Genomic DNA, 112965 nt, shown 5'->3' with positions numbered 1-112965 from the left:
GTTCAGGGCCTCTACGAGGTTTGCTTAGTGGCTCTTAAATGAGCAAACCACCCCACCAATATAACAAATTCAATATATTTGTTATCAGATCATACTGGTTTTACCAATATTCCACCCGAATTACACTGCCCTGCCAATGACAGCAACAACAGGAGCCGACAACGGCATGGGCAAACTCACCACTCACGTTCTGGACACCGCCGCCGGCCGCCCCGGCAGCGGCATCGCCGTCTCCCTCTACACGCTGGACGGCGAACGCCGCCTGCTCGCCCGCGCCGTCACCAACCACGATGGACGCTGCGACGCCCCTTTGCTGGAAGGCGCGGCGCTTGCCGCCGGCCGCTATGAATTGGTGTTCGCCGCCGGCGACTATTTTCGCCGCCACCATCCTTCCCTAGTGGAACCGCTGTTTGTCGACGACGTGAGGCTGCGCTTCGGCGTCTCGGACCCCGCCGCGCATTACCACGTGCCGCTGCTGGTTTCGCCTTGGAGCTACTCCACCTATCGCGGCAGTTGAGCGCCCTCCCACCACAACAACAAAAACGGAAACACATCATGGAAGCTTATCTGCTGGACTGGCTCAACCTGCTGCTGCGCTGGTTTCACCTGATTGTCGGCATCGCCTGGATCGGCGCCTCGTTTTACTTCGTCATGCTGGACAACAGCCTGCGCCCGCCCAAGAAGGCCGAAGATGCGGCGCGCGGCGCGCATGGCGAACTGTGGGCCGTGCACGGCGGCGGTTTTTATTGCAGCCAGAAATTCCTCACCGGCCCCAAGGGCGAGCCGCTAAGCGACAACCTGCACTGGTCGAAATGGGAGTCCTATTCCACCTGGTTGTCCGGCATGGGCTTGATGGCGGTGGTGTATTGGATCGGCGCCGCCAACATGCTGGTTGACCCGCAAGTGATGGCCTTGTCGCCAGCGGCGGCAGTAGCCTTGTCCATCGCCTTTCTCGCCGGCGGCTGGCTGGCTTACGACGGGCTGTGCCGCTTGCTGATGGGGCGCGACGCCCTGCTGGGCGCGGCCGTGTTCTGCCTGGTCATGCTCTCGGACTACGCTCTGCATCAGGTATTCGCCGCCCGCGCCGCCTACCTGCACATGGGCGCCATGCTCGGCACCATCATGGCGGCCAATGTGTTCTTCCACATCATTCCGGGACAGCGGCGCATGGTGGCGCAAGTCCGCGCTGGCGAGACGGTGGACACGCGCCCCGGCCTCATCGGCAAACAGCGCTCGGTGCACAACACCTATTTCACCCTGCCGGTGCTGTTCGCCATGATCAGCAACCACTACCCGATGACTTACAGTCACCCGCGCGGCTGGCTGGTGCTGGCGCTGCTGATAAGCGCCGGCGTGCTGATCCGTCAGTTCTTCGTGCTGCGCCAACGCGATCAGGTCAAATGGTGGCTGCCGGCGGCCGGCGTCGCCCTGCTGCTGGCGCTGATCGTGACGATGCGCCCGGTACCGCCGCCCCCCCCCGCGCCCGGCGAGGCGCAGGTGAGTTTTGCCGAGGTGAAACAGATCATCGATCAGCGCTGCGTCGCCTGCCATGCCGCCCACCCCACCCAACAAGGTTTTGCCCAGCCGCCCAAGGGCGTCACGCTGGAAACCCCGGCGCAAATCGGCCAGCACGTGACCAAGATGGCGGAAACCGTCGGCAACAAATACATGCCCCTGGCCAACCTGACCGCCATGACCGACGCTGAACGCCAGCAAGTATTGCTCTGGGCGGCACAAGGCGGCCGTCTGTCCGATGACAAGGAAACCCCATGAACACGTCAACCCTGACGCTTTGTGAACTCTCCGCCCTGCCTCAGTCTGATTTTGTCGAACTGTTGGAGGGCATTTTCGAGCACTCGCCGTGGATTGCCGAACGCGCCTGGGCCTTGCGTCCCTTTCACAGCGTGGATGAGCTGCATGCCGGCATGCTGTCCGTACTGGCGGCAGCCAGCACCTCGGAACAACTGTCGCTGATTCAGGCGCACCCGGAGTTGGCCGGCAAGGAGGCCGAGGCCGGCGCGCTGACTGCGGCATCCACCCAAGAGCAACGCGGCGCGGGGCTGGATCAGTGCAGCGCCGCCGAGCTGGGCCGGCTGCGCGAACTGAACGCCCTCTACCGCCATCGCCATGGCTTTCCTTTCGTAATCGCGGTTAAGGGATTGAGCCGAAAGCAGATTCTGGAGGCCATGACCACCCGGCTGGCACGGGATAGCGCCGATGAGTTCCACGGCGGCCTGGAAGAAATCGGCAAGATCGCCCGCTTCCGACTGAACGCCTTGCTGGCCTGAGTGGAGAAAGCACGTCATGACGCACATCCAAGCAGCCAGCAACTACCCGCGCGACCTGATCGGCTATGGCCCGCGCCCGCCGCATGCCGACTGGCCCGGCCAGGCCCGCGTGGCGGTGCAGTTTGTCCTCAACTACGAGGAAGGCGGCGAAAACTGCGTGTTGCACGGCGATGCCCGTAGCGAGCAGTTCCTGTCCGAGCTGTTCAACCCAGCCAGCTACCCGGCCCGCCATCTGTCCATGGAAAGCATGTACGAGTATGGCTCGCGCGTCGGCGTCTGGCGCTTCCTGCGCGAGTTCGAAAAACGCGGCCTGCCCATGACGGTGTTCGGCGTGGCCATGGCCTTGCAGCGCCACCCGGAGGCCACCGCCGCCTTTCAGGAGCTGGGGCATGAAATCGCCTGCCACGGCTGGCGCTGGATTCACTATCAGAACATGGACGAAGCCACCGAGCGTCAGCATCTGGAAACCGCTGTCGCCGTCATCAAGCAACTCACCGGCGGCGCGCCGCAGGGCTGGTACACCGGTCGCGACTCGCCCAACACCCGCCGGCTGGTGGCGGAACATGGCGGCTTTCTCTACGACTCGGACTACTACGGCGACGACCTGCCCTTCTGGACCCGGGTCCGCAAGCGCGATGGCGAACTTGCCCCGCATCTGGTGGTGCCCTACACGCTGGACACCAACGACATGCGCTTTGCCCTGCCGCAAGGCTTCTCGCACGGCGAGGAGTTCTTCGCCTACCTGCGCGACGCCTTCGACCTGATGTACGCCGAGGGCGAAGAGCGCCCGGCCATGATGAGCATCGGCATGCATTGCCGCCTGCTGGGACGGCCCGGCCGCTTCCTTGCCCTGCAACGCTTTCTCGACCATCTGGAAAAACACGACCGGGTATGGGTTTGCCGAAGGGTGGACATTGCCCGTCACTGGATGACGCGCCACCCTTGCCCCGCGCCCGTCGCCTGAAGCCTGCGCGCCAGCTGCCCCGTACGTTTTGACATTCCCCCCCGTTTCACCGCGCAAACGGGACCACCCCAAGGAGAAACTCATGGCTAGCCACACCTCCGGCCCAACCGTCATCGCCCCGCCCGCCGAGCTGCCCGACTGGGCCAGCCGCGCCGTCAATCTTGCCGATCCGCGCCTGGGCGCGAAAATCCTTGCCGCCTCGGACGACTTCTTCGCCGACGCCTCGCGCATGCTCAATCCGGAACCGGCCATGTTTGTGCCCGGCAAGTTCGACGCCAACGGCAAGTGGATGGACGGCTGGGAATCGCGCCGCAAGCGGGTGGCCGGCCATGACTGGGCACTGGTCAAACTGGGCGTCGCCGGCTCGGTGCGCGGTTTTGATGTGGACACCAGCCACTTTGTCGGCAATTACCCGCCCGCCGTCTCCATTGAAGCCTGCGTCTGCGACAGTGACGATGTCGCCGTGCTGCAAGCCGCCTGCTGGACGGAAATCCTGCCCGCCTCGCGAATGGGCCCCAGCCGCCACCACATCCTGGAATCCACCGACGCCGGCAGCGTGTGGACGCATCTGCGCGTCAACATGTTTCCCGATGGCGGCATCGCCCGTCTGCGCGTGTACGGTCAGGCTAACGGCAAACTGGCGCAAGCCGCCCCGCACGAGCTGGTGGACCTGATCGCGCTGGAAAACGGCGGCCGGCCGGTGGGCTGGAACGACGCCAGCTTCGGCTCCAGCGTCACCGCCCTGCTACTGCCGGGCCGTGGCCTGAATATGGGCGACGGTTGGGAAACCCGCCGCCGCCGCGAACCCGGCAACGACTGGTGCGTCATCCAGCTGGGCGCGCCCGGCGTCGTTGAAAAAATCGAAGTGGACACCGCTTTTTTCAAAGGCAACTATCCCGACCGCTGCTCGCTGCAGGCGGCCTTTGTCGAAAGCGGCACCGACCAGTCCGCCGTCACTCAGTCCCTGTTCTGGCAAACCTTGCTGCCTGAACAGGCGCTAGGCATGGACGCGGTGCATGTGTTCACCGAGCAAGTGGCAAGGCTAGGCCCCATCAGCCATATCCGTTTCAATATCTTCCCTGACGGCGGCGTGTCGCGACTGCGCCTGTGGGGCAAGACCAGCGGTTAAGGGAAGATGACCATGCAAGCCCTGCACCCGGAGCCCCTCACCCGCGAAGCCTTCGCGCCCTTTGGCGATGTGATACAGGCGGACGGCGCGGCCTCCCGCTTCCTGATCAACGGCGGCAACACCGAGCGTTTTCATGATCTGGCCCGGCTGGAGCCCGGCGAAGGCGGCAAAGTCATCGTCTCCATCTTCCGGGGCCAGCCGCGTGCGCTGCCTTTCACCGTCAGCATGATGGAGCGCCACCCCAAGGGCAGCCAGGCCTTCATACCCTTGTCCGGCCGGCCTTATCTGGTGGTGGTGGCGCCGCCGGGAGCCATGCCCTCGGTGGACACGCTGCGAGTATTTCTCGCCGCCGGCAATCAGGGCATCAATTACGCCACAGGCGTCTGGCACCATCCCTTGCTGGCACTGGGGGCGGTGGCCGACTTTCTGGTGATGGATCGCAGCGGCCCCGGTGGCAATTGCGATGAAGTGTCACTGCCGGAGGCCGGCCTGATCCCCGCTGCGGCCAACCCCGCCGTCTGATTGCACGCCCCGCCACGAAATCGCCGGCCGGCTGTACGCCGCCCGGCGATTTCTCTTGCCTGCCCCCTAGCGTCTCTCCTAGCCGGCGCGTCACATACGAATGCGGTGATAGCCGCTATAACCATCCTCTGATTGTCGTCGTCTGCCGGCTCCCTTAATTTCGATCCGGACGTCATGGTGCCAAGCCCAGGCGGGCGGACGCGCCACACACATAAATCCAAGACGCATCACAAGAGGAGAAACCGATGTCCCGCCACTATCAGGAGAACGCTGCCACGCAGCACCCCGTCGATGAAGTTCCCCCGGCCGGGCAGTTGCTTACGCTGGGCTTGCAGCATGTGCTGGTGATGTACGCCGGCGCCATCGCCGTGCCGCTGATCGTTGGCGCAGCCTTGAAACTGCCCAAGGACCAGATTGCCTTTCTCATCAACGCCGACCTGCTCTGCAGCGGGCTGGTCACCATCATCCAGGCGCTGGGCGTGGGCATGTTCGGCATTCGCCTACCGGTAATGATGGGTGTCACCTTCGCCGCCGTTGGCCCCATGGTGGCGATGGCCGCCGCGCCGGAGCTGGGCATCAACGCCATTCTCGGCGCGGGCATCGCCTCCGGCGTGTTCGGCATCTTCTTCGCCCCGCTGGTGGCGCGCTGTCTGCCGCTGTTCCCTCCTGTCGTCACCGGCACCATCATCGCCACCATTGGTATTTCTCTGATGCGCGTGGCCGTCAATTGGGCCGCAGGTGGGCAAGCCATGATCCAAGACGCCAGCGGCCAGATAGTTGCCAACCCGGCCTTCGGCGCGCCGGAACATCTGGCCGTCGCCGGGCTGGTGCTGCTGATGATTTTGCTGATTACCCGCTTTGGCCGCGGTTTCATCGCCAATGTGTCCATTCTGCTGGGCATGGGCGTGGGTTTTCTGGTGTCGATGGCCATGGGCAAGGTGAGCTTCGCCGGTCTGGATGCCGCGCCCTGGCTGGCCATGGTAGAGCCGCTGCACTTCGGCATGCCGGTGTTTGACCCGGTGTCCATCGCCACCATGTGTCTGGTGTCGGTGGTAGTGATGGTGGAATCCTTGGGCATGTTCCTGGCGCTGTCGGAACTGACCGGCCGCCAGCTCTGCCGCAACGATCTCACGCGCGGGCTGCGCACCGACGGCCTGGGCACCCTGCTGGGCGGCCTGCTCAACACCTTTCCCCATACTTCCTTCTCGCAGAACGTGGGGCTGGTGGGGGTCACCGGCATCAAGAGCCGCTGGGTGTGCGTAGCGGGCGGCGCCATCCTGATGGTGTTTGCACTGATTCCCAAGATGGCGCATGTCATCGCCTCCATCCCGCAATTCGTGTTGGGCGGCGCGGGCATCGTCATGTTCGGCATGGTTGCGGCGACCGGCATCAAGATCCTGATGGGGGCGGAACTGCGCGAAAACCGCAACAACCTCTACGTGGTGGCCATCAGCCTGGGATTGGGCATGATTCCACTGGTAGCGCCCACCTTCTTCCACGCCATGCCGGCCTCGCTGGGCCCCTTGCTGCACAGCGGCATCCTGTTGTCCGCCCTCTCCGCAGTGTTGCTCAATCTCTTCCTCAATGGCGCCACGCAAAGACAGCGCGCCAGCCGCGCAGCGACCGTGCCTCAGACGCATTGATCGCGCCGAACGGCAATGAGAAAGCCCTGCCGGTTCACGCCCGGCAGGGCTTTGTTGTATTTCACGCCAACGGCACAGCAAACGCTTGCCGGCTATCAAGGGTTGCGCGATGCATCTGCTTGTCCGCACCGCCTTCGGCCAAGCTCGCGCCCGAGTCTTGTCGGAAAGAACGGCGGCTGATCAGCCGAAGCGGAACAGATCACCGCCATGCTGCTTGAGCCAATGACGCGCGTTTTTCCAGTCTGGGTAGAGGCGACCGGTTTCGCGCCAGAAAGCCGGAGAGTGATCCATGTGGCTGAGGTGGGCCAGCTCATGCGCCAGCACATAGTCAATGATGGCAGGCGGAGCCTGCATCAACCGCCAGTTGAGCCGGACGACCCCGGCAGCAGTGCAACTGCCCCAGCGGGTGCGCGCCGAGGACAGGGCCAGACCGCTGGGTTTTCGCACGCACTGGGCCGCCAAAGCGGCCAGCCGGGAAGAAAAATGCGACAGCGCCTGCCGCTTCAACCAGCGCTCCACCACGAGCCGCAAGCCGGCTTCATCGCTATCGGTCACGCCGCTGACTTCCAGCGCGCCGCCGGCCAGCCGCGCCGTGCGGCGCAAGCCGCCGGTCAGGCGGAGCGCCAATGGCTGCCCCAGATAAACAACGGCGGACAGATCCGCCGCCGCCCGTTGCTGCTCCCGCTGGCGCAGCACGTGCTGGATGATCCAGTCCCGCTTCTCGTCCAGCACTTGCCGCAGATGCTGCTGGCTGACGCGCGGGTGCGCCACCAGCTCCACGCAACCGTCGGCAATGCGAATGCCGATGCTCTTGCGCGCTCGGCGCACCAGATAGACGGGCGCCTCGCCCTCAGGCAGAGGCAGGCTTGCCCATGCGGCGACGTTTTTCATCAGGATGCGCAAAGGGGCCGACGCCGCCGATCTCGCGTTGCGTCGCTTCGATCCACTGTTCCGCCTGTTGAGTCATGGCTTCCGGGCCCACGCCGTCAGCCGGATAGATGGCCGGACCGATCACCACGGTGATTTCGCCCGGCAATTTGAGAAAAGCATTGCGCGGCCAGAATTCGCCGGCATTGTGCGCCACCGGCACCATCGGCATGCCCAACTGGCGCGACATGCGCGCCGCCCCCAGCTTGTATTTGCCGGCCACGCCAGGGCGCACGCGGGTGCCTTCGGGGAACACGGTAATCCAGAAACCGTGCTTCTTGCGCTCCAGACCCTGCTTCAGCATGCGATTGTTGGCGCCGGAGCGGTCGGAACGGTTGATGGCGATGGGGTTCATCAACGCGAGCCCCCAGCCGAAGAAGGGAATCCACAACAGTTCGCGCTTGGCGACGTAAATCTGCGACGGAAAGATCTTCTGCAAGGCCAGGGTTTCCCAGCCGGACTGATGCTTCGAGCAGATGATGGACGGCTCGGACGGGATGTTCTCCCGGCCGATCACGCGGTATTTGAGGCCCACCACATGCTCCAGCAACCACACCAGCGTCTTGGCCCAGTTCTCGCCCACGACATGGCGGGTACGGCGCGGCAAAGGCGCACCAATGAACAGCCCAAGAAAGAAGAGCGGTGTGAGGATGGCCAGCAGCAGCCAGTAAATCAGGTTACGAATCCAGAGTGTCATGAGCGGCGATGGATTACAGGTTGATGAGATATTCAGCGGCGTCGTACAGGTCGTCGAACACCAGCGTGCCGGGCGGCAAACCGCCCTTTTCCAGCGTCTTCTCCCCTTTGCCTGTGCGCACCAGCATGGGCTTGCCGCCTGCGGCGGCCACTGACTCCAGATCGCGCAGGCTGTCGCCGATCAGCGGCAGGCCGTCCAGCTTCACATTGAAGCGTTCGGCGATCTCCAGCACCATGCCCGGCAGCGGCTTGCGGCAGTCGCAACCGTGATCCGGCCCGTGCGGGCAGATCAGCACCGCATCGATGCGGCCGCCGGCCTGCCCCACAAGCCGGTGCATCTTTTCATGCATGGCGTTCAGCGCGTGCATGTCGAACAAGCCGCGCGCCAGTCCGGACTGATTGGTGGCCACCACAACGTGCCAACCAGCCTGTGTCAGATTGGCGATGGCTTCCAGGCTGTGGGGAATGGGCACCCATTCCATGGTGTTCTTGACGAAGTCGTCTCGGTCTTCGTTGATGACGCCGTCACGATCGAGAATGACCAGTTTCATGCGCAGGCTCCTTGTCGCCGAAAGGCCGCTGCCTCAGCAACGGCCTTGCTCTGCTGGCTAAACCTCTTCTTCCAAGCGGCTGATACGACTAGGCTTGTAGTCGGTCAGTAGCGAGATATCGGCCACGCGGTTGAACAGCGCGGACAGACGTGCCAGCAGGGCGATGCGGTTGCCGCGCACGGCCGGGTCGTCCACCATGACCATCACGCCGTCGAAGAAGGCGTCCACCGGGGCCTTGAGGCCGGCCAGCTGCGCCAGCGCGCCGGCGAAGTCGTGCGCGGCGAACTTGGCTTCCACTTGCGGCGCCAGCTTGGACACGGCGGCGAACAGGGCTTTTTCCGCGTCTTCGGCCAACAGGGCCGGCGACACTTCGCCCACTTCGCCTTCCACCTTCTTGAGGATGTTCCTCACACGCTTGTTGGCGACGACTAGCGCCTCGGCCTCCGGCAGTGCCTTGAAAGCGGCCACGGCGGTGAGCACGGCGGGGACTTCCGCCAGCACGCTGGGCGACAAGGCCAGCACGGCTTCCACATCGTCCTGCGGGTAATCGGCAGCGAGATAGTTCTTCAGGCGATCAGTCATGAAGCTGAACACTTCGTCAGCGGTGTTTCCGCTGAGCTTGCCGGCCGGGAAGGCGGCGGCTACCTGCGCCAGCAGGGCCTTGAGATCCACCTCGGCGGCCAGCGCCATGCGCAGCACGCCCAGCGCAGCGCGGCGCAGCGCATACGGATCTTTGTCGCCGGTCGGAATCAGGCCGATGCCCCAGATGCCGACGATAGCTTCCAGCTTGTCGGCCAATGCCACCGCGGTGGCCACCTTGCTTTGCGGCAAGCTGTCGCCGGCAAAGCGCGGGTGGTAATGGCCTTCGATAGCGGCGGCCACTTCGGCGCTCTCGCCATCGTGCTGGGCGTAGTACATGCCCATGACGCCCTGCAGTTCGGGGAATTCGCCCACCATGTCGGTGACCAGGTCGGCCTTGGCCAGCATGGCGGCGCGCTCGGCCTGGGCACGGTCCGCGCCCAAGAGAGCGGCAATCTCGCCGGCGATGTGCCGCAGGCGCTCTATGCGCTCCAGCTGACTGCCGATCTTGTTGTGGTACACCACTTCGGCCAACTTGCCGAGGCGGCTATCCAGACGGTGTTTCTGGTCTTGCTCGAAGAAGAACTTGGCGTCGGACAGGCGGGCGCGCAGCACGCGCTCATTGCCCTGGATGATGTGCGAGGGATCGGCGGTTTCCAGGTTGGACACCAGCAGGAAGCGGTTCATCAGCTTGCCTTGCGCATCCAGGAGCGGGAAGTACTTCTGGTTCTGCTGCATGGTGAGAATCAGGCATTCCTGCGGCACTTTGAGGAATTCGGCCTCGAAACCGGCCTCCAGCACCACCGGCCACTCCACCAGCGCGGTCACTTCGTCCAGCAGCGCGTCGTCGGCTGCGATCGTGGCGCCATGCACGGCGGCCGCGTCGTTCAGGCGTTTGCGGATCAGTTCGCGGCGGGCGTCGAAGCTGGCCAGCACCTTGCCCTGTTCAAACAGCACGCGAGCGTAGTCGTCAGCCTTTTCCACGAACACGTCGCCGGAGGAAAGGAAACGGTGGCCACGGGTGGCGTTGCGGCTCTTCAGGCCCAGCAGTTCGCCGTCGATGACGGTTTCGCCCCACAGCATGATCAGGCCGTGTACCGGACGCACAAACTGGTAATCGTAATCCGCCCAGCGCATCAGCTTGGGGATGGGCAGCTTTTTCAGCGCCAGCGACACGATGTCGGCCAGCACGGCGGACAGCGATTCGCCCTTCTTCACCGATTCATAGGCGTACACGTCCTGCTTGCCGTCGTGCACGGTGGAGAGGGCGGACACGTCCACGCCGCAGGAACGGGCAAAGCCGGCCAGCGCCGGGCTAGGCTGGCCATCCTTCATGCCGGCGGACACGGCCGGGCCCTTGCGCACCACGGTCTGATCCGGCTGCACGGAAGCCACGGCGGGCACTTGCACGGCCAGGCGGCGCGGCGAGGCGAAGACGTTGGCCGAAGCATCGGCGGCGACGAACTGCAGTTTTTTCAGTTCATCGGTAATGGTCTGGGCGAAGCTGATCGAGAGCTTTTCCAGCGCCTTGGGCGGCAGCTCCTCGGTCAGGAGTTCGATAAGCAGGGTTGCGTTCATGATCATTCAGGTTTCTTGCGCGGAGCGGTTTGGGCAATGTTGCAGACGTTTTCCAGCATGGTGTCGGCCACCGACCCCTGATACACCGGCTGCCACTTCCAGGCGTAGCGCGGCACGGGGAACATGGTGGAGTACAGGTGCTTGTTGTTGCGGCTGTAGTACTCCAGGCCGACGAAGACATACTGCTGACGTTTGCAGTCGGCGTAGCCTTCGGTGCGACGGATGTTGAACTGCACACTGGTGGCCTTGTCGGTCTGCCGTTCGGCAAACCGCTCCTGGTTCACGAAATGAACCAGTCCGTCCTTTTCCACCCAGACGGCGCGGCGATCAAGCGACAGTTCCAGCGCGTCGCCCTGCTGATACACCACCCAGTCCGCCGTCTGCGCGACGGCGGGCAGGCTGGCCAGCAGAAAAAGGAAAAGACCGGTTCGGATCGGCATCAGGGTCAGGCCTTCCGGCACATGGGGAAGCCCAGCGCCTCGCGGGAGGCGTAGTAGGCTTGCGCCACGCCGCGCGACAGGGTGCGCACGCGGCCGATATAGGTGGCGCGTTCCGTCACCGAGATGGCGCCGCGCGCATCCAGCAGGTTGAAGGTATGGCCGGCCTTGAGCACCATTTCGTAGGCCGGCAGCGCCAGCGGGATGTCCAGCAGGCGCTTGGCTTCGGCTTCGTAGTGGCTGAACAGCTCGAACAGCTTGGCCACGTTGGCGTGCTCGAAGTTGTAAGTGGATTGTTCCACTTCGTTCTGGTGATACACGTCGCCGTAGGTCACGCGCTGACCGTTGGGATAGACGGTCCACAGCAGATCGTAGACGTTTTCCACGCCCTGCAGATACATGGCCAGACGCTCGATGCCGTAGGTAATCTCGCCCAACACCGGCTTGCAGTCCAGGCCGCCCACTTGCTGGAAGTAAGTGAACTGGGTCACTTCCATGCCGTTGAGCCACACTTCCCAACCCAGACCCCAGGCGCCTAGGGTCGGGTTCTCCCAATCGTCTTCCACAAAGCGGATGTCATGCACGGTGGGGTCGATGCCCAGCACCTTCAGCGAGCCCAGGTACAGATCCTGGATATTGGCCGGCGACGGCTTCAGGGCCACCTGGAACTGGTAGTAATGCTGCAGGCGATTGGGGTTTTCACCGTAACGACCATCCTTTGGACGGCGCGACGGCTGCACATAGGCGGCGTTCCACGGCTCCGGGCCGATGGCGCGCAAGCAGGTGGCCGGGTGGGAGGTGCCGGCGCCCACTTCCATGTCGAACGGCTGCATGATCACGCAGCCCTGCTCGTTCCAATAGTTCTGGAGAGTAAGGATGATTTCCTGGAAGGTCAGCATAGACGGGGGGTAGCTTGGTAAAAAGTCAAAGGTCGATTCTACCGCCTGCGGCCCTTGCGGAAAAGCAAAGCCCATCCCCAAGGCGCATCGCCGTTGTGCAATGCGTTCAAACCGCGGCTACCGCGCCGTGTCTGCCGGCCCCGCCAAGGCGGCCAGACTGGCGGCCAGCCGCTTGCCTTTGGCCAGGCAATCCGGTACCGATACACCGTCCAGCCAGGCCGAGCAGACATGCAGGCCGTCGTTCGCCAGCGCCGCCATGGCGCGCCGCGCCGGCGCAATCGCCGCCGTCCCTTGCGGGATGGCCTGCGGCCAGCGAATGAGATGCTGCGCGACGGGTGGACGCGCTAGGCCGAAAAAACCCGTCAACTCGGCATTAAGCCCCGCCAGCAATGCGGCATCGTCCAGCGCCGCCTGGCGACGATAGCCTTCGCCGCCGACAAAGCTGGTAATCAGCGTCCGCGTCGGCGGACAACGCTGCGGATAGAGACTGCCGGTCATCAGATGGCCGGCGCAGAAAGCCTGCTCGCTGGCCGGATGCAAGCCGCCAAAACCATGCAAGGGCCGGCTGACGCTGTCTGTTTCCAGCAAACTGGCGACCACAGTCATCGGCGCGTAGCGCACGGCGTTCAGCGCCTGCGCTGTATCGGGGTACGCTTTGGCCAACAAGGCGGCGGCGGCCGGCGCCGGTAGCGCCAGCACCACCTGCTCGGCGCACAGTTCGCCCTCCGTCGTAGTGATGCGCCATTGCGCCCCCATCTTGCACAAGGACAGCGCCGGCGTTGCCAGCCGCACATTGAGATCCCGCGCCAGCCGCGACGGCAGCGCCTCCAGCCCGCCCGTCAGCGACACCGGCCGCTTGCGCGTCAGCCCGCCGCCCAGCGCCATGCGCAATATGCCCAGCGAGATGGAGCCGGCGCGACGCTCGGCTTCGGCCAACATGGGCAGGGTTTCCGTCATCAGGAGCTGTTCGGGATCGCCGGCGAACACGCCGCCGACAAAGGGGCTGACCGCACGGTCCAACACCTCCGCGCCCACCCTGCGGCGGAAAAAATCGGCCACCGTTTCCGGCGTCGATGCGCGACGGGCGGAGCGGAACGGTTCCGACAGCAGCGCCAGTCGGGCGCGCCAGCTGAAATAATCGCCCGCCAGCAGACTGAGCGGCCCGGCAGGCAAGCGCCGGTAAACGCCGCCGCGCAGCACAAAACGCGCGCGACTGAGCGGCGCGGGCTGCTCCACCACCAGCCCCAGCTCGCTCAACCAGCCCTGCAAAGCCGCATCGGCCAGCAAGGTGTTCGGGCCGGCCTCGATGACGGCCTGCGGCGTATGCATGGTGCGCACCTTGCCGCCCACCCGGCTGTCCGCCTCCAGTACTGTGACGCGCATGCCCTGCTGCCGCAGCCACCAGGCGCAGGACAAACCGGATATGCCTGCGCCGATCACCACTACCATGCCGTCACTCCTCAACAGTTGTTCCGCCTTGAGTGTGCCGCAGCGCGAATCACACCGGCTTGACCGGGGTCATTCGGGCGATGAATGAAAAACGGCGCAGCCATTGGCTGCGCCGTTCATGAAGCTGCGCGATGCGGCATCAGCTCCAGTCGAGAATCACCTTGCCGCTCTGGCCGGACAGCATGGCGGCAAAGCCCTGCTCGAAGTCGTCCACCTTGAAGTGGTGCGTGACGATGGGGCTGATGTCGAGGCCGGACTGGATCAGGGCCACCATCTTGTACCAGGTTTCGAACATCTCGCGGCCGTAAATGCCCTTGATTTCCAGACCCTTGAAGATCACCTGGTTCCAGTCAATGGCGGTATCCGCCGGCGGAATGCCCAGCAAGGCCACCTTGCCGCCGTGGTTCATGGTTTCCAGCATCTGGCGGAAGGCCTGCGGGTTGCCGGACATCTCCAGTCCCACATCAAAGCCTTCGCACATGTGCAACTCGCCCATCACCTGCTTGAGATCCTCGCGCGCCACGTTGACGGCACGGCTGGCGCCCATCCGGCGCGCCAGTTCCAGCCGGTAATCGTTGACGTCGGTTATGACGATGTGGCGCGCGCCCACGTGTTTGGCAATCGCCACCGCCATGATGCCGATCGGGCCGGCCCCGGTGATCAGCACATCCTCGCCCACCAGATCAAAACTCAGCGCGGTATGCACGGCATTGCCGAAGGGATCAAAAATGGCGGCCAGATCATCGGAGATATCGTCCGGAATCGGGAAGGCGTTGAATGCCGGAATCACCAGATATTCCGCGAACGCGCCTTCGCGGTTCACGCCCACGCCGAAAGTATTGCGGCACAGGTGACGACGACCGGCGCGACAGTTGCGACAGTAACCGCAAGTGATGTGGCCTTCGCCGGAAACGCGCTGGCCGACATGGAAACCCTTTACCTCCGAACCCATGCCGGCCACCACGCCGACATACTCATGGCCAACGTGCATCGGCACCGGAATGGTTTTCTGCGCCCAGTCGTCCCAGTTCCAGATATGGATATCCGTGCCGCAGATGGCGGTTTTGCTGATCTTGATCAGCAGATCGTTATGACCGACTTCAGGCATGGCCACGTCGGTCATCCACAGGCCCTTGTCGGCCTTCAGTTTGGAAAGTGCTTTCATGATGTCGTCTACCTTGTCTGTCTGGGCCGTCTGATGCGGCCCCGGGCCGCGCGCGAGGCGGCGGCCGGAAATGCCGGGATCAGGCGATCACGTTCAGTTCGCGTCCCACCTTGATGAAGGCGGCCACGGCGGCGCGCACCTGCTCTTCCGTGTGGCCGGCCGACATCTGGGTGCGGATGCGGGCCTTGCCGCGCGGCACCACCGGGAAGGAGAAGCCGATCACGTATACGCCTTCGGCCAACAGGCGCGCCGCCATGTCGCCGGCCAGGCGGGCGTCGCCCAGCATCACCGGGATGATGGGATGCTGGCCCGGCACCAGGGTAAAGCCGGCCGCGCTCATTTCAGTGCGGAAAATATCGGCGTTGCGCTTGAGGCGGGCGCGCAGTTCAGCGCCTTCCTGCTTGATCAGCTTCAGCACTTCCAGACTGGCGGCGGCGATAGCCGGAGCCAGGCTGTTGGAGAACAGATAAGGACGGGAGCGCTGGCGCAAGAGGTCGATGATGGGCTTGCGACCGGACACATAGCCGCCGGATGCGCCGCCCAGCGCCTTGCCCAGCGTGCCGGTGTAGATATCGATGCGATCGGCCACGCCGCACAGCTCGGGTGTGCCCGCGCCGTTCTCGCCCATGAAGCCCACGGCATGGGAGTCGTCCACCATCACCAGCGCACCATGGCGCTCGGCCACTTCGCACAGGGTTTTCAGGTTGGCGATGATGCCGTCCATGGAAAACACGCCGTCGGTCACAATCAGCTTGAAGCGCGCGCCGGCCGCTTCGGCAGCAATCAGCTGCGCCTCCAGGTCGGCCATGTCGTTGTTTTTGTAACGGAAACGCTTGGCCTTGCACAGCCGCACGCCGTCGATGATGGAAGCGTGATTGAGCTCGTCGGAAATCACCGCGTCCTCTTCGCCCAACAGGGTTTCGAACACGCCGCCGTTGGCGTCGAAACAGCTGGAATACAGGATGGTGTCGTCGGTGCCGAGGAAGCCAGACACGGCGGCTTCCAGATCCTTGTGCACTTGCTGGGTGCCGCAGATGAAGCGCACCGAAGCGCAACCATAGCCATACTCGTCCAGCCCGCGCTTGGCCGCCGCAATCAGGCGCGCGTCGTCCGCCAGCCCCAGGTAGTTGTTGGCGCAGAAATTGAGCACATGCTGGCCGCCCTTCAGGGCGATGTCGGCGCTTTGCGCGGAGGCGATGACGCGCTCCGGCTTTTCGAATCCGTCATCGCGGATTTGCGCGAGCGTGGCTTCCAGATGGGCGAGATAGGTATGGTTCATGGGGGAGCTGTCCTTATGGGCCGAAGCGGTGAGACGGGGCGGATGACAGGATCGCCGCCATCACAAACTGTCATCCATTCTAGACCACGCCGTTACGGGCGATCAGTCACAGTTGTCAAAGAAAAGTCGCCAGAGTGTCACCATCTGGCAGCAAGTTCTTTGACCACTGTCACCATCTGCACATCTGGCGCGCGCCGGTGCCCCCCTGAAAACAACAACGCCGCTCACGGCAACCGTAAGCGGCGTTGCGGCAAGACCGGCCGGGCCAGTCTCAGTGCGGCTTGCGCAGCGAAGGGGGCACATGACCCGCTTCGTCCTCCGCTTGCTCATCTTCGTCTTTGTCGTCATCCCAGGCCTGCGGTTTGACGCCGGGCGGCAATTCAATGGGGCCTTCCTGCCGCGACAGGCGCGCCAGCGTGCCTATAGTGGATACCGCCAGCCCGACAATCACCGCCACCCAGAACCAGGTGGAATGCAGAATATCCATGCCGCTCTCCTTATCCGGAACCGCCGCCTCAGCCGCGACGGATCACCCGGGCCGCATCCAGCGCGAAATAGGTCAGAATCCCGTCGGCGCCCGCGCGCTTGAAGGCCAGCAGGCTTTCCATCATGCATTTCTCTTCGTTCAGCCAGCCGTTCTGGAAAGCGGCCTTGAGCATGGCGTATTCACCCGACACTTGATAAGCATAGGTCGGCACATGGAAGGTATCTTTCACGCGGCGAATCACATCCAGATAAGGCATGCCCGGCTTGATCATCACCATGTCGGCACCCTCTTCCAGATCCATCGCCACCTCCTGAATGGCCTCGTCCAGATTGGCCGGGTCCATCTGGTAGGTGCTTTTGTCCGCCTTGCCAAGGTTGGCCGAAGAACCGACCGCGTCGCGGAAGGGACCGTAGAAGGCGGAGGCGTACTTGGCGGAATAGGCCAGCAATTTGGTATGGATGAAACCGGCGTCCTCAAACGCTTCGCGCAAGGCGCCGATGCGGCCGTCCATCATGTCGGACGGGCCAAACACATCCACGCCGGCCTCGGCATGACACAAGCCCTGCTGCACCAGCACTTCGGTGGTCTCATCGTTCAGCACATAGCCCTTGTCGTCGATGATGCCGTCCTGGCCATGTACGGTATAAGGGTCCAGCGCGCCATCGGTCATCACGCCCAGCTCCGGGAAACGCTTTTTCAATTCGCGCACCACGGTGGGCACCAGACCCTCCGGGTTGTAAGCCTCTTCGCCGGCGTTGTCCTTGCCGGTTTCGATCACCGGGAACAACGACAGCATCGGAATGCCCAGATTCAGCGCCTCTTCCGCCGTGTACAACAGCTTGTCCAGGCTCTGGCGCACCACCCCGGGCATGGAGGCCACGGCCTGTTCGCGATTCTCCCCTTCCAGCACAAATACCGGATAGATCAGGTCATTGGTGGTGAGGACGTTTTCGCGCATCAAACGGCGGGAAAAATCGTCCTTGCGCATGCGACGCAGGCGGGTAGAAGGGAAAAAACGGTTGGCGAAAATCATAATGCTTCCATCGTGGAGAGTTGACCGCGCCATTGTACGCCTGCCCCATCCCCCTGCAAGCCATGATTTTTTAGCCACAAGCCATGCAAAATTCTCATTCAATTATTGATAAGCTGTTGCAAGAACACCTCAGTCAACACGTATATCTACGTAACAATTGCAAAAATGCGACAACAAAGTGACCAAAAAATGAACAACAGCAGCCAATCTGCAACATGTATTCAAACTATTGAACTTGCATTGATCAAAACAAGAAAAATCATTCAACCACAATAAAATCAACCAATTAGCAATATAAAACTCTCTAAACCAGACCAAGACGCCAGCCAAGTTCCATGAAATCGCCCTCCAAATGTTAAGAAATGTTTCTTGACGCTGATCCGGGGCCTGAACACACTCAGCCTCGTTGCGCATCAGCTATCCGCATGGCTGAAACAACGCACTGCCAAGCCTTGCCTCAGAAGCCGGGCTGGCGAGACACAAAACATGAAAAGGATTTAGAGGAATGAAAAAACTCGTACTCGCTGCAGCCATCGCTGCCGCCCTGCCGGTTATCGCCCAAGCCGACGTCACCATCTACGGCTCCATCCGTGGCGGCCTGGACAGCATGAAGAGCGCCGACACTGGCTTCAAATCCCAAACCGGCGTCGACGACTTTGGCAGCCGCCTCGGCTTCAAGGGCAATGAAGACCTGGGCAACGGCCTGAAGGCCATCTGGCAGGTTGAATCCGGCTTCAACATCGACGGCGTGGCTACCGCTGGCTCCGGCGCCGGCACTTTCGGCACCCGCACCACTTTCGTGGGTCTGGAAGGCGGCTTCGGTAAAGTTCGCGTTGGCTACATCGACGACGTACTGGGCGAAACCGAAGCTACCGACAACCTGTACGGCCCGCGCCGCGACAACATCGGCATGGCTTTCCCGCTGTATGAAGGCTCCGACATCTTCGGCACCTATGGCGACGGCCGCGTGAAAAACTCCGTGCGCTACGACACCCCGGATCTGAACGGCTTCAACGCCATCGTTCAATACGGCTCCGGTGAAGCTGTTTCCGCTTCCACCGGCAAGAAAACCGGCAACACCTTCGGCACCCGTTTGGCGTACAGCAACGCCGGCTTCTTCGGCGCCTACGCCTACATGGCCAAGTTCAACACTGTTCAGGACAAGAACAGCGGCGTTCACCGCGTTGAATTCGGTTACGACGCCAACAACCTGTACCTGGCTGCCACCCTGCAAAAAGTCACCCTGTGGGGCGATGCTTCCAGCATCAGCAACTTCGCCAGCTTCAATATCGCCAACACCGGCGCTAACAAGCTGACCTCCAACTCCTGGGCCATCAACGCTGCCTACACCTTTGGCGCGTTCAAGCCGTCCTTCGTTTACTCCAAGCGCCAAAGCGTGAAGGTTGACGGCAACAGCCAGGATTGGGGCGCTACCCAATGGGCAGCCGCTCTGGACTACACCGTATCCAAGCGCACCATGGTGGAAGCAGGCTACGGCCAAGTGAAAGAAGACAAGGGCGCGCAAGCTGCTCTGGGCTGGGCCGAAAACAAGGCCTCCATCACCTGGATCATGCTGAAGCACAACTTCTAAGTTGTGACTGGCTAGTTCCTTCGAAAAGTCATTTGCCGCCGGAATTGCTCCGGCGGCTTTTTTCTTTGGGCAAGCCAACGCGGCCGAACGCGCACCGCGCACAAGAAAATGCCCCTCGCTAGGCAAGCGAAGGGCACGGGTTTACAGCTGCGACGGCTCAGCCTGAAGCATCCTATAGCGCGCCGCTGTATGCCTCCTCACCGTGCAGGCTTTGATCCAGCCCGGTTTCTTGCGTGTGTTCGTCAATCCGCACTGGCGTCACAAGATTGATCAGTCGCAACATGCCGTAGGTAAAGGCGAAAGCCCACACCCCGGACACGATCGCCGCCACTACCTGCTTCCACAGAAAGTCAGGGTTGCCCATCAACAGGCCATCCGCGCCCGCCGGGTTCCAGGTCTTGCTGGCGAATACGCCCAGCAGCAAGGTGCCCAACAGCCCCCCCACACCGTGCACGCCCCAGACATCCAGCGCATCATCCCAGCCCAGGCGGTTTTTCATCTGCACCGCGTAGTAACACACCACGGCGGCGATCACACCGATCACCGCAGCCGTACCCAGAGACACATAGCCCGCCGCCGGAGTGATGGTGGCCAGCCCGGCCACGGCGCCGGTCAGCAAGCCGATGAACTTGGGCTGGCGCGCATGCGACCACTCAAGGAAGAACCAGGCCGTGCCGGCAAAGGAAGCGGCGACGTCGGTGTTGAGGAAGGCCGAAGCGGTGATGTAGTCCACGCGCAATTCGGAGCCGGCGTTGAAACCATACCAGCCAAACCACAGCAAGCCGGTGCCCAGCGCGATCAGCGGCACATTATGCGGCTTGTTCTCCACCACCGAGCGACGCCCCACATACAGCACCGAGGCCAGCGCGGCGAAACCTGCGGTGTTGTGCACCACGATGCCGCCGGCAAAGTCCAGCACACCCCACTTGGCCAGCAGGCCTTCCGGGCTCCAGACCATGTGTACGAAGGGGAAGTAAACAAACACCAGCCAGCCGGTCAGGAACAGGAAGTAAGCCTTCACGGTCACCCGATTGGCAAAGGCGCCGGTAATCAGCGCCGGCGTGATGATGGCGAACATCATTTGATAGGCCACATGCACGATCAGCGGAATGCCGGCATCGTTGCCGGTATACATGGTGTTCAGCGTCACGCCGCGCATGAAGGCGTAGTAGGTGGGATCGCCCACAATGCCGTGCCAACTGGGGCCAAAGCACATGGAGTAGCCAAAGGCGAACCACAGCACGGTGGTCCAGCCCAGCGACATGAAGCTCTGCGCCATGATGGTCAGTACATTCTTGCGGCCCACCAGGCCACCGTAAAAGAAAGCCAGCCCAGGGGTCATCAACATGACCAGACTGGCGCACAACAGCATGAAGCCGGTATTGCCGACATTAAGCGGCACAATCGGGGTAGTCATCGTACACATCCTCATCCATAAAATAATAATTTACTTATGTTTTGTGGACGGAATGCTGCTCCCCAGCGTGCAATCGCTATTTGTTCCAGATCAAACCAATTGTCAGCGTGCGCCTGCCAACGCTATCCGCTGGCGCAAAGCCGCAACACCAGCCCTCGGAGCCCGCCCGCGCACGGTACTTCACGCGCCAAGGTTGGCCGAAAGCGGCCACTACTCGCCCTCGCGCCCAAACACAGCGCGCATGAAAAATGCCGCCCACCCGACAGGGTGAGCGGCATTGTCTGACGCCATGCCAGTCTGCAAAACAGGCCGCGAAGGGCGCAGGGCACAAGCCGGCCAGCTTGCTTATTCGAAGAAGTCGCGCAGTTTGTCCATGAAGGATTTGGAGCGCGGATTGTGCGTGGCGGCATCGCCCGCGCTGATGGCCTCGAACTCGCGCAACAGTTCTTTCTGACGCTCGGTCAGCTTGACCGGTGTTTCCACCACCACGTGGCAGTGCAGATCGCCGAAATCGCTGCCGCGCACCGACTTCACGCCCTTGCCGCGCAGACGGTAAACCCGGCCGGTTTGCGTTTCCGCCGCAATCTTCACCTTGGCCATGCCGTCCAGCGTGGGGATTTCTACCTCGCCGCCCAGTGCGGCGGTGGCGAAGGAAATCGGCATCTCACAATGCAGATCCATGCCATCTCGCTGGAACACCGAATGCGGCTTGATATGCGTCACCACATAAAGGTCGCCCGAAGGGCCGCCGTTCTGACCCGGCTCGCCCTCGCCCGACAGGCGGATGCGATCGCCCTCGTCCACGCCGGCCGGAATCTTCACATTCAGCGTCTTGTTGGTCTTCTTCTGGCCCGCACCGTGGCAGCTGGTGCAGGGGTCGGTGATTTCCTTGCCGCTGCCGTGGCAGGTGGGGCAGGTTTGCTGGATGGAGAAGAAGCCCTGGCTCATGCGTACCTGGCCGTGGCCGCCGCAGGTGGAGCAGGTCTTGGGCTGAGTGCCCGGCTTGGCGCCGCTGCCGTGGCAGACATCGCACTCTTCGTGCGAGGGAATGCGAATCTGCTTCTCGCAACCGCGCGCGGCTTCTTCCAGCGTGATATCCATGTTGTAGCGGAGATCCGCGCCGCGATAGACATTGGAACGACCGCCGCCGCCGGCGCGACCGCCGCCGAAGATATCGCTGAAAATGTCGGCGAAGTCGCCAAAGCCGCCAAAGCCGCCAGCGCCGCCGCCGCCCATGCCTGCCTGCGGGTCTACCCCGGCATGGCCGAACTGGTCGTAAGCGCCGCGCTTCTGGCTGTCCGAGAGAACTTCATAAGCCTCTTTGACTTCCTTGAACTTGTCTTCGGCTTCCTTGCTGTCCGGATTGCGGTCCGGATGGTATTTCATGGCCAGCTTGCGGTAGGCCTTCTTGATATCGTCGTCGGAGGCGTCGCGGTTGACGCCCAGCACATCGTAGTAATCGCGTTTGGACATGTCTCTGTCTCTCTCAAATACCGAGGGTCGCCTGCGGCGATCAGCAGGCGGCGGGGCGTCTGCCCATCTCTTTCAAAAAGCGAAAATGCGCGCGCAAGGCGGCCGGCACCGAACGGAAGGTGGTGTAAGGCACGCCGTGCTCGCGGCAAGTGGCCGCGACGATCCGGCTCAGCGCCGGATAGTGCACGTGGCTGGTCTTGCGGAACAAATGGTGTTCCACCTGAAAATTGAGACCACCCATGTAGAAGGTCACCAGCGGGTTGTTGCAGGCGAAATTGGCGGTGGTTTTCAGCTGATGCACCGCCCACTCGTCCGGCATCTTGCCTGTGGCGTCCGGCTGCGGAAACGCCGCGCCTTCCACGGTATGCGCCAGCTGGAACACCACCGACAGCGTCAGGCCGAACAGTAAATGCACGCCGACAAAGACCAGCAGCACCATCCACAAGGGATGGTAGAACGCCGGCAACACCAGCGCGTAAGCCACGTACAAGGCTTTGGTCAGCAGGAAATACGGCCAAGACCACCACGGCTGCGGCGGCAGTGGCGTATCGCCGATCTTGCCGCGCAACATCTTGTGCCAGTCGCTGAAAAACAGCCAGAACAGCGTCAGCAAACTGTAGAGCGCCAGCGCGTACCAGTGCTGCAGTCTGTGCCAGGGCTTCCACGGCGTGGTGGGCGCCAGGCGCATCAGGCTGCCCAGGGCGATGTCGTCGTCCTTGCCGTCCACATTGGTGTAGGTGTGATGCAGCACATTGTGCTTTTGCTGCCACATGCTCTGGCTGCCGCCCAGCACTTCCATGCTGGAGCCCATCAGCCAGTTCACCCAGCGTTTGCGCGAGTAACTGCCGTGCGCGCCGTCGTGCATCACGTTGAACGCGATCAGTACAAAGCCTTGCACCAGCCCGAAACCAGCCAGCAGCGCCGACCACCAGTGCTCGACATGCCACACCAGCAGCACATAACTGACGATGGTCAGCGCGTAGGCGAACAGGGTCTTGGCATGCAGATAGCGGTTGCCGGTAGGGCGCTGGCCCGTTTCCTTGAAATAGGCTTCGGTTCGCGCCTTCAGCGCGTCAAAGAAAGCGCCGCGCTGGGAAAAAGTGATTCTGGTCGACATATGCGCTCCGTCTGCCGGCGGCGATGACTCGTCGCCGGATGCTGCCTTACATACGCCAAAACCGGGCCGAGCCGCTAAACCATCCGCAGGCCCGGCCCGGTTACAGGCGTCAAAACATGGACTAATTATTAGGCCTTGTCTTTCTTCACTTCTTCAAACTCGGCGTCGACCACATTGCCGTCGTCTTTCTTGCCGGCTTCGGCACCGCCCTGCTGACCGCCTTCGGCCTGCTGGGCCTGAGCGTACATGATTTCGCCCAGTTTCTGACTGGCCTTGGCCAGCTCTTCGGTCTTGGCTTCGATAGCGGCCTTGTCGTCGCTCTTCACCACTTCCTCGGCGGCCTTCACAGCCTCTTCGATCTTGGCCTTTTCATCGGCGCCGATCTTGTCGCCGTGCTCTTCCAGCGACTTCTTGATGCTGTGGATCAGACCTTCAGCCTGATTGCGCGCGGTCACCAGCTCATGCAGCTTGCGGTCTTCCTCGGCGTTGGCCTCGGCATCCTTCACCATGCGCTCGATCTCGGCTTCGGACAGACCACTCGATGCCTGAATGGTGATGTTGGCCTGCTTGCCGGTAGCCTTGTCCTTGGCGGACACATGCAGGATACCGTTGGCGTCGATGTTGAATTCCACTTCAATTTGCGGAATGCCGCGCGGAGCCGGCGGGATGTCGCCCAGATTGAACTGGCCCAGGCTCTTGTTGGCGGAAGCCTTCTCGCGTTCGCCCTGCAGCACGTGGATGGTGACCGCAGTCTGGTTGTCGTCAGCGGTGGAGAAGGTTTGCGAAGCCTTGGTCGGAATCGTGGTGTTCTTCTGGATGAGTTTGGTCATCACGCCGCCCAGGGTTTCAATGCCCAGCGACAGCGGAGTCACGTCCAGCAGCAACACGTCCTTGCGGTCGCCGGACAGCACGGAGCCCTGAATGGCGGCGCCAACGGCCACGGCTTCGTCCGGGTTCACGTCCTTGCGCGGTTCCTTGCCGAAGAATTCCTTCACCGCGTCCTGCACCTTGGGCATGCGGGACTGGCCGCCCACCAGGATCACGTCGGTGATGTCGGACAGGGACACGCCGGCATCCTTGAGGGCCACGCGGCACGGCTCGATGGAGCGGGCGATAAGGTCTTCCACCAGGCTTTCGAACTTGGCGCGGGTGATCTTCATCGCCAAGTGCTTCGGACCGGTAGCGTCCATGGTGATGTACGGCAGGTTCACTTCGGTCTGCGCGGCGCTGGACAGCTCGATCTTGGCCTTTTCAGCGGCTTCCTTCAGTCGCTGCAGGGCCATCACGTCGTTTTTCAGGTCCACGCCCTGTTCGCGCTTGAACTCGGTAACGATGTAGTCGATCAGACGCTGGTCGAAGTCTTCGCCGCCCAGGAAGGTGTCGCCGTTGGTGGACAACACTTCGAACTGGTGCTCGCCGTCTACATCGGCGATTTCAATGATGGACACGTCGAACGTGCCGCCCCCCAGGTCGTATACCGCGATCTTGCGATCACCTTCCTGCTTGGCCAGGCCAAACGCCAGCGCGGCGGCGGTCGGCTCGTTGATGATGCGCTTCACTTCCAGACCGGCGATGCGGCCGGCATCCTTGGTGGCCTGGCGCTGGCTGTCGTTGAAGTAGGCCGGCACGGTGATCACGGCTTCGGTCACTTCTTCGCCCAGATAGTCTTCGGCGGCCTTCTTCATCTTGCGCAGCACTTCAGCGGAGATCTGCGGCGGGGCCAGTTCCTGCTCGCGGGCCTTCACCCAGGCGTCGCCGTTCTTGGCCTTCATGATTTCAAAAGGCATCAGGTCGATGTCTTTTTGCACTTCCTTGTCTTCGAAGCGGCGGCCGATCAGGCGCTTGGCGGCGAAGATGGTGTTTTTCGGGTTGGTCACAGCCTGGCGCTTGGCCGGTGCGCCCACCAGGATTTCGCCATCTTCCAGATAAGCGATGATGGACGGCGTGGTGCGTGCGCCTTCCGCGTTTTCGATGACTTTCGGGTTGCCGCCTTCTACAACTGCCACGCAGGAGTTGGTGGTGCCCAGGTCGATACCGATGATCTTGCCCATATTCTGTATTCCTTTCCTCAATTCATTCCGGCGGCGCTGGTTTGGTTGATAGCTGCCGCCTGTTGTCTCAATAGGTATTGGCTATGTCGACATTTTCAAGAGGGTCGACCGCTACCTTTTTATGATCCTGTGATTACGCTTTGGCCTTGGCCACCACCACCATGGCCGGACGCAGGGTGCGTTCGGCCAACAGGTAGCCCTTCTGCAGCACGCGTACGATGGTATTGGGTTCGGCATCCGACTCTTCGGCGCTCATGGCCTGATGCAGATGCGGGTCCAGCTTGTCGCCGGCCTTGGGCGACACTTCGCGAATCTGCGCCTTGTCGAAAGCGGCCGCCAGTTGCTTGAGCGTCATGTCCACGCCCATTTTAAGGGTGTCGATCTGTCCGCTCTGGTCCAGCAGCGCCATTTCAAGGTAATCCTTCACCGGCACCAGTTCTTGCGCGAACTTGTTGATGGCGTACTTCTGACTGCTGGCCAGTTCTTCGGTGTGGCGACGACGCAGGTTTTCGATATCAGCCAGCGCGCGCAGCGTTTGCTCGCGGCTTTCGGCCAACTCTTTTTCCAGCGCTTCGATGCGCTCTTCGGGCGTCAGCACCACGGATTCAGCGGCCTGAGCGTCGTCGGCAACGTTCTGGGCGGCGTTCTCGGCAGTGTCGTTGAGAGTGGTGTTCTGGTTTTCCTGCATGACGATTCCTCGGCTGGATTCGGCTTGGTTGGTTGATGTCCCGGCAGTAGGTAAGGTCTCTGGCGAGGAATTCAAGAGCGATGTCTTGCCGCAAGGTCACAACCACTGTTCCACCCGCTCACCCGCTTGCGCGTTTTCGGTCTTGTGTTTTCACAAGCGCACAGCAAATAGCGCATTGGCATCTTCGAATTTCGACACGACTGTCACCTTCTGAACATCGGTTTTTTTCGCCTGCTGCACTGCACACAAGCTATTTTTTTTGTGCATATAATGGGCCACATCGCTAAGTGACCCACCCGATCAAAGCCGTTATCCACGGACGTCTGGTGGTCAGAGCAGGCGGCGGCCACAACCCGTCGTCAAGAAAATCAAACCGGAAAAACCGGGATGTCATTTGGCCAAGAGGATCGCCGGAATTACCGGTCTGCAGAGAAATTAATCGAGAAGGGTTTAACATGACTACTCGCGAACAACGCATCGCCGCCATTCAACACGACTGGGACACCAACCCCCGCTGGAAGGGCATCAAGCGCGGTTACACCGCCGCCGACGTAGAACGTCTGCGCGGTTCCGTTCAGGTGGAGCACACCCTGGCCCGTCAAGGCGCTGAAAAGCTGTGGAACCTGGTCAACAACGAACCGTACATCAACTGTCTGGGCGCACTGACCGGCGGTCAGGCCATGCAGCAGGTGAAAGCCGGCATCAAGGCCATCTATCTGTCCGGCTGGCAGGTTGCCGCCGACAACAACGAATACTCCGCCATGTACCCGGACCAGTCCCTGTACCCGGTGGACTCGGTGCCGAAGGTGGTTGAGCGCATCAACAACGCCTTCACCCGCGCCGACGAAATCCAGCACTCCAAGGGCGTGCAAAAGGGCGATGCCGGCTTCATCGATTACTACGCGCCCATCGTGGCTGACGCCGAAGCCGGTTTCGGCGGCGTGCTCAACGCCTACGAACTGATGAAGGCCATGATCCGCGCCGGCGCCGGCGGCGTGCACTTCGAAGACCAACTGGCCTCCGTGAAGAAGTGCGGCCACATGGGCGGCAAGGTATTGGTTCCGACCCAGGAAGCCATCCAGAAGCTGATCGCAGCCCGCATGGCCGCCGACGTGTACGGCGTACCGACCCTGGTGATCGCCCGCACCGACGCTGAAGCCGCCGACCTGCTGACCAGCGACTACGACGCCAACGACAAGCCCTTCCTGACCGGCGAGCGCACCGCCGAAGGCTTCTACAAGACCAAGAAGGGTCTGGAACAAGCCATCAGCCGCGCCGTAGCCTACGCAGACTACGCCGACCTGGTATGGTGCGAAACCGGCACGCCGGATCTGGAGTTCGCTCGCAAGTTTGCCGAAGCCGTTCATGCCAAGCACCCGGGCAAACTGCTGGCTTACAACTGCTCGCCGTCCTTCAACTGGAAGAAGAATCTGGACGATGCCACCATCGCCAAGTTCCAGCGCGAGCTGGGCGCGATGGGCTACAAGTACCAGTTCATCACCCTCGCTGGCATCCACAACATGTGGTACAACATGTACGATCTGGCCCAGGATTACGTGGCCCGCGGCATGTCCGCCTATGTTGAGAAGGTGCAGGAACCGGAATTCGCCGCTCGCGAACGCGGTTACACCTTCGTGTCTCACCAGCAAGAAGTGGGCACTGGCTACTTCGACGATGTGACCACCGTGATTCAGGGTGGCCAGTCCAGCGTGACGGCCCTGACCGGCTCCACCGAAGAAGAGCAATTCCACTAAGCCATGTGCGCCGACAGACGTCGGCAGCGCCTGAAAACCCGCCTTACGGCGGGTTTTTTATTGCCCGCCCCGGCTTGGCCGTCGTAAAAACACCACAGCGAATTCTACAAAAAGTAGATAAATTAAGTAGAACCTCCTCGTTTTTAGACATAAAGTCAAACAAATAAATAGAATCTAATTCAACAACCGCCAAAAAAAAGAAAAAATAAGACTTTATGTCAAACTCTTTTGCAGGCCACAAGCTCATTACCCCTTGCAAAGGAGATTCCATGCTGCCCTGCCCTGCACATCGCTATCCGGCTTTTCAGCCTTGGCCCTTGCCCGACCGGCAATGGCCATCCCGTCGCCAGACCCGGCCTCCAGTCTGGCTCAGCACCGATCTGCGCGACGGCAATCAAGCCTTGGCCGAGCCGCTGACGGTGGCGCAGAAATTGCGCTTTTTCGACTTGCTGGTGCAATGCGGCTTCAAGGAAATCGAAGTCGCCTTCCCCGCCGCCTCGCAAACCGATTTCGATTTTGTCCGTCGGCTTATTGACGACGGCCGGGTGCCCGCCGACGTCACACTGCAAGTGATTACCCAGTCCCGCCCGGACCTGATCGCCCGCACCTTCGAAGCCCTGCGCGGCGCTCGACGGGCCATCGTCCATCTGTACAACGCCACCGCTCCGGCTTGGCGCGAGAGGGTATTTGGGCTGGACGTGGCCGGCGTCACCCGCCTGGCAACCGACGGCTGCCGGCAGATCCGCGAGCACTGCCAGCGCCAAGCGGAAACCGAGTGGGTGTTCCAGTATTCGCCGGAAACCTTCTCCGCCACCGAACCCGACGTGGCGCTTGCCGTGTGCGCCGCCGTTATCGATTGCTGGGCCCCCACGCCAGCGGCGCCGATGATTCTCAATCTGCCGGCCACGGTGGAAATGTCCACACCCAATACCTACGCGGACCAGATCGAATGGCTGTCCCGGCATCTGCCGCGTCGCGACAGCCTGATCCTCAGCGTGCATCCGCACAATGACCGGGGCTGCGCCGTGGCTGCCGCCGAACTGGCCATGCTGGCCGGGGCGCAACGCGTGGAAGGCTGCCTGTTCGGCAACGGTGAGCGCACCGGCAATGTCGATCTGGTGACGCTGGCGCTGAATCTCTACAGCCAGGGCATTGCGCCCGGCCTGGATTTTTCCGATATCGACAGCCTGCGCCGGCAGGTGGAGGATTTCCTGCAACTGCCGGTGCATCCGCGCCACCCCTACGCCGGAGAACTGGTATACACCGCCTTTTCCGGCTCGCATCAGGACGCCATTCGCAAAGGCTTCGCCCTGCAACAGGATGCCGAGCCGTGGCGCGTGCCCTATCTGCCGATAGATCCGGCCGATGTTGGCCGAAGCTACGAAGCGGTGATTCGCGTCAACAGCCAGTCCGGCAAGGGCGGGGTGAGCTGGCTGCTGGAACGGCACTACGGCCTGCGCCTGCCCCGCGCCTTCCAGACCGATCTTAGCCGCCGCGCACAACTGGCCGCCGACGACGAAGGCAAGGAACTGCCCCCCGAGCGCTTGTACGCCCTGTTCGAAGCGGCCTACCTGACCCCGGTCGGCCACTGGCGTTATCAGTCGCATCGTCTCAGCAGCGCGCTGGACGGGACAGTGACGCTGGAAGTGGGGCTGCTTGCCGCCGAGGGCGCGCGCACGCTGCGCGGCAGCGGCGCGGGATTGATCAGCGCCTTGCTGGACGCCTTGCCGCAGCCGGCGCAGGTGCTGGACTACCAGGAACACGCACTGGGTAGCGGCGCGGACGCCATCGCCATCTGTTATCTGGAATTGATGTTGGCCGAAGGCCGTCGTGTATTAGTCGCCGCGCGCGATCAGGATGTGGAGCGCGCCGCACTGCGCGCCGTGCTGGCCGGCGTATCCACCGCGCCAGCCCTAGCCTGCGCGATGGTGGAGGGGTGATCATTTACCTGGGCTAAACAATATATTCATCCGCCAGTGCTTTTTCCTGCTCGTTTTCTTGCCAATAATAGGAAAATTCCGGCCTGCCGTTTGGCGGGCCGCCTCTTCCTCACGGTCGTCCTTCACGAAAGGCAAGCACATGGCAAAAGTCGTTGTCGTCTATCATTCCGGTTATGGTCACACCCACCGCGTAGCGGAACAGGTTGCCGCAGGCGCTCAGGCCCAGCTGCTGGCCATCGACGCTGAAGGCAACATCCCGGAAGCCGGCTGGGAACAACTCGCCGCCGCCGACGCCATCATTTTCGGCAGCCCCACCTATATGGGCAGCCCGTCCTGGCAGTTCAAGAAATTCGCCGATGCCAGCTCCAAGGCCTGGTTCACCCGCGCCTGGCAAGACAAAGTGTTTGGCGGCTTCACCAACAGCGCCAGCCTTAACGGCGACAAGCAGGTATCGCTGATTGCGCTGCAAACCCTTGCCAGCCAGCATGGCGGCATCTGGGTCAGCCTCGGCCAGATGCCCAGCAACAGCAAGGCCGCCACCCGCAACGACGCCAACAATCTGGGCGGCTCCGTGGGCCTGCTGGTGCAATCTCCGGCCGACGCCAGCGTGGAAGAAATCCCGCAAGGCGATCTGGACACCGCCAAGCTGTACGGTGCCCGCGTGGCCGCCATCGCCGCCAAACTGCGCGGCTGATTTGCAGCGCCTTCGCAGCCAGCCGCCTCAGGGCGGCTTTTTCATGCCCGCGCCGCTGCCCACCGGATACCGCCTGCCATAAAAAAAGCCACCCCGAAGGGTGGCTCTCATGATTATCGACCGGACAATCAGGCCGCGTCGTTCAGCAGGGAATTGCGGCGCGAGTAGCCGAAATACACCACCAGACCAATCACCAGCCACACCACGAAGCACACCCAGGTCAGGGCGGACAGCTGGCCCATCAGGAAGACGCAGAAGATGATGGCCAGCGCCGGCACGTAGGGTACGCCCGGGCAGTAGAACTTGCGCGGCAGGTTCGGCTCGCGCTTGCGCAGGATGATCACGGCGATAGCGATCAGCGAGAAGGCGGCCAGCGTGCCGATATTCACCAGTTCGGCCAAGGTATGCAGCGGTACGAAACCGGCGATCAGGGCGATGATGGTGCCGATCAGCCAGGTCGCCTTGTACGGGGTGCCGTACTTGGGATTCACCTCGGAAAACACCTTGGGCAGCAAGCCGTCGCGGCTCATGGCGAACAGGATGCGGGTCTGGCCATAGGTCATCACCAGAATCACGGTCAGCATGCCAAGAATGGCACCCAAGTCGACAAAGCCGGCAAACCAGTCCAGCTTGGCCACTTGCAGGGCCAGCGACACCGGATGATCGATGCCGGCAAACTGGGTATAAGGCACGATGCCAGTCATGATGGCGGACACGATCACATACAGCAGCGAACAAATAGCCAGCGACCAGATCACGCCCTTGGGAATGTCGCGCGCCGGGTCTTTCACTTCTTCGGCCGCGCAGGTTACCGCGTCAAAACCCAGGAAGCTGAAGAACACGATGGCCGCGCCGTGGAACACGCCGTTGAAGCCGTAGGGCAGCGCCGGGCTCCAGTTGGCGGGCTTCACATGCCACACGCCGATGGCGATGAACAGCACCACGACGGCCACCTTGATCAGCACCACGATATTGTTCACGCGCTTGGATTCCTTGATGCCGAAGGCAAGCAAGGCGGTGATCAGCATGGCGATGGCGAAGGCCGGCAGGTTGAAGAAGGTATTCTTGCCTGGCGCGGCGCCGGCGGCGGCAGTGAGCGCCTCCGGCAAAGTGATGCCGAAGCCGGCCAGCAAGCTCTGGAAGTAGCCGGACCAGCCTACCGACACCGCCGAGGACGCCAGCAGGTATTCCAGCATCAAGTCCCAGCCGATAATCCAGGCGATCAGCTCGCCCAGCGTAGCGTAGGCATAAGTATAGGTGGAGCCGGAAATCGGCAGCATGGCGGCAAATTCGGCATAACACAGGGCGGCGAAACCGCAGGCCAGCGCGCCAATGACAAAGGACAACACCAGGCCCGGGCCGGCAACGGTGGCGCCGGTGCCGGTCAGTACGAAAATACCGGTGCCGATAATGGCGCCGATGCCCAGCATGGTCAGGTCGAAAGCGGACAGCTCCTTGCGGAGCCCTTTGGAGGTTTGAGCGAATTCCAGCATGCCCTGGACGCTCTTCTTGCGCAGCAAACTCATTTCAAACTATCCCGTGGAGGCTGCTTGCCCGTCGTGGCGGCGGGCGGCGGCTCGTGACCGCGCAGCAAGGTGATCAGACTCAGCCCACCCCTGCTGCCCTATCTGTCGCCGCGTCGTGACGGCAATCCCGCGCAGGGCATTGCAAGGGAAAAGGCGCGATCTTACAGCATCATGAGAACAGTTCAAGCAGGGAATTCCCGCAAAGTGTATCCATTATTCATTATGCGCATGCAGAAAAAGCATGATTGACTGCGAGAAAGCTCATGCCACAACAGTTACGCCATGAAATGTCATGCATCAGGCAGGATCTGACTGAAAATAGCCAAAAAATGGCAAACAGATGTCTTTTTGCAACAAACTGACCTGCGGCAAGCTTTCGCCAGCCGCAGGCCTGCCCGGCAACGAACAGGGCCGCCCTGCCTGATAAACAGACCACCAGGCGCGAGCCGCTCCGGCCTCCGGCAAACAGGCGCAACGCATACGCCCTGGAGGAGAACCACGCCGCCGCCAGCGACGTGGGCAAAGCTGTTTCAGATGCCGCTAGCGGCTTTTGTTACCACCACGCTTCGATCTGCGCGCCGTAGGTGGTGGCGCTGGTGCGACCGCTCGCGCCAAAGCTGGAGAGATTCGCGGCCGCGGCGGCGTTGTTCCAGTTGAAATGGCTGACATACAGCCGGAACTCGGGCCGGCTCCAGAAACCGGTGTCCGGCGAGAACGCCACCGCCAGCGTGGCCTTGTCCAGCCGCTGGGTGTCGGCGTTGTCCACCTTGCGACTGGTTACCGCGCCTTCGGCCAACAGTTTCACATTGGCCGCCACGCCATAAGACAGCCGTCCGCCCAGCGAGAAATCCTTGTAATGCGGCGCATTGTCCGGGGCCACGGTTTGATAGCCCGCCAGCGCCTGCCCGCCAAAACGGCCAAGCTGCCAGTTGATCACTTCGGCAATGCGATGTTGCCGTGCGCCGGCCTGGGCCGCGCCGTTGCTGTCGAGATTGTAGAACTCGCCCGACAGCGAGGCGTGTCCGTCCGCAGTTTGCAGGAACAGCGAGTTGTTCAGTCCCTTGACCAGAAAATCCTGCTGGTTGTGCAGCAGGCCCCAGGCGCTGCCGGCCTTGCCGATGGCGAAGTCGCCGCTGATCACGCCGCCGGTGACCGTGAGCGTGCCACCCGGGTTGAGCGGGATCTTGGTCAGTTGAAAGTTGACGCGACGGGCGTTGTTGAGCTGGGCATTGTCGTTGCCATAGCTGCCGGAGGTGGAGGCGGACAGATTCAACCGCGCGGTCTGACCGATGTGAATGCCGTCCACGCCCGCGCCGTAGTTGTCGCCGTCCTGCACCAGCCAGTTGTCCACAATATGGATGTCCTGGATACGGTGATAGCGCTGACCGGCCCAGAAGGTGAGGTCCGGCGCGAAATCCAGCCCGGACAAATAAGCGTACAACTGGGCGGCGCTGGTTTTGCTGCTGCTGCCGCTATCGCCGATCACCGGGTTGTAACTGTAGAAAGTGGGCATGACGTACACGCCCCAACTGGCGCCGCCACTGGTAGTCCATTTTTTGCCGATGCCGAATTCACCGTAGGTGTCGCCTTCGTTGCCAAGGCGGAAATGCTGCAAATCCCCGCCCAGCTGGTATTGCGCGCGCGGCTCGTCCTTGCCGCCGCCATAAAAGCCGCTGCGCAGATAGCCTTCGAACTGGAAGCCCGAGTCGTCCAGCGCCTTTTTCATGGCCTCCGCCAATTGGGCGGCGGAGGCGTTGGCCAGCGGACTGGCGGCTGGCGCGGGCGTCGTCGCGGGCGCGGAGCCTGGTGCGACGGCGTCTTCGGCCAACGTATAAGCGGAGGCGGCGGCAAAGCCGAGCGCCAGCGACAGGGCGATGAGGTGTTGTTTCATTCTTGTCTCCTAAGTGGTACCTGCCTGCAAAGCGGACATGACTATCCCCTCGGCGCCGCGCAGGGCGGTGGTCCGCGATGTCAGGACGAGCGCAGGCCTGCCGGACAAGGCCGGCACGGCAAGCGTCAGAGGGGGGAAATCAGGGCGGCGTCAGCCGGTACAGCAGCGAATGCCAGGGCCGCAACCGCCAGACCGGCGGCGGATGGTCCGTCGCCGGGTAATTGGCGAGCAGGCATTGCCAGCGCCAACCTGCCGGCACCGCGTCCGCCGGCAGGGCGTAGTCGATCTCCTCGCCCGCCATCTGGCTGATTACCAGCAGACACTCGTCAGCGCAGCGGCGCAGGTATACCCACAGGCTGGGGTGCGCCGGCGTCAGACAGCGGTAGTCGCCATCGGCAAATACGGCATGTCGCTTGCGCAAGGCGATCAGCGCGCGATAGTGATGCAGCACAGAATCCGGATCGGCCCGCGCCGCGCGCACATTCACCTGCGCCAGGTTGGCCGAAGCGCTTATCCACGGCTCGGCGCTGGAAAAGCCGCCATGCTGACCGTCATCCCAGGCCATGGGAGTGCGGGCGTTGTCGCGGGATTTGCGACCGATCACGCGCAGCGCTTCCTCGGGCGGCATGCCCTCCGCCAACAGTTGGCGATAAGCGTTGTGGCTTTCCACATCGCGATAATCCTCGATGCGTTTGAAACCCGGGTCGCACATGCCGATTTCTTCGCCCTGATAGATATAAGGCGTGCCCTGCAGGCCGTGCAGCGCAGTGGCCAGCATCTTGGCGGACGCCACCCGATAAGCACCGTCGTCGCCGAAGCGGGACACCACGCGAGGCTGGTCGTGATTGCACCAGAACAACGCGTTCCAGCCGCCACCGGCGTGCATGCCGGTCTGCCAGTCTGAAAGGATGCGCTTAAGCGCCACCAGGTCCGGCTTGCCTTCGCGCCACTTCTCGCCGTCCGGGTAATCCACCTTGAGATGGTGAAAATTGAAGGTCATGGACAGCTCTTGCCGCTCCGGCCGCGAATAAAGCACGCAGTGCGCCAGCGAGGTGGACGACATCTCGCCCACGGTCAACAGCGAGCGCCCGGCGAACACCTCGCGATACATTTCCTGCAGATACTCATGCACGCGCGGCCCGTCGGTATAGAAATGCCGGCCGTCGCTGTCGTCTTCGGAAAAAGCCGGATCCTTGGAAATGAGGTTGATCACGTCCAGGCGAAACCCCGCCACGCCCTTGTCCGCCCAGAAGCGCATCATGCGGTACACGTCCTGCCGCAGCGCCGGGTTGTCCCAGTTCAGATCCGCCTGCGTCTTGTCGAACAGATGCAGGTAATACTGGCCGGAGCGCGGCTCGTACTCCCAGGCGGAACCGCCAAACTTGGACTGCCAGTTGTTGGGGCGGTCGCGCCACAGATAGTAGTCGCGGTAAGGGCTGGCTCGCTCCTCCAGCGCCTGGCGGAACCAGACGTGCTCGGTGGAGGTGTGGTTCACCACGATGTCCAGCATCACCCCCATGCCGCGCCGCCCGGCTTCGGCCAACAGGCGCTCGAAATCCGCCATGTCCCCAAAGGCCGGATCAATCCGGTAGTAATCGCTGACGTCGTAACCGTTGTCGCGCTGCGGCGAACAATAGAAAGGCGTCAGCCACAGATAGTCCACCCCCAGCCAGGCCAGATAATCCAGCCGGTCGATCACGCCGGCCAGATCGCCAGTGGCCCGGCCGGCGTGGCTGCTGAAACTCTTGGGATAGATCTGGTAGACCACCGCCCTGCGTTTGTCCTGTTGCATGTCCGGCTCCGCCTTAACCGGCCTGCATCGCCGCGCGCGCCTGCCAGCGACGCGACAACAACAGGGTAAGCGCCATCGGCACCGCTACCGCCACCAGCGTGCCCAGCAAAAACAGCGGAATGTGCTGCGGAATGATGGAGATGAAGGCCGGCAAGCCACCCACACCGATGGCAGAGGCGCGCACATGGCCCAGCGTGATCAGCACCGCCGCCGAGGCCGAGCCGCACAGCGCGGCATAAAACGGCAGCTTGTAGCGCAGATTGACGCCGAACATGGCCGGCTCGGTGATGCCGAAGAAGGCCGACAAGGCCGAGGTGGAGGCCATGCTCTTCTCGTTGGCAGTAGAGGACAGCCAGAACATGGCCAGCGCCGCACTGCCTTGGGCGATATTGGAGAGCGCGATCATCGGCCAGATAAAGGTGCCACCCTGATTGGCGATCAGCTGCAGATCCACGGCGATGAACATGTGATGCATGCCGGTCAACACCAGCGGCGCGTACAGGGCCCCGAACAGCACTGCGCCCAGCCAGGGAGCCAGATTGAACACATACACCAGCGCGTCGGTGATGAAGATGCCTAGATGCCGCGCCAGCGGGCCGATCACCACCAGCGCCAGCAAGCCGCTGACCACGATGGTGGTAATGGGCACCACCAGCAGCTGGATGGCGTTGGGCACGCGTTGGCGCAGCCAGGTTTCCACCTGCGACATCACCCAGGTGGCCGCCAGGATCGGCAGGATCTGTCCCTGATAGCCCACTTTCTCTATATGCAGGCCAAACACATCGAAATACGGCACCGACGCGCCGTCCAGCCCGGCGGCGGCCTTGCCGTAGCCCCAGGCGTTGAGCAGATCCGGGTGCACCAGCAGCAGACCCAGCACAATGCCCAGCACCTCGCTGCCGCCAAAGCGCTTGGCCGCCGACCAGCCCACCAGCGCCGGCAGGAACACGAAGGAAGTGTTGGCCATCATGTTGATCAGCCCCCACACCCCGCCCAGGCCCGGCCAGGCGTCCAGCAGACTCTTGCCCTCAAGGAACATGCCCTTGGCGCCCAGCAGATTGTTCACCCCCATCAAGAGGCCAGCCACGATGATGGCCGGCAGGATGGGCATGAACACATCGGAAAACACTTTTACCAGTTGCTGCAAACGGCCCTGCTTGCTGTCGCCGCCGGCCTTCACCTCGGCCACGGTGGCGCGGGCAATGCCGGTTTGTTTCACCAGCTCGGCATAGACGCGATCCACATCGCCGGCGCCGATCACGATCTGGAATACCCCGGCATTGCTGAAGTGGCCTTTGACCAGCCCCACCGCGTCCAGCGCGGCCTTGTCCACCTGCCCCTCGTCTTTCAGCGTCATGCGCAGGCGGGTGATGCAGTGCGCGGCCTGACTGATGTTGTCGGCGCCGCCGATGGCTCGCAGTATCTGCGCGGCGCTTTGTACGTAATCCTGGCTCATTGTCGTCATCCTGTGTCCCTGTGTTGTCGTTGCCGCGGCGCGGGCGCGCTCCGCCCCGCAGTTGCGATCAACATAACTCGTACATACGAGTTATGTCCACACTCGTATGTACGAGTTAGCCATTTTCAAGTCGACGCGTTTCAAAGTCGCAACAGGACATGAAAAAGCCCGACCGCTATTCCGGTCGGGCCTGTCTGGGCTGCAGCGTGGCAAACGCTGGGCTTACACCAACCGCTACCCTAGCGACGGGCGATGTCGCTGAAGAAGAACTTGTCCAGCCGGTGGCGCGATTCGGTGTATTCAAACAGGCTGCCGTCGTAAAAATGGGTGAGATTCTTCACCACGATCACATGATCCATACCATTGAGATCCAGTCTGGCCCTGTCTTCGTCATTGCAGGGCTGGGCTTCGATAATGCGCTGGGCGTAGCTGATGGTCTGGCCCAGCGTCTCCTCTATATAGTGATAGATCGACCCTTCGGCGATGCGCGCGGTCAGGCCGGGCACGCGGTCGGCCACAAAGTGGTTGATGTCCAGAATCACGTTCTCGCCGTCAATGTTGCGCACCCGGTGAATCTCCACCAGCGGCGCGCCCTCTTCCACCTGCATCTGGCGCGCCAACGCGGCGCTGGCCGGCACAGTGCGGAAACTCGCCACCCGCGACAGCACTTTGCGCCCCATGCGCTCGTTCATTTCCTGGAAGCTGACAATGCCGTTGAGCTGGAATTCGATATTGCCCGGCCGCAGCACAAACACGCCCTTGCCGTGAATCTTCTGCACATAACCGCGCTCCTGCAGCATGTCCACAGCCTTGCGCACCGTGCCGCGACTGGCATCGTAACTGTCCATCAGCTCGGTTTCAGAGGGAATCTTGTCGCCTTTCTGATAACGCTGGTTATCGATGTCGGCGGCGATGTCGGAGTAAATCTGCAGATACTTGTTCACGGCGTTCTCAAGAGCAGTGCGGAGCCGGAAAACGGCAAGAGCCTTAACCTTACCACGGAACCGGATCGTCTCCGGCGCGAAGGGCGGGTCAGCGCTCAGTCCCAATACCCCGGCGCATTGTAGGTTTGCCGAAGATGGTCAATGAAATAGCGCACCCGCGCCGGCATGAAACGGCGCTGCGGCACTACCGCGTACACCGGATAGTCCGGCGACGAAAACCCATCCAGCACGGTAACCAGCCGGCCTTCGGACAGATCATCCTTCACCTCCCACAAAGAACGCCAGGCCAAGCCCAGCCCCTGCAAGGCCCAGTCGTGCAGCACCGCACCGTCATTGCACTCCTGATGACCAGCCACCCGCAGGTTTACCGGCTGGCCGTCCACGGTAAAACTCCAGCCCCGGCTCTGGCTTTCGCCCAGCGACAGGCAGTTGTGGCGCGCTAGGTCCTCCAGCGTGTGCGGAATGCCGCAGCGGGACAGGTACGCCGGCGACGCCACCACCACGCGCCGGTTCTCGGCCAGCCGCATCGCCACCAACGAGGAATCGGCCAGATCCGAAATGCGGATGGCGCAGTCAATGCGCTCGCGCTGCAGATCGATCAGGCGGTCCGACAGATCCAGCGTCACCTTGATGTCCGGATGAGCCTGCTGATAGGCCGCGATATGCGGCGCCACATGCCGCCGGCCAAAGCCTGCCGGCGCGGACACCCGCAAATGCCCGCGCGCCCGGCCGCTGCCTGAGGCGACGGCGGCCTCGGCTTCGGACAGCTCGCCGAGAATGCGCAGGCAGTCCTCATAAAAGGCCGCGCCTTCCTGCGTGGGCGTCACGCTGCGAGTGGTGCGCACCAGCAGCTTTACCCCCAGCCGCTCCTCCAGCGCGTCCAGCCGCCGCCCCACCATGGCCGGCACCACGTTCATCTGCCGCGCCGCCGCCGACAGACTACCCAGCCCCAATACGGCAACGAAGGTTTCCAGTTGCTTCAGCTCGCTCATTGAGTCACTAAAAGTAAAAGATGTTATGCCATTTTATGCATTTTTTTTTACTGTTTGGCTAGATAGACTGCTTTCATCGCATTGCAACATCATTTTTTCATTCTGTGGCGACCAGCGCCGCAACGTTCCCCGAAAGGAGACATCCATGGCAGTTACGCTTCCGCAGGGCGTGGAAATCCTCGCCCCGGTTACTCCGGCCTATGAAGAGATCCTCACCACCGAGGCTCTGGCCTTCGTCGCCAAGCTGCATCGCCAGTTCGAAGGCCGTCGCCGCGAACTCTTGGCAGCCCGCGTCACCCGTCAGGCGGAACTGGATGCCGGCAAACTGCCGGACTTCCTGCCCGAGACCGCCGCCGTGCGCGCCGGCGACTGGAAGATCGCCCCCTTGCCGGCCGACCTGCTGGACCGCCGCGTGGAAATCACCGGCCCGGTTGAACGCAAGATGATGATCAATGCGCTGAACTCCGGCGCCAAGAGCTTCATGGCCGACTTCGAGGACTCCAACTGTCCCAGCTGGGAAAACCAGATCAGCGGCCAGATCAACGTCCGCGACGCTTACCGCAAGACCATCTCCTTCGCCAGCCCGGAAGGCAAGCAGTACAAGCTCAACGACACCATCGCCACCCTGATCCTGCGTCCGCGCGGCTGGCACCTGATGGAAAAGCACGTGAAGGTGGACGGCGACATCGTCTCCGGCTCCCTGTTCGACTTCGCCCTGTCCTTCTTCCACAACATCGCTTACCTGCGCAGCGTGGGCAGCGCCACCTATTACTACCTGCCCAAGATGGAAAGCCATCTGGAAGCCCGCCTGTGGAACGACGTCTTCGTCTTCGCCCAGAACGAACTGGGCATTCCACAGGGCACTATCAAGGCCACCGTGCTGATCGAAACCATCCTCGCCGCTTTCGAGATGGATGAAATCCTGTACGAACTGCGCGAGCACAGCTCCGGCCTCAACGCCGGTCGCTGGGACTACATCTTCAGCTGCATCAAGAAATTCAAGCAGAACCGAGACTTCTGCCTGGCCAACCGCGCGCAGATCACCATGACCGTGCCCTTCATGCGCGCCTACGCCTTGCTGCTGCTCAAGACCTGCCACCAGCGCAACGCGCCGGCCATCGGCGGCATGGCCGCGCTGATTCCCATCAAAAACGACCCGGTGGCCAACGAGAAGGCACTGGGCGGCGTGAAGGCCGACAAGGACCGCGACGCCACCGACGGCTACGACGGCGGCTGGGTGGCCCACCCGGGTCTGGTGCCCATCGCCAACGAAGCCTTCACCCGCGTACTGGGCGACGCGCCCAACCAGATCGCCAAGCAGCGCGGCGATGTCAACGTCAGCGCGGCCGATCTGCTGAACTTCCAGCCGGAAGCGCCGATTACCGAAGCCGGCCTGTCCATGAACATCAATGTGGGCATCCAGTATCTGGGTGCCTGGATTTCCGGCAACGGCTGCGTGCCCATCCACAATCTGATGGAAGACGCCGCCACCGCCGAAATCTCTCGCTCGCAGATCTGGCAATGGCTGCGCAGCCCCAAGGGCGTGCTGGACGATGGCCGCAAGGTGACGGTGGAGCTGTTCCGCGAACTGCAAGCCGCCGAAGTGGCCAAGCTGAAGGCAGAGTACGGCGCGCGCTGGACCAAGCAATATGAAGACGCGGCCCGCATGTTCGACCTGCTGACCACCTCCGACGACTTTGTCGAATTCCTCACCCTGCCGGGTTACGAGTACATCGACTAAGACCGGTTCGACCCAATGGCTGGCAATTTGCCAGCTTAAGCTCTGGCGGCCCGCATCCCGGGCCGCTTTTTTTTGCCCATGCCGCCAGAGTGGCAACTTTCTGTCTCCAATATCCAATAACCGCAATATTGTTGCGCATAGAAACAAGATTTTTCTTACGCATTGGAATAAAATTGCGCATTCTCACTCCAAACCCATAAAACCTGACAATCCAGAACAGGAAACCGCCATGAGCATCAACCGTCCCTCCCTTGCTATTGCTGCAGTTGCGTCCCTGCTGGCCCTGTCGGCCCAGGCCGCCGATCTCAAACTGGTGGACATCACCGCCATCGTTGATCACCCCGCGCTGGACGCCGCCCGCAATGGCGTCGTGGATCAGCTGAAAGCCGAAGGCTTCGGCGAAGACAAAGTCAAGGTGCAATACCAGAGCGCCCAAGGCAATCCGGCCACCGCCGGCCAGATCGCCCGCAAGTTCGTTGGCGACAAGCCGGAAGTGATCGTCGCCATCGCCACCCCGTCCGCCCAGGCCGTAGTAGCAGCCACCCGCACCGTACCGGTCGTGTTCACCGCAGTTACCGACCCGGTGGCCGCCAAACTGGTCAGCAGCTGGAAAGCCAGCGGCACCAACGTCACCGGCGTGTCCGACATGCTGCCGCTGGGCCCGCAAATCGACCTCATCCAGAAAGTGAAGCCCACCGCCAAGCGCATCGGCATGGTATTCAGCCCGGGCGAAGCCAACTCCACCGTAGTGGTGAAAGAAATGAAGGAAGAGCTGGCGAAGCGCGGCATGACGCTGGTGGAAGCGCCGGCCCCGCGCACCGTGGACGTGGCCCCGGCCGCCAAGAGCCTGGTGGGCAAAGTGGACGCCATCTACACCAGCACTGACAACAATGTAGTTTCCACCTATGAATCGCTGGTGGCCGTGGCCAATCAGGCCAAGATTCCGCTGATCGCCGCCGATGGCGACTCCGTCAAGCGCGGCGCAGTGGCGGCGCTGGGCATGAACTACTACGACATGGGCCGCCAGACCGGCAAGATCGTCGCCCGCCTGCTCAAGGGCGAGAAGCCCGGCGCCATCGCTCCGGAAAAAGGCGTGAAGCTGAACCTGACAGTCAACCCGGCCGCCGCCCAGAAGCAAGGCGCGCCGCTGTCCGCCGCCCTGCTGAAAGAAGCTCAAACCACCATCAAGTAACGACGGCAAGGGCTGACGCCAAACCCGGCTCCCAAGCCTGTCGACTCCGCGCCATCCAACTATGCGCCGCCCCGGCGCCAGGATTGCGCGCGGCATAGTCGGCGGTGCTTGGCGCAAGCCGGGTTCTGCGCTTTCAGCCCCACCGGGCAACACCATCGCCGCCGGCTTGCCGGCGGCCACTCCACGAGGTTCGCATGTCCCTGATTTCGATGATGGGCGCGCTGGAAATCGGCCTGATCTTCGCGCTGGTGGCGCTGGGGGTCCTGATTTCCTTCCGCCTGCTCAACTTTCCCGACCTGACCGCAGACGGCAGCTTCCCGCTGGGCGGCGCTGTGGCCGCCACGCTGATCGTCAGCGGGCACAACCCCTGGCTTGCCTGCCTGATCGCCTCCGGCGCCGGCGCCGGCGCGGGATGGGTCACCGCCTGGCTCAACGTACGGCTGGGCATCCTGCAATTGCTGGCCAGCATTCTGGTGATGATTGCGCTGTACTCCATCAACCTGCGCATCATGGGCGCGCCCAATGTGGCGCTGATCGGCATGCCCACCGTGTTCGCCCCATTCGTTGACGCAGCGGCCGACAACGGCTGGCTGATCCAGCCCTTGTTGCTGGCCGTCATTGTGGTGGCGGCCAAGCTCTTGCTGGATGCATTCCTCTCCTCGGAAGCCGGTCTGGCGCTGCGCGCCACCGGCGCCAACCCGCGCATGGCCCGCGCACAGGGCATTTCCACCGACCGCATGACGCTGGCCGGCATGGCCCTCTCCAACGGGCTGATCGCGCTGGCCGGCGCACTGTACGTGCAAACCCAGGGCGGCGCGGACATCTCCATGGGCATCGGCACCATCGTTGTGGGGCTGGCCGCCGTCATCATCGGCGAAACCCTGCTGCCGCCGCGCAGCCTGTGGCTGATCACCCTGGCCACGGTGCTGGGCGCGCTGCTCTACCGTCTGTTGATCGCGCTGGCGCTCAACGCCGACTTCATCGGCCTGCAAGCGCAAGACCTCAATCTCATCACCGCTGTTCTGGTCGGCCTGGCGCTTATCCTGCCGCGCCTGAAAAGCCGTTTCGGCAAACGTACGGGAGGCACCCCGCGATGATGCGCGCCGACAATCTGTTCAAAACCTTCAACCCCGGCACGCCGCTGGAAAACCCCGTGCTGCGCGGGCTGTCGCTCACCATCGAGTCCGGCCAGTTCCTTACCGTCATCGGCAGCAACGGCGCAGGCAAATCCACCTTCCTCAACGCCATCAGCGGCGATGTCACTCCGGATAGCGGCAGCCTGTTCATTGATCAGCAGGACGTCACCCGGCTGGCCTCCTGGCAGCGCGCCGGCCTGGTGGCCCGCGTGTTCCAGGACCCGCTGGCGGGCACTTGCGAAGGTCTCACCATCGAAGAGAATCTGGCGCTGGCCATGCAGCGCGGGCAGCGCCGCGGCCTGAGCCGCGCGGTCAAGGCCGCGCAACGCGAAGCCTTCCGCGACAAGCTGGCCACGCTGAAGCTGGGGCTGGAAAACCGCTTGGGCGACCGCATGGGCCTGCTGTCGGGCGGCCAGCGTCAGGCAGTGAGTTTGCTTATGGCCTCCTTGCAGCCGTCCCGCTTGTTGCTGCTGGACGAACATACTGCCGCGCTGGACCCCAAGACCGCCGCCTTCGTGCTGGAGTTGACCGATCGCATTATCAGCGAGAACAAACTCACCGCGCTGATGGTGACCCACTCCATGCGCCAGGCCCTGGACCACGGTCAGCGCACCGTGATGCTGCATCAGGGTCGCGTAGTGCTGGATGTCAGCGGCGAGCAGCGCGCCCGCATGGACGTGCCCGACCTGCTGGCCATGTTCGAAAAAACCCGCGGCGAGCAGCTGGACGACGACGCCCTGCTGCTGGGTTAACCCGCCCTCCGCCCCTGCCGTCCGGCGGGGGCTGCCTTTTCCTACCCTGATATGCGAACCTTCCCGCCTGCCATCACTCCAAGCGCATTCGGAAATTTCTTAACAAAGGGGCTCACATGAAGCTTGTTCCTCTCGCATCGCTCGCCGCCGCCGGCCTGTTGCTGGCTGCTCCCGCCATGGCCGACGACGATATCGAACTGCGCTTGACCGGCAGCGCCCGCCAGGAAATCGCCAACGATCAACTGCAAGCCGTGCTGTACATCCAGGACAAAAGCGACCAGCCGGCAGTGCTGGCCGATCGCCTGAACAAGGGCATCAATCGGGCCGTGACCGAGAGCAAGGCCTACCCCAAAGTAGAACTCAGCAGCGGCTCCTACAATAGCTGGCCCAGCTACGACAAGAACGGCAAGATCCAGGGCTGGCAGGGCCGCGCTGAAGTACGCCTGCAAAGCCGCGACATGGCCCAGGCCGCAGAGCTGATGGCCAAGCTGCAAAAAACCATGTTGCTGGAAGGTGTGCAGTTCAGCGTCTCCGACACCGCCCGCCGCGAGGCTGAAAAGGCCCTGCTGCCGCAAGCGCTGGCGGAAATCCAGGAACAGGCCCGCATTACGGCCAAGGCACTGGGCAAAACACGCATCGTGATCAAGCAACTGGAAATCGGCAATGCGCCGGAATACCGCCCGCCGATGATGATGCGCGCCATGGCTGCCGCGCCGATGGCCAAGGCCGACGTGGCCGAGGCTGACTGGCAACCCGGCCGCAGCCAGCTGCAGCTGCAAGTCAGCGGCAAGGTAGAGCTGAAATAAGCCCAAATCGCCGGTGGCCGGCACCATTTTCCCGGCGTCGGGCTTTCGGCCAACCTTGCCATGCGCTAAAGTAAGCAGCGTGAGAACCGGCGTGGCGACACGCCCGGTTTTATGACCAAAGCCGAGCACACCATCGCCATGAAACTGATTGCCTCGCTTACCAGCCCTTATGCCCGCAAAGTGCGCATCGTGCTGGCTGACAAGAAGATCGATTGCCCGCTGGAAGTGGACATCCCCTGGGATGAGAACACCCGCGTCGCGGACTACAACCCGCTGGGCAAGGTGCCTGTGCTGGAGCTGGACGACGGCGGCACGCTGTACGATTCTCGCGTCATTGTCGAATACCTCGACAACATCTCTCCGGTGGCCCGGCTGCTGCCGCAGGAAAACCGGCCGCTGATTCAAGTTCGGCGCTGGGAGGCGCTGGCTGACGGCATTACCGACGCAGCCGTCGCCATCGTCATGGAAAAACGCCGTCCGGTCGACAAACAGCTGGGCAGCGCCATACAGCGGCAGAACGAGAAGATTGCGCGCGGCTTGGCCGCGCTGTCGCATGATCTGGGCGAACGCCAATGGTGCAATGGCGAAGCCTACAGTCTGGCCGATATCGCCGTGGGTTGCTGCCTGGGCTATCTGGACTTTCGTTTTCCGGAAATCAACTGGCGCGAAGACTATCCCAATCTCGCGGCGCTGGTGGAGCGGCTGTCCGCCCGCCCATCCTTCGCCGACACGGTCCCTCCGCCGCTCTGAGCCTTCGGCAAGCCGTCGCCTTGCTACTGGCCGGTATATCCGGCCAGTATCTTTTGATACGTACCGTCCTGCATCTGCTTTTGCAAAGCCTTGCCCAGCGCCTCCACGCCAGGCAGGGCCGCCCCGCGCGCCGCCTTTGACGCCGCCAGAAACGCCGGCCGGTGCTCCTGCAGCAACACCGGCAACACCACAATCTGCTGGGCGGCGGGCGTGCCGCGCACCTGATAGTAAGTGCTGGCCACATTGTTAATGAACGCATCCACGCGCCCCAGCACCAGTTTGCCGACGTTCTGCTCCACCGTGGTACCCTCTTCCACCTGCACCCGGCCCGCCTTGATGGCGGCGTCCAGCTCATCCTGCATGACAAAGCCGCGCATCACGCCCAGCCGCTTCCCCTGCAGGTCATCCACCTTGTTGAAGGGAAACATCCGGTCTTTGCGTACAAACAGCCCCAGCATGCTGATGTGCACCGGGCCGAGATAGTCGGCGAAGGCCTCTCGCTCCGGTGTGCGGAACAGCGGCGAGGCCAACGGTACATCTCCCTGCCGCAGCTCCTGCAACACCCGCTTCCACGGCATGGGCTGGATATCCAGCGCCACATGCGCGCGCCGCGCCGCCTCGCGCAACATGTCCACATCAACGCCTACTACCTTGCCTCCCTCGACAAAGCTGAAAGGCGGCAGATTTTCATCGGTGGCCACCAACAAAGGCTGCGCCGCCGCACAGACAGCCAGACAGACGGCCAGTGCGCCTAACAGACGTAAAGCCCAGGGGGAGTTGCTTGAATAGGCAATTTTCATGCATTCAGAATAGACAATCAGTCCGCATCCGGCGCGCCATTCTTTTGCGCATCCTCAAGCGCCAGCAACAAACTCAGCCGCTGCTCGCGCGCCACCTGCTGCCAGGACAGATCACACAAAGCGCCTTGCATGGCCCATAGCAGATTGAGCGAGACCGCCGGCTGCCGGGCCTTCACCCGCAGCCAGGCCCGCACGGCGCCCAACTCCGCCAACTGACCGGGTTCGACAATACCCGCCTCGGCTAGCCAGCGTCGCGAAGTCGTCCCCAGATTCCGCCATGGATTGCGCATTGTCTTGCTCCCAATGAAAAACCGCCGGCGCGACGGCGCAGGCGGTTTCAGTGTAACGCGGGATCAGGCGGCGATCAGGCCGACAGCTCCAGCATCAGCTTGTTGATGCGTTTGACGAAAGAGGCCGGATCTTCCAGCTTGCCGCCTTCGGCCAACAGGGCCTGATCGTACAGCACTTGCGCCAGATCGGCGGCGCGGGCTTCGTCGGCCTCGCTGGCCAGGCGCTGCACCAGCACGTGCTCCGGATTGATCTCCAGCGTGGGCTTGCTGCCCTCCACCGGCTGGCCCGCCGCCTTGAGCATGCGCTCAAGGTGAGCGCTCATATCGTGCTCGCCGGCCACTAGGCACGCCGGGCTGTCGGTCAGGCGCGCGGTGGCGCGCACTTCCTTCACGCGCTCGCCCAGCGCATTCCGCACCTTCTCCACAACCGGACGGGCGGCTTCCTCGGCCTGCTTTTGCGCCTCCTTGTCGGCTTCGTCCTCCAGCTTGCCCAGGTCCAGCTCACCCTTGGCCACGGATTGCAGCGCCTTGCCGTCAAACTCGGTCAGGGAGCCCGCCACCCACTCGTCCACGCGATCGGTCAGGAGCAGCACTTCTACACCCTTCTTGCGGAACACTTCCAGATGCGGGCTGTTGCGCGCGGCAGCCAGCGTATCGGCGGTAATGAAGTAGATCTTTTCCTGACCGTCCTTCATGCGGCCGACGTAGTCGGCCAGGCTCACCGCCGGTTCATCGCCTTCAGACTCGGTAGACACAAAGCGCAGCAGCTTGGCGATGCGGTCCTTGTTGGCGAAATCCTCGCCCACGCCCTCTTTCAGTACCTGGCCGAATTCTTTCCAGAACGCGGCGTACTTTTCCTGATCGTTGTTGGCCAAGTCTTCCAGCAGGCCCAGCACCTTCTTCACGCAACCGGCGCGGATGGCGTCGATATCCTTGCTTTCCTGCAGGATTTCACGGGAAACGTTCAGCGGCAGGTCGTTGCTGTCGATCACCCCGCGCACAAAACGCAGGTACTGCGGCATCAGCTTGTTGCTGTCTTCCATGATGAAGACGCGGCGCACATACAACTTGATGCCTTGCTTGCGCTCGCGATCCCACATGTCGAACGGCGCGCGGGACGGGATATACAGCAACTCGGTGTATTCCTGGCGGCCTTCCACGCGGGCATGGCTCCACGCCAGCGGATCAGTAAAGTCATGGGCGACGTGTTTGTAGAATTCCTTGTACTGCTCGTCGCTGATGTCGCTCTTGCTGCGGGTCCACAAGGCGGAGGCGGCATTGACGGCTTCCAGTTCGTCGCTTTCGACCACTTCGCCGTCTTCACCGTAGCCGCTGCCCTTCTTCATCTCGATGGGGATGGAGATGTGATCGGAATAGGTGCGCACGATGCGCTTCAGCGTCCAGTCGTTCAGCAGCTCGTCCTCGCCCTCTTTCAGGTGCAAGACGATGTCAGTGCCCCGACCAGCCTTTTCCACCTGCTCCAGCGTGTATTCGCCTTCGCCTTGCGATTCCCAGCGCACGCCCTGGTCATGGGCCGCGCCGGCGCGGCGGGTAGTCAGGCTGACCTTGTCGGCCACGATGAAGGCGGAGTAGAAACCCACGCCGAACTGGCCGATCAGGTTGGCATCCTTGCGCGCGTCGCCGGACAGCTGCTCGAAGAAAGCCTTGGTGCCGGATTTGGCGATGGTGCCGATGTTGGCGATCACTTCGTCGCGCGACATGCCGATACCGTTGTCGCTGATGGTGATGGTGCGGGCGTCCTTGTCGAAAGCGATGCGAATTTTCAGCTCGCCGTCGTCCTCAAACAACGCCGGCTGGGCAATGCCTTCAAACCGCAGCTTGTCGGCGGCGTCGGACGCGTTGGAAATGAGTTCTCGCAGGAAGATCTCCTTGTTGGAGTACAAGGAGTGGATCATCAGGTGCAGAAGCTGTTTGACTTCGGTCTGAAAGCCCAGGGTTTCTTTCTGTGCGCTCATGGTGTTTCACAAGTGGTTGGTGACGATGAGCAGAAAGTAGGGCCGGCCGTTTGCTTTTCAAGCCCCTGTGCGCAAGATGGGTTCCATTCGGCATGACAAAAAACAAAAAGCCCCGCTTGCGCGGGGCTTTCGGCCAACAGGAGGCGCAACAATCAGCGCAATGCCGGCGGCAGGGCGAAGACGGTAGACTCCTCTACGCCATCCAGCTCCGCCACGCTTTGGGCACCATAAACCCGAATCTGCTCGATCACGGCCTGCACCAGCACTTCCGGCGCGCTGGCGCCGGCCGTCACGCCGACCCGGCTCTTGCCATCGAACCATTCCGCTTTCAGCAAGCTGGCGTTGTCCACCATATAGGCGTCCACGCCGCGCAGGGCGGCCACTTCGCGCAGCCGGTTGGAGTTGGAGCTGTTGGGCGAGCCCACCACCACGATGATGTCGCACTGGTCGGACAGGGCCTTCACGGCATCCTGGCGGTTCTGCGTGGCATAACAGATGTCGTCCTTCTTCGGGCTGCTGATGGCCGGGAAGCGGGCTTTCAGGGCCTCGATGATGTCGCGCGTTTCATCCACCGACAACGTGGTCTGGCTGACATAGGACAGCGCTTCGGGGTTGTTCACTTGCAAACCGGCCACATCCGCCACGCTCTCCACCAGGTACATGCCACTCTCCACCTGACCCATGGTGCCTTCCACCTCGGGGTGGCCTGCGTGGCCGATCATGATGATTTCCATGCCCGCCTTGTGCATGCGCTTCACTTCCACATGTACCTTGGTCACCAGCGGACAGGTGGCGTCAAACACGCGCAGGCCAAGCGCTTCGGCTTCTTCGCGCACCGACAGCGGCACGCCGTGCGCAGAGTACACCAGCGTACTGCCGGCCGGCACATCCTTGAGCTCTTCAATGAAGATGGCGCCCTTGTCGCGCAGGCCTTCCACCACAAAGCGGTTGTGCACCACTTCATGGCGAACATAAATCGGCGCGCCGTACAGCTCGATGGCGCGCTCGACGATGGCGATGGCCCGGTCCACGCCGGCGCAGAAGCCGCGCGGGTTGGCGAGCATGATGGTCTTCGTCATCTGGTATTCCTTGCTGGGATGAGGTTGGCCGAAGGGCTTCGGCCAACCTTGATGGGATGCGTCAGCGCGCGGCGGGCTTCTTCATGCTGTCCAGCACCATCAATACGGCACCGACGCAGATAAAGGAATCCGCCAGATTGAACGCCGGGTAGTACCACTGGTTGTAGTAGTGCACCTGGATGAAGTCGATGACATGGCCGTGAATCAGCCGGTCAATCACATTGCCGATGGCCCCGCCCATGATGAAGCTGGCCGCCACGCTCATCATCAGCGTGAACCGGCCTTTGATGAGGTTCCAGCCCAAATAGCCGGAAACCCCGAAAGCCAGCAAGGTGAACAGGTGTTTTTGCCAACCGCCGGCGCTGGCAAGAAAACTGAACGCCGCACCCGGGTTGTACAGCAGGGTGAATCCGAAGTAGCCCGGAATCACTTCCCGCATTTCGGCAAACTGGTATTCGCCATTGAAGTAAATCTTGCTTAGCTGGTCCAGCGCGATGACCAGCACGGCCACCGCAAACCACTTCACCCAGCCGCTTTGCGTCGGCGCGCTCATTACGGATTCCATTACGTTGTCTTCCCGCCCCGCCCTGCCAGCAAGCCGGCCGGGCGGGGTGTCTGTCAGGCGTGCAGTCGCTGCTCGCCTTTGCCGTCGATATTGTCGACACAGCGGCCGCAAACGGCGCCGTGCCCGGCATGGGACCCGACATCGGCGCGATAGTGCCAGCAACGATCGCATTTTTCATGCGCGGACGGCGTCACCGCGATACGGGTTTCGCTGCCCTCGCTGACCGTGGCGCGGGAGACGATCAGCACGAACTTGAGATCATCGCCCAGGCTGGCCAGATGCTGATACAGCGCGCCATCGGCGCTGATATCCAATTCGGCCTGCAGCGAGGAGCCCAGCTTGTCGGCGCTGCGCAACTCTTCAATCTGCTTGTTCACCTGCGAGCGGAAAGCGCGGATGGCCTCCCACTTGGCGGACAACAGCTCTTCATTGCCGGCCGGCAGGCTCGGGTACTCGTGCCAGGTATGGAACAGCGTGGATTCTTCATCGCTGCGGGTCAGCACTTCCCAAGCTTCGTCCGCCGTGAAGCACAACACCGGCGCAATCAGCAGCAGCAGACCGCGCGTGATGTGGTACAGCGCGGTCTGGGCGCTGCGACGGGCGCGGCTGTCGGCCTTGGTGGTGTACAGACGGTCCTTGATGATGTCCAGATAGAAAGCACCCAGATCCTCGGAGCAGTAAGTCACCACTTCCTGCATGGCATGGTGGAAGGCATAGCGGGTGTAGAGATCGCCCGTTACCTTCTCCTGCATGCGACGCGCCATCAACAGCGCGTACTGGTCCAGCTCGGCCAGCTCGTGGAAAGGCACGGCATTGTCCAGCGGATCGAAGTCCGACAGGTTGGCCAACAGGAAACGCAGGGTGTTGCGCAGGCGGCGATAGCTTTCGGTCACGCGCTTGAGAATCTCGTCCGAGATGGCCAGTTCGCCGGAATAATCGGTCGAAGCCACCCACAGGCGCAGAATGTCGGCGCCCAGGCTGTCGTTCACCTTCTGCGGCGCTACCACATTGCCCTTGGACTTGGACATCTTCAGGCCCTTGCCGTCTACCACGAAACCGTGGGTCAGCAATTGCTTGTACGGCGCGCGGCCGATGGTGGCGCAACCGGTCAGCAAGGAGGACTGGAACCAGCCGCGATGCTGGTCCGACCCTTCCAGGTACAGGTCGGCCGGCCAGGCCAGTTCCGGGCGCTGCTTGAGCACGGCGAAATGGGTGGAACCAGAGTCGAACCACACGTCCAGCGTGTCAGTCAGCTTGCGGTATTGCTCGGCTTCGTCGCCCAGCAGTTCCTTGGCGTCCAGACTGAACCAGGCCTCGATGCCCTGCTGCTCGATGCGCAGCGCCACTTCTTCCAGCAACTGTGCCGAACGCGGATGCAGTTCACCGCTTTCCTTGTGCACAAAGAAAGTCATCGGTACACCCCAGTTGCGCTGGCGGGAAACGCACCAGTCAGGGCGATTGCCGATCATGGCTTCGAGACGCGCGCGCCCCCAGGCCGGGAAAAATTCGGTAGCGTCCACGGCGCTGTTGGCGCGGTCGCGCAGGCTGTCGCCGCCCTTGCCCACCTTGTCCATGCCGATGAACCACTGCGCGGTGGCGCGGAAGATGATGGGCGTCTTGTGGCGCCAGCAGTGCGGATAGCTGTGCATCAGGCGAGCCTGATGAATCAGGGTGCCGGCGGCGTCCAGCGTCTCGATCACTTTCGGATTGGCTTCCCATACCGACAAACCGGCAAACAACTCGGTAGTGGATTTGTAGCGGCCATTGTCAGCTACCGGATTGTCGATCGGCAGCTTGTAAACCTGACCCGCCTGGAAGTCTTCCAGACCGTGCGCCGGCGCTGTGTGCACCAAGCCGGTACCTGCGTCGGTGGTGACGTGATCGCCGCAGATGATGGGCACCTGACGGCTGTAGAAGGGATGTTGCAGCTGCAGCAGTTCCAGTTGCTCGCCCGTGGTTTCGCCCAGCACGGTCAGCGTGTCGAAACCGTAACGCTGCATGGCCGCTTCGGCCAACTCCTTGGCCAGAATCAGCTTGCCCTTGGGCGTATCCACCAGCTGGTAAGCCAGCGTGGCGCTGACAGCCACCGCCTGGTTGGCCGGCAAGGTCCACGGCGTCGTGGTCCAGATTACCGCCATGGCACCCTCGACAGCATCGGAACTCAGGCCAAAGGCCGCCGCCAGCTTGTCGATATCCAACACCCGGAAGCCAACGTCGATGGCCGGGGAGTTCTTGTCTTCGTACTCCACCTCGGCCTCTGCCAGAGCGGAACCGCATTCGATACACCAGTGCACCGGCTTCTCGCCCTTGAACAGGAAGCCGTTTTCATACACTTTGCCGAGGGTACGGACGATGTCGGCCTCGGTCTTGAATTCCATGGTGAGATAGGGATTTTCCCAATCGCCCAGCACGCCAAGACGCACAAAGTCCTTCTTCTGGCGCGCTACTTGCTCTTTGGCGTATTCACGGCACAACTCGCGAAACTTGGCGGCGGGGATATCCTTGCCATGCAGCTTTTCCACCATCAGTTCGATGGGCAGACCGTGGCAGTCCCAGCCCGGCACATAGGGCGCGTCAAAGCCCGACAGCGTCTTGGAACGGACGATGATGTCCTTCAGCACCTTGTTCACGGCATGGCCGATGTGGATATCGCCGTTGGCGTACGGCGGGCCGTCATGCAGGATGAACTTGGGGCGGCCGGCGGCCAGTTTGCGCACTTTGTCGTAGCGCTTCTGTTCCTGCCAGCGCTTCACCCAGGCCGGTTCGCGTTTGGCCAGATCCCCTCGCATGGCGAACGGGGTATCCAGCAGGTTGACGGTTTTACGGTAATCGATGCTCATGCCTGCTCTCGCTGCAAACTGGTCAAATAGGTTCTGGCGCTGGCGGCGTCTTTCTCAATCTGCGCCACCAACGCAGTCAAATCGTCATAGCGCTCTTCATCGCGCAGTTTTTTCAGGAAGTGCACGGTGACTCGATGGCCGTAAATGTCGGCGGCGAAATCAAACAAATGCACCTCCAGTTTGTAATCAGGCGTATCGCTGACGGTGGGGTTCAGCCCCAGACTGGCGACGCCGCCGCGCAAGCGCCCGGCAACCTCCACCTGCACCACAAACACGCCTTGCAAAGCCGGCTTCAAATGCGGCAAATGGATGTTGGCCGTAGGAAAACCGATCGTGCGTCCCAGCTTGCGCCCATGCACCACGCGGCCAGACAACCGATAGTCTCGACCCAGCAAGGCGGCAGCGCCATCCAGATCACCCATCGCCAGTCGTTCGCGCACCAAGGTGCTCGACGCCCGCTCGCCCTGCACCAACACGGAAGGCATTGCCTCCGTGACAAAATGCGGGCAACGCGTCAACAAGTTGAAATCACCCTTGCGCGCGGCGCCAAACTGGAAGTCATCGCCAATCAACAAGTAGCGGGTCTTCAGATCACGCACCAGCACATCATTGATGAAATTCTCAGCGCTCATCGCGGCAAAGCCATGATTGAATCGATGGACAAACACGTAGTCCACCAACGCCTGCTCCTGTAGATAGGACAGTTTGTCCCGCAAAGTGGACAAGCGCGCCGGCGGATTGCCCCGGGCGAAAAATTCCCGTGGATGCGGCTCGAAAGTCAGCAGCGCCGTCGGCAGATTGCGCGCAGAAGCCTCATCCCGCAAGCGTTGCAGAATGTGCTGATGGCCAAGATGCACACCATCGAAGTTGCCGATCGTCAGCGCACAGCCTGACAAACCGAATCGACGCGGATCTCCTAGAAAAACCTGCATTGCCTGCCCAGCATCCTGAAAACCTTCGATTGTAGCCGCCAGCCCGGCTTAGCGTCCAGCCAGCTGAAAATCCTCGAGAAAACAAAAAAGCCCCACAAACGTGGGGCTTTTTCTCGGAAGTTCCGATCAGGCAGCAATTACTGCTTGATGGTTTCCTTGACTGCGTCGATAACCACTTCAACGCGACGATCCGGCTCGATGCAAGCCTTGATTTCAGCGTTTTGCTTCTTGTTCTTGGCGTATTTCGGGAACTTGGCCTTGCACTCGTCGGACATCTTGGCTTCAGCCTTGCCCTTGCCTACGGCAGCAACCTTCTCGGCCGGCACGCCAGCGTTCACGAAGTATTCCTTCACAGCATCAGCACGCTTCTGGGACAGAGCGTTGTTGTACTTGTCGGAACCCAGGAAGTCGGTGTAACCGTCGATTTCAACACCGTTCAGGTAACCCTTGCCTTGGTGAGCCTTCAGCTTCTCAACCAGCGGATCCAGTTCGTTCTTGGCGTCCGGACGCAGGGTGGCCTTGTCGAAGTTGAACAGAACCTTGGCGGACAGCGTTACTTTTTCCTTAACAGCAACCGGAGCCGGCTTGGCGACTTCAGCTACCGGAGCCGGCTTGGCGGCTTCGCGGTCGCCACACTCAACCAGGCCATCCTTGGCCTTGTCGAAGTACGTGGTTTTCCAGCATTCGTTGTAGTTATTGCGAACAACGTTGTCGGTAGCCTGATCGGCGGTGTAGCCCGGCTTGGCAGCGAACGCGCTAGCGGAAACCAGCAGAGCAGCAACCAGGGCGCTCAGTTTCAGCTGTTTAGTCATGTTATTCCCTCTTTCTATGAATCGGTATTGATGCGGTTGACGCAAACACCACACGGTCAATTCTACTGCAAACAACAGGGTAAGCGCCAAACTGTGTTTATGCAGTTAACGGGCACTATAGGAATGCGCCATTGCAGTGTCAACACAGCGCAACAGCCTTAACAAGAGTACTGTTGCAAAAAAACATCACAAATTAATCAAAAATGGGCTCAGCTGTATCATGCGCACAACACTATCACACCAGTGTTACACGGCGACGAAACAGCGGCACCGGCTCGCGGTGAGTCGCCTGGTAACGTTCCGTGAAAGTGTGATAACCATTCAGAGCGGAATCAATACCTTTGCCATCCTTGATTTCAAAGGCATCGAAGCCAACCTGCCACAGATAGTGCAGAAGGTCACTCCAGACATCGCCAAGCGCGCGAAGTTCCCCTTGGTAGCCGTATCTTTCCCGCAACAGACGCCCGATGCTGTAACCACGGCCGTCGGTGAAGGCCGGAAAGTCCACCGCAATCAAGGGCAAACCAGTCAGTTGCCCTGCCAGCGCGGCCGGATCGTCATCCGGCGCCAGCCAGACGCCTGTCTTGCCGGCGCGCTCCTGCCAGGCGGCCTTGTCGGACAGCCACATGGACAAGGGTACGATCACGTCCACATCATCGGCCACGGCGGGCCAGACACCCTCCTCGTCCGGGCGGAGCACGCTCCAGCTGTCGGCCACAACCTGCCCTTGCTTAATGATGCTTCGCATAGACGCGCTCCTTGAAGGGGTCCAAACCGATGCGGCGGACGGTGTCGATAAAAGGCTCGCCCTGCAGTCGCTGCTCGACGAAAACGCTCATGATTTTCTGGAATGCCACCGGTACGTCGGCCTGGGCGAAAGACGGCCCGATGACCTTGCCGATGGTGGTATGACTGCCCTGGCTGCCGCCAAGGGTGATCTGGTACCACTCTTCGCCGTTCTTATCCACGCCGAGGATGCCGATATTGCCGATATGGTGATGACCGCAGGCATTCATGCAGCCTGAGAAGTTGCAATCGATGTCGCCCAGATCGAACAGATAGTCCAGATCGTCGAACGTCCGCTGGATGGCTTCCGCCACCGGAATAGAACGGGCGTTGGCCAGGCTGCAAAAGTCGCCGCCCGGGCAGCAGATGATGTCGGTGAGCAAGCCGATATTGGGCGTGGCGAAGCCTTGCGCCTTGGCCAATTGCCACAATTCGAAGAGATCACGCTCGCGCACGTCGGGCAGGATGAGGTTCTGCTCGTGCGCTACGCGCAGCTCGCCATAGCCGAAACGATCAGCCCAGTCGGCGGCGGCCTCCATTTGCTCGGCAGTAATGTCGCCCGGCGGCACGCCGGTTTTCTTCAGCGACAGCACTACGGAACGGTAGCCCGGCTGGCGATGTTCACGGGTATTGCGAGCTACCCAGCGCGAAAAAGCGGCGTCTTCGGCCAACCTGGCGGCAAATTCGACCGGGTTGGCGGGCAAGACATCGTAGGCCGGCGCAGTGAAAAAGCTGGCGTAATGCGCTACGTCCTCATCTCGCAAGGTAGCCGGGCCATCTTTCAGATGCGTCCACTCGTCTTCCACCTTGGCGGCGAAAGCTTCAACCGTCATGGCCTTCACGAGAATCTTGATGCGGGCCTTGTATTTGTTGTCGCGGCGACCAAAGCGGTTGTATACGCGCAGCACGGCATCCAGATAGGTGAGCAGATGGCGGGTCGGCAAGAAAGCCTTCACCACCTCACCCACCATCGGCGTGCGCCCCAGACCGCCGCCAACGATCACTTTGAAGCCTACTTCACCCGCCTCGTTGCGCACCACATGCAGTCCGACATCATGCACTTGGCTGGCGGCGCGATCCTGCACGCTGCCAGAGACAGCAATCTTGAACTTGCGCGGCAGGAAAGCGAATTCCGGATGCAGCGTGCTCCACTGGCGGATGATTTCGCAATAGGCGCGCGGGTCGATCAGCTCGTCCGCGGCTACGCCGGCGAAGGCGTCGGTGGTGGTGTTGCGCACGCAGTTGCCGGAAGTCTGGATGGCGTGCATCTCCACTTCGGCCAACTCGGCGAGAATGTCCGGCACGCGGGACAATTCCGGCCAGTTGAACTGGATGTTCTGCCGCGTGGTGAGGTGGCCATAGCCACGGTCATAGGTGCGAGCGATGCCGGCCAGCTTGCGCAACTGCACGCTGGACAGATGGCCGTAAGGAATGGCGACGCGCAGCATGGGCGCGTGGCGCTGGACATACAGGCCGTTCATCAGGCGCAGCGGGCGGAATTCATCTTCGCTCAGCTCGCCGGCGAGATAGCGGCGGGTCTGATCGCGAAACTGCTCGACGCGTTCGCGCACGATGCGGTGATCTATTTCGTCATAACGGTACATGGCGGTGGGTCCTTGAGCTTGGCCGAAACGCGGCCAGCCTTATTGCGGGCGCTTGAGCGGGCTGGCCTTGACGTGCAGCCCGCATTCTTTGGATTCGGGATTCTCCCACCACCAGCGTCCGGCGCGCACATCCTCTCCCACCGTAATGGCTCGAGTACAGGGGGCGCAGCCGATGGAAGGGTAGCGGCGATCGTGCAACGCGTTGTAGGGCACGCCGCGCTCGCGGATGTAGGCCCAGACATCGGTCTCGGTCCAGTCGATCAAGGGATTGAACTTCATCAGGCCGTTGTCGGCGTCAAACTCACGATCGGCCAGATCCTGCCTTGTGGGCGATTGCTCACGCCGCAAACCGGTAATCCAGGCGGAGCGTCCCGCCAGCGCGCGCTTGAGCGGTTCGATCTTGCGGATATGGCAACAGGACTTGCGCAGCTCCACGCTCCGATAGAAAGCGTTGACGCCATGTGCGTTGACATAGGCCTCGGTGGCGGCGGTATCCGGAAAATATACTTTCACCGGTACGGCCGGGTAGTGTTCACCCACTTGCTGCATCAGTTCGTAGGTTTCCGCCGGCAGACGACCGGTATCCAGGCTGAACACTTGCAACGGCAGGACGAGACGGGCGATCAAGTCGGTCAGCACCATGTCTTCCGCGCCGTAGCTGTTGGCCAGCGCGGCATCCGGGTGCGCCGCCGCGATCTCTTTCAACAAGGCTTCGGTCGCGGCGAGTTTTGCTTCTAGGCTCATCGAGCGCTCCAGTGGGATTGAGGCATTGGGCATCATCCTACCCAACGGTCTTATAAACCTAAAAGAATATTGTGTTAGTATTTAATGACTATAGGTTTTAAGAAAGCTCTTGGGATGAAACTGCAACAACTGCGCTATCTGGTGGAAGTGGCCCGTCAGGGGCTGAATGTTTCCGAGGCGGCGGAGAAGCTGCACACCTCGCAGCCCGGCATTTCCAAGCAGATCCGGCTGTTGGAGGACGAACTGGGCATTCAGGTGTTCATCCGCAATGGCAAGCGCGTAGTATCGGTGTCCGAGCCCGGCAAGGAGGTGCTGCGCATTTCCGAGCGCATTCTGCGCGAGGCGCAAAACCTCAAACGGGTGGGCGATGAGTTCTCCCGCGAGTCAGAGGGTGCGCTGACCATCGCCACCACGCACACGCAAGCGCGTTACGCCCTGCCGCCCACCATCGCCGAGTTCGTCAAGCGCTACCCCAAGGTGCGCCTGTCCATCAAGCAAGGCAGTCCGACGCAAATCTGCGAAATGGTAGTGTCCGGGGAAGCCGATCTTGCCATCGCCACCGAGGGCATCGCTCTTTATAAAGAGCTGGCCATGCTGCCCTGCTATGAATGGAACCGCTCGATAGTCGCGCCGGAAGGCCACCCGCTGCTGGCTCTGGATCGACCCATCACGCTGGCGGATATCGCTTCGCATCCCATCATCACTTACGATTTCGCCTTTGCCGGCCGCTCCAAGATCAACAAAGCCTTCGCCGACGCCGGCCTGAGCCCCAATGTGGTGCTCACCGCCATCGACACCGACGTGATCAAAACCTACGTCACCCTGGGACTGGGCATCGGCATCATCGCCACCATGGCCTTTGAACCGGTGCGCGACAGCGCCTTGCGCTGCATCGACGCCGGTCATCTGTTCGAGCCCTCCACCACCAAGATCGGCATCCGCAAGGATGCTTATCTACGCGGCTTTGCCTATACTTTTGTGGAGTTGTTCGCGCCGCATCTGCACCGCCGGGAAGTGGACGCCGCCCTGCTAGCGCACGATCCGGACGCCGACGAGTAAGCCCCGCTGGCGCGGGCATGAAAAACGCCCCGCATTGCGGGGCGTTGTCTTTCGGCCAACCTCGTTGATTACAGGGTCAGGCCGCCGGTTACTTCGATGGCGGCGCCATTGATGTAGCTAGCCTCGTCGGACGCGAGGAAGGCGTACACATTGGCGATTTCAGTCGGATCAGCCATGCGCTTCATCGGCACCTTGTCTTCCATGGCCTGGATCACTTTTTCCGGCATGGATTTCAGGATGGGCGTAGCAACAAAGCCCGGACATACCGCGTTGGCGCGAATGCCCTTCTTACCCAGCTCCTTGGCCCAGGTCTTGACGAAGCCGATCACGCCGAACTTGGTGGCGGCATAGTTGGTCTGGCCGAAGTTGCCGTACACGCCCACCACGGAAGAAGCGTTCAGGATCACGCCGCTACCCTGCTCCACCATGGTATCCACCACGGCGCGGGCACAGTTGTAAACACCCTTCAGATTGATGTCGATCACCTTGTCGAACTGGTCTTCGGTCATCTTGATCAGCTGGGCATCCATCACGATACCGGCATTGTTCACCAGCACGTCGATGCGGCCGAAGCGGGTTTTCAGGTCGCCAACCATATCGGCGATCTGGCCCTTGTCGGTCACGTTCACCAGATAGCCGACGGCCTCGCCGCCCAGCGCCTTCAGCTCTTCAACCACGGCGTTGACCGCATCGATGTTGAGATCGCACACGGCGACGATGGCGCCTTCCTTGATGAACTTCTCCGCAGTCGCCTTGCCGATGCCGCTGGCACCGCCAGTGATGATGGAGACTTTCCCTTTCAATCGCATGGTTCTTCCTTCATTAACTTGAGGTTGCAGGCAACCCGATCACGGGTCGACCTAGGGCTCCACCATCGACCCTTCCGAGATCAAGTCCCTGTTCTGTAAGTGTTATTGTTATGGGCACTGCCAAAGAAAACGGGAGCATCGCGCGCTATGATTTTGCATTGCAACACGATGTCGCACTGCAATATAGCGCACCTGCTCCCATGGGTAAAGCAATGGCTCTAGCCCGCTATCCGCGGTGCAACATCGCCGACGCAAGCCAGGCCAAGGGGCTTATTCCAGGCCCTTGCTGGCGAGGTAATCCTCGTAATTGCCGGTGTAGTAGTCGTAACCGCCGTTGCCGTCCAGTTCCAGCACGTGGGTGGCTAGCGAGCTGACGAACTGGCGATCGTGCGAGACGAACACCAGCGTACCCTTGTACTTTTCCAGCGCCATGTTCAGGGATTCGATCGATTCCATGTCCATGTGGTTGGTCGGTTCATCCATGATCATCACGTTGGGCTTTTGCAGGATCAGCTTGCCGTACAGCATGCGACCCTTTTCACCCCCGGACAGCACGCGCACCGGCTTGCCCACTTCGTCGCCGCCAAACAGCAGGCGGCCCAGCGTGCCGCGGATGACTTGCTCGTCGTCGCCTTCCTGACCCCACTCGCGCATCCACTCGGTCAGCGTCATGTCGGAATCGAAGTCGGCTTCATGATCCTGGGCGAAGTAGCCGATCTGCGCCTTCTCCGCCCACTTGATCACACCGCGGTCCGCGGTGAGGCCTTCGGCGTAGGCCGGCTCGAAGGCGCCCGCCAGCAGCTTGACCAAGGAAGTTTTACCCGCGCCGTTGGGACCGATCACGGCCAGACGCGCGCCGGCCTCCAGAATCAGGTTCAGATCCTTGAACAGCACCTTGTTGTCGTAAGCCTTGCACAGGCCTTCCACTTCCACCGCCTGGCGGTGCAGCTTGAACCGGTCATCCATCTCGAAACGGATGAAGGGGTTTTGCCGGCTGGACGGCTTCACCTCCACCATCTCGGCTTTCAGCTTGTCCACCTGCTTCAGACGGGAGGTGGCCTGGCGGGCCTTGGACTTGTTGGCCGAGAAGCGGGCCACGAATTCCTGCAGCTCTTGGATGCGTTCCTTGGCCTTGCTGTTGGACGACAACTGGCGCTCGCGCGCCTGCGCGGAAGCGATCATGTAGTCGTCGTAATTACCCGGGTAGATACGGATGGTGTTGTAGTCCAGATCCGCCATGTGGGTGCAGACCGAGTTCAGGAAGTGACGGTCGTGCGAAATGATGATCATGGTGGAGTTGCGCTCGTTGAGCACGTGTTCCAGCCAGCGGATGGTGTTGATGTCCAAGTTGTTGGTGGGTTCGTCCAGCAACAGGATGTCCGGATTGGAGAACAGGGCCTGCGCCAGCAACACGCGTAGCTTCCAGCCCGGGGCCACTTCGCTCATCGGACCAAAGTGCTGCTCAACCGGAATGCCCACGCCCATCAGCAGCTCGCCGGCGCGCGCTTCGGCGGTGTAACCGTCGTATTCGGCAAACTTGGCCTCCAACTCGGCCGCGTGCATGTAATCTTCTTCGGTTGCTTCCAGGTTGGCGTAGATAGCATCGCGCTCGCTCATCGCGGCCCACATCTCGGTGTGGCCCATCATCACCACATCAATCACGCGCTGCTCTTCGTAAGCGAACTGATCCTGACGCAGCTTGCCCAGACGCAGGCCGTTCTCGATGGCGACTTCGCCCCCGGTCTGCTCCAGATCGCCACCCAGAATCTTCATGAAAGTGGATTTGCCGGAACCGTTGGCGCCGATCAGGCCATAACGGTTGCCTTCGCCAAATTTGACGGAAACCTTCTCGAACAAAGGCTTCACGCCAAACTGCATGGTAATGTTGCTTGTCGTAATCACGCTTGTGGATCCTTCAGCCAATCAGCCGCAAGTATCGGTAAAAACTGGAGATTCTATCACAGCCGGGCGACAATCCGCAGGCCGCCCCCCGTATCCGCGACACGCTTTTGACCGCAAGGGGAATTCCGCTACAATCAGGGACTTTGAATCTCCATCCTTATATAGGCTGAACTATGCTTACCGGTAGCTTGGTTGCCCTGGTCACCCCGATGTTTGAAGACGGTCGGGTAGACTTCGAATCCCTCAACCGCCTGGTTGATTTCCACATTGACAACGGCACCAGCGGCATCGTCGCGGTGGGCACCACCGGCGAATCCGCCACGCTGGCCGTTGACGAACACGTCGCCGTGGTGGAAGCCGTCATCAAACAGGCCAAGGGTCGCGTCAAAGTGATCGCAGGCACCGGCGCCAACTCCACCGCTGAAGCCATCGAACTGGCCCGCCACGCCAAGGACACCGGCGCAGACATGACCCTGTCCGTCGTGCCCTACTACAACAAACCGACCCAGGAAGGCATGTACCGCCACTTCCGCGCCATTGCCGAATCCGTGGATATCCCGGTGATTCTTTACAATGTGCCGGGCCGTACGGTTGCCGACATGAACAACGATACCGTGCTGCGTCTTGCCGCGGTGCCGGGCATCATCGGCCTCAAGGACGCCACCGGCGACATCGGCCGTGCTTGCGACCTGATCCGTCGCGCACCCAAAGATTTCGCACTCTACTCCGGCGACGACGCCACCGGCATGGCTTTCATGCTGTGCGGCGGCAATGGCGTGATCTCCGTCACCACCAACGTTGCCCCCAAGCTGATGAGCCAGATGTGCGACGCCGCGCTCGCCGGCAACGCCAAGCTGGCTCGCGAACTCAACGACAAGCTGCAAGGTCTGCACAAACACCTGTTTGCCGAACCCAACCCGATTCCGGCCAAATGGGTACTGAACCAACTGGGTCTGATCCCCGCCGGTATCCGTCTGCCGCTGCACACCATGTCCGACAGCCTGGCGCCTGTATTGAACAGCGCCATGAAGCAGGCGGAACTTATCTAACCCCTGCACAATAGGGAGCAAGCATGAAACGAAGCGCGCCCGTCGCGATTCTGCTGGCCACCGGCATCCTTGCCGGCTGCAGCACTTCCAATCCGCTGGAAAAAAAGCTGGATTACAAAACCGACGCCCCCAAGATCGCCAACTCGCTGGAAGTCCCACCGGATCTGACCGCACCGGATATCCGCAACAAGTACACCATTCCACAGGGCAGCAGCTCCGCAATGGAAGTGAACGGCCAGAAACAGGCCGTACCCGCCCAAGCCGCCAGCAGCGGCGATGTGGCGCTGAGCCAGCTTGGCAACGTCAACATGGAGCGCGCCGGCACCCAGCGCTGGCTGGTAGTGAACGGTAAGAATCCGGAAGAGCTGTGGCCGGTACTCAAAGCCTTCTGGCAGGAAAACGGTTTCGTCATCAAGACCGAAGAACCCGACCTTGGCATCATGGAAACCGACTGGGCGGAAAACCGCGCCAAGCTACCCGCCGACGGCGTACGCAAGCTAATGGAAACCGTGGGCCTGGGCAGCGTCTATTCCACCCCGGAGCGCGACAAGTTCCGCATCCGTCTGGAAAAAACCGCCAACGGCACCGAGGTATACTTCTCGCACCGCGGTCTGTACGAGACTTACATCAACGAAGGCAAGTCCGACACCATGTGGCAGCCTCGCCCGGTTGATCCGCAGTTGGAAGCCGAGTTGCTGGGTCGCTTCATGATTCGCTTGGGCATCTCCGAAGAGAAAGCCAAGGAGGCGCTGGCCAAGGCTTCGGTTGCTCCGGCCAAGGCCCAGGATCCGATCGTGGACGGCAAGCTGAACATCAACGACAGCTTCGACCGCGCATGGCGCCGCGTTGGCCTGGCGCTGGATCGCATCGGCCTGGTAGTCAATGATCGCGATCGCTCGCAAGGCATCTACTTCGTGAAGCCGGCCAAGAGCGAAACCGAGAAGGAAGATGGCGGCAGTTTCTGGTCCGGCCTCGCCTTCTGGAAGAGCAGCGACAGCAAGAATGGTTTGCCGAAAGCCACCGAGCCGGAATACCGCATCGTGGTCAAAGAACAAGCCAATGGCCAGTCCACGCTGGCCGTGCAAGACAAGCAAGGCAAGCAGCTCAACGACAGCTTCGCCAAAGCAGTGCTTGCCAAACTGCAGATCGAACTCCAGTAAGGGTCGACTGCAAAACGAAAAAGCCCGCGCATGCGGGCTTTTTTATTGTCGGCGCTTCTCATCAACAATCAACAGCAGAGAGCGTGCGCAAACGCCAGACAATAAAAAACCGGCCGAAGCCGGTTTTTATTGCTTGCAACAGTAATGAATTACTGAGCAGCGGAAGCAGCCGGAGCGGAAGCGTCAGCAGCCGGAGCGGAAGCGTCAGCAGCCGGAGCGGAAGCGTCAGCAGCCGGAGCGGAAGCGGCCGGAGCGGAAGCCTCAACAGCCGGAGCGGAAGCGTCAGCAGCCGGAGCTTCTTCTTTCTTACCGCAAGCGGACAGGGCAACGGCCAGCAGGGCAGCAACGAGGAGCGACTGTTTCATTTTTTCTTGACCTTTAAAGATAAGTTAACAAGACGTCAATTTAATCGCCCAAGCGTTTCAGAGCAACAACTGGGCGACTGAAATTCTTTCAGTGCGCAAATTGTATCACGAAAAAAATTGCTGTGTAGTGGGCTAGCGTCCAAAAAAAGCAAGCTAGTCCACAATCTGTTCTGCAGTGCAGCACACGAGCCGGAATAAGCGTTTCAACGCTATTTCAGCCCGTATGCAATCCTTACCGTGACTACATTTGAACAACTGATGTGGCTATTTTGCTACAGACTTGGCCGGATGCCAATATCCAGCAGTGTATCCGTCATACAGCGTACCCAATATCGACGCGGAAATGTCACCTGACGACAGCTTGCGGGTATTGGCGAATTGTTGCCATAGAGCAACATCGTCCGGTTCGGTTTCGAGAATTTCGCCATTGCAATAGAACATGCCGTCGCGGAACAGGATCAGGCTTTTGAGATCAAGCACTACCCCCCCCTCGGCAAGCGCTTCGGCAAACTCCTCTTCGTCCAGCTCATCATCCGGCGCGTCATAGAAGACATGCGGCTTCGGCTCGGTCAGGTAATGACCGAGGAAGTCGCTTACCGTATCGCGATCCCAGCTAATGCCCTTCAGCATGTCGGTGACCTTGTCGATCATCTCGTCACCGATGCGCGCCGGATCGTTCTGCAGCTTCAGGTCGGGATCGGCGTATACGCCATCCAGGCACAGGCGGTCTTGCAGATACACCAGGAACTGGGTAGCCAGTTCCTGCACCGGCGGCGCGCGGAAGCCGATCGAGTAAGTCATGCCCGGCTCCAGCGCCACGCCGTAGTGAGCGCACTTGGGCGGCAGATAGAGCATGTCGCCGTGTTCAAGCACGTACTCTTCCTCAACGCGGAAATCTTTCAGCACCCGGATCGGCGCATCCTCGATGAAGTCGTCGTCGTTCTGGGAGGAAATCTGCCAGCGCTTCTTGCCACCCACCTGCAGCAGGAACACATCGTACGCGTCGAAGTGCGGGCCAACCGTGCCGCCGGGGGGCGCGTAGCTGATCATCAGGTCATCAAGCCGCGCATAGGGAATGAAATTGAAACGCCACAGCAATTCATCGATATGCGGCAGATGCTGGTTTACGCCTTGCACCAGGATGGTCCAATCGGTTTCGCCCAGCTTGCGGAAGCGCGCCGGCCGGAACGGGCCTCGCTCCAAATGCCAGCGACCGTTGCGGTTTTCGATCAGGCGAGACTCGGCGTCTTCGCGCATGGCCAGTTCCGACAGCCACTTGAAATCGACGTGCGGTCCCACATCGGAGACAGCGCCGCGAATAAGAAAAGGCTTTTTATGCCAGTAGTCTTGCAGGAATTGTTCGGGGGTCAGCCCCCCCAGCAGGGTAAGCGGTTTCATGGCAGTTTAACGGGCTGATGCGCCCTTCTATGGTTTACAATACGTTGATGCGGTCACGCCGCGATTGCTACTTGCAGCCGAAGGAACACCCTGTGCTCCGTCCCTGTCAAGATTTTTCATCTCATCCCGGACAATCCCCGATGCAAATTGCCAAAGATACTGTTGTTACTCTCCACTACGAGATGTTTGACGCGGACAACAAACTCCTCGACAAGACCGAAGAACCGATCAGCTACCTGCACGGCGGCTACGACGGCATTTTCCCGCTGGTGGAAGAAGCCCTGCAAGGCAAAGCCGTTGGCGAATCCGTGGACGTGAAAATGACTTCCGACGACGCTTTCGGCGACCCGGAAGAAGAACTGATCCGCGTTGAGCCGCTGGACGTTTTCCCGGCCGATGTCGAAGTGGGCATGATGTTCGAAGCCGATGATCCGGAAACCGGCGACGTATTGCTGTTCCGCGTGACCGACATCGCCGACGGCAAGGCCGTGGTTGACGCCAACCACCCGCTGGCCGGTCTGAACATCCGCTTCGTGGCCAAAGTGGTGGAAGTTCGCGCCGCCACCGCTGATGAAATCACTCATGGTCACGCTCACGGCGAGCATGGCCATCACCACTAAGCCGCACTAACGGCCCACAGGGCCGTCAAGCGCGCCGTCGGCGCCATCGGCTGGCACCCGCCAGCAACACGATGGCGCCGATGCTCATTCTGACCCAGTACTCTTCGTGTAAAGCCGGCCGCAATGCCCAGCGAGCCAGCCCCGCCGCCAAGGCCAGCAAGGCCGCCGTTTGCACCCATTCCAATCGCCCCAGCAAGCAGACTGCCGACTTGTTCGCCATCATTGCCCAGCGACTCACGGCGTAGCCCAGTGCAGCCCCCGCCAGCACATCCAGCGGCCAATGCACGCCGATGGCCAGTCGCGACAACATCACCAGCCCAACCCCCAGCGCAAGCATGCCGCCCAGCGCCGCGCTCTTGCCGGCGCCATGCCAGATCATCACCGCCAGCGTAGTCGCAGCCATGGCATGACCAGAGGGGAAAGAGCCGTTCTTCGGCAAACCATCGAGCAAGATCACCTTGCCCGCGGGCAAAACCAAAGGCGGGCGCGGCACGGCGAAACCGGCTTTCAGCACAATGGCCAACAGAATGCCGGAGGCGCAAGCCGCCATCATGCCGGGCGCTTGCGCCGGATAGCGCCAGGACAAAGCCAGCGTGAGCGTGAGGATGGTTTGCCAGTCGCCGAAAACGCTGACCAGGCGCCACACGGCAGCCGGCAGGGCGCGGGCAGCCTCGTGCGCAGCCAGAAACAAGGACGCGTTCAGGCCGGCCAAGCCGATACCGATCGCCAACAGCGCCAGTATGGCCGCAGGCCAATAACCAAGCAGGCGAGCGATATCAAGGCGCGGCATCAGCCAGCGGCTTTCGGCCAACGGTGATGCGATCGAGGCCGGCCAGATCCAGCACGGTTTCCACCTCGCTCAGCCCTGTCGCCAGAAACAGCTCGCGTACCGCAGGGCCCTGATCATAGCCATGCTCTACCATCAGCCAACCGCCCGGCCGCAGCCGGGACGGCGCGCCGCCGGCGATCTCGCGCAGGCAATCCAACCCATCGGCTTCATCCGTCAGCGCCATGCGCGGCTCGAAGCGAACATCGCCCTCGCCCAGATGGTGGTCGTCGTGACGGATGTAGGGTGGATTGGAAGCAATGAGATCAAAGCAGGCTTCGGCCAACGGGGCGTACCAGCTGCCTTGGTGGAAGGCCACGTCGGCGCCCAGCGCCTCAGCATTGCCGCAGGCCACGGCCAGCGCCTCGGCGGAGAGGTCCACTGCCGACACCCGCCAGGCCGGCGCTTCCAAAGCAAGCGTCACGGCGATGGCTCCGCTGCCGGTGCCAAGGTCCACCACCTGCGCAGGCCCGCCGCCAAGGCGCGCCAACGCGGTTTCCACCAGATGTTCGGTCTCGGGGCGCGGTATCAGCACGGCGGGCGTGACGCGGAAAGGTCGGCCGAAGAACTCCCGCTCGCCAATCAGATAAGCCATGGGCTCACCAGCCAGGCGGCGCTCTGCCAGCGCGCAAAAACAGGCAGACTGCGTCTCCGAGAGCGTCAAATCCGGGTCTGCGATGATGCGGGCATGACTCAAACCGGCAACCGCGTGCTGCAACAGCATGCGGGCCTCCAGTCTGGGCAGCGGATAATGGCGCAAGGCCGCGTCAAGGGTCAGCATGGTTCAAAGCAGGAACAAGGTGGCAAGGCCAAGAAAAATGAAAAAACCGCCGGAATCGGTGCAGGCGGTAATCAGCACACTGGAGCCCAGCGCCGGGTCCTTGCCCAGCTTCTGCATCATGGTAGGAATCAGCACCCCCATGGTGGAAGCCAGCATCAGGTTCAGCGTCATGGCGGCCAGCATTACCATCCCCAGCGCGGCATTACCGTACAGCCACCAGGCGATGGCGCCAATGACGGAGCCCCACACCAGACCGTTGATGATGCTGACGCCCAATTCCTTGCGCCACAAACGCCAGGCCTGGGAGACCTGCATCTGTCCCATGGCCAGCGCGCGCACGATCATGGTGATGGTCTGATTCCCCGAGTTGCCGCCAATACCGGCGACGATGGGCATCAGCGCGGCCAGCGCTACCAGTTGCGAGATAGAGGTTTCAAACACGCCGATGACGCGCGAAGCGACAAAAGCAGTGCACAAATTGATGGCAAGCCAGGCCCAGCGGTTCTTTACCGAGTCGATCACCGGCGCAAACAGGTCTTCCTCTTCCTTCAAACCCGCCAGATTCAGTACCTCAGTGTCCGACTCCTCGCGCACCACATCCAGCATGTCGTTCACGGTCAGACGGCCGATCAGCGCGCCGCGCGCGTCCACCACCGGCGCGGTGACCAGGTCGTAGCGCTCGAATGCCTGCGCGGCGTCCACCGCCTCCTCTTCCGGGCGGAAGGACACCACCTCCGTAGCCATGATGTCCGTCACCAGCGCATCCGGATCAGCCACCAGCAGAGCCCGCAAAGGCAACACGCCGCAAAGCCGGCTGTGTTCATCCATCACGAAAATCTTGTCGGTTTGCTCCGGCAACTCGTCAAACCGGCGCAGGTAGCGCAGCACCACTTCGCAACTGACGTCGGCGCGGATGCGCACCAGATCAAAGTCCATCAGCGCGCCGACAGTACCCTCTTCATAGGAAAGGGCGGACATCAACTGGGTGCGCTGCTGCTCGTCCAGTTCCGCCATGACCTCGTACACCACCTGCCGCGGCAGATCGGGCGCGAGATCGGCCAGCTCCTCCGTATCCAGCTGGCTGACCGCAGCCACCAGCTCGTCCGGGCTCATCGCCTCGATCAGGCTTTCCCGCACCGCATCGGACACCTCCAGCAGGATGGCGCCGTCGCGCGAACCGCGCGTCAGCCCCCATACCAGCGTACGATCGTCCAGCGGCAAGGCCTCCAGAATGGCGGCCAGATCGGCCGGATGCAGAGAGTCGACGCGCAGGCGCAAGGCGTCCAGCACGTCGACATAGCCGCGGCTTTGTTCCTCATCGTCCGCGGGCGGCTCAGGCTGCTCGCGGTATGCGTCGATCAGCCGCTGAACCTCGGTGAGGCTTTCGGCCAACCTGTCTGTGGTCGGAATGCTGTCGATGACCGTCAAACACGACTCCTGCCGTCGCGGCTTGCCTGCAGGCGGAGTCCGGCGACGGAAATTATGGGTGAATGGGGTAACGGGCCGTTACAGGGTAACTGGGCAAGTCCATTGAAATGCCGCGCCAGGCAAGGCGCGGTGAGTGAAAATCAGGAGGGGGATTGTAACACGGGCCCGGACAGGGCAGCCACAGGCCGCCCTGTCCGGTGTGTTTCAGGGAAGATCAGCGTACGCCATGCGCCGCTGGATGATGCGGGTTTTCTTCATCAGGCCGGGTGCGTTGCGATGCTCATCGTAATAACGCGGATTGGGCACCATGGCGGCCAGCTTGGCGGCTTGCCCGGACGACAGTCTGGCGGCGCTGGTGCGGAAGTAATAACGGGCCGCCGCCTCTGCGCCGAATACGCCGTTGCCCCACTCGATCACATTGAGATAGATCTCGAAGATGCGGCGCTTGTCCATGGTTTTTTCCAGCATCACCGTAATGGCGGCCTCCTCCAGCTTGCGCCAGGGCGTTTTTTTGCTGGAGAGGAAAAGATTCTTGGCCAGTTGCTGACTGATGGTGGAGCCACCAGCAACAATGCGTCCTTGCTTGAGGTTTTTTTCGAATGCCGCTTCGATGCCGTCCCAGTCGAACCCTTCGTGATCGGCGAACTTGGCGTCCTCGGCGGCAATCAGCGCCCGCTTGAGGTTGGGCGAAATCTGACTGTAAGGCACCCACTTTTGCCGCAACTCGGCCTCCGGGTCATCCTCCTGCAGTTTGGCCAACTGTTCGTTCATGAAAGCGCTGGCCTCCGGATTATGATCGCGCCAGTAGACGATATGGCCGAAAATCCAGAGGTTATACAGCAGAATGGCGGCCGCGAGGGCCGCCAGAATCTTCAAGAAAAGGCGCATCGATCAGGCCAGCACTTCCCTGAGCATATTGGTCACCTTGCGGGTGTCGGGCTGGACGCCGCGCCAGATGTGGAAGGACTCGGCCGCCTGTTCCACCAGCATGCCGAGACCATCGGCCAGCATGCCGGCGTTTTCCGCCTGCGCGCGCTTGAGGAAAGGGGTCAGACCCTTGCTGTACACCATGTCGTACGCCAGCGTGCGGGCGGTGAATACACCCTCCGGCAGCGGCGGCAGCTCATTGTTGAGACTGGTGGAGGTGCCGTTGATGATGATGTCGAAAGTGCGGCCCTTCAGCTGTTCGTAGCCGCAAGCGCCCACTTCGCCCCAGGGCTTGAAGTGGTGGGCAATGGACTCAGCCTTGATCAGCGTGCGGTTGGCGATGGTGACGCTGGCCGGCTTCTGCTCGAGAATGGGTTCCAGCACGCCGCGCACTGCGCCGCCCGCGCCCAGGATCAGCACGTGATGGCCGGCGATGGGGAAGTCCAGGTTGTCGACGATGTCGCGCACCAGACCAACGCCGTCGGTGTTGTCGCCGAACACTTTGCCGTCGCGGAAGGTCAGGGTATTCACCGCCTCGGCGGCGCGGGCGCGTTCGGTCACTTCATGAGCAAACTTGTAGGCGTCGCCCTTGAACGGCAGGGTCACGTTGAGGCCCAGACCGCCGGCACGGACGAACTCGCTGACCACTTCGTTGAACTTGCCCACTTCGGCAAACAGCTTTTCGTAGGCGATGTCCTGATTGGTGGCGCGGGCGAACTCGCTATGGATGAACGGCGACTGGCTATGGGAGACGGGATTGCCGATGACGGCGTAACGGTTGCTCATGTTCAGCTTTCTTCTATTTCCTGTAATTCTTTCGCACACAGCGAAACTTCTGCTGAGACAGCACTTTGCCGTTAATTGTCATAAACATCAACCGGTCAATAAAGCTGTCATGACAGCAAGCGGCGACGCTCAGCCCTGCACCCAGGGCAAGCCGCGGGCTTTCCAGCCCGTCAGCAAGCCGCGATGCTCCTCGGCATTCTTGTCGCCTTCAAAGCCTTCCAGCACGTTGTAGGCGCGCTTATAGCCCGCCGCCGCCGCCGCTCGCGCAGCCTCGTCGGAACGCGCGCCGGAACGGCAAAGGAACAGCAACGTTTGTTCTTTGCCCGCCTGCGCCGTCAACTGCGCGATGAATTGCGGATTGGGCGCCATGCCGGGCCAGGTTTTCCATTCGATGCGCAGACCGCTCGGCACAAACCCGACAAACTGCCATTCCGCGGCGGAACGCACATCCACCAGCACAGCGTCAGTCAGCGTCTCCACGAGACGCCAGGCTTCTTGCGGCGTCATCGCGCCGGCGTAAGGCAGTTGCGCGGACTGCGCACGCAGCGCGGCGGCATTGAGGATGTCGGCGGAAGTTTGCATGCTGTCCATTCCTTGTAAAGTATCGCTGGCAAAGTTGATTGGGGCATTATCAGCCCCACCCCGGGATGGCGCAAATTCACTCATGCACCAACAGAGCGCACCAACTTGGCGCATTGATCCATTTTGGTGCAAGCAAAGCGGCTGGTTTCGTCGCCACCGGTGTGACACAATGGCTTATCAAGGATTTACAAGCTGGCACGCTTCATGCTTAATCGAGGCGTACCATCTTATATCAAGCAATCATTGCTTTTGATGCACGTTGCCTTTAGGAGAACACTCATGGCGGTAGCAGACGTAGTCAAGCTGATTCAAGAAAACGACGTCAAGTTCGTAGACCTGCGCTTCACCGACACTCGCGGCAAGGAACAGCACGTGACCATCCCGGCTCACGTTCTGCTGGAAGACGCCGACGAGTGGTTCGAACGCGGCCACGCTTTCGATGGCTCCTCCATCGCCGGCTGGAAAGGCATTCAGGCTTCCGACATGCTGCTGATGGCCGACCCGGCCACCGCCAAGATCGATCCGTTCTTCGACGAACCGACCGTATTCATGAGCTGTGACGTGATCGACCCGGCCGACGGCAAGGGCTACGACCGCGACCCGCGCTCCATCGCCAAGCGCGCTGAAGCCTATCTGAAGGCTTCCGGTGTGGGCGACACCGCTTTCTTCGGCCCGGAACCGGAATTCTTCGTGTTCGACAGCATCACCTGGGGCACCGACATGTCCGGCTGCTTCGTGAAGATCAAATCCGAAGAAGGCGCTTGGGCTTCCGCTGAAGAATTCGAAGGCGGCAACACCGGTCACCGTCCGGGTATCAAGGGCGGCTACTTCCCGGTTCCGCCGGTCGACTCCGCACAAGACCTGCGCTCCGCCATGGTGCTGCTGCTGGAAGAACTGGGCGTGCCGGTTGAAGTGCACCACCACGAAGTGGCCACCGCCGGCCAAATGGAAATCGGCACCAAGTTCAGCACGCTGACCCAGCGCGCCGACTGGACCCAGATCCTGAAGTATGTGGTGCAGAACGTGGCGCACAGCTACGGCAAAACCGCCACCTTCATGCCCAAGCCCATCGTTGGCGATAACGGCTCCGGCATGCACGTTCACCAGTCCATCTGGAAAGACGGCAAGAACCTGTTCGCAGGCGACGGCTACGCCGGCCTGTCTGAAACCGCCCTGTACTACATCGGCGGCATCATCAAGCACGCCAAGGCGCTGAACGCCATCACCAACCCGGGCACCAACTCCTACAAGCGACTGGTTCCGCACTACGAAGCTCCGGTGAAACTGGCCTACTCCGCCAAGAACCGTTCCGCCTCGATCCGTATTCCGCACGTGGCCAATCCGAAGGCCCGTCGTATCGAAGCCCGCTTCCCGGATCCGCTGGCCAACCCGTACCTGTGCTTCTCCGCGCTGCTGATGGCCGGCCTGGACGGCATCCAGAACAAGATCCACCCGGGCGATGCTTCCGACAAGAATCTGTACGATCTGCCGCCGGAAGAAGACAAGCTGATCCCGACCGTCTGCGCCAGCCTGGACGAAGCTCTGGCGGCCCTGGACGCGGACCGCGAGTTCCTGACCCGCGGCGGCGTGTTCTCCAATGACTGGATCGACGCCTACATCGAACTGAAGATGCAGGAAGTGAACCTGACCCGCATGACCACCCACCCGGTGGAATTCGCGATGTACTACAGCCTGTAATCATAAACAGGACACGACAGGAACCGGACGGCAGCCAAGGCTGCCGTCTTTTTTTGCCTTGTCCCGATGCAATGGCCGGATTACCATCTTCCCTGACGGGATGACCGCTTTTTGCTTATCATTGCTGAAACAGCCTACCTCCGCCCTACCAGACCGGACGATCATGAAAACCCTTGCTTTCTGCCTGTTGCTGAGCTTCGCGGCGGCCCATGCCGACACCGTCTACAAGATCGTGGACGAGAACGGCAACGTCACGTTCACCAACGTGCCGCCCGGCAAGGCATCCAACGCCAAGGCCATGAAGCTGCCACAACTGTCCACCTACAACGGCAAGGTGAAGGGCGCGTCCGCGGCCAAATCCGCTGCATCCTCCAGCCCGGATGGTTACCCCAGCGTCGCACCCGGCACACAGCGCCAGCGCGATGACGGCCGCCGCAAGATTCTGGAGCAGGAACTGGCCAACGAACGCAAGGCGCTGGCTGATGCGCAGAAGGCCTATACCGACGGCGCCGCCACCCGCAACGGCGATGAAACCCGCAATTATCAAAAATATCTCGACCGTGTGCAGAAGCTGAAAGACGCCGTCACCGATCGCCAGAAGAATATCGATGCACTGACCAAGGAACTGGGGCAGGCAGCACAGTAAGAACAGCATCACACCCCTGACGCTGCGTTACGCCTCCTTGCCGTACCCCAGTACGGCCTGCGTTGATGCTCCTTGCGTCAGCCGCGATACTGATTTTGTTAGCCGCTCCAGGCATTTCCCCGTTATTGCTGCGCGCTCGCGCCGGCTCGTCTTTTCGTTTCCGCCAGCGCGGCCCAAGCTTTTCTTCCCCACCCTCTCCTTGATATCTGGCCGCCCCGCCACGGACTGCGTGCGCCGGATAGCCGCATCCCGACATCGCATCGGCAGGCAGACCTCCCCACCACCGATAAAGCACCATAATGGTGCATACTATCAGCACCGTGCCGCATTTCGCGGCATGAAACATGGCCTGCTTATTGCTACTGGCATCAGGCAACCACTGCTTGCGGAGTCCCATGAATACCCCCAGCTTTGCCGGTCTGGAACTGTTGGACACCCCGGTGCTGATCACCCGGGCCGACGGTACGCTCGAATTCGCCAACCCCGCTTGTGAAAACCTGCTGGCCATAGGCCGGCGCGAGCTGCTGCGGCACACCCTGTTCGAGCTGTTTGAAGACAGCCCCGCCCTGCGTCAGGCGCTGACCACGGCCCTGCAGCACAGCTCCAGCTATATCGAGCATGATCTCGAACTGCGCGCGCAGCATAGTGAGCAGCCGCTGCACATCGCGCTATCGGTTACCCCGGTGGACGCAGAAAGCCAGCTGGCGCTGGTGGAGCTGCGCCCGCTGGACCAACAGCTGAAAATCGCCAACGAAGAGCGCCTGCTTCTGCAGCAACAGGCCAATCGCGAGCTGATCCGCAATCTGGCGCACGAAATCAAGAATCCGCTGGGCGGCATTCGCGGCGCGGCGCAACTGCTGGAACACGAGTTGGCCGAAAGGCCGGACCTGAAGGAATACACGGCGGTAATCCAGGAAGAGGCGTTGCGGCTGCAATCGCTGGTGGACCGCCTGCTGGCCCCGCATCGCCGCCATGTGCGCAGCGAGATCAATATCCATGAGGTGCTGGAACGGGTGCGCAGCGTGGTGCTGGCCGAATATCCGCATGGTCTCGTCATCTGGCGCGACTACGACACCAGCTTGCCGCAAATGGTGGCCGACAAGGAGCAGTTGATCCAGGTGGTGCTCAATCTGGTGAAAAACGCCGTTCAGGCGATGAAGGCCAAGGGCAGCATCACCCTGCGCACCCGCGTGGCCCGGCAAGTGACGCTGGCGCGCAAGCGCCACATGCTGGCACTGAAATTGCAAATCATCGATGACGGCCCGGGCATCCCGGACGAGATCAAGGATCACATTTTTTATCCGCTCGTCACCGGACGGGCGGAGGGCACCGGCCTGGGACTGACACTGGTCCAGGCTTATGTCCATCAGCATGGCGGCAGCATCGAGTTCGAGTCCCGGCCCGGACAAACCTGCTTCACCGTCCTGCTGCCGTTCAGCCACGAAGCCTGAGCGGACCATAACCACGATATGAGGGGTCAGCAATGAACAATCCGGTCTGGATCATCGATGACGACAAGGCCATCCGCTGGGTGCTGGAGAAAGCGCTCGGACGCAGCGGCATCGCTTTCGACAGTTTTTCCAGCGCCGACGACGCCCTGAACGCGCTGTACGACCACGCGCCCCGCGTCATCATTTCCGATATCCGCATGCCGGGCACCGACGGGCTGAAGTTTCTGGCCAAGGTGAAGGAAGATCACCCGCAAATGCCGGTCATCATCATGACCGCGCATTCCGATCTGGACTCCGCCGTGGCGGCTTTCCAGGGCGGCGCCTTCGAGTATCTGCCCAAGCCTTTCGATGTGGATCAGGCGGTGCAGCTGATCGAACGCGCGTTGGCCGAAAGCGCCAGCGCAGCACTGCCGGAAGACGGCCCGGAGGCCATGCCGGTGCTGTTGGGCCAGGCCCCGGCCATGCAGGACGTGTTCCGCGCCATCGGCCGGCTGTCGCAATCCAACGTCACCGTGATGATCACCGGCGAGTCCGGCACCGGCAAGGAACGGGTGGCCGAGGCGCTGCACCGCCACTCCGTGCGCGCCGGCAAGCCCTTCATCGCGCTCAACACCGCCGCCATCCCAAAGGATTTGCTGGAGTCGGAACTGTTCGGCCATGAAAAGGGCGCCTTTACCGGCGCGCTGGCCACCCGGCGCGGCCGCTTTGAGGAAGCCGAGGGCGGCACCCTGTTTCTCGATGAAATCGGCGACATGCCCACCGAGCTGCAAACCCGCCTGCTGCGCGTCCTGTCCGACGGCCATTTCTATCGCGTGGGCGGCCACGTGCCGATCAAGGCCAATGTGCGCGTGATCGCCGCCACGCACCAGAATCTGGAAGACCGGGTCAAGCGCGGGCTGTTCCGCGAAGACCTGTTCCACCGCCTCAACGTGATCCGCCTGCGTCTGCCGCCGCTGCGCGAGCGTCGCGAAGACATTCCCTTGCTGACGCGCCACTTTCTCGCCCGAAGCGCGGCCAGTCTGGGCGTGGAACCCAAGCGCCTGACCGAAGCGGCGATGGAGATGATTCGCCAGCACAGCTTTACCGGCAACGTGCGTGAACTGGAAAACCTCTGCCAGTGGATTACCGTCATGGCCCCCGGCCAGCTGGTGGAGGTGGTAGACCTGCCCAGCGACCTGCGCGACCCGGAAGCCTCCGCCCTTACCGTGGGCGAAGCGGCCAGCGCGCCCGCCGGCCAGGCGGCCAGCCCCCCTCACGGCCACGGTGGTTTCGACTGGACACTGGGGTTGGCCGAAGAGGTCAGCCGCCGCCTGCGCGCCGGCGAAGTGGGCATCATCGACGACCTCACCCGCCGCTTTGAAGAGTGCTGCATCCGCAGCGGCCTGGCTCATACCGGCGGCCGTAAGGTGGAGGCCGCGCACTTGCTGGGTTGGGGGCGCAACACCCTCACCCGCAAGATTCAGGAGCTGGGCATGGAGCATCACGACGAGGCGTAATCACCGCCTTTCATCAGGCGGACGCGGCCCCCTGTCGCGTCCGCCGCCCGTTTATCGCCACCCCGCCGTACTAAAGTGCGGAAACCCGGCAATGGCGCATCAGCCCTCCAGCACCGACAGCCCCGGCAGTGTGGCAAAACTGCGCTCCCGTACCGTGGCGAGAAAATCCTGCATGAAGGCCAACTCCGCGTCATCCTCGCGCAGGGCGGCGTAAAGCTCGCTGGTCAACCCCTCCTCTCCCAAGCGCCGCGCCACCACGTAACCGCGCTCCAGGTAGGGCTTCACCGCCCAGAACGGCAAGGCCGCCACGCCGCGACGGCTGGCCACCAACTGGATGATGGCCACCGTCAGCTCACTGGTGCGCCGCGCCGGCTGCACGCCGGCCGGCTTCAACAGCTTGCGCCACAAATCCAGCATGTCGTCCGGCACCGGGTAATGAATCAGCGTCTCGCCGGCGAAATCCTCCGCCCGCCACACCGGCTTTTCCGACAGCGGATGGTCGCGCGCCACGATGCCCACCATCTCGTAGGCAAACAAGGGGCTGTGCGCCACGCCAGCCTGTTCCTCCACTTCCGACACGATGGCCAGATCCGCCCGACGGGTCAGCAGCAAGCTGACCGGGTCGGCATGAAACCCGGAAACGATGTCCAGCTCCACCGCCGGCCAATGCTGGCGGAAGGTGTCCATGGCCGGCATCAGCCAGTCAAAGCAGGTGTGGCATTCCACCGCCACCCTCAGCTCGCCCGCCTCGCCCTGGCGGATGCGCGCCACATCCCGCTCCGCCGACGCCACCCGCGACAGCACGTCGCGAGCCAGCGCCAACAGCCGCTCGCCAGCCGGCGTAAACCGCAGCGGCTGGCTTTTGCGCTCAAACAACGGCTGCTGGTAATGCGCCTCCAATTGTTTGAGCTGGTGGGACAAGGCGGACTGAGTCAGAAACACCCGTTCCGCCGCCAGCGACACGCTGCCGGTTTCCGATAGCGCGATCAGGGTTTTCAGATGACGCAACTCCAGCATCACTCACCTCATTAATTTAATTCATGCAAAATACAAAAATAATGCGTTTGAATCATACACCAGCATGACGGATGCTTGTACTCAAGATTTTCGACAAGGAGCCTTCCGCATGACCACTCTGCATCTCGCCGGCTTTCCCCGCATCGGCGCCAAACGTGAACTGAAATTCCTGCTGGAAAGCTACTGGAAGCACGACATTGACGAGACCGCCCTGCTGCAGGGCGCGCGCGAACTGCGCCAACGCCACTGGCTGCTGCAAAAAGGCGCCGGCGTGGCATTGTCCCCGGTGGGTGACTTCTCGCTGTACGACCATGTGCTGGACGCCCAGATTCTGGTGGGGGCCATCCCGTCCCGCTTCGGTTTCGACGCCGCCACGCTCACCACCGCCCGCTACTTTGAACTGGCGCGCGGCAACCACCAGCAGCCCGCACTGGAAATGACCAAGTGGTTCGATACCAACTACCACTACCTGGTGCCGGAGTGGGAGGCGAATACCCGCTTCAGCCCCAACCCGGCCCCGCTGCTGGCGCAGTTGGCCGAAGCCCGCGCTCTGGGCATCAAGGCCAAACCGGTGCTGGTGGGTCCGCTTACGCTGCTGTGGCTGGGCAAGACCAAGGGCGGCGACTTCGACCGCCTGAGCCTGCTGCCCGCCCTGCTTGCCTGCTACGCGGAACTGCTGGGAGCACTGGCGCAACAGGGGGTGGAATGGGTGCAACTGGACGAACCGGCGCTGGCGCTGGATCTGCCGGCCGCCTGGCTGGCGGCCTATGCCCCGGCTTACGAAACACTGAGCGGCGCGCCGCTGAAAGTGCTGCTCTCCACTTACTTCGGCAGCGTAGCGGAGCACGCCGCCCTGCTCAAGGCACTGCCGGTGGCAGGCCTGCATCTGGACCTGGCCCGCGCGCCGGAGCAGCTGGCCACGTTTGCCGAAGCGTGGCCCGCCGGCAAGATTCTCTCCGCCGGCGTGGTGGATGGCCGCAATGTCTGGCGTCACGACCTCTCCGCCAGCCTCGACAAGCTGGAGCCGCTGTGCGCCGCGCTGGGCGATAACCTGTGGCTGTCCGCCAGTTGCTCCTTGTTGCACAGCCCGTTTGATCTGGCGGCGGAAACCTCGCTGGATGCCGATGTGCGCCCCTGGCTGGCCTTTGCCGTGCAAAAACTCAACGAGCTCAAGCTGCTGCAGCGCGGTCTGACGCAAGGCCGCGCCAGCATCGCCAACGAGCTGGTGGGCAGCGACTTCGCCCGCGACCAGCGCCGCGCCAGCCCGCGCATCCACAAGCCGGCGGTACTGCAGCGCCTGGCTTCGCTGCCGGCGGACGCCGATCAGCGCCACAGCCCTTTCGCAGAGCGCATCGCCGCACAACAAGCCTGGCTGAATCTGCCCTTGCTGCCCACCACCAGCATCGGTTCCTTCCCGCAAACGGCGGCCATTCGCAAGGCCCGGGCCGCCTTCAAACAGGACGAACTGACGCCGGCGGCCTACGAGCAGGCCATGCGCGAAGAAATCGAACTGGCCATCCGCCGCCAGGAAGCGCTGGACATCGACGTACTGGTCCACGGCGAGGCCGAGCGCAACGACATGGTGGAATACTTCGGCGAACAGCTGGACGGCTTCATCTTCACCCGCTTCGGCTGGGTGCAAAGCTATGGCAGCCGCTGCGTCAAGCCGCCCATCATCTATGGCGACGTGGCGCGCCCGCAGCCGATGACCGTCGGCTGGGCCGTGTATGCGCAAAGCCTCACCGACAGACCGGTAAAAGGCATGCTCACCGGGCCGGTCACTATCCTGCAATGGAGTTTCGTGCGCGACGACCTGCCGCGCCGCGAAGTGTGCCGCCAGATCGCGCTGGCCTTGAACGAGGAAGTGCTGGACCTGGAAAACGCCGGCATCCGCGTTATCCAGATCGACGAACCGGCCATCCGCGAGGGGCTGCCGCTCAAGACATCGCAACAAGCCGACTACCTGGCCTGGGCCGGCGAGGCTTTCCGCCTTACCAGCTGGAAGGTGGACGACGCCACCCAGATCCACACCCATATGTGTTATTCGGAGTTTGGCGACATCCTGCCGCAGATCGCCGCGCTGGACGCCGACGTGATCACCATTGAAACCTCGCGCTCCGACATGGAACTGCTGCGCGACTTTGGCCGCTTCAGCTACCCCAATGACATCGGCCCCGGCGTGTACGACATCCACAGCCCGCGCATTCCTTCCGAGGCCGAAATCAGCCGCCTGCTGGAAAAAGCGCTGGAAGTGATTCCAGCCCGCCGACTGTGGGTGAATCCGGACTGCGGTCTCAAGACTCGCCAATGGCCCGAAGTGGAAGCCGCGCTGACTGCGATGGTAAGTGTGGCGAAAAAGCTGCGGACTCAGCTGGAATCCGCCGTCAGCTAACCGTCATTTGTTGATATTTTTGAAAGCTGTTTTTAATCTAGCTTTACCAAGACTCTCTCTCAGGGCTTAAGTGCCCGCTTGGTACCCGCTGATCAGGGCTCCTTCGGGAGCCCACTTTTTTTTGCGGCATCCCGATAAAAGACAACCCCCGCCGCGCTTGCGCGCCACGGGGGTTGGTTGATGAAAGAGACTTTGTCGCTCAGTCGTTGCTGGTCAGCATGCCCGGCGTCATCATCACTTTCAGACGCACCTGTTCGATATCGTGCCGCACGCGATGGTTGAGCCACCACACCGCGCCCTTCTTCACGCTCCACAACAGCGGCTGCTCAGCCAGCACCAGCGCCGACAGCCGGCCGATATAGGGCTGATGGCCCACCAGCACCACCGTCTTGTCGTTGTCCGGCCAACCTACGGCTTGCATCACTTCCTCCACAGAGGCGTCCGGGTTGATTTGCGGGGCTATTTCGTAACTCTTGCTCAAAAAAGCGGCTGTCTGTTGCGAGCGGCGGGCTTCGGAAGCCAGCAGTACATAGTCGCGCGGCAGACGCAGGCGCAACCAGGCCGCCATCTGGCTGGCCTGTTGCTGACCACGACGGGTCAATGCACGGGCCAGATCGTCAGATCCGTCCTCGGCTTCGGCATGACGCCACAAAATCAGATCCATTATTCCCTCCGATATTCTTTGTTTTCAGTCGCGGAGCAAGCCGCCTCTCAGAAGCGGCCTGCGCGCGCAAGACGCGGACGGAGCCGCGAACGCGCTCCGGAGTCTGGCAAGACTACGCGCCCCATGTGTCAGGCGCGTGTCGTCCGCTCAATGCAGAAGCGGAGCCAGCAAGGGTACCAGTACGGCGGTAAGAAGGCCATTGAGGCCCATGGCCAGCCCGGAAAACGCTCCTGCGGTTTCCGACAACTGGAACACCCGCGCCGTTCCGATGCCGTGGGCGGACACGCCGGTGGCCACACCCAGCACCATGTCGTCCGCCAGCCCCATCAGGCTGAACAACGGTTTCACGATCACGGCGCCGAAAATACCGGACAAGATGACAAACATGGCCGACAGCTCGGGTATCCCGCCCACGCCCTGCGACACGCTCATGGCGATAGGCGTGGTCACCGCGCGGGTAGTGAAAGACATCACCACCTCATGCGGCAGGCCGAACAACATTGCCAGCCCCACTGCGCTGGCAATGCCGCACAAACCACCCAGACCGATGCTGATCGCCAGCGGGCCGGCAGCGCGCTTGAGGCGCGAGAGATTGCTGTACAAGGGGACCGCCAGCGCTACCGTGGCCGGTCCCAGCAGCATCTGGATGAACTGCCCGCCTTTCATGTAGTCATGATAGCTGGTACCGGTCAACAATAGCCAAGCCAGCAACAAAAGCACGCCGATCAGCACAGGGTTGGACAATGGATGGCCGTGACAGCGACGATTGAACAGTACCGCCAGCTTGTAGGCCAGCAAGGTGACAAAGACGCCGCTGAGCGGCGATGTGCGAATGACGGCCAGCGCTGCTTCGGCGTTCATGTCTGCTCCTCATGATGATGCGCGCGACGACGCGAGAGCAGCAGCTTGAGCGCCGCGCCCGGCACCAGCAGCGTCAGCACCGTGGCCAGGGCCAGCACCGTCAGCAGCTGCCATCCATAGCCGGCCAGCAAGTCCTTGTAGGCCAGCACCGCGCCCCCGGCGGGAATGAACAGCAAGGACAAATGCGACAAGAAGCGCGGCACATGCGTCTTCATGGTGTCGGGCACCGACTTGCGCAGGCACAGCGTGATGAAGAGCAACAGCATGCCCAGCACCGGGCCGGGCAGCGGCAAGGAAAAGGTTTTGCTGATGAGTTCTCCAGCCAACTGGTAACCCACCAGCCACAACAGGGTTTCTATCATGGCCTTGATCGGCCGCCGCCGGCGGGCGGCTTGCCTTGAAAATGATGAAGAGGATTCCCCATCATCATACTTCCGCTGCTGCGGCGCAGTAAGGGTTAACCCCGGGAAAAGCCTTGCCGGGCTCAATAAGAGCGACTAACAAAATTCCTGATGCTGCGTTGCGCCTCCTTGTCGTACTCAAGTACTGCCTACGTCCGCGCGCCTTGCCTCTACCGTGATACGGATTTTTGTTAGCCGCTGTAAAGCCCGGCAGCGCTAAAGCCCGCACTGATGGCGCGCGGGACAAGCCCGCCCTGCTTTGGCATAATGCGCGCCATGGTTCAGGATTCACTGTGGCTCGCCGAGCCCCCCGCCCTTTCTCCGGCGCTTGTCGCCTGTCTGACAGAAACCGGCTCTCTCACCGAACGCCTGATGGCCACCGGCCGCGCGTTTGCGGTGACCGTGTTGCGCCAAGGCCTTGCCGGCGGACATGACGACGAGTCGGCGCAGCTGGGTTTGCCGAAGGGCGCGCCGCAGTACGTGCGCGAAGTGGCGCTGACGCTGGACGGCGTGCCGGTGGTGTTTGCCCGCAGCTACTGCCGCCCCGATTGCCCGGTGTGGTTGCCGGTGCTGGATCGCGGCAGCCGCTCGCTGGGCCTGACCTTGTTCGGCGGTTTGCCCCAACTTTGCCGGGAGCCGCTCCACTACGCCTTGCTGCCCGCTTCGCACCCGCTCTGCGCTTCGGCCAACCTCATCATTCCGGCGCAAACGCCGCCCGCGCGTCGCTGCCGCTTCTTGCTGGACGAGGCGCCCATGGTGGTGTGCGAGGTCTTCCTGCCGACTCTGGAGAATCTGTTGTCATGAACGCCGCCCTGCTGCGAGATCGCTACACCGTCTACAGCCAGCTGATGCGCATGGACAAGCCCATCGGCACCCTGCTGCTGCTCTGGCCCACGCTGTGGGGCCTGTGGATGGCCGGCAACGGCCGGCCCGATCCGCTCATCACCGTCATCTTTGTGCTGGGCACTTTTCTGATGCGTTCGGCCGGCTGCGTCATCAATGACTATGCCGACCGTCACTACGATGCCCATGTGGCGCGCACCAGCCAGCGCCCCTTCGCGCGCGGCGCGGTCAGCGAGAAAGAAGCCTTGCTGCTGGCGGCCGTGCTGGCGCTGGCGGCCTTTGTGCTGATCCTGCCGCTTAATCCGCTTACCTGGCTGATGAGCGTGCCGGCCCTGTTCATTGCCGCCACCTATCCCTTCACCAAACGATTTTTCCCGGTGCCGCAAGCTTATCTGGGCCTGGCGTTCTCCTTCGGCATTCCCATGGCCTTCGCCGCGCAAACCCATCACGTGCCGCTGCTGGCCTGGGTGCTGCTGCTGGCCAATGCGCTGTGGACCGTTGCCTACGACACCGCCTACGCCATGGCGGACAAGCCGGACGATCTGAAAATCGGCATCAAGACTTCCGCCATCACCTTCGGCCAACATGATGTGGCCGCCATCATGCTCTGCCATGCGCTGTTTCTGGCCCTGATGGCCGGCGTGGGCCGTCAGTTGGGTTTTGGCTGGCCGTACTGGGCCAGCCTTGCCGTATCGGCCCTGCTGATCGGCAAGCAGTATCTGGAAATCCGCACCCGCGACCGCGGCCTGTGCTTCAAGGCGTTCCTCGACAACAATCGCGTCGGCGCGGTGATCTTTGCCGGCGTGCTGGCCTGCTACGCGCTGGGCTTGACCACTGCCCCAGCCTGAACCCTTGGCTTACGCCAGAGCGGTTTTTTTATTTGCCCACTTGCACCCTGCCCGCGCGGCGGACAGCAACAAGCGGATCAGCGCACGGTAAACGGCAGGCTGTAGCGCTTGCCGTTCAAGGCAAAAGTAGCCAGCCATTCCCGGCTGCCGGTGGCGCACACCGGTAACGTGACTTTGGCTTGCCAGTCCGCCCCCTCCGGCAAGAAACGGTAGCGGTTGAAACCCATATCCATCCCCACCATGGCAAACTCCACCGTCGGCTCCCCGCCTTGCACGCCTTCCAGTCGAATCAGGAAAGGCTTGCCGTTTTCCGGCTGGCTGACAAAGCGCAGCGCGCCGCCGTCCGGCAGCGCGCAAGGCTGGCTCAATTCACGACACAGCAGAGCCTGCGGCGCTGGCGGCGCTGCTTGCTGTTTTTGCAGGTACCAATAGATCATGCCGCCTTTGATGGCGCCCAGCAGCAATAGCGCCACGCCCAGCAGCAACAGCTTTCTCTGTTTGGCGTTCATCGCCATGCTCCCCGCATCAAGGCCACGCCATGCGCGCCGTACTCGCGCGCTTCGGCCGCATCGCGCTCGGTCAAGCCGCCCAGCGCATACACCGGCAGGCCATGACCGCTAGCCAGCAGTTGGCCGAAGCCGTCCCAACCCAGCGGCGGCAAGCCTGGGTGGCTGGCGGTAGCCTGCACATGACCCAGCAAGGCGTAATCCAGACCCAGCGCATCGGCGCGGGCCAGTTCGCGGGCATTGTGGGCGGAAGCGCCCACCCACTCGAAGTCCGGCCGTGACGACACGCCCTGCAGCCGGGCTGTGTTCAAATGCACGCCGTCCACTGGCCAGCCGGAGAGCCAGTCCGGATCGGCATTCACCAGCAGCTTGCCGCCGCGGGAATGCACAATGCCGGCGGCGCGATGGACGAAATCCGCCAGTTGCTCGCGCGCAAGATCAGGCTCGCGCACTTGCACCATGTCGCCCGGCAGGATGTTTTCCAACGCTGACAAAGCCGCAGCCTCGCCAAGTTCATGAGCGCAGGTGATGCGGTACACCGGCGGCAGCGCCAGCGATTTCAGGATGGGGCCGTTGGCGGGCAGCATGGGCGCGACATCCAGTTCGCCAGGCCGCTGCCAGGCAAAGCACTGTCCTTCTCGGGATTGCGGCTCGCCATCCCAGGCCCACACCCGGAAAAACTGCAGCTTCACCGAGGCGTGTTCGTAATGATGCACCTTGGTCAGCCAGGGCGTGGCGTGACGCACGACAATGCCCATTTCCTCATCCAGTTCACGCGCCAGCGCGGCCTGCGCGCTCTCGCCAGGCTCCACCTTGCCGCCGGGAAACTCCCAGTAGCCGGCATAAGGCTTGCCTGCCGGGCGGCTGCCCAGCAGAAAGCGGCCATCGGGGCGTATCAACGCCGCCGCCACTACATCGATGATCTTCTTGTCGGATTGCATGCTTGTCTTGCTCAGATATAAAACGGGAATCAGCGGCTTTGCCGAGCCGCCAGCACGCCGCTGGCGACAATCAGCACGCCGCCCAGCAAGGCGTTGGGACCGGGGATTTCACCAAATAGCAGGTAGCCGAACCCGGCGGCCCACAGCAGAATGGTGTACTCCAGCGGGGCCACCGCGCTCAGCTCCACATGCCGCAAGGACAGTGCGTTGACAAAATTGGCGGCTGCGCCGGCAAGGCCCAGCAAAATCAGCACCAGCCACTCGCCGCCTTGCGGCCACAACCAGCCGCCCCCTACCGTGCACAGCGACGCGACCAGCATCACCAGCGTGCCGTAAAAGGTAATGGACAACGGGGAATCGGTGGCGGCCAGCCGCCGCGTGAGAATCGACGCCAGCGCGTAGGAGAAAGCCGAGACAATGGCCATCAGGCTGTAAACATCCATGCCCAGCCCCGACCATCCGCACACCACCACGACGCCGGCCAGCCCCAGGGCCACCGCCAGCCATTGCACGCCGCCCACCCGTTCGCGCAGCCACAGCACGCCGATCAGCAGCATGAATACCGGATTGGCCAGCGTGATCACCGTCACCGTGGCCAAAGGCAAATGCAGCAAGGCGGCGAAAAAACTTACCAGCGTCACCAACACCACCATGCCGCGCGCCAGATGCGCCCAAGGCCGCGCGGTTTTCAGGCGAGAGGTCAACGACCCCGCACCGCGCATGCCGAACAGCATCAGCGGAATCAGCGCAAACGCCGAGCGGAAAAACACGATCTCGCCCACCGGGAAACCGCTGGTCAGCCATTTGGCGGCAGCGTCCATCGTCGCCAGCAACAAAATGGCCAGACAGTACAGGGCCACGCCGCGCCCGCGCTGCGGGATGAACGCCTCAGCCGCACTCACGCCGCCCTCCTGACAAGCGCAACAGCGCTCACTTGCCCAGCTCCGCCTTGCGTTCCTTCGCCGGACGCCCGGCCCAGTCGTTGGCGAACTGCCAGGCCACGCGACCGGAGCGGCTGCCGCGCAGCTGGCTCCATTGCAAGGCCGCGCGCTCGGCCTCGTCATCCATGCCCAGACCGAAATGGCTCAACCATTCCTTTACCGCGGCCAGATAAGCATCCTGATCGAAGGGATAGAACGACAGCCAGAGGCCGAAGCGATCCGACAGCGAGACTTTTTCTTCGGTGGCTTCGCCCGGATGGATTTCGCCGTCCCTCACCCAGCCTTCACGGTTCTCGCTCATTTTTTCCGGAATCAGGTGCCGGCGATTGGAGGTGGCATACACCAGCACATTGTCGGCTCGACGGGCCAGACCGCCGTCCAGCGCCGTTTTCAGGGCTTTGTAGGCGTCGTCGCCCTCCTCAAAGGAGAGGTCGTCGCAAAACAGGATGAAGCGTTCCTTGCGATCGGCCAGCAGCGCCATGATGTCGTGCAGATCGGCCAGATGGCCCTTGTCCACCTCCACCAGCCGCAAGCCCTTGTCGGCAAACTCCGGCAGCAAGGCCTTGATCAGCGAGGACTTGCCGGTGCCGCGCGCGCCGGTCAGCAACACATTGTTGGCCGGTTTGCCCTTGACGAACTGTCGGGTGTTGCGCACCAAGAGCGCCAGCTGACGATCAATATGAGTCAGCCGCGCCAAGGGCAGCGTGTGCGGGTCTGGTACGGCCTCCAGCCAGCCGGCCAGCCCCTGTCGCCGCCAGCGGAAGGCGGTGGCCTGCCAGTCCGGCTCGGGCCGGGCCGGCGGCAGCAACGGTTCGAGACGGGCCATCAGCGCTTCGGCGCGGGCAAGAAAGGCTTCCAGTTGCTGCATGGGATTCTCCGGGCAAAAAAACAGGCTGGCGCTTCGGCCAACCTGTGCTGACGGGATGAGGACTCAGCCGCGCAGGCTGATGACGGGCCAGCCCTGCTCCTGCGCAAACTGACGCAGGGTAGGGTCCGGGTCTACCGCCACCGGATTGCTGACCTTGCGCAACAGCGGCAAATCATTGTGCGAATCGCTGTAGAAGAAGCTGCGGCCAAAGCTGTCCATGGACAGGCCGCGTTCGGCCAGCCACATGTCCAGGCGGGTGATCTTGCCGTCCTGGAAACTGGGCACTCCGGTATGGCGGCCGGTGTAGCGGCCTTCGGCATCGGTTTCCAGATCGATGGCGATCAGATGCTCATCGTCCACCCCCAATTCGGCCGCGATGGGGCCGGTAACAAAGCGGTTAGTGGCGGTGATGATCAGGATCTCGTCGCCCATGCTGCAGTGGGCCGCCAAAAGATCCAGCGCGGCCGGCAGGATGATCGGGCGGATGTGCTCGTCCATATAGGCAGCGTGCAGGTCGGCCAGCTGCTGGCGGCTGTAGCGCGTCAGCGGCTCCAGCGCAAACTCGAGGTATTCGGCGATGTTGAGCGTGCCGGACTTGTACTGCTCGTAGAAATGATCGTTGCGACGATCGTAATAAGCCTGGTCGACAATGCCGCGCTTGATGAGAAAGCGCGGCCACTCATAGTCGGAATCCCCCTTGAGCAGGGTGTTGTCGAGGTCGAACAGGGCAAGATTGCGTTGTGCGGTCATGAGTCGGGGGCGGTAGCGGTTTGCAGTACGTTCTTGACGAGCGGCACCGTAATGGGACGGCGCAGCGCCAGGGAATAGCGGTCCAGCATGTCCAGCATGGCGATCAGGCTGGACAGATCGCGCCGCCAGTGCGTCAGCAGGTAGCGGAACACATCGTCGGCCACCTGCAACTGACGGTTGGCGGCATGGGTGCGCAGCGCGGCCAGCTTATCCTCGTCGGACAGCGCCTTCACCTCCAACACCAGCCCCCAGCCCAAGCGGGTGCGCAGATCGTCGCGCACGGCGGCCGCCATCGGCGGTTTGCGCCCGGCCATCAGCAAGCGGCCCTCGCCGCTTTCCTTCAGCGAGTTATAAAAGGAAAACAGGGTGATCTGGTCGTCCGGCGCCAGATCGTCCACATGATCGACGGCGATGAAGCTGGCTTCGCGGGCGAAATCCGGCAGGTGTTCGCGTTGGCCGTCCAGATAGATGGATGCCCGCCCCAGACGCTCCGCATGGGCGATCCACGCCTGCAACAGATGCGTTTTGCCGCTGCCCGGCTCGCCCCATAGATAAATGAAGCGCTCGCCGTCGTCCGCCGTCAACGCGGTGATGACTTCGCGGTTGCGTTCGGCAAGGAAATTGTCGAAAGCCGGCAACGGGGTAGGGGTGAGGTCGAGTACGAGCTGGTCCAAGTGCGTTTCAGGTTGGCCGAAGAAGAGGTCAAGCCCCGATTTTACGACGAGATGGGCAGGCGGCGAAAGGACGGCGACCTCCCGTCTTCGCCCGCTCGCCACACTCCGGCGACGGACGCAGCCCTTATTTGGCGACAATCGGCAAGTTACGGCAGCGTGGCGGCGCGAATTCAGTTAAAATACAGTGCTTTCGCATCGGCGAAAGCTTGACGTGAAATTACTTCAAGTTAGCAGAAAGCGAGTTTACCTTGAGCACCCAGTCCCTCAGTTACCGTGATGCAGGCGTGGATATCGACGCTGGCGACGCGCTGGTCGAAAACATCAAGCCCTATGCCAAGCGCACCATGCGCCCGGAAGTCCTCGGCGGCATCGGCGGTTTCGGCGCACTGGTGGAAATCTCCAAGAAGTACAAGGAACCGGTACTGGTATCTGGCACCGACGGCGTGGGCACCAAGCTGAAACTGGCTTTTGACTGGAATCGCCACGACACCGTGGGCATCGATCTGGTGGCCATGAGCGTGAATGACATCCTGGTGCAAGGCGCGGAGCCGCTGTTCTTCCTCGACTACTTCGCCTGCGGCAAGCTGGACGTGCCCCAGGCCACCGACGTGATCAAGGGCATCGCCGCCGGCTGTGAACAGGCTGGTTGCGCGCTGATCGGCGGTGAAACCGCCGAAATGCCGGGCATGTACCCGGTAGGCGAATACGACCTCGCCGGCTTCGCGGTGGGCGTGGTGGAAAAAAGCCAGGTCATCACCGGCCGCGACATCATCCCGGGCGACGTGGTGCTGGGCCTCGGTTCCAACGGCGTGCACTCCAACGGTTACAGTCTGGTGCGCAAGATCATTGATCGCGCCCAGCCGGATCTGGACGCGCCCTTCGACGGCGACAAGTCGCTGCGCGATGCCGTGATCGCCCCTACCCGGATCTATGTGAAGCCCCTGCTGAAACTCATGCAGGCCATGCAGGTCAAGGGTATGGCGCACATCACCGGCGGCGGCATCACCGAAAACACCCCGCGCGTGCTGCCGGGCAACGTCGTGGCTCAACTGGACGCCAAGAGCTGGGAACTGCCCAAGCTGTTCCAGTGGCTGCAGCAACAGGGCAATGTGGATATCCAGGAAATGTACCGCACCTTCAACTGCGGCGTCGGCATGGTAGTGATCGTGGCCGCCGACAAGGCTGACGAAGCGGCGCGCTTCTTGGCCGCCGAAGGCGAAACGGTGCATCGTCTGGGCGTGGTTCGCGCCCGCGAAGGCGACGAACACCAGACCCAGATCGCCTGATCCGGCTGATGCGCTGACCGGCTCCGCCGCTGTCAGCGCTCCAGGCGCCGCCGGCTACGCTGGCGGCGTTTGTCATTTACGGCACAGAAGCCGCGCCGCCTGCCTCCGGCGCTGAAATTACGATTTAATGCACCACGCACCATGAAAAATATCGTCATCCTGATTTCCGGCCGCGGCTCCAATATGCAGGCCATCGTCAATGCCGGCATCTCCGGCGCCCGCGTGGCCGCTGTGATCGCCAACCGTCCCGATGCCGCAGGCCTCGCCTGGGCGGCCGAACGCGGCATTGCGACCGAAGTGGTTGACCACAAGCTCTACCCCAGTCGGGAAGCCTTCGACGCCGCACTGGCTGCCACCATCGACAGCCACCAACCCGATCTGGTGGTGCTGGCCGGTTTCATGCGCATTCTCACCGAAGGCTTCACCCGTCGCTACGAAGGCCGCATGCTGAATATCCACCCATCGTTGCTGCCCGCCTTCCCTGGCTTGCACACCCATCAGCGCGCGCTGGAAATGGGCTGCAAGGTGGCCGGTTGCACGGTGCACTTTGTCACCGCCGAACTGGATCACGGCCCCATCGTGGCGCAGGGCGTGGTCACGCTGCAGGACGACGACACTGCGGACAGCATCGCCGCGCGCGTGCTGACGCTGGAACACCAGCTGTATCCGGCCGCCGTGCGCCGCTTCGTGGCTGGCGAGCTGGCGCTGCACGACGGCAAGGTGAAATGCGGCGACAACCCCGCCGCCAGCCTGATGTCGCCCGCCCCGTGACAGGAACGGCATGAAGAAGCCGCTGCGGGTCTTCACCCTCGCCCTGCTGCTGTCCCTGCTGATGCACATCGCGTTCATCGGTTCAGGGCTGCTGCCGGACGCAACCATAGACCTGCAGCCGGAGAAACCGCTGCGCAAGATCGACGTCAAGATGCGCGCGCTGGCGGCCGAGCCGGACGCAGCCGCGCCGGCAGCACCCACCGCCAGACTGGGCGGCATCCCCGTCAAGGGCCCCAAGCCGGTCAAAAAACCGCGCCGCGAAGCATCGGTGCCCAAAGCGGAAACCTCAGCGCCGGCCCGCGAGGCCAGCGCGCCGCAAATGGCAAGCCCGGCCAGCGCCCCGGCAGCGGAAAAACCGGGGTTGGCCGAAGCCTCGGCGCCGGCATCGGCCAGCCGGACGCACAAGAACGCCTCCGAACCTGTCGCCGCCAGCGCGCCGGCTACGGAGAAAAAGGCCGGCTATGTTTACCCGCCGGCACCGCTAACCGGCTTCCCGCACAAGGCCAGCCTGCAGTATCAGGGCTTCCGCAACGATATCCTGGTGGGCAGCGGCTCGCTGGAGTGGCAACGCGGCGACGGACGCTATCGTCTGGAGGAAAACGTCAGCGCGCTGTTCGGCAAGATCAAGATCCGCTATCTGTCCGAAGGCGGTTTCACCAACAAGCAGGGCCTGAAACCGGACAGCATGCAGGCCTGGAAAAACGGCGAAGCCAAAGAGTCCGCACGCTTCGACTATGACGCCGGGCAGCTGATTTACGGCGACCCGCCCAACCAGAACACCCCACTGAAAACCGGCGCGCTGGATGTGTTCAGCCTGGCCTTCCAGCTGGGACTGAAAGGCGGCGAACTAGGCAACGCCCCCCTGCAGGTGACTACCGGCAAAAAAGTATACGAACACCCGATCGCCCCCAGCGGCGAAGCCGATTACGACTTCGGCAGCGCGAAAATCCGGGTGATCGTCTACCGTGTAAGTGGCCGCGCGGCGGAATTCTGGCTCTCGCCCGATTTCGCCAACTTGCCGGTGCGCATCGTGTTCACCGACAACAACAACAACCGGATGGATCTCCGGGCCGTGCTGATCAATGTCGACGGCACAGAACAGTGGAAACTTCCGCTACAACCGACAAGACGCAATAAAAATGACCATTAGCCATAGCCAACTCAAGCATTTGGAAACCGTCATCGGCCAGATGACCCGCTTCGACCGCCCGGCCGACGCCGTACTGTCCGCCTACTTTCGCGAACACAACAAGCTGGGCAGCCAGGAGCGCCACCTGATCGCGGAAACCGCCTTCGGCTGCCTGCGCAACCTCATCCGCCTGCGCGCGCTGATTGCACCGGACAAGGCCACCCCGCGCCGGCTGGCCATGGTGGCGCTGATGCAGTTCTCCCGCCTCAACGTCAAGGAATTGTCCGACGCCACCAGCGCTGGCGAGCGCGAATGGCTGGGCGGCATCAAGGGCAAGACACTGCCTGACGCGCTGGACATTGCCGCCGAACTGCCGGCCTGGGTGATTGAACGTTTGCCGGAGCAGGACCCGGCCGAGGTGCTGGCGCTGGGCCAGGGCCTGATGCAGGCGGCGCCGCTGGACCTGCGCGTCAACACGCTGAAAATGAAGCGAGAGGAAGCCATCGAGCGCCTGCGCGCCGACGGCTTCGCCTGCGCGCCGACGCCCTACTCCCCCATCGGCATCCGCCTGGAAGGCAAACCGGCGCTGGCCAAATACGAGCTGTTCCGCAACGGCGCCATCGAGGTGCAGGACGAAGGCAGCCAGCTACTGGGCCTGATCACCGGCGCGCGTCGCGGTGAAATGGTGGTGGACTTCTGCGCCGGCGCCGGCGGCAAAACCTTGCTGCTGGGCGCGCTGATGGCCTCCAGCGGCCGCCTGTACGCGTTTGACGTATCGGAAAAGCGCCTGTCCAACCTCAAACCCCGCCTGGCCCGCTCTGGCCTGTCCAATGTGCACCCGCAACTGCTGGCCCACGAAAACGACACCAAGGTGAAACGCCTGGCCGGCAAGGCCGATCGCGTTCTGGTGGACGCCCCCTGCTCCGGCCTGGGTACCCTGCGCCGCAATCCGGACCTGAAATTCCGCCAAAGCCCGGAAAGCGTCCTCGAGCTGAACGCCAAACAAGCCGCCATCCTCGCCTCCGCATCGCGACTGGTGAAAGCCGGCGGTCGTCTGGTGTACGCCACCTGCAGCCTGCTGCCGCAAGAAAACCGCGAAATTGTCGACGCTTTCCTCACCGACCATCCCGACTTCAGCCTGCTGCCGGTCAGCGAGATTCTGGCCGAACAGAAGATTACCCTTGAAACGGGAGACTGCCTGCAACTGAAGCCGCATATCCACAACACCGACGGCTTCTTCGCGGCGGTACTGGTCAGGAAAGGCAATTGACCTTATTATTGTGTATTAGAGAAGTCGGAAATACTTGCGCCTGATGCTGAGCGCACGGACAAACCCGACCTCCTGACAGAACGGCTGACAGCATCAGACAAAGCCCCCGCGCCGGTGTGAAGCGGGAGCGACGTCAGCCGCTCTTGCCCCCTACCCCCAGGAGTTTTCACCCCCATGCCAGATTCCAGAGTCGCCAGACGGCTGGGCCAGCACAGCCTGCGCGCCAGCCGCCGTGTCCGGTATTTATACCTGTCCATGGCACTCTGGCGACGACGCGCGCCTATCTGGATCGCCGCCATTCTCATCGGTCTGGTGGCGGTGGTGTTCTCCAACGGCAGCCACATTTCCCACGAGATTTTCTACCGCATCTACGATCAGTCGCCTTACTGGGCACTGCTGATCACGCCCGCCGGCCTCGCGCTGTCGGTGTGGATGCTGCGCGCGCTGTTTCCCGGCGCAGGCGGCGGCGGCATTCCGCAGGCCATCGTGGCGATGCAGCCCGGCATGCACAATCTGCGCGAGCGCATCCTCACCATCCGCGCTGCCGTGGGCAAGATGGTAATGACGCTGGTGGGCATCAGTAGCGGGGCCACCATGGGCTATGAAGGCCCAATCGTGCAGATGGGCGCCGCCATCAAATACTCCCTCAATCGCGAAGCGGCCTTGCGACACGAAGGCGTGGCGCGCAGCTTCATCCTCGCCGGCGCGGCCGCCGGCGTGGCCGCCGCGTTCAATACCCCGTTGGCGGGGATCGTGTTCGCCATCGAGGAAATGGGCCGTACCTTTGACCAACGCGCCAGCTCCACCATCCTGCTGTCGGTGATCCTTGCCGGTATCACGGCGGTAGCGCTGCTGGGCAACTACAACTATTTCGGCGTGGTCTCGGTGGCAATGGACTTGCAGTCCGGCTGGCTGGCCATCCCGGTCTGCGGCATCCTCGGCGGACTGATCGGCGGCCTCACCAGCCGCGCCATTCTCGCCCTGTCCGAACGCCTGCCGGGCCCGCTTCATCGCTGGCGTGCCGGCTATCCGATCCTGTTCGCCATCGTCTGCGGCCTGTTGCTGGCGGTGATCGGCATCGCCAGCGACGGCATCACCTTCGGCACCGGCTACTTCCGCGCGAGGGAAATCCTTGAAGGCGGAGGCGGCGGCATGCAGGACTACGGGGCACTCAAGCTACTGTCGCTGCTCATCACCTACATCAGCGGCGCGCCCGGCGGCATTTTCGCACCCTCTCTGGCTGTGGGCGCCGGCGTGGGTCTGAACCTGTCCCTGCTGCTGCCTTACCTGCCGCAAGCGGCCATGGTGCTGCTGGGCATGGTGGCGTTTTTCTCCGGCATGACCCGCGCGCCGATGACCGGCTTCGTCATTGTCATGGAAATGACGTCCTCTTCCTCCAGCATGATCATTCCTTTGATGGCCACGGCATTGGTGGCCACCAATGTGTCGCGCTTCATGAACCGCCATGCGCTGTACGACGGTCAGGCTGCCATCTACCTGGCTAATTTACGCAAACAGCAACAGGCAAATTGACCAGCCCGGTCGGCTTACGTAAAATAACCCATAGAATCAGTCAAGTATTTGGGCAATCCTTTCTGTTTGCCCGCTTCAACGCAAGGATTTGCTCCATGGATATCCAGGAAGTCATCAAGGACACCGTCACCCAGAACCCCGTCGTGCTGTACATGAAGGGTTCCGCCCAGTTTCCGCAATGCGGTTTTTCCTCCCGCGCCGTGCAGATCCTGAAGGCCTGCGGCGTGGAAACCATCAAGACCGTCGACGTGCTGCAAGACGCGGACGTGCGTCAGGGCATCAAGGAATACTCCAACTGGCCCACCATCCCGCAGCTTTACGTCAAGGGCGAGTTCATCGGCGGTTCGGACATCATGTATGAGATGTACCAATCCGGCGAACTGCAGGAAATACTGAAGGATCTGTGATCCTCACAATAAAAAACCCGGCCGCGCCGGGTTTTTTATTGTCCGTTCGTCGCCGGGCTTATCGCGCGCTGCAGGCTGTCTTACAATCAGAGCAAAGGTTGGCCGAAGCGGGGCTGGCCGGGGTAGACCACACAACGAGAACACAGAGAAAAACGATGACAAGTTCCAATACCTCCCCCTCCGGCGGCGACAACGGCGCCATGCCGGTGGATGAAATCTGGAAAGCACTGGTCAATGACCAGCTGGTGCCCTACTTTCAACCCATCGTCGATATCGCCAGCCGCCGGGTGATCGGCGTGGAAGCCTTGGCGCGTTGGCGCCACCCGGCGCTGGGCGTGCTCTCCCCCGTTACCTTTGTGCCGGTGATGGAAGAACGCGGCATGATCCGCGAACTCACCGAGCTGATTCTGGAAAAATCGCTGTACGCCTGCCGCGACTGGCTGGACCATGGGCTGGACCTGCCCATCTCCATCAACCTGTCTTCGCAATTGCTGGCCGATCCGCAACTGGCCGGCCATCTGCAGCAGAAAACCCGTATCGCCGGCCTGTCCGCCGCCAGCCTGACGCTGGAGTTCTCGGAAAGCACCCTGCGCCAGCACTGGCCGCTAGCCGCACCCAAGCTGCTGGAACTGCGCGAAGCCGGCTTCGGCGTGGCCGCCGATGAGTTCGGCATCGGCGTCGGGCTGACCGAGCACATCCGCGCCAACCGCTTCAGCACCCTGAAAATCGACCGCGCCTTTGTACAGGGCGCCAGCGCCAACGATCACTTGCGCGCCATTCTGGCCGAGGCGCTGGAGCTGGGCCGGCGCGAAGGCCTCGCCACCATCGCCATGGGCGTGGAAGACGCCGCGGACCTGACCGTGCTCACCGAATTGGGCTGCCAGGCGGTGCAAGGTTACATTTGTGCGCCACCCTTGCCCGCCGAGGGTTTGCTCCCGTGGATTTCCGAATGGGAAAAGCGGTAGAATACCGCCCCATACCTCATTCACAGACCGGCCGCGGCAACCCGGCCGGTTTCGCATATCTGAAAGAAGCTGCTCCAGTCGTCACCCGACGGCGTCAGGGCAGCTTTTTCGCAAGGTAGGGAAAGCATGAACATTCACGTCGTCAAACATCCGCTGGTGCAACACAAACTCGGTCTTCTGCGCGAAGGCGATATCAGCACCATGAAATTCCGCCAGCTGACCCAGGAGCTGGCCCGCCTGCTCGCCTACGAAGCCACCCGCGACTTCGAACTGGAAGCCACCACCATTGAAGGCTGGTGCGGCGAAATCGAAATCCAGCAAATCAAGGGCAAGAAGGTGACTGTCGTCCCCATCCTGCGCGCCGGCATCGGCATGCTGGACGGCGTTCTCGACCTGGTGCCCTCCGCCAAGATCAGCGTGGTGGGCCTGGCCCGCAACGAAGAGACGCTGGAGCCGGTGTCCTACTTCGAGAAATTCGTCGACAGCCTAGACGAGCGCATCGCCATCATCATCGACCCGATGCTGGCCACCGGCGGTTCGATGGTGGCCACCATCGATCTGCTCAAGCGCAAGGGCTGCAAGCAAATCAAGGCCGTGGTGATGGTGGCCGCGCCCGAAGGCGTGAAAATCGTCAACGAAGCCCACCCCGACGTGCAACTGTACGCCGCTTCGCTGGACAGCCATCTCAATGAGAACGGCTACATCATTCCGGGTCTGGGCGACGCCGGCGACAAGATCTTCGGCACCAAGCACGCCTGAGCCATGCCGCATTGACCGCACCGCCGCTTGCCCCCACCCGGGTCAGGCGGCTTTTTTGCAAGCCGCGTTTGCCGACGCCCCAGCACAAGGACCCGCCCATGACCGCCTGGCAAGATATCGATCACGACTTTCTGCTGCGTTTTCCCGGCGGGCTGGCCGACCCCGACTGGCAGGCGCTGGGCAAGAAACACAAGAGCGTGGACAGCGTGATGCGGCTTTGCCGCGAAGGGTTGGCCGAAGAGGCCATGACCGCCGCGCTGTCGGAAAACCGGCTGGCGGAGCTGACCGAAACCTGTCGCCAGATCATCGGCCGCAGCACTACGGTCAGCACCTTCGAGAAAATGGCCTTCCGCAACTATCTGGCGTTTCGCGATGTGCATCGCCCGTTTCTGGAGGCCTTGTTCGATCTGCTGCATCGCTTCGGGCCGGACAGCTTCACCCGTTTCGTCGAGGCGCTGCAGCTGTGCCGCAACGACAACAACGCCAATCCGGCCAAGTGGCCGGTGGTCACCTGTTTTCTGGCCTACAGCCGACCGGATGAACATGTCTGCATCAAGCCCACCACCATCAAGAAAGTGGCGGCGCGACTGGGCGTGGACATCGGCTACCAGTCCCTGCCCAACTTCGATACCTATGCACGGGTTCAGGCGATGGTGCTGGACTTCAAGCGGCACAGCGCGCTGGCCCGGGATCAGAACAACATCATCGCCCAGGCGGTGATGTACTGCACGGTGTAAGCGCGCGGCCGGCAAACGCAATCAAGGATTCCGGCGCGTCGCCGCTACGGCGCGTCGCAATGTGAAACACCCCGACAACATTTCAACAACGAGGGATTGGTATGTTCCAACAAGTCAAACTGGCCGTCTCCGGCGCCCAGATCCTGTTCGTCGCTTTCGGCGCGCTGGTGCTGGTGCCGCTCTTGACCGGCCTCAACCCCGCCATGGCGCTCCTGGGCGCCGGCATCGGCACCCTGCTGTTCCAGCTGTGCACGGGCCGCCAGGTGCCGATTTTTCTCGGCTCGTCCTTTGCCTTTATCGGCCCCATCATCTACTCGATGCATACTTGGGGTCAGGCCGCCACCATGTTCGGCCTGTTTTGCGCCGGCTTCATGTACTTCGTGTTCGCCGCCATCGTGCGCTGGCGCGGCATGGCGCTGGTCAACCGCCTGCTGCCGCCGGTAGTGATCGGCCCGGTGATCATGATCATCGGTCTGTCCGTGGCCACCGCTGCGTCCGGCATGGCCATGGGCCAGGCGGGCGGCAAGCAGGTGATGCCCTACGAAACATCCATGCTGCTGGCCGCCATTTCGCTGGCCACCACCATCATCGTTTCCATCTACGCGCGCGGCATCTTCAAGCTGGTGCCCATCCTATCCGGCGTGATTGTCGGCTACATCGCCGCGGCCTTCCTCGGCGTGGTGGACTTCGCCAAGCTGGCCAACGCGCCGTGGTTCGCCGCCCCGGTGTTCCACTCGCCTGAAGTCAACTGGGCGGCCGCGCTGTTCATGTTGCCCGTCGCCATTGCACCGTCCATCGAGCACATCGGCGGCGTCATGGCCATCGGCGGCGTTACCGGCAAGGACTACACCAAGAACCCTGGTCTGCATCGCACCCTCACCGGCGACGGTCTGGGCGTGTGCGTGGCCGGCCTGATTGGCGGCCCGCCGGTTACCACCTATGCTGAAGTCACCGGCGCGGTGATGATTACCCGCAACTTCAACCCGGTCACCATGACCTGGGCCGCCGTGTTCGCCATCTGCATGGCCTTCTTTGGCAAGTTCAACGCCCTGTTGCAATCCATCCCCATGCCGGTGATGGGCGGCATCATGGTGCTGTTGTTCGGCACCATCGCTTCCATCGGTCTGAAAACGCTGATCGAAGCCAAGGTGGATCTGATGGAGCCGCGCAATCTGGTCATCATCTCGGTGGTGCTGACTGCCGGCATCGGCGGCCTCACCTTGAAGCTGGGCGGGCTGGAGCTGGCCGGCGTGGGTCTGTGCTCCATTCTGGCCATCGCGCTCAATCTGATCCTGCCGCGCCATGCCGCCAGCCATGACGGTATTGTTGAAGGGCAGGATGTCTAGACTCGCCAGCAAAGCCCCTGATCCTGCGTTGCGCCTTGGCTCAGGGGCTCTGCGAGTTTTTGTCAGCCGCGCTTGATACGGCTTCTCAAGCCAGAAAGTCCGGACACAGCGAAGCCTGAACCGCTCGCCAAGGCCATCAGGACGGCGGCAATGAAAAAGGCGGGGAATATCCCCGCCTTTTTCATGTTCGCACGCAATGCGCGTCGCATTCCCACCAGCTCATGTCGGCATCATGAATGAAAACTGGACGGCCACATTGGATAATGTCGACACTGTGATGTATTTCTCAGCTCGTCATTCTGTTGGCGAGCTACTGCCGCAAGGCAGGCAGCTTCCTCCTTTGTTGTGTTGTTTATTGCAAAAACGCCATCCCTTGATGGCGTTATTTTTTTGCCTGCGCCTCGCTGCGCAAACGCGCCATTTTCAGCGTGTCCCGATAAGCGCCGTCGCGGAAGGCATAAGCACGCAGCAGGGCCTCTTCGGCAAACCCCATCTTTTCATACAGCGCGATAGCGGCCTGATTGTCAGTAAACACCGTCAGTTCCAGCCGGTGCAATCCCAGCCAGTTGTCGGCGAAATCAATGGCGGCGCGCATCAGCGCCGTGCCAATGCCGCATCCCTGCCACGCCGGATGCACGGTAATGCCCAGCGACGCGCCATGCGCCAGTCGCGGCACGCTCTCGCGCCACAACGTGATATTGCCCACCACCCGGCCATCCTCCAGCTCCGCCACCATGGGGTAATGCCCCTCAGGCACATTGCCCAGCCTGTTGCGCCATTGCTGCAGCGAAGGGTAAGGCAGTTGCAGGGTATTGCCGTAGGTGGATGGATGGCTTAGCAGTTCGCGCAAGGCGGCTGCATCCTCGGGGGTGGCGTGACGCACATGGCAAGCGGTTTTCATGCCCGCCCCTCCAGCCCCGTCAATCGCGCCATATTGACGCTGTCCACATAAACGCCGTCCTGCAAGATATCCTGCCGGCTGATGCCCTCGTGCCGGAAACCAAAGCGCTCGTACAAGCCGATGGCGCGCGCATTATCGGCCTGCGCCATCAGTTCAATTCGCTTCAGGCCCAGCCAGTTGTCGGCCAGGTCCAGCAGGGCCGTCAGCAGGGCCTTGCCCACGCCCTGTCCTTGCCAGTCGTCATGCACCACCAGAAACAGGGTGGCGGCGTGGCGACAGCGAGGGCGCGTATTCAGGAGCAGCCCGGCATTGGCGATCACATGGTCTTGTTCATCCACCGCCACCAGCGAGTGACAGTCGGCCGGCAGGCTGTCCAGCTTCTTGCGCCAGGCGGCCTCTGTGTGGCAGGGCAGTTGGGAGGTATGTCGCACCACGCCCGGCGCATTGCTCAGCCGCGCCATGTCGGCGGCGTCGGCGGGTTCGATTCTGCGGATGGAGAAATGCATGTGGCCCTTTACCAGCGTGGAATGACTGATCGAAGGGCCATCATGTCAAAGGCAAGCCGGCAGGACAAGCCTGCCGGGCACAGAGGCCCGCCGCCCCCCCCTGAGTCTGCGTTGCACCGCTCTGTTCCGGATGCCCTGCGAGGCTTTGCCGGTGGTTCTTGTATCGTGCTGCGCGCTCAGGTTTTCGGCCGGGCGGCGCGATCCACCAGATACATCAGGTTCTGGTAGGGAATGCCGCCGTGCTCGGTCAGGCCGATCTCGCAAGTAACAGAGTTGGAGAAACCGCTGCCGCAATCCTTCACCTGCGCGCGCAAGCCGGACAAGGCGCTGGCGTTGAGCTCCGGCGTGCTGAAACCCTTGTCGCCGGCAAAGCCGCAACAAGTAATGCCCTGCGGCTCCACCACCCGCGTCGCGCAGCGGCGCGCCAGCGCATTGAGCATGGCGGCCTGGCCGGTTTTGCGCATGGAGCACACCACATGCAGGGCCACGCTTTCCTCCTGCGGCGTAAACGCCAGATACTGCGCGGCTTCTTCCTCAACAAAGCGGGTGACGTCGTACACGCGCAAGCGCGGGTCCTGAATGCCTTCCAGCATGCTGACGGTACAAACCCCATTGTCGACGATGACCGGCCAGCGGCCATTGTCGCTGGCGGCCAGCAAGGCGGTGGTCAGTTCGGCCAGCTTGTCGCGCGCGGCGACCACCGCCCCCTTGGACTTGAACGGCGTACCGCAGCACAGACCGTTCATATCGGCAGGATAAATCAGCTGATAGCCAGCCTTGTCCAGCACCGAAGCCACCACTTCGTTGAGCGGACGAGCATCGGCCTGGCGCGGCGATGGCGCAAAGGTACGGGTCAGACAGGACGGCAGATACACCACCTTGCGCTCGCTCGCTTTACCAGTAGACAGCGTCAGCGCGCCGGCCGCGCGCGGGAAAGCCGGTTGCCAGTGCGGCACGCTCTTGCCGGCCACGCTGCGCAGACCGCGCATCAGCGCACCGGTGGCGGCATCGCCGGCCACATCCTGCACCATGCCCAACACGCGCAAGCCGCCGCGCGCCAGTGCAGTAGCTGTGCCGTAGTGCTCAGCCAGCTGACCCGCCACCGCCTGCCCCACGTCGGACAGGCCGGCTTCGCGCAACAAGCTGGTAAGCGAACCGGTATTGATGCCCACCGGACAGGCGGTTTCGCACAGGCCGCAGGTGGTGCAGGTGGCATCGCCAGCATAGTCGTAGGCCGCCGTCAGCGCCGCCAGCCGCTCCTCATTGCCGCCTTGCTGACGCAAGGAGGCCATTTCCCGATTGGCGACAATGCGCTGGCGCGGTGTCAGCGTCAACGCCCGGCTGGGGCACATCACCTCGCAGAAACCGCATTCTATACACTTGTCGATCAGGGGGTTGGCCGAAGGAATCGGCTTGAGATCGCGCACGTGCAGCAGCTTGTCGTGGGTGATGATCACGTCCGGATTGAGAATCCCCGCCGGATCAAACAGCGCCTTGATTTCCTGCATGATGCGGTAGGCCGCCGGCCCCCACTCCATCTCAACAAAGGGCGCCATATTGCGGCCGGTGCCGTGCTCGGCCTTGACCGCCCCTTCATACTCCACAGCCACCAGGCGGCAAACCTCTTCGATGAAGGCCTCGTAACGGCGGATTTCCGCCTCGCCGGAGAAGTTGGGGGTGAAAACAAAGTGCAGATTGCCTTCCAGCGCATGGCCGAAAATGATGGCCTCTTCGTAGCCGTGGCGGCGGAACAGCGCCTGCAGCTTGAGCGTGCCCTCAGCAAGGTGCTCGATGGGAAACACGACATCTTCGATGATGACCGTGGTTTCCGCGGCACGCATGGCGCCCACGCTGGGGAACATCCCCTTGCGGATATTCCACAGACGGGTGTACTCCTCAGCCACATCGGTAAAACGGATCTCGCCCAGATGAGGAATGTGGCTGATGAAACCGGTAATGGCGGCAGTCTGGCCGGCCAGTGCGCCAGCGGTGGCCGCGCGGGTTTCCATCAGGATGGCGGCGGCGTCCTCGCCCAGCGTTTTCAGCTCGGCCGGCACGCCGGCCTTGTTTTCCACCGAGCGCAGGCTGGCGCGGTCCAGCAGCTCCGCCGAGGACACGATGTCCTTGTGATGCGCCAGCAGGCTGATGGCGTCGCAAGCGTCCTTGATTGTGGGGTACAACACCAATGCCGATGCTTTGCAGGGGTGGTCTTCCACCGTGTGGTACACCACCTCGGACACGAAGGCCAGCGTGCCTTCGCTACCCACGATCAGCCGGCAGAGCATGTCCAGCGGATCGTCGAAATCCACCAGCGCGTTAAGGCTGTAGCCGGTAGTGTTCTTCATCTTGTACTTGCGACGGATGCGCACTTCCAGTTCCGCATCCGCCATGATGCGCGCCGATAGCGCGGCAATGCCGGCCAGCAGGTCGGAATGGCTGCGGCGGAAGGCGTCGCGGCTGGCCGGGTCGCCGCTGTCCAGCGCCGTGCCGTCCGCCAGCACCAGCCGCAAGCTTTTCAGCGTCTGGTAGGTATTTTGCGCCGTACCGCAGCACATGCCGCTGGAGTTGTTGTTGACGATGCCGCCGATCATCGCCGAATTGATGGTGGCCGGGTCCGGGCCGATCTTGCGGCCAAACGGCGCCAGCGCCTGATTGGCGCTCGCCCCCACCACGCCCGGCTGCAAACGGATGGCTGCCCCGCCCTCCAACACCTCCAGACCGGTCCAGCCCTGGCTGACCACCACCAGAATAGAATCGCTCACCGCTTGTCCGGACAAGGATGTGCCGGCGGCGCGGAAGGTAACCGGCAGCCCCAATCGCGCGGCTTCGGCCAACACGACGCGCACTTCGTCCTCATTTTGCGTCTTCACCACCACCTTGGGCGTCAGCCGGTAACAGGAGGCGTCGGTGCCGTAGGCCAGTGTGGACAAGGGGTCGGTAAACACCCGACGCGGGTCGATGGTGTCGGTGACGGTGCGGTGAAATTCGCGGTAAGCGTCCTGCAACATGCTTGATTCTCCCAGAAACCGGCTCCGCATCGCGCCCACGCCGTCTGCGAACCGGTTTTTCGTGCCGCCTGCCACCCTTGGCGCTTCTTCAAAGCGTCGCCACGCAGCCGGCGCGGCAGACTTTGAACAAGCGCCCAGACGCCGGCGCGCGGTCTCTATCGTGATGGCAGGATAGTGCCACAAGCGTCGCGTTTGCCCATCAAGGGATTACCCTGTTGTCAAGCGCCGCAAGCAGCCGCGCTTGGTCAGGCCGGCAATGGGGTTTGGTTGGCGCGCCGGACCCGGTTATGCTGGGTGGTCGTCTTGTGAGGAGAACGCCATGCTGATGCGAAAAGACCATGCCACCTTGCTGGTGGTGGATGTACAGGACAAACTGCTGCCCGCCGTGGACAAGGCCGACGCCATGCTGGCCGCCTGCCGCTGGCTGGTTGGCGTTGCGCGTGACACAGCGCTGCCGGTGGTATTTTCCGAGCAATACCCCAAAGGACTGGGCCATACGCATGCGGACTTGTTGGCTGAATATCCCGGCGCGCCGGTGGTCAGCAAACTGCACTTCTCCTGCGTGGCGGGCGACTGTTTGCCGGACAGCTTGCTGGCACGCGAACAAGTGATCGTTTGCGGCATGGAAACCCATGTCTGCGTGCTGCAAACCGTGCTGCATCTGCTGGCGGCGGGCAAGCAGGTGTATGTGGTGGCGGACGCGGTGGGCAGCCGCAAGGAGAGCGATCGCCAACTGGGTCTGGAGCGCATGCGACAGGCCGGCGCCGTGCTGGTCAGCCGTGAAATGGTGTTGTTTGAAATGCTGGAGGCCGCCGGCAGCGAACTCTTCAAGAGCCTGAGCAAGCGTTATCTGATGGGCGAGCAGCCCTGAACAAACCGTCGCAGACCGGAGGCGCGGCAAGCGCCGCTTTTGCGGTACGGTGCCGAAAATGGAAAAGGTTGGCCGAAGCATCCACCTTCGGCCAACCTTGATCCGGCGGCTTTGCCGCTCTGCTTTCTCCTTTGCAGACTGGCGCGAGACAGAAAGGGGTCGCTTTCCGTCGCCAGTGCTGCCTGCGTATAAGCAGGAGTCGTGCCAGCACGACAAGGCATTGATACCAATAGTCAATTACATTGACATTGCGGCAATTCACGCCGCCTGCGGCGCATCTTGCCGATAGTGCGCACCATGATAGTGCGCTCAATTCCCCAAAGCGGGTCATGCTCCACCCTCTCCCCCGTATGCCGAAGCACCCAGCAGGGTCCATGGCAATCCGCGCCATAATGCGCAGATACCACGCGCGGCTAACAAACTCCCGATGCCGAGTTGCGTATCCTTGCCGCACTCAAGCACTGCCGGTATCGGCGTGCCTTGCCTCAGCCGCGATACTGATTGCTGTTAGCCGCTTCAAGCCGCCAGGCTCCCACGCCAGCAAACACCGCGCCCTGCGGGGTTTTGTTTGCTGGCCTTAACAGGCAAAATCAGGCTTTCGCCCCATCCACCCGAAAGCCTTTCATGAGCCAAGCCCTGTTCAAGGACATTCTCGACACCTTGCCGGCCACCGACGGCATTGACGCCATCGTGCTGCTGGACGCCGGCGGCGAACCACTGGTCCGTCTGGACAACAAGCCCGGCACTGCCGGTTCCGTACGCGTTTACAATGCGCTGGTGAAACGCTTTGGCCACATCGATCGCCAGGCCGCTCGCGAAGGACTGGCGCTGTACGCCGAGCATACCGCCGACGCCCGCGACAACCCGGGCAAGCATCCCAACATCGATCGCCTGCTGGCCATCGCCGAAGCCGGCGCACCGGGCCTGCGCGCCCGCATCGTGCTGTCCGACGAATGACGCGCACGGAGCGCAGACATGAAAAAAGCCCGCCGATTGGCGGGCTTTTTCGTGAAGCGATTTCCGTAAACGGGAATCAGGCTTCGCCGACAACAACGATCTTGATCGGAGTCACCACGTCGTGGTGCAGAGCGATCTCGATGTCGTACTCGCCGATGGCCTTGAACGGGCCGTTCGGCAGGCGAACTTCGAGGCGCTTGATTTCCACGCCGAACGCGGTAACGGCTTCAGCCACGTCCACGTTGGTCACGGAACCGAACAGACGGCCGTCAACGCCAGCCTTTTGGCTGATGGTGATAACGGCGTCAGCCAGCTTCTCGGCGCGAACCTTGGCGTCGGCCAGGATTTCGGCTTGCTTGGCTTCCAGTTCGGCGCGGCGAGCTTCGAACTCTTTCAGATTGTTTTCAGTGGCGCGCTTGGCTTTGCCTTGCGGGATCAGGAAGTTACGAGCGTAACCGTTCTTGACCTTAACCACGTCACCCAGTTGACCCAGGTTGGCGACTTTTTCGAGCAGAATGATTTGCATCTTGAGTCCTTTCCCGGTTTAGTGCTGGTCGGTGTAAGGCAGGAAAGCCAGGAAGCGAGCACGCTTGATAGCGGTGGTCAGCTGACGCTGGTAGCGAGCCTTGGTGCCGGTAATGCGAGCCGGGATGATTTTGCCGTTTTCGGCGATGAAGTCTTTCAGGAGATCAACGGATTTGTAGTCGATTTCCTTGATGCCTTCTGCCGTAAAGCGGCAGAACTTCTTGCGCTTGAAGAGTTGACGAGCCATTTTGACTAACCTTTTACAAATTCAACATATTCGATATTGAGTACTAACCGCGGATTTTTGAGGCTGCGCTGTGCGAGAAAACCAGTGACTTGCACTGTTTGACCCGCCAGTTTGCCGGCTTGTTGCCGAGCACTCTCTCCAATCAGCACGGCCTGGATTTCACAGGCCACGTCGCGTTCGAAACCGCCAGCAGTCTGTCTAGACTGGTGCCTGAGCCACATTTCCACTACCGGTATGCCGGCCGGGGTGTAGCGCAGGGCATCTTCGCGGTCGACCGTCGCGGTCAATACCAGACGGTTCTGCAAGACTTATGTCCCTGCCAATCAGGCAGAGGCTTCAGCCTCGGCTGCCGGCTGCTGGGAATCCAGCAGGTTCTTAGCCTTTTCGTCCTTCATCATCGGGGACGCTTCAGTGATGGCGCGATCCAGTTTGATGGTCAGGTGACGCAGAACAGCGTCGTTGAACTTGAAGGCGTGCTCGATTTCGGCGAGGGTCTCGGCCTGGCACTCAACGTTCATCAGAACGTAGTGAGCCTTGTGCAGCTTCTGGATCGGGTAAGCCAGTTGACGGCGGCCCCAGTCTTCCAGACGGTGGATCTTGCCTTCAGCGGCCAGAACCATGCCCTTGTAGCGCTCGATCATGGCCGGAACCTGTTCGCTCTGGTCCGGGTGGACGATGAACACGATTTCGTAATGACGCATGTTAACTCCTTATGGCTGTATCAGCTTTTTGCCATGCGGTTGCAAAAAGCAAGGTAGTAAAACCGCAGCATTGTACGCATGTGCAGCGGCCTTGGCAAATAAAAACGGACCCTCCGGCGGCGAAACCGGCAGGCCCGAGATGTTATCAGCAATGCATCGTCAGCGCTTGGGTTCCCGCAGGATGTCGACAACCACACCGCGCTCCACGACCACCTGGGTGGTATAGGGCAGATCGTCTGCGCCCAGCCAGTACAAGAAGCGCGCGCCCTCTCCCGCGGCATTCGCCGCATCGGCCGCCTGCGGCTTGATGTAGTCGGGCTTACCCGCCACCTGTAGCAGCTCCGCCTCGCTCATGTCCTGATGCAGGCGGATATAGGTATCGAAAGGCAGCGGCGCGGCCTGCGAAAAAGGGGTGGCCAGCAAAGCCAGCATCAGCAATAGCGTTTTCTGCACGGGATTCTCCGTCAATTCAGCGGACCTTCTTCACCACGTCGATCAGCTCGGTCACCATGCCGGTGGCGTCGCCATCCTGCATGGCGCGGCTGACGCAGCCTTTCATGTGGTTTTCCAGCAACTGCATGGACACCGCGTCCAGCGCCGACTTCACCGCCGCCACCTGCGTGAGGATGTCCACGCAGTAGCGGTCGGCCTCCACCATGCCGCTGATGCCGCGCACCTGGCCCTCGATGCGGGCCAGCCGCTTGAGCAGGGCCGCCTTGTTGGGCTGGATGACAGTCTTGCCCGCGGCATCGGGCAGGGTGTGACAGCAATCGGCGTTCTTGGCCTGGGTCATGTCGAGACGGGTGTCGGTCTATGGGGAGGACAGTGTAACACCGGCTCAGGCTTCCACCTTGATCATGCCCATCATGCCCGCGTCTTCATGCTCGAGGATGTGGCAGTGATACATCCACAGGCCCGGGCGCTCGAAGCGCAACCGCAGGCGCACGCTTTCTCCGGCCGGCACGTTCACGACGTCGCGCCAAGCGAGGAAGGGTTCTTCGCGCCAAACGCCGTCTTCGGTGCGCGCAGTCACCTGAAACCGGGTGCCGTGAATATGAAAGGGATGATCCATGTGCGCTTCGCTGATCAAGGTCCACTCTTCGACCTCGCCCGCCTTGCCGGTGAAGTCGGCGCGGTTCATGTCGAAAGTCTTGCCGTTGATGAGGAACATGGCGTTCATGTCGGCCATGTTTTCGCTGATGCGCAATTCGCGCCGCACTTGCGGGGCCGGCAGTGGCTGGATGTCGCGCAAACGGCCTGGCACCGGGGCGCTGTTCGTCTTGCCAAGAGCCGCTCTCTCCAGGCTTGCCAACAAGATGTCGTCAGTCTGTTCGGCGCTCATGGCCTTGCCCCGATGATATGGCCGCGCCAGCACGCCAGCAGGCTGGCCCGCGCGGAAACGGCCGGTAATGACGACTTCCGCTCGCTCTCCCGGCGAAAGCAGCAATTCCGTCACCGGTTGCGGAGCGGCAATCAGGCCGCCGTCCGTCCCCACCAGCATCAGGTCGTGCGCCGGCACGGCAATGCGCAGGATGCGGGCGCTGGTGGCGTTCCAGACGCGCCAGCGGCGACGCTCGCCTTCGGCCAAGGTCACCAGCGGACGCCAGGCGCCGTTCACCAGCACAAACTGCCCTTCCCGGCCGTCATGCCGGTCCGCCATACTGTTTTCAGCAATCTGGCCCGCAGTGTCCAGCTTGAGATCGGACAGCACCAGCCATTGCTCGGGCAAATGGGCCAACGGGTCTTGCTTGCTTTTCACCACGAACACGCCGGCCAGCCCCATATAGGCTTGCCGACCGGTCAGGCCATGCGGATGCGGGTGGTACCAGTATGAGGCCGCCGAATCAGCAGGCAGGGTAAATCGGTAATGGCGCAGCCCCTGCGGGGCCACCGGATAGTGCGGGCCGCCATCCTGATCGGCCGGCACCGGCATGCCGTGCCAGTGCACAGTGGTGGGCTGGGTCAGGTGATTGGCGAAAGCGATGTCCACCTCGTCGCCCTCCTGCGCCACGATGGCGGGGCCGGGCACTTGGCCGTTATAAGCCCAGAACACGGTGGCGGCGTTGCCGGGCAACAAGGGCAACTCAGCCGGCGCAGCCTGCAGGGCCGCGACAAAACGCCCCGGGCCGGCCTGATTGGCCAGCAGGCGGGGAGCGGGCAGCGGCTGGCCGCTGGGCAAGTCAAAGCCAACGGCTGGCGGCGGCGCGTCAACCGGGCCATGGCCCATGGCGGCGTGATCCATCTCGCTCATGTTGGCGCTGCCGGCGGCAAAAGCCTGGCGCAACAGCAAGGGGGTGAGCGCCAGGGCGGCGGCGCTGGAAAGAAAACGGCGGCGTTGCATGATCAGGCTCCCTTCAGGATGTCTGTACTTTATACCCCCATAGGGTATAAAGCCAATAGAGCCTGAAGCGGTGATCAGGTTCCCTTGCGGCAGATCAAATCCGGCCAGCGAAGCAGCCAGCCCTTGCTCTCGAGACGCGCTTCAAACACCGCAGCCGGGACACGGGCCGGGTTATGCCGCACCACGCCGGCAAACAGGTCCGCCAGACCAAAGGGTGCGATCAGCTCCAGTATTCCGCCGCGGCGGCGCACGGCAATGGCGGTGGCGGTTTCCGGCCAGCTGGCCAAGGCGGCGGCCAGTGAGTCAAACGCAGGCCAACGCTGCCCCTGCGTCTGCGCCAGCCAATGATGGATGGTGGCCTGATTGACGATGTCCCACTCCGCCACTTCGGCAAACCTTGCGCGCAGCGCCGGCTGCAAACGCGCGGCAAGCGCGGCTTCGTCGCACTCTTGCGTGTAATGAACCAGATCGATTTCCACCGGCAGGGATGGTGGATAGCCGTGCAGATAGTCCCACACCGCCGCGCGCACGGCACCGGCCGCCAGCCAGCAATCCGGCACCAGCACAGCCAGTTGGTCCAGTAAAGGCGACAGCAGCGGGTGCGCGGTCAGAATGGCGTCCAGTCGGGCAAGCAAAACGCCCTGCTCCGCAGGGGACGGCAGGGCGTTGTTCAAGGCGGGCCGGGCGTCAGGCTTTGGCATCGGCGGCCAGCACGCGCTGGCGACGGCTTTCTGCCAACACCATGCCGGACGATACCGACACATTGAGGCTTTCCACCGTGCCGAACATGGGGATGGACACCAGCACATCGCAATGCTCGCGCGTGAGGCGGCGCATGCCCTCGCCTTCCGAGCCCATCACCCAGGCCAAGGGGCCGGCGGCGTCCACATGGAAGAGATCGGTATCCGCTTCCATGGTGGTGCCGGCGATCCATACGCCTGCGTCCTTGAGGTCGCGCAGGGTGCGGGCAAGATTGGTAACGGCAATGTAAGGCACCACTTCGGCTGCGCCGCAGGCCACTTTGGAGACAGTAGCGTTAAGGCTGGCGGAGCGGTCTTTTGGTGCGATGACGGCGTGTGCGCCCATGGCGTCGGCCACGCGCAGGCAAGCGCCGAGGTTATGCGGATCGGTCACGCCGTCCAGAATCAACAGCAAGGGCGGCTCGGACAGGTTGTCCAGCACGTCGTCCAGCGTCACGTGATTGCGGCTGGCGTCGATCATGGCGACCACGCCCTGATGGCGCGCGTTGCCGGTCATGCTGTCCAGGCGGTCGCGCTCGACGATGTGCAGCTTGATGCCCTCTTCCGCCGCCTTGTCCAGCACGGCCTTGGCGCGGGCGTCGTGCCGGCCGCCGGCCAGCCAGATTTCGATCAGGCTCTTCGGGTTTTGCCACAGCCGGGCGTTGATGGCGTGAAAGCCGTGAATCAGGCGCTTGTTGCTCATTGCGCGGTCTGCCTTGCGAATTCGGAAACCGTTCATTGTAGCGGCAAAGCCGGCGGCTTGTCCGGCCTGCGCCTGTCAATGACGCGCGGTGGGCATCAAACCCTATAACCCGCCGCAGTCGTCGGCCGGCTCCCGCCGGCGCGACTGCGAGGCCAACATGACCGCCAGAGCGGGAAACTCGGCCGCCGGCACAGGTTTGCCGAAGAAATATCCCTGCAACAGCGCGCAGCCTTTCATTTGCAGGAAATCCGCCTGCTCGGCCTGCTCCACGCCCTCCGCCACGACGGTGAACTTGAGCTTGCGCGCCATGGCCAGAATGGCCTCGGCGATGGCGGCATTGTCCTCGTCGCCGGGCAAGCCTTCCACGAAAGAGCGGTCGATCTTGAGCGTGTCCAGCGGGAAACGCTTGAGATGGGAAAGACTGGAATAGCCGGTGCCGAAGTCATCGATGGACAGCCACACCCCCAAGGCCTTGAGTTCGCCCAGTTGGCGTACCGTCTCCATCGGGTTCTGCATGATCATGCTTTCAGTCATTTCCAGCTCTAGCCGGTCCGCCGGCAGGCCGGCCGACTCCAGCGCCCGCGCCACGTTCACTACCAGGGTTTGCTGCTCAAATTGGCGGGCGGACAAATTCACCGCTACGCGCGGCACATTCAGGCCCACCTCATCCCATTCCGCCAACTGGCGACAGGCTTCCTGCAACACCCAGTCGCCAATGGGCTTGATCAGGCCGGTTTCTTCCGCCAGCGGAATGAAACGCACCGGCGGCACCAAGCCCAGCTGCGGATGCCGCCAGCGGATCAGCACCTCGGCGCCGGCCAGCTCGCGCGTGTCGGCCGTCAGTTGCGGCTGATAGTGCAACTCGAACTCGCCACGCTCCAGCGCCAGCCGCAAACCGTTTTCCAGCAACAGGCGCTCGAAAGTCTGGTTGTTCATTTCCGCATCAAAGAACTGATAGGTGTTCTTGCCGGCGTCCTTGGCGCGGTACATGGCCACGTCGGCGTTCTTGAGCAGGGTGCGCGCGTCGATGCCGTCGTTGGGGAATACGCTGATGCCGATGCTGCCGGTGACGAAGACCTCATGCTCTTCCAGTCGCAAGCCGCGCCCCAGCACGGCAAGAATAGTCTCCGCCGTACTCGCCAGCTCGGCCTGATCCTCCACCTCGCTGAGCAGCAAGGTGAATTCATCGCCGCCCAGTCGCGCCAGCAAGTGTTTGTCGCCCAAGGCCGCCGACAATCGCTGGCCGATTTCGCGCAGCAGTTCGTCGCCGGCCTGATGGCCGAATGAGTCGTTGATCAGCTTGAAACGGTCCAGGTCGATGAACATCACCGCCAGTTTGCCGCCGCGCGGGCCGGCTTCCAGAATGGACGACTCCAGCCGGGCAATCAGACTGGTGCGATTGGGTAGGTGAGTCAGCGGATCGTGATTGGCCAGAAACTGCAAACGTTCTTCAGCCTGCTTGCGCACGGTGATGTCGGAAAACACCGCCACATAATTGCTCAAGATGCCGCTCGGATCGCGCACCACGGAGATGGACAGCTCGGCCGGATACCAATCGCCGTTCTTGCGACGGTCGGTCATTTCACCCTGCCAGTGTCCCTGCCGGTCCAGTGCGGTCTGCATTTCCAGCAACGGCCGGCCGTTGGCCTCGGCGAAAATGCGCGAAGCCTGCCCCAGCGCTTCCGCCTCGCTGTAGCCGGTAATGCTGGTGAACGCGTTGTTCACGGCCAGGATGCGGGTGTCGGCATCCAGAATCAGGATGCCCTCGGCCGAGTTCTCGAAAATCTGCGCCGCCAGCTTGAGATTGGCGTCGGCCGCGATGCGGTCGGAGATATCCACCACCACGCCGATCAGCGCCGGCTTGCCTTCGTAGTCCACCAGCCGGCTATGAATCTCCAGATCCACCAGCATGCCGTCGCGACTGATGGCGCGCGTGGTGTAGTGCATGGTCTGGATGTTTTCGCGCAGCCGGCGACTGATCTGCAAGCGGATGCGACTGGCCTCATTGGCGGGCAACAGACGCTCCAGACCGGCATCGCGCAACTCGTCCACCGTGTAACCGATGATGGAGGCCAACTTGGGATTGCAATACACCAGCTTCTCGTCCTGCATGATGTAAATGCCTACCAGCGTTTGCTCCACCAGCGCCCAGTACTTGGCCTCGGCCTCGCGTTTGGCCTTTTCCTCGCGGTGAATGCCAGTCAGGTCGGTGTCCACGCTGCCGACGCCGGCCGGACGGCCCATGCTGTCGAACAGCGGAAACTTGGTCACCAGCATGTCGTAGCGCTCGCCGCCCAGCGTGAAGGCTTCCTCGAACTGCCGCGCCTCCAGGCATTGCAGCACCATGGCGTCCTGTTCGCGGATGCGGGCGGCGTCGGCCGTATCGAAATAGGCGTCCGCCATTTTGCCGGCCATGGATTGCGCGCTTACCCCCAGCAGGCGGGCATAGGCGCGATTCACCAGCAAGAATCGGCCATCCAGCCCCTTGAGCGACATCAGGTTGGGGCTGTTGTTGACCAGCGCATCGATGCGGGAACGGAACTCCTCCAGCTCTTGCTCTTTGCGGCGGTGATTGTCGCTGAGGGTGGCCAGCAGCAGCGAAGCCACGATAAAGGTCAGACTCAGCGCGGTGTTGTTGATCAGCTCGTCCGGCAGGGGCGCGCTCATCGACAGCCCGGGCAGCAGGCCCGGCAGGCTAAGCAACAGGCACACCAGCGTGCCGGTAAGGCAAGCGCCCGCCACGCGCGCGCGCAACGCCGACTGTAACGGCGCGGGAACATTTGCACCGCTTTGCACTTAATTTTGCACCGGTCTAA

Annotated in this window: 106 protein-coding genes and 1 pseudogene; 40 read left to right on the top strand and 67 right to left on the bottom strand. The window is 62.1% G+C overall.

Annotation, left to right across the window (positions count from 1 at the left end):
* Positions 1–166: 166 nt before the first annotated feature.
* The 7 genes from uraH (at position 167) to Q0P52_RS03795 (ending at position 6546) form a co-directional block, all read left to right on the top strand.
* On the top strand, positions 167–517 hold the full coding sequence (gene uraH, locus Q0P52_RS03825) for a hydroxyisourate hydrolase (protein ID WP_293765068.1): 351 nt from the start codon (positions 167–169) through the stop codon (positions 515–517).
* Between the two features lie 38 nt (positions 518–555).
* Entirely contained in the window at positions 556–1773 is a 1218-nt protein-coding gene (locus Q0P52_RS03820; RefSeq protein ID WP_293765066.1) for a urate hydroxylase PuuD, read from the top strand.
* The gene (uraD, locus tag Q0P52_RS03815) at positions 1770–2288 is read left to right on the top strand and encodes a 2-oxo-4-hydroxy-4-carboxy-5-ureidoimidazoline decarboxylase (protein ID WP_293765064.1); all 519 of its coding nucleotides are present in this window, start codon (positions 1770–1772) and stop codon (positions 2286–2288) included. Before Q0P52_RS03820 ends, uraD begins: the two co-directional genes overlap by 4 nt.
* A 16-nt stretch (positions 2289–2304) precedes the next feature.
* Positions 2305–3252, top strand: coding sequence for an allantoinase PuuE (gene puuE, locus Q0P52_RS03810; RefSeq protein WP_293765062.1), 948 nt, complete (start codon positions 2305–2307; stop codon positions 3250–3252).
* 82 nt (positions 3253–3334) lie between these two features.
* Entirely contained in the window at positions 3335–4381 is a 1047-nt protein-coding gene (gene alc, locus Q0P52_RS03805; protein ID WP_293765060.1) for an allantoicase, read from the top strand.
* 12 nt (positions 4382–4393) lie between these two features.
* The gene (locus tag Q0P52_RS03800) at positions 4394–4903 is read left to right on the top strand and encodes an ureidoglycolate lyase (protein ID WP_293765058.1); all 510 of its coding nucleotides are present in this window, start codon (positions 4394–4396) and stop codon (positions 4901–4903) included.
* Between the two features lie 245 nt (positions 4904–5148).
* Entirely contained in the window at positions 5149–6546 is a 1398-nt protein-coding gene (locus Q0P52_RS03795; protein ID WP_293765057.1) for a nucleobase:cation symporter-2 family protein, read from the top strand.
* A gap of 180 nt (positions 6547–6726) precedes the next feature.
* On the opposite strand, the gene Q0P52_RS03790 is transcribed toward Q0P52_RS03795, so the two are convergent.
* The 11 genes from Q0P52_RS03790 to hemB form a co-directional block, all read right to left on the bottom strand.
* Entirely contained in the window at positions 6727–7437 is a 711-nt protein-coding gene (locus Q0P52_RS03790; RefSeq protein WP_293765056.1) for a SprT family zinc-dependent metalloprotease, read from the bottom strand.
* Positions 7397–8170: a lysophospholipid acyltransferase family protein gene (locus Q0P52_RS03785; protein ID WP_293765054.1), complete on the bottom strand. Its 774-nt coding sequence runs from the start codon at positions 8168–8170 to the stop codon at positions 7397–7399. Before Q0P52_RS03785 ends, Q0P52_RS03790 begins: the two co-directional genes overlap by 41 nt.
* Positions 8171–8183: 13 nt before the next feature.
* The gene (gmhB, locus tag Q0P52_RS03780; protein ID WP_293765052.1) at positions 8184–8720 is read right to left on the bottom strand and encodes a D-glycero-beta-D-manno-heptose 1,7-bisphosphate 7-phosphatase; all 537 of its coding nucleotides are present in this window, start codon (positions 8718–8720) and stop codon (positions 8184–8186) included.
* 57 nt (positions 8721–8777) lie between these two features.
* Positions 8778–10877: a glycine--tRNA ligase subunit beta gene (gene glyS, locus Q0P52_RS03775; RefSeq protein ID WP_293765051.1), complete on the bottom strand. Its 2100-nt coding sequence runs from the start codon at positions 10875–10877 to the stop codon at positions 8778–8780.
* Between the two features lie 2 nt (positions 10878–10879).
* Positions 10880–11317 carry a surface-adhesin E family protein gene (locus Q0P52_RS03770; protein ID WP_293765049.1) on the bottom strand — a complete coding sequence of 146 codons (438 nt, stop codon included), beginning with the start codon at positions 11315–11317 and terminating at the stop codon, positions 10880–10882.
* A 5-nt stretch (positions 11318–11322) separates the two neighbouring features.
* A complete protein-coding gene (glyQ, locus tag Q0P52_RS03765) occupies positions 11323–12213 on the bottom strand; it encodes a glycine--tRNA ligase subunit alpha (RefSeq protein ID WP_293765047.1) in 891 nt (296 codons plus the stop codon).
* Positions 12214–12330: 117 nt separating this feature from the next.
* Entirely contained in the window at positions 12331–13662 is a 1332-nt protein-coding gene (gene hemG, locus Q0P52_RS03760) for a protoporphyrinogen oxidase (RefSeq protein WP_293765045.1), read from the bottom strand.
* Between the two features lie 139 nt (positions 13663–13801).
* Positions 13802–14827: an L-threonine 3-dehydrogenase gene (gene tdh / locus Q0P52_RS03755; RefSeq protein WP_293765043.1), complete on the bottom strand. Its 1026-nt coding sequence runs from the start codon at positions 14825–14827 to the stop codon at positions 13802–13804.
* Between the two features lie 79 nt (positions 14828–14906).
* Entirely contained in the window at positions 14907–16106 is a 1200-nt protein-coding gene (locus Q0P52_RS03750; RefSeq protein WP_293765041.1) for a glycine C-acetyltransferase, read from the bottom strand.
* A 271-nt stretch (positions 16107–16377) separates the two neighbouring features.
* Entirely contained in the window at positions 16378–16593 is a 216-nt protein-coding gene (locus tag Q0P52_RS03745; protein WP_293765040.1) for a hypothetical protein, read from the bottom strand.
* A gap of 28 nt (positions 16594–16621) precedes the next feature.
* Positions 16622–17626 carry a porphobilinogen synthase gene (gene hemB / locus Q0P52_RS03740; RefSeq protein ID WP_293765039.1) on the bottom strand — a complete coding sequence of 335 codons (1005 nt, stop codon included), beginning with the start codon at positions 17624–17626 and terminating at the stop codon, positions 16622–16624.
* Between the two features lie 505 nt (positions 17627–18131).
* Here hemB and Q0P52_RS03735 point away from each other — a divergent pair.
* Complete coding sequence (locus tag Q0P52_RS03735) at positions 18132–19217, top strand: porin (protein WP_293765038.1); 1086 nt, start codon at positions 18132–18134, stop codon at positions 19215–19217.
* Positions 19218–19389: 172 nt separating this feature from the next.
* Here Q0P52_RS03735 and Q0P52_RS03730 read toward each other — a convergent pair whose 3' ends face one another.
* The 5 genes from Q0P52_RS03730 to grpE form a co-directional block, all read right to left on the bottom strand.
* Positions 19390–20634 (bottom strand): ammonium transporter, encoded by a 1245-nt coding sequence (locus tag Q0P52_RS03730; RefSeq protein ID WP_293766275.1) that lies wholly within the window; start codon positions 20632–20634, stop codon positions 19390–19392.
* A gap of 345 nt (positions 20635–20979) precedes the next feature.
* The gene (gene dnaJ, locus Q0P52_RS03725) at positions 20980–22107 is read right to left on the bottom strand and encodes a molecular chaperone DnaJ (RefSeq protein WP_293766274.1); all 1128 of its coding nucleotides are present in this window, start codon (positions 22105–22107) and stop codon (positions 20980–20982) included.
* A 40-nt stretch (positions 22108–22147) separates the two neighbouring features.
* Positions 22148–23224 (bottom strand): acyl-CoA desaturase, encoded by a 1077-nt coding sequence (locus Q0P52_RS03720; RefSeq protein WP_293766273.1) that lies wholly within the window; start codon positions 23222–23224, stop codon positions 22148–22150.
* A gap of 128 nt (positions 23225–23352) precedes the next feature.
* The gene (dnaK, locus tag Q0P52_RS03715; protein WP_293766272.1) at positions 23353–25275 is read right to left on the bottom strand and encodes a molecular chaperone DnaK; all 1923 of its coding nucleotides are present in this window, start codon (positions 25273–25275) and stop codon (positions 23353–23355) included.
* A gap of 133 nt (positions 25276–25408) precedes the next feature.
* The gene (grpE, locus tag Q0P52_RS03710; protein WP_293766271.1) at positions 25409–25963 is read right to left on the bottom strand and encodes a nucleotide exchange factor GrpE; all 555 of its coding nucleotides are present in this window, start codon (positions 25961–25963) and stop codon (positions 25409–25411) included.
* A 455-nt stretch (positions 25964–26418) separates the two neighbouring features.
* On the opposite strand from grpE, the gene aceA reads away from it, so the two are divergent.
* On the top strand, positions 26419–27717 hold the full coding sequence (aceA, locus tag Q0P52_RS03705; protein WP_293766270.1) for an isocitrate lyase: 1299 nt from the start codon (positions 26419–26421) through the stop codon (positions 27715–27717).
* Between the two features lie 43 nt (positions 27718–27760).
* Here aceA and Q0P52_RS03700 read toward each other — a convergent pair whose 3' ends face one another.
* Positions 27761–27988: a hypothetical protein gene (locus tag Q0P52_RS03700; RefSeq protein ID WP_293766269.1), complete on the bottom strand. Its 228-nt coding sequence runs from the start codon at positions 27986–27988 to the stop codon at positions 27761–27763.
* On the opposite strand from Q0P52_RS03700, the gene leuA reads away from it, so the two are divergent.
* Both leuA and Q0P52_RS03690 read left to right on the top strand, forming a co-directional pair.
* A complete protein-coding gene (gene leuA, locus Q0P52_RS03695; RefSeq protein ID WP_293766268.1) occupies positions 27987–29657 on the top strand; it encodes a 2-isopropylmalate synthase in 1671 nt (556 codons plus the stop codon). The two genes, Q0P52_RS03700 and leuA, sit on opposite strands and share 2 nt — an antisense overlap.
* 139 nt (positions 29658–29796) lie before the next feature.
* Positions 29797–30351 carry a flavodoxin family protein gene (locus tag Q0P52_RS03690; protein ID WP_293766267.1) on the top strand — a complete coding sequence of 185 codons (555 nt, stop codon included), beginning with the start codon at positions 29797–29799 and terminating at the stop codon, positions 30349–30351.
* A gap of 128 nt (positions 30352–30479) precedes the next feature.
* Here Q0P52_RS03690 and Q0P52_RS03685 read toward each other — a convergent pair whose 3' ends face one another.
* The 6 genes from Q0P52_RS03685 to Q0P52_RS03660 form a co-directional block, all read right to left on the bottom strand.
* Entirely contained in the window at positions 30480–31877 is a 1398-nt protein-coding gene (locus Q0P52_RS03685) for an amino acid permease (protein ID WP_293766266.1), read from the bottom strand.
* A 553-nt stretch (positions 31878–32430) separates the two neighbouring features.
* On the bottom strand, positions 32431–33768 hold the full coding sequence (locus Q0P52_RS03680; protein WP_293766265.1) for a carbohydrate porin: 1338 nt from the start codon (positions 33766–33768) through the stop codon (positions 32431–32433).
* Positions 33769–33907: 139 nt separating this feature from the next.
* Positions 33908–35560, bottom strand: coding sequence for an alpha,alpha-phosphotrehalase (gene treC, locus Q0P52_RS03675; RefSeq protein WP_293766264.1), 1653 nt, complete (start codon positions 35558–35560; stop codon positions 33908–33910).
* A gap of 13 nt (positions 35561–35573) precedes the next feature.
* The gene (gene treP, locus Q0P52_RS03670) at positions 35574–37016 is read right to left on the bottom strand and encodes a PTS system trehalose-specific EIIBC component (protein ID WP_293766263.1); all 1443 of its coding nucleotides are present in this window, start codon (positions 37014–37016) and stop codon (positions 35574–35576) included.
* A gap of 239 nt (positions 37017–37255) precedes the next feature.
* A complete protein-coding gene (gene treR / locus Q0P52_RS03665; RefSeq protein ID WP_293766262.1) occupies positions 37256–37960 on the bottom strand; it encodes a trehalose operon repressor in 705 nt (234 codons plus the stop codon).
* A 95-nt stretch (positions 37961–38055) separates the two neighbouring features.
* Positions 38056–38952 carry a LysR family transcriptional regulator gene (locus Q0P52_RS03660; protein WP_293766261.1) on the bottom strand — a complete coding sequence of 299 codons (897 nt, stop codon included), beginning with the start codon at positions 38950–38952 and terminating at the stop codon, positions 38056–38058.
* A 145-nt stretch (positions 38953–39097) separates the two neighbouring features.
* Here Q0P52_RS03660 and aceB point away from each other — a divergent pair, with 145 nt between their 5' ends.
* From aceB to Q0P52_RS03630, 6 genes are all read left to right on the top strand, one after another.
* Complete coding sequence (gene aceB / locus Q0P52_RS03655; protein WP_293766260.1) at positions 39098–40693, top strand: malate synthase A; 1596 nt, start codon at positions 39098–39100, stop codon at positions 40691–40693.
* Between the two features lie 229 nt (positions 40694–40922).
* Positions 40923–41885, top strand: coding sequence for an ABC transporter substrate-binding protein (locus Q0P52_RS03650; protein WP_293766259.1), 963 nt, complete (start codon positions 40923–40925; stop codon positions 41883–41885).
* Between the two features lie 194 nt (positions 41886–42079).
* Entirely contained in the window at positions 42080–42982 is a 903-nt protein-coding gene (locus Q0P52_RS03645) for an ABC transporter permease (protein WP_293766258.1), read from the top strand.
* Positions 42979–43773 (top strand): ABC transporter ATP-binding protein, encoded by a 795-nt coding sequence (locus Q0P52_RS03640; protein ID WP_293766257.1) that lies wholly within the window; start codon positions 42979–42981, stop codon positions 43771–43773. Before Q0P52_RS03645 ends, Q0P52_RS03640 begins: the two co-directional genes overlap by 4 nt.
* A gap of 116 nt (positions 43774–43889) precedes the next feature.
* On the top strand, positions 43890–44579 hold the full coding sequence (locus Q0P52_RS03635) for an SIMPL domain-containing protein (protein WP_293766256.1): 690 nt from the start codon (positions 43890–43892) through the stop codon (positions 44577–44579).
* Between the two features lie 138 nt (positions 44580–44717).
* Positions 44718–45329 (top strand): glutathione S-transferase, encoded by a 612-nt coding sequence (locus Q0P52_RS03630; RefSeq protein ID WP_293766255.1) that lies wholly within the window; start codon positions 44718–44720, stop codon positions 45327–45329.
* A gap of 23 nt (positions 45330–45352) precedes the next feature.
* Here Q0P52_RS03630 and Q0P52_RS03625 read toward each other — a convergent pair whose 3' ends face one another.
* The 11 genes from Q0P52_RS03625 to Q0P52_RS03575 form a co-directional block, all read right to left on the bottom strand.
* On the bottom strand, positions 45353–46030 hold the full coding sequence (locus tag Q0P52_RS03625; RefSeq protein WP_293813656.1) for a transporter substrate-binding domain-containing protein: 678 nt from the start codon (positions 46028–46030) through the stop codon (positions 45353–45355).
* A 116-nt stretch (positions 46031–46146) separates the two neighbouring features.
* The gene (locus Q0P52_RS03620; protein ID WP_293766253.1) at positions 46147–46419 is read right to left on the bottom strand and encodes a TfoX/Sxy family protein; all 273 of its coding nucleotides are present in this window, start codon (positions 46417–46419) and stop codon (positions 46147–46149) included.
* A 74-nt stretch (positions 46420–46493) separates the two neighbouring features.
* Entirely contained in the window at positions 46494–48395 is a 1902-nt protein-coding gene (gene htpG / locus Q0P52_RS03615; RefSeq protein WP_293766252.1) for a molecular chaperone HtpG, read from the bottom strand.
* Between the two features lie 152 nt (positions 48396–48547).
* Positions 48548–49474 carry a 4-hydroxy-3-methylbut-2-enyl diphosphate reductase gene (gene ispH, locus Q0P52_RS03610; protein ID WP_293813655.1) on the bottom strand — a complete coding sequence of 309 codons (927 nt, stop codon included), beginning with the start codon at positions 49472–49474 and terminating at the stop codon, positions 48548–48550.
* A 61-nt stretch (positions 49475–49535) separates the two neighbouring features.
* Positions 49536–50039 (bottom strand): signal peptidase II, encoded by a 504-nt coding sequence (gene lspA / locus Q0P52_RS03605; protein WP_293764091.1) that lies wholly within the window; start codon positions 50037–50039, stop codon positions 49536–49538.
* Between the two features lie 53 nt (positions 50040–50092).
* Positions 50093–52879 (bottom strand): isoleucine--tRNA ligase, encoded by a 2787-nt coding sequence (ileS, locus tag Q0P52_RS03600; RefSeq protein WP_293764088.1) that lies wholly within the window; start codon positions 52877–52879, stop codon positions 50093–50095.
* Entirely contained in the window at positions 52876–53811 is a 936-nt protein-coding gene (locus Q0P52_RS03595) for a bifunctional riboflavin kinase/FAD synthetase (RefSeq protein ID WP_293764085.1), read from the bottom strand. The genes ileS and Q0P52_RS03595 overlap by 4 nt, the downstream gene beginning before the upstream one ends.
* 137 nt (positions 53812–53948) lie before the next feature.
* Positions 53949–54623, bottom strand: a complete 675-nt coding sequence (locus tag Q0P52_RS03590; RefSeq protein WP_293764083.1) for an OmpA family protein — start codon at positions 54621–54623, stop codon at positions 53949–53951.
* Positions 54624–54858: 235 nt separating this feature from the next.
* Positions 54859–55371, bottom strand: coding sequence for a DUF934 domain-containing protein (locus Q0P52_RS03585; protein ID WP_293764081.1), 513 nt, complete (start codon positions 55369–55371; stop codon positions 54859–54861).
* Positions 55355–57013, bottom strand: a complete 1659-nt coding sequence (locus tag Q0P52_RS03580; protein ID WP_293764079.1) for a nitrite/sulfite reductase — start codon at positions 57011–57013, stop codon at positions 55355–55357. The genes Q0P52_RS03585 and Q0P52_RS03580 overlap by 17 nt, the downstream gene beginning before the upstream one ends.
* Positions 57014–57052: 39 nt before the next feature.
* Positions 57053–57757 carry a phosphoadenylyl-sulfate reductase gene (locus Q0P52_RS03575; protein WP_293764077.1) on the bottom strand — a complete coding sequence of 235 codons (705 nt, stop codon included), beginning with the start codon at positions 57755–57757 and terminating at the stop codon, positions 57053–57055.
* Between the two features lie 114 nt (positions 57758–57871).
* Here Q0P52_RS03575 and cysB point away from each other — a divergent pair, with 114 nt between their 5' ends.
* Positions 57872–58816, top strand: coding sequence for an HTH-type transcriptional regulator CysB (cysB, locus tag Q0P52_RS03570; RefSeq protein ID WP_293764075.1), 945 nt, complete (start codon positions 57872–57874; stop codon positions 58814–58816).
* 68 nt (positions 58817–58884) lie between these two features.
* Here cysB and fabG read toward each other — a convergent pair whose 3' ends face one another.
* On the bottom strand, positions 58885–59625 hold the full coding sequence (gene fabG, locus Q0P52_RS03565; RefSeq protein WP_293764073.1) for a 3-oxoacyl-ACP reductase FabG: 741 nt from the start codon (positions 59623–59625) through the stop codon (positions 58885–58887).
* A gap of 270 nt (positions 59626–59895) precedes the next feature.
* Entirely contained in the window at positions 59896–61527 is a 1632-nt protein-coding gene (locus Q0P52_RS03560; RefSeq protein ID WP_293764071.1) for an ABC-F family ATPase, read from the bottom strand.
* A gap of 173 nt (positions 61528–61700) precedes the next feature.
* Between Q0P52_RS03560 and dapA the strand changes: the two genes are divergently transcribed.
* Both dapA and bamC read left to right on the top strand, forming a co-directional pair.
* Complete coding sequence (gene dapA / locus Q0P52_RS03555) at positions 61701–62576, top strand: 4-hydroxy-tetrahydrodipicolinate synthase (RefSeq protein WP_293764069.1); 876 nt, start codon at positions 61701–61703, stop codon at positions 62574–62576.
* A gap of 23 nt (positions 62577–62599) precedes the next feature.
* Entirely contained in the window at positions 62600–63736 is a 1137-nt protein-coding gene (bamC, locus tag Q0P52_RS03550) for an outer membrane protein assembly factor BamC (protein WP_293764067.1), read from the top strand.
* A gap of 149 nt (positions 63737–63885) precedes the next feature.
* On the opposite strand, the gene Q0P52_RS03545 is transcribed toward bamC, so the two are convergent.
* Entirely contained in the window at positions 63886–64101 is a 216-nt protein-coding gene (locus tag Q0P52_RS03545) for a hypothetical protein (RefSeq protein WP_293764065.1), read from the bottom strand.
* Positions 64102–64365: 264 nt separating this feature from the next.
* Complete coding sequence (locus Q0P52_RS03540) at positions 64366–65499, bottom strand: cupin domain-containing protein (RefSeq protein ID WP_293764063.1); 1134 nt, start codon at positions 65497–65499, stop codon at positions 64366–64368.
* A gap of 140 nt (positions 65500–65639) precedes the next feature.
* Here Q0P52_RS03540 and Q0P52_RS03535 point away from each other — a divergent pair, with 140 nt between their 5' ends.
* Positions 65640–66119, top strand: a complete 480-nt coding sequence (locus Q0P52_RS03535) for a peptidylprolyl isomerase (RefSeq protein WP_293764060.1) — start codon at positions 65640–65642, stop codon at positions 66117–66119.
* Between the two features lie 25 nt (positions 66120–66144).
* On the opposite strand, the gene Q0P52_RS03530 is transcribed toward Q0P52_RS03535, so the two are convergent.
* From Q0P52_RS03530 to Q0P52_RS03505, 6 genes and pseudogenes are all read right to left on the bottom strand, one after another.
* Complete coding sequence (locus tag Q0P52_RS03530; protein WP_293764058.1) at positions 66145–66909, bottom strand: phosphatase PAP2 family protein; 765 nt, start codon at positions 66907–66909, stop codon at positions 66145–66147.
* On the bottom strand, positions 66896–67723 hold the full coding sequence (prmC, locus tag Q0P52_RS03525; RefSeq protein WP_293764101.1) for a peptide chain release factor N(5)-glutamine methyltransferase: 828 nt from the start codon (positions 67721–67723) through the stop codon (positions 66896–66898). The genes Q0P52_RS03530 and prmC overlap by 14 nt, the downstream gene beginning before the upstream one ends.
* Before the next feature lie 6 nt (positions 67724–67729).
* Positions 67730–69004: pseudogene (gene mgtE, locus Q0P52_RS03520) on the bottom strand (magnesium transporter); the annotation flags it as partial.
* A gap of 354 nt (positions 69005–69358) precedes the next feature.
* Complete coding sequence (gene mtgA, locus Q0P52_RS03515) at positions 69359–70042, bottom strand: monofunctional biosynthetic peptidoglycan transglycosylase (RefSeq protein ID WP_293764054.1); 684 nt, start codon at positions 70040–70042, stop codon at positions 69359–69361.
* A 3-nt stretch (positions 70043–70045) separates the two neighbouring features.
* A complete protein-coding gene (gene aroE / locus Q0P52_RS03510; protein WP_293764052.1) occupies positions 70046–70867 on the bottom strand; it encodes a shikimate dehydrogenase in 822 nt (273 codons plus the stop codon).
* A 129-nt stretch (positions 70868–70996) separates the two neighbouring features.
* The gene (locus Q0P52_RS03505) at positions 70997–71449 is read right to left on the bottom strand and encodes a rhodanese-like domain-containing protein (RefSeq protein WP_293764051.1); all 453 of its coding nucleotides are present in this window, start codon (positions 71447–71449) and stop codon (positions 70997–70999) included.
* 279 nt (positions 71450–71728) lie between these two features.
* On the opposite strand from Q0P52_RS03505, the gene glnA reads away from it, so the two are divergent.
* From glnA to ntrC, 4 genes are all read left to right on the top strand, one after another.
* Positions 71729–73147: a type I glutamate--ammonia ligase gene (gene glnA, locus Q0P52_RS03500; RefSeq protein WP_293764049.1), complete on the top strand. Its 1419-nt coding sequence runs from the start codon at positions 71729–71731 to the stop codon at positions 73145–73147.
* Between the two features lie 163 nt (positions 73148–73310).
* Complete coding sequence (locus Q0P52_RS03495; protein ID WP_293764047.1) at positions 73311–73793, top strand: DUF4124 domain-containing protein; 483 nt, start codon at positions 73311–73313, stop codon at positions 73791–73793.
* A 395-nt stretch (positions 73794–74188) separates the two neighbouring features.
* Positions 74189–75244, top strand: coding sequence for a nitrogen regulation protein NR(II) (gene glnL / locus Q0P52_RS03490; RefSeq protein WP_293764045.1), 1056 nt, complete (start codon positions 74189–74191; stop codon positions 75242–75244).
* A 32-nt stretch (positions 75245–75276) separates the two neighbouring features.
* The gene (gene ntrC / locus Q0P52_RS03485; RefSeq protein WP_293764044.1) at positions 75277–76740 is read left to right on the top strand and encodes a nitrogen regulation protein NR(I); all 1464 of its coding nucleotides are present in this window, start codon (positions 75277–75279) and stop codon (positions 76738–76740) included.
* A 99-nt stretch (positions 76741–76839) separates the two neighbouring features.
* Here ntrC and Q0P52_RS03480 read toward each other — a convergent pair whose 3' ends face one another.
* Positions 76840–77757, bottom strand: coding sequence for a LysR family transcriptional regulator (locus tag Q0P52_RS03480; RefSeq protein ID WP_293764043.1), 918 nt, complete (start codon positions 77755–77757; stop codon positions 76840–76842).
* A gap of 109 nt (positions 77758–77866) precedes the next feature.
* On the opposite strand from Q0P52_RS03480, the gene metE reads away from it, so the two are divergent.
* A complete protein-coding gene (gene metE / locus Q0P52_RS03475; protein ID WP_293764042.1) occupies positions 77867–80149 on the top strand; it encodes a 5-methyltetrahydropteroyltriglutamate--homocysteine S-methyltransferase in 2283 nt (760 codons plus the stop codon).
* Between the two features lie 199 nt (positions 80150–80348).
* Here metE and Q0P52_RS03470 read toward each other — a convergent pair whose 3' ends face one another.
* The 3 genes from Q0P52_RS03470 to Q0P52_RS03460 all read right to left on the bottom strand — a co-directional run bounded on the left by Q0P52_RS03470 (position 80349) and on the right by Q0P52_RS03460 (position 82036).
* Positions 80349–80813, bottom strand: coding sequence for a histidine phosphatase family protein (locus Q0P52_RS03470; protein WP_293764040.1), 465 nt, complete (start codon positions 80811–80813; stop codon positions 80349–80351).
* A 147-nt stretch (positions 80814–80960) separates the two neighbouring features.
* A complete protein-coding gene (locus Q0P52_RS03465) occupies positions 80961–81674 on the bottom strand; it encodes an LrgB family protein (protein ID WP_293764038.1) in 714 nt (237 codons plus the stop codon).
* A complete protein-coding gene (locus Q0P52_RS03460) occupies positions 81671–82036 on the bottom strand; it encodes a CidA/LrgA family protein (protein WP_293764036.1) in 366 nt (121 codons plus the stop codon). The genes Q0P52_RS03465 and Q0P52_RS03460 overlap by 4 nt, the downstream gene beginning before the upstream one ends.
* A gap of 315 nt (positions 82037–82351) precedes the next feature.
* On the opposite strand from Q0P52_RS03460, the gene Q0P52_RS03455 reads away from it, so the two are divergent.
* Both Q0P52_RS03455 and ubiA read left to right on the top strand, forming a co-directional pair.
* Complete coding sequence (locus Q0P52_RS03455; RefSeq protein ID WP_293764034.1) at positions 82352–82879, top strand: chorismate lyase; 528 nt, start codon at positions 82352–82354, stop codon at positions 82877–82879.
* Positions 82876–83766 carry a 4-hydroxybenzoate octaprenyltransferase gene (ubiA, locus tag Q0P52_RS03450; protein ID WP_293764032.1) on the top strand — a complete coding sequence of 297 codons (891 nt, stop codon included), beginning with the start codon at positions 82876–82878 and terminating at the stop codon, positions 83764–83766. The genes Q0P52_RS03455 and ubiA overlap by 4 nt, the downstream gene beginning before the upstream one ends.
* Positions 83767–83843: 77 nt before the next feature.
* Here ubiA and Q0P52_RS03445 read toward each other — a convergent pair whose 3' ends face one another.
* From Q0P52_RS03445 to hda, 6 genes are all read right to left on the bottom strand, one after another.
* Positions 83844–84275 carry a hypothetical protein gene (locus Q0P52_RS03445; protein WP_293764031.1) on the bottom strand — a complete coding sequence of 144 codons (432 nt, stop codon included), beginning with the start codon at positions 84273–84275 and terminating at the stop codon, positions 83844–83846.
* The gene (locus Q0P52_RS03440) at positions 84272–85213 is read right to left on the bottom strand and encodes a Nudix family hydrolase (RefSeq protein WP_293764029.1); all 942 of its coding nucleotides are present in this window, start codon (positions 85211–85213) and stop codon (positions 84272–84274) included. Before Q0P52_RS03440 ends, Q0P52_RS03445 begins: the two co-directional genes overlap by 4 nt.
* A gap of 29 nt (positions 85214–85242) precedes the next feature.
* Positions 85243–86115 (bottom strand): DMT family transporter, encoded by an 873-nt coding sequence (locus tag Q0P52_RS03435; protein ID WP_293764027.1) that lies wholly within the window; start codon positions 86113–86115, stop codon positions 85243–85245.
* A 28-nt stretch (positions 86116–86143) separates the two neighbouring features.
* Complete coding sequence (locus tag Q0P52_RS03430) at positions 86144–87022, bottom strand: ATP-binding protein (RefSeq protein WP_293764025.1); 879 nt, start codon at positions 87020–87022, stop codon at positions 86144–86146.
* Positions 87023–87085: 63 nt separating this feature from the next.
* Entirely contained in the window at positions 87086–87772 is a 687-nt protein-coding gene (locus tag Q0P52_RS03425; RefSeq protein WP_293764023.1) for an HAD family hydrolase, read from the bottom strand.
* Complete coding sequence (gene hda / locus Q0P52_RS03420) at positions 87769–88446, bottom strand: DnaA regulatory inactivator Hda (RefSeq protein ID WP_293764022.1); 678 nt, start codon at positions 88444–88446, stop codon at positions 87769–87771. Before hda ends, Q0P52_RS03425 begins: the two co-directional genes overlap by 4 nt.
* A 248-nt stretch (positions 88447–88694) precedes the next feature.
* Here hda and purM point away from each other — a divergent pair, with 248 nt between their 5' ends.
* The 10 genes from purM (at position 88695) to Q0P52_RS03370 (ending at position 98649) form a co-directional block, all read left to right on the top strand.
* Positions 88695–89732 (top strand): phosphoribosylformylglycinamidine cyclo-ligase, encoded by a 1038-nt coding sequence (gene purM / locus Q0P52_RS03415; protein WP_293764021.1) that lies wholly within the window; start codon positions 88695–88697, stop codon positions 89730–89732.
* A 141-nt stretch (positions 89733–89873) separates the two neighbouring features.
* The gene (gene purN, locus Q0P52_RS03410; protein ID WP_293764018.1) at positions 89874–90503 is read left to right on the top strand and encodes a phosphoribosylglycinamide formyltransferase; all 630 of its coding nucleotides are present in this window, start codon (positions 89874–89876) and stop codon (positions 90501–90503) included.
* A 10-nt stretch (positions 90504–90513) separates the two neighbouring features.
* Positions 90514–91653 carry a DUF3108 domain-containing protein gene (locus Q0P52_RS03405; protein WP_293764015.1) on the top strand — a complete coding sequence of 380 codons (1140 nt, stop codon included), beginning with the start codon at positions 90514–90516 and terminating at the stop codon, positions 91651–91653.
* Positions 91649–92902: an RsmB/NOP family class I SAM-dependent RNA methyltransferase gene (locus Q0P52_RS03400; protein WP_293764098.1), complete on the top strand. Its 1254-nt coding sequence runs from the start codon at positions 91649–91651 to the stop codon at positions 92900–92902. The genes Q0P52_RS03405 and Q0P52_RS03400 overlap by 5 nt, the downstream gene beginning before the upstream one ends.
* A gap of 174 nt (positions 92903–93076) precedes the next feature.
* Entirely contained in the window at positions 93077–94435 is a 1359-nt protein-coding gene (locus tag Q0P52_RS03395) for a chloride channel protein (RefSeq protein ID WP_293764012.1), read from the top strand.
* 95 nt (positions 94436–94530) lie between these two features.
* On the top strand, positions 94531–94842 hold the full coding sequence (gene grxD / locus Q0P52_RS03390) for a Grx4 family monothiol glutaredoxin (RefSeq protein ID WP_293764009.1): 312 nt from the start codon (positions 94531–94533) through the stop codon (positions 94840–94842).
* Between the two features lie 155 nt (positions 94843–94997).
* Positions 94998–95807 (top strand): EAL domain-containing protein, encoded by an 810-nt coding sequence (locus Q0P52_RS03385; protein ID WP_293764006.1) that lies wholly within the window; start codon positions 94998–95000, stop codon positions 95805–95807.
* Between the two features lie 126 nt (positions 95808–95933).
* Positions 95934–96566 carry a uracil phosphoribosyltransferase gene (gene upp / locus Q0P52_RS03380; protein ID WP_293764003.1) on the top strand — a complete coding sequence of 211 codons (633 nt, stop codon included), beginning with the start codon at positions 95934–95936 and terminating at the stop codon, positions 96564–96566.
* A gap of 98 nt (positions 96567–96664) precedes the next feature.
* Positions 96665–97303, top strand: coding sequence for a hypothetical protein (locus tag Q0P52_RS03375; protein WP_293764000.1), 639 nt, complete (start codon positions 96665–96667; stop codon positions 97301–97303).
* 101 nt (positions 97304–97404) lie between these two features.
* Positions 97405–98649 (top strand): uracil-xanthine permease family protein, encoded by a 1245-nt coding sequence (locus Q0P52_RS03370; RefSeq protein WP_293763997.1) that lies wholly within the window; start codon positions 97405–97407, stop codon positions 98647–98649.
* A 382-nt stretch (positions 98650–99031) separates the two neighbouring features.
* Here Q0P52_RS03370 and Q0P52_RS03365 read toward each other — a convergent pair whose 3' ends face one another.
* From Q0P52_RS03365 to Q0P52_RS03355, 3 genes are all read right to left on the bottom strand, one after another.
* A complete protein-coding gene (locus tag Q0P52_RS03365) occupies positions 99032–99550 on the bottom strand; it encodes a GNAT family N-acetyltransferase (RefSeq protein ID WP_293763994.1) in 519 nt (172 codons plus the stop codon).
* Positions 99547–100056 carry a GNAT family N-acetyltransferase gene (locus tag Q0P52_RS03360; protein WP_293763991.1) on the bottom strand — a complete coding sequence of 170 codons (510 nt, stop codon included), beginning with the start codon at positions 100054–100056 and terminating at the stop codon, positions 99547–99549. The genes Q0P52_RS03365 and Q0P52_RS03360 overlap by 4 nt, the downstream gene beginning before the upstream one ends.
* 176 nt (positions 100057–100232) lie before the next feature.
* The gene (locus Q0P52_RS03355; RefSeq protein ID WP_293763989.1) at positions 100233–103064 is read right to left on the bottom strand and encodes an FAD-binding and (Fe-S)-binding domain-containing protein; all 2832 of its coding nucleotides are present in this window, start codon (positions 103062–103064) and stop codon (positions 100233–100235) included.
* Positions 103065–103383: 319 nt separating this feature from the next.
* Between Q0P52_RS03355 and Q0P52_RS03350 the strand changes: the two genes are divergently transcribed.
* On the top strand, positions 103384–103935 hold the full coding sequence (locus Q0P52_RS03350) for a hydrolase (protein WP_293763987.1): 552 nt from the start codon (positions 103384–103386) through the stop codon (positions 103933–103935).
* A gap of 624 nt (positions 103936–104559) precedes the next feature.
* Entirely contained in the window at positions 104560–104892 is a 333-nt protein-coding gene (locus Q0P52_RS03345) for a DUF2322 family protein (RefSeq protein ID WP_293763984.1), read from the top strand.
* Positions 104893–104968: 76 nt separating this feature from the next.
* On the opposite strand, the gene rplI is transcribed toward Q0P52_RS03345, so the two are convergent.
* The 10 genes from rplI to Q0P52_RS03295 form a co-directional block, all read right to left on the bottom strand.
* Entirely contained in the window at positions 104969–105418 is a 450-nt protein-coding gene (rplI, locus tag Q0P52_RS03340) for a 50S ribosomal protein L9 (RefSeq protein ID WP_293763982.1), read from the bottom strand.
* 18 nt (positions 105419–105436) lie between these two features.
* Positions 105437–105664, bottom strand: a complete 228-nt coding sequence (gene rpsR, locus Q0P52_RS03335; protein WP_011137185.1) for a 30S ribosomal protein S18 — start codon at positions 105662–105664, stop codon at positions 105437–105439.
* A 5-nt stretch (positions 105665–105669) separates the two neighbouring features.
* On the bottom strand, positions 105670–105969 hold the full coding sequence (gene priB / locus Q0P52_RS03330; RefSeq protein WP_293763926.1) for a primosomal replication protein N: 300 nt from the start codon (positions 105967–105969) through the stop codon (positions 105670–105672).
* 18 nt (positions 105970–105987) lie between these two features.
* Positions 105988–106365, bottom strand: a complete 378-nt coding sequence (rpsF, locus tag Q0P52_RS03325; protein WP_293763923.1) for a 30S ribosomal protein S6 — start codon at positions 106363–106365, stop codon at positions 105988–105990.
* A 159-nt stretch (positions 106366–106524) separates the two neighbouring features.
* Positions 106525–106818 (bottom strand): hypothetical protein, encoded by a 294-nt coding sequence (locus tag Q0P52_RS03320; protein ID WP_293763921.1) that lies wholly within the window; start codon positions 106816–106818, stop codon positions 106525–106527.
* 16 nt (positions 106819–106834) lie between these two features.
* Entirely contained in the window at positions 106835–107158 is a 324-nt protein-coding gene (locus Q0P52_RS03315; RefSeq protein WP_293763919.1) for a metal-sensitive transcriptional regulator, read from the bottom strand.
* A gap of 45 nt (positions 107159–107203) precedes the next feature.
* Positions 107204–108706 carry a multicopper oxidase family protein gene (locus tag Q0P52_RS03310; RefSeq protein WP_293763917.1) on the bottom strand — a complete coding sequence of 501 codons (1503 nt, stop codon included), beginning with the start codon at positions 108704–108706 and terminating at the stop codon, positions 107204–107206.
* A 74-nt stretch (positions 108707–108780) separates the two neighbouring features.
* Positions 108781–109407 (bottom strand): nucleotidyltransferase family protein, encoded by a 627-nt coding sequence (locus Q0P52_RS03305; RefSeq protein ID WP_293763914.1) that lies wholly within the window; start codon positions 109405–109407, stop codon positions 108781–108783.
* Complete coding sequence (gene rlmB / locus Q0P52_RS03300; RefSeq protein ID WP_293764096.1) at positions 109394–110149, bottom strand: 23S rRNA (guanosine(2251)-2'-O)-methyltransferase RlmB; 756 nt, start codon at positions 110147–110149, stop codon at positions 109394–109396. Before rlmB ends, Q0P52_RS03305 begins: the two co-directional genes overlap by 14 nt.
* Before the next feature lie 102 nt (positions 110150–110251).
* A complete protein-coding gene (locus Q0P52_RS03295; RefSeq protein ID WP_293813654.1) occupies positions 110252–112945 on the bottom strand; it encodes an EAL domain-containing protein in 2694 nt (897 codons plus the stop codon).
* Positions 112946–112965: the final 20 nt, after the last annotated feature.

It is taken from the genome of uncultured Aquitalea sp. (assembly GCF_945957525.1).
GTDB lineage: Bacteria > Pseudomonadota > Gammaproteobacteria > Burkholderiales > Chromobacteriaceae > Aquitalea.
The sequence above is the reverse complement of the archived record's forward strand: the minus strand, read 5'-3'. Positions and strand labels throughout refer to the sequence as shown.

Coding starts and splice junctions, on each gene's coding strand:
- uraH (WP_293765068.1), top strand. CDS start 167: ATGGGCAAACTCACCACTCACGTTCTGGACACCGCCGCCGGCCGCCCC.
- Q0P52_RS03820 (WP_293765066.1), top strand. CDS start 556: ATGGAAGCTTATCTGCTGGACTGGCTCAACCTGCTGCTGCGCTGGTTT.
- uraD (WP_293765064.1), top strand. CDS start 1,770: ATGAACACGTCAACCCTGACGCTTTGTGAACTCTCCGCCCTGCCTCAG.
- puuE (WP_293765062.1), top strand. CDS start 2,305: ATGACGCACATCCAAGCAGCCAGCAACTACCCGCGCGACCTGATCGGC.
- alc (WP_293765060.1), top strand. CDS start 3,335: ATGGCTAGCCACACCTCCGGCCCAACCGTCATCGCCCCGCCCGCCGAG.
- Q0P52_RS03800 (WP_293765058.1), top strand. CDS start 4,394: ATGCAAGCCCTGCACCCGGAGCCCCTCACCCGCGAAGCCTTCGCGCCC.
- Q0P52_RS03795 (WP_293765057.1), top strand. CDS start 5,149: ATGTCCCGCCACTATCAGGAGAACGCTGCCACGCAGCACCCCGTCGAT.
- Q0P52_RS03790 (WP_293765056.1), bottom strand. CDS start 7,437: ATGAAAAACGTCGCCGCATGGGCAAGCCTGCCTCTGCCTGAGGGCGAG.
- Q0P52_RS03785 (WP_293765054.1), bottom strand. CDS start 8,170: ATGACACTCTGGATTCGTAACCTGATTTACTGGCTGCTGCTGGCCATC.
- gmhB (WP_293765052.1), bottom strand. CDS start 8,720: ATGAAACTGGTCATTCTCGATCGTGACGGCGTCATCAACGAAGACCGA.
- glyS (WP_293765051.1), bottom strand. CDS start 10,877: ATGAACGCAACCCTGCTTATCGAACTCCTGACCGAGGAGCTGCCGCCC.
- Q0P52_RS03770 (WP_293765049.1), bottom strand. CDS start 11,317: ATGCCGATCCGAACCGGTCTTTTCCTTTTTCTGCTGGCCAGCCTGCCC.
- glyQ (WP_293765047.1), bottom strand. CDS start 12,213: ATGCTGACCTTCCAGGAAATCATCCTTACTCTCCAGAACTATTGGAAC.
- hemG (WP_293765045.1), bottom strand. CDS start 13,662: ATGGTAGTGGTGATCGGCGCAGGCATATCCGGTTTGTCCTGCGCCTGG.
- tdh (WP_293765043.1), bottom strand. CDS start 14,827: ATGAAAGCACTTTCCAAACTGAAGGCCGACAAGGGCCTGTGGATGACC.
- Q0P52_RS03750 (WP_293765041.1), bottom strand. CDS start 16,106: ATGAACCATACCTATCTCGCCCATCTGGAAGCCACGCTCGCGCAAATC.
- Q0P52_RS03745 (WP_293765040.1), bottom strand. CDS start 16,593: ATGGATATTCTGCATTCCACCTGGTTCTGGGTGGCGGTGATTGTCGGG.
- hemB (WP_293765039.1), bottom strand. CDS start 17,626: ATGATTTTCGCCAACCGTTTTTTCCCTTCTACCCGCCTGCGTCGCATG.
- Q0P52_RS03735 (WP_293765038.1), top strand. CDS start 18,132: ATGAAAAAACTCGTACTCGCTGCAGCCATCGCTGCCGCCCTGCCGGTT.
- Q0P52_RS03730 (WP_293766275.1), bottom strand. CDS start 20,634: ATGACTACCCCGATTGTGCCGCTTAATGTCGGCAATACCGGCTTCATG.
- dnaJ (WP_293766274.1), bottom strand. CDS start 22,107: ATGTCCAAACGCGATTACTACGATGTGCTGGGCGTCAACCGCGACGCC.
- Q0P52_RS03720 (WP_293766273.1), bottom strand. CDS start 23,224: ATGTCGACCAGAATCACTTTTTCCCAGCGCGGCGCTTTCTTTGACGCG.
- dnaK (WP_293766272.1), bottom strand. CDS start 25,275: ATGGGCAAGATCATCGGTATCGACCTGGGCACCACCAACTCCTGCGTG.
- grpE (WP_293766271.1), bottom strand. CDS start 25,963: ATGCAGGAAAACCAGAACACCACTCTCAACGACACTGCCGAGAACGCC.
- aceA (WP_293766270.1), top strand. CDS start 26,419: ATGACTACTCGCGAACAACGCATCGCCGCCATTCAACACGACTGGGAC.
- leuA (WP_293766268.1), top strand. CDS start 27,987: ATGCTGCCCTGCCCTGCACATCGCTATCCGGCTTTTCAGCCTTGGCCC.
- Q0P52_RS03700 (WP_293766269.1), bottom strand. CDS start 27,988: ATGGAATCTCCTTTGCAAGGGGTAATGAGCTTGTGGCCTGCAAAAGAG.
- Q0P52_RS03690 (WP_293766267.1), top strand. CDS start 29,797: ATGGCAAAAGTCGTTGTCGTCTATCATTCCGGTTATGGTCACACCCAC.
- Q0P52_RS03685 (WP_293766266.1), bottom strand. CDS start 31,877: ATGAGTTTGCTGCGCAAGAAGAGCGTCCAGGGCATGCTGGAATTCGCT.
- Q0P52_RS03680 (WP_293766265.1), bottom strand. CDS start 33,768: ATGAAACAACACCTCATCGCCCTGTCGCTGGCGCTCGGCTTTGCCGCC.
- treC (WP_293766264.1), bottom strand. CDS start 35,560: ATGCAACAGGACAAACGCAGGGCGGTGGTCTACCAGATCTATCCCAAG.
- treP (WP_293766263.1), bottom strand. CDS start 37,016: ATGAGCCAGGATTACGTACAAAGCGCCGCGCAGATACTGCGAGCCATC.
- Q0P52_RS03660 (WP_293766261.1), bottom strand. CDS start 38,952: ATGAGCGAGCTGAAGCAACTGGAAACCTTCGTTGCCGTATTGGGGCTG.
- aceB (WP_293766260.1), top strand. CDS start 39,098: ATGGCAGTTACGCTTCCGCAGGGCGTGGAAATCCTCGCCCCGGTTACT.
- Q0P52_RS03650 (WP_293766259.1), top strand. CDS start 40,923: ATGAGCATCAACCGTCCCTCCCTTGCTATTGCTGCAGTTGCGTCCCTG.
- Q0P52_RS03645 (WP_293766258.1), top strand. CDS start 42,080: ATGTCCCTGATTTCGATGATGGGCGCGCTGGAAATCGGCCTGATCTTC.
- Q0P52_RS03640 (WP_293766257.1), top strand. CDS start 42,979: ATGATGCGCGCCGACAATCTGTTCAAAACCTTCAACCCCGGCACGCCG.
- Q0P52_RS03635 (WP_293766256.1), top strand. CDS start 43,890: ATGAAGCTTGTTCCTCTCGCATCGCTCGCCGCCGCCGGCCTGTTGCTG.
- Q0P52_RS03630 (WP_293766255.1), top strand. CDS start 44,718: ATGAAACTGATTGCCTCGCTTACCAGCCCTTATGCCCGCAAAGTGCGC.
- Q0P52_RS03620 (WP_293766253.1), bottom strand. CDS start 46,419: ATGCGCAATCCATGGCGGAATCTGGGGACGACTTCGCGACGCTGGCTA.
- htpG (WP_293766252.1), bottom strand. CDS start 48,395: ATGAGCGCACAGAAAGAAACCCTGGGCTTTCAGACCGAAGTCAAACAG.
- ispH (WP_293813655.1), bottom strand. CDS start 49,474: ATGACGAAGACCATCATGCTCGCCAACCCGCGCGGCTTCTGCGCCGGC.
- lspA (WP_293764091.1), bottom strand. CDS start 50,039: ATGGAATCCGTAATGAGCGCGCCGACGCAAAGCGGCTGGGTGAAGTGG.
- ileS (WP_293764088.1), bottom strand. CDS start 52,879: ATGAGCATCGATTACCGTAAAACCGTCAACCTGCTGGATACCCCGTTC.
- Q0P52_RS03595 (WP_293764085.1), bottom strand. CDS start 53,811: ATGCAGGTTTTTCTAGGAGATCCGCGTCGATTCGGTTTGTCAGGCTGT.
- Q0P52_RS03590 (WP_293764083.1), bottom strand. CDS start 54,623: ATGACTAAACAGCTGAAACTGAGCGCCCTGGTTGCTGCTCTGCTGGTT.
- Q0P52_RS03585 (WP_293764081.1), bottom strand. CDS start 55,371: ATGCGAAGCATCATTAAGCAAGGGCAGGTTGTGGCCGACAGCTGGAGC.
- Q0P52_RS03580 (WP_293764079.1), bottom strand. CDS start 57,013: ATGTACCGTTATGACGAAATAGATCACCGCATCGTGCGCGAACGCGTC.
- Q0P52_RS03575 (WP_293764077.1), bottom strand. CDS start 57,757: ATGAGCCTAGAAGCAAAACTCGCCGCGACCGAAGCCTTGTTGAAAGAG.
- cysB (WP_293764075.1), top strand. CDS start 57,872: ATGAAACTGCAACAACTGCGCTATCTGGTGGAAGTGGCCCGTCAGGGG.
- fabG (WP_293764073.1), bottom strand. CDS start 59,625: ATGCGATTGAAAGGGAAAGTCTCCATCATCACTGGCGGTGCCAGCGGC.
- dapA (WP_293764069.1), top strand. CDS start 61,701: ATGCTTACCGGTAGCTTGGTTGCCCTGGTCACCCCGATGTTTGAAGAC.
- bamC (WP_293764067.1), top strand. CDS start 62,600: ATGAAACGAAGCGCGCCCGTCGCGATTCTGCTGGCCACCGGCATCCTT.
- Q0P52_RS03545 (WP_293764065.1), bottom strand. CDS start 64,101: ATGAAACAGTCGCTCCTCGTTGCTGCCCTGCTGGCCGTTGCCCTGTCC.
- Q0P52_RS03540 (WP_293764063.1), bottom strand. CDS start 65,499: ATGAAACCGCTTACCCTGCTGGGGGGGCTGACCCCCGAACAATTCCTG.
- Q0P52_RS03535 (WP_293764060.1), top strand. CDS start 65,640: ATGCAAATTGCCAAAGATACTGTTGTTACTCTCCACTACGAGATGTTT.
- Q0P52_RS03530 (WP_293764058.1), bottom strand. CDS start 66,909: ATGCCGCGCCTTGATATCGCTCGCCTGCTTGGTTATTGGCCTGCGGCC.
- mtgA (WP_293764054.1), bottom strand. CDS start 70,042: ATGCGCCTTTTCTTGAAGATTCTGGCGGCCCTCGCGGCCGCCATTCTG.
- aroE (WP_293764052.1), bottom strand. CDS start 70,867: ATGAGCAACCGTTACGCCGTCATCGGCAATCCCGTCTCCCATAGCCAG.
- Q0P52_RS03505 (WP_293764051.1), bottom strand. CDS start 71,449: ATGCAAACTTCCGCCGACATCCTCAATGCCGCCGCGCTGCGTGCGCAG.
- glnA (WP_293764049.1), top strand. CDS start 71,729: ATGGCGGTAGCAGACGTAGTCAAGCTGATTCAAGAAAACGACGTCAAG.
- Q0P52_RS03495 (WP_293764047.1), top strand. CDS start 73,311: ATGAAAACCCTTGCTTTCTGCCTGTTGCTGAGCTTCGCGGCGGCCCAT.
- glnL (WP_293764045.1), top strand. CDS start 74,189: ATGAATACCCCCAGCTTTGCCGGTCTGGAACTGTTGGACACCCCGGTG.
- ntrC (WP_293764044.1), top strand. CDS start 75,277: ATGAACAATCCGGTCTGGATCATCGATGACGACAAGGCCATCCGCTGG.
- Q0P52_RS03480 (WP_293764043.1), bottom strand. CDS start 77,757: ATGCTGGAGTTGCGTCATCTGAAAACCCTGATCGCGCTATCGGAAACC.
- metE (WP_293764042.1), top strand. CDS start 77,867: ATGACCACTCTGCATCTCGCCGGCTTTCCCCGCATCGGCGCCAAACGT.
- Q0P52_RS03470 (WP_293764040.1), bottom strand. CDS start 80,813: ATGGATCTGATTTTGTGGCGTCATGCCGAAGCCGAGGACGGATCTGAC.
- Q0P52_RS03465 (WP_293764038.1), bottom strand. CDS start 81,674: ATGAACGCCGAAGCAGCGCTGGCCGTCATTCGCACATCGCCGCTCAGC.
- Q0P52_RS03460 (WP_293764036.1), bottom strand. CDS start 82,036: ATGATAGAAACCCTGTTGTGGCTGGTGGGTTACCAGTTGGCTGGAGAA.
- Q0P52_RS03455 (WP_293764034.1), top strand. CDS start 82,352: ATGGTTCAGGATTCACTGTGGCTCGCCGAGCCCCCCGCCCTTTCTCCG.
- ubiA (WP_293764032.1), top strand. CDS start 82,876: ATGAACGCCGCCCTGCTGCGAGATCGCTACACCGTCTACAGCCAGCTG.
- Q0P52_RS03445 (WP_293764031.1), bottom strand. CDS start 84,275: ATGAACGCCAAACAGAGAAAGCTGTTGCTGCTGGGCGTGGCGCTATTG.
- Q0P52_RS03440 (WP_293764029.1), bottom strand. CDS start 85,213: ATGCAATCCGACAAGAAGATCATCGATGTAGTGGCGGCGGCGTTGATA.
- Q0P52_RS03430 (WP_293764025.1), bottom strand. CDS start 87,022: ATGCAGCAACTGGAAGCCTTTCTTGCCCGCGCCGAAGCGCTGATGGCC.
- Q0P52_RS03425 (WP_293764023.1), bottom strand. CDS start 87,772: ATGACCGCACAACGCAATCTTGCCCTGTTCGACCTCGACAACACCCTG.
- purN (WP_293764018.1), top strand. CDS start 89,874: ATGAAAAATATCGTCATCCTGATTTCCGGCCGCGGCTCCAATATGCAG.
- Q0P52_RS03405 (WP_293764015.1), top strand. CDS start 90,514: ATGAAGAAGCCGCTGCGGGTCTTCACCCTCGCCCTGCTGCTGTCCCTG.
- Q0P52_RS03395 (WP_293764012.1), top strand. CDS start 93,077: ATGCCAGATTCCAGAGTCGCCAGACGGCTGGGCCAGCACAGCCTGCGC.
- grxD (WP_293764009.1), top strand. CDS start 94,531: ATGGATATCCAGGAAGTCATCAAGGACACCGTCACCCAGAACCCCGTC.
- Q0P52_RS03385 (WP_293764006.1), top strand. CDS start 94,998: ATGACAAGTTCCAATACCTCCCCCTCCGGCGGCGACAACGGCGCCATG.
- upp (WP_293764003.1), top strand. CDS start 95,934: ATGAACATTCACGTCGTCAAACATCCGCTGGTGCAACACAAACTCGGT.
- Q0P52_RS03375 (WP_293764000.1), top strand. CDS start 96,665: ATGACCGCCTGGCAAGATATCGATCACGACTTTCTGCTGCGTTTTCCC.
- Q0P52_RS03370 (WP_293763997.1), top strand. CDS start 97,405: ATGTTCCAACAAGTCAAACTGGCCGTCTCCGGCGCCCAGATCCTGTTC.
- Q0P52_RS03365 (WP_293763994.1), bottom strand. CDS start 99,550: ATGAAAACCGCTTGCCATGTGCGTCACGCCACCCCCGAGGATGCAGCC.
- Q0P52_RS03360 (WP_293763991.1), bottom strand. CDS start 100,056: ATGCATTTCTCCATCCGCAGAATCGAACCCGCCGACGCCGCCGACATG.
- Q0P52_RS03355 (WP_293763989.1), bottom strand. CDS start 103,064: ATGTTGCAGGACGCTTACCGCGAATTTCACCGCACCGTCACCGACACC.
- Q0P52_RS03350 (WP_293763987.1), top strand. CDS start 103,384: ATGCTGATGCGAAAAGACCATGCCACCTTGCTGGTGGTGGATGTACAG.
- Q0P52_RS03345 (WP_293763984.1), top strand. CDS start 104,560: ATGAGCCAAGCCCTGTTCAAGGACATTCTCGACACCTTGCCGGCCACC.
- rplI (WP_293763982.1), bottom strand. CDS start 105,418: ATGCAAATCATTCTGCTCGAAAAAGTCGCCAACCTGGGTCAACTGGGT.
- rpsR (WP_011137185.1), bottom strand. CDS start 105,664: ATGGCTCGTCAACTCTTCAAGCGCAAGAAGTTCTGCCGCTTTACGGCA.
- rpsF (WP_293763923.1), bottom strand. CDS start 106,365: ATGCGTCATTACGAAATCGTGTTCATCGTCCACCCGGACCAGAGCGAA.
- Q0P52_RS03315 (WP_293763919.1), bottom strand. CDS start 107,158: ATGACCCAGGCCAAGAACGCCGATTGCTGTCACACCCTGCCCGATGCC.
- Q0P52_RS03310 (WP_293763917.1), bottom strand. CDS start 108,706: ATGCAACGCCGCCGTTTTCTTTCCAGCGCCGCCGCCCTGGCGCTCACC.
- Q0P52_RS03305 (WP_293763914.1), bottom strand. CDS start 109,407: ATGCCAAAGCCTGACGCCCGGCCCGCCTTGAACAACGCCCTGCCGTCC.
- rlmB (WP_293764096.1), bottom strand. CDS start 110,149: ATGAGCAACAAGCGCCTGATTCACGGCTTTCACGCCATCAACGCCCGG.